The following is a 115,343-nucleotide window of genomic DNA, read 5'->3' as shown; positions in this document are numbered from 1 at the left end:
GCTGCGGTGCAGGCGATTGCGGTGAATTGCAAGATGGTGATGCCGCCGCTGCACCGGATTGAGCATGCGTTGCATGGGTGGGTTGCGTTCCTGATTCTGCCGATTTTCGCGATTGCGAATGCGGGGTTGCATATCGGCGAGGGTGCTGCTGCGGCGCTGATGGGCCCGGTTTCGCTGGGGGTGATGTTCGGGCTTGTGGTTGGGAAGCCTCTGGGCATTTTCGCGGCGGCGTGGCTTGCGGTGAAGTTGAACATCGCGGCGCTACCGACTGGGGTGACCTGGCGGCATGTGCTGGGGGTTGGGTGTCTTGGCGGGATCGGGTTCACGATGGCGTTGTTCATCGGGACGCTGGGGTTTGCGGAGGCGGCGCAGCTTGAGGCGGCCAAGATGGGGATTCTGTGCGGGTCGGTGATTTCGGCGCTGGTTGGTACGGGCATTCTGCTGACATGCAAGAAGGCCGTGGCGGTAGAGTCGGTCTCGACCGAGGACAACGATGAACTGATCGGCATCAAAGATGCTGCGTGAAGGGGTGAGGGCTGAGTTGGTGTTTCGGGCGTGAAAACTCGAATCGCCAGCGAGGCTTTTGCGATCAGTCGGTGCGTGCGACTTCGACAGTGCCTCCGGCGACGTCCTTGATGGCGTAGCCTCGCTGGAGGAGATCGTTGCGGATTGCGTCGGCGCGGGCGAAGTCGCGGGCTTTTTTGGCGGCTGCGCGATCGTGGATGAGGGCTACGACGGTGTCGTCGGGGGCTGCGCCGGGCATGAAGACGATGTTGCCGGCGGATTGGCGCTCGAGTCGCGGGCGATCGAGAACTGCGAGAACTGCATCAAAGGTGTCCATGAGTTCGGCGTCGGCCTGGCTTGGGGCAGCGGTTGCGCTGACCCATTGGTTGATGGCGGCGATTGCTTCGGGGGTGTTGAGATCGCTGTCGAGCGCGGCGGTGAAGGCTTGGCGGGCGTGGTCGCGTGCGGCGGCGTTTGCGGGGGAGTCGGCAGTGGTGGTGCGGGCCTGATCGCGGAAACGGCGCCAGCGCTCGACGATGCGGTCGGCGTCGCGGAGGCCTTGCATAGAGAAGTTTGCGTTGGTGCGGTAGTGGGTTTTGATGAGTTCGAGGCGGAGGGCTGCGGGTTCGATGCCCTGGGCGAAGAGGTCGCGTGCGGTGAAGAAGTTGCCCTTGCTTTTGGACATCTTTTCGCCTTCGACGAGGAGGAATCGTGGGTGGAACCAGAATCGGCTGAAGCGATGGCCTCCGATGATGGCGCATGACTGTGCGCGTTCGCACTCGTGGTGTGGGAAGATGTTGTCTTCGCCGCCGGAGTGGAGATCGATTTCGATGGTGCCTGCGGGTGCGGCGAGGGCGTGATCGAGGCCTCCGGGGATGAGGCGTGCGAGGGACATGACGGAGCATTCGATGTGCCAACCGGGGTAGCCTTGGCCCCATGGGCTTGGCCACTTCATGACGTGTGTTGGGTCTTCTTTCCAGAGGAGGAAGTCTGCGGGGTGTTTTTTGTCGGCCTGATTTGATTCGAGGACACGGCCTCCGGCGCCGCCTCGGAGGTTGTCGAGGGTGTTGCCGCTGAGTTGGCCGTAGGAGGGGAAGGACTGGACATCGAAGTAGACTGCGTGTGAGCCGGGGGAGCCGGTGATGTATGCGTGATTGCGTTCGATGAGTGTGGAGATGAAAGCGATCATGCCGTGGATGTTGTCGGTGGCGCGTGGCATGAGTGATGGGTCGCGTTGGGCTTCGATTGCGACTTTGAGGCCGAGGCGCGAAGCGTCTTCGATGAAGCGTTCGGTGAAGAAGCGTGCGATTGCGTATGGATCGGCGGGGTCGATGTTGGTGCCTTGAGGGAGTTTGCCGGACTTTTTGGCTTCGATGATGCGTTGGCCGGCGATTGCCATTTTGTCCTGGCCCTGGCCATCGGCGGCCTGGTCGTCGGTCATGTGTCCGACGTCGGTGATGTTCATGACGTGAAGGACATTGCGTGGGCCGTGGTGGAGCGATGCGTCGGGGTTGGTGAGTGTGCAGAGGGGGTTTTGGATCCAGCGCCTGAGGAGATCGGCGGCGAGGAAGGAGCGGAAGTTGCCGATGTGTCCATCGTCGTAGACGGTGAGGCCACAGGTGTAGAAGGTGACGTGCGCGGGGTCTGCGGGGGTGAATGGTTCGATGGTGCGTGTGAGGGTGTTGTAGAGTCGGAGGGGCATGGTGTGGGATGGTATTCGCGGGGGTTGTCGGTTGCCGCGCGAGAGGGGGTTGTCGCGTACGATGAGGGCTTGATGCCGTGGACGTTGTGGCGATACATACTTCGGGAGTTGTGGCGGCTGGTGCTGCTGAGCACTGCGGTGCTGGTGACTGTGATTGCGTTTGCTGCGACGGTGAAGCCTCTGGCGGATGGGAAGTTGACGCCGATGGAGGCGTTGCACTTCATGGCGCTTGCGATACCTCCGATGCTTGCGTTTGCGTTGCCGTTTGCGGCGGGTTTTGCGACGACGCTGGGGTATCACAGGCTGACGCAGGACAATGAGTTCATTGCGGCGCGATCGGCGGGTGTGAGCCATCGGTCGTTTGTGATGCCTGCGGTGATGACGGGGTTGGTGCTGGCGGTTGGGCTGATGTTGCTCAATGAGCAGGTGATACCGAGATTTTTGCGTTCGATGGAGGGGATGATTCGGCGGAATCTGATTCAGGTGATGGTGCGGACGATCGAGCGGGGCGAGGCGGCGGAGTTTGCGGATTTGCAGATTCATGCGGAGCGGATCAAGCGGATTGAGCCTGAGGCGGGGACTGGGGTGCTGGATCAGTACCTGATGATGGGCGTGACGGCGGTGGGGTTTGACAAGGCGGGGATTGTGGAGACGGATCTTTCGGCGCGGCAGGCGCATTTGTGGCTGGTACCGGCGTCGGTGGCGGGGATTGATGACACGGATGAGGCGGTGGCGCTGGTTCGATTTGAGGATTGGTGGATCAAGGATCGTGGGGGGCTGTATCGGCAGGAGACGTTTACGCTTGCGCCGGTGCGGATTCCGAATCCGTTTGAGGATGATCCGAAGTTTTTGACGTTTGGGGAGTTGAGGTCGCTGAGTCGAGTGCCGGAGGGGATGAACTGGATTGAGTCGCAACGGCTGGAGGTTGCGAGGCGGATCGCGGCGCGCGAGGCGCTGGCAATGGTGCTCGAGTCGTTGCGGAATCAGGGCGAGGCGCGGTTTGATGACGATCAGGGGCGGAGCATTGTGGTGCATGCTCCGGGGCTGATTGGGGGTGGGTGGAAGTTGATGCCGAGCGAGCGGACAGGGCGGATTGAGGTGGAGGTGTATCACCCGGGACCTGGGGGCGAGAGGCGAGGGGGTGGGGTGGATCGACTCAGCGTGCTGGCGGGGGAGTTGATGACGGAGAGCCCGGAGTCGGACCCGACGAGGCCTGTGGATTCGACGGCGCTTCGGTTTACGTTGAGACTTGAGGGCGTGGTGTTGCGTTCGGCGGCGGGGCTGGACCTTGCGGATGATGAAGGGGAGACGGAGCGTGTTGAGCGGGTGTTTCGGGGTTTGAATTCGCCGCGTGACACGTTGGCGCGATTGAGGCCGATGCGTGCGCGGGAGGTGATTGCGGAGGCGCGGACTGCGGAGGCGCGGTTTGGATCGGGAGTCGAAGCGATTGCACGCGCGGCGGATCGGCTTGATGAGCAGATCGTGAAGTTGCGGCGCGAGATCAGGAGCAAGCAGCATGAGCGGATGGCGATGGCGGCGTCGTGTTTTGTGATGGTGCTGACGGGGGCGATGACGGCGCTGCGGCTTCGGGAGACGCTGCCTCTGGTGGTGTATCTGTGGAGTTTCTTTCCGGCGCTGGTGACGGTGATTCTGATCAATACTGGGCAGCAGGTGACGCACCGGATGGGTGTGATCGGGCTGCCGGTGATGTGGGCGGGGGTTGCGGGGCTGTGCGTGTATACGTTTGTGGCGTATCGGCGTGTGTGCCGACATTAGCAGCGCAGCAATGAACGATCTGACACGTCCCAACTGGTCTGTGAAATACGCGACGCCTGCTGCTGCGGTGTGGTTTGTGATTGCGTTGACTGTGGCAAGACTGGTGTTTCTGGTTTTCTTCAGTTCGTACACGCTGGCGGAAGATGAAGCGCATTACTGGGAGTGGGCGAAGCAGCCGGCGTGGTCGTACTACTCGAAGGGTCCTGGTGTTGCGTGGGTGATTGCGGCTTCGACAGCGGTGTTTGGGGATGTGGAGTGGGCGGTGCGGCTACCGGCGGTGTTGGCGGGGGCGATAGGGAGTCTTGCGGCGGCGTGGTGTGCGGGGCTGGTGTTTGCGGATCGTCGGGCGGTGTTTTTTGGAGCGGTGTTGTTTGCGTGTGTGCCGCCGTTTCAGTTGACATCGTTGTTGATGACGATTGATGGGCCGTATATCGCGTGCTGGATGGTTGCGTGTGGGTGTGCGCTTAAGGCGCGTGCGACGGGGCGTGGTCGGTGGATGGTGTGCCTTGGGCTTGCGCTGGCGGTGGGGTTTTTGTTCAAGTACACGATTGTGCTGCTGGCGATCGGGCTGGTGCCTGGGTTAATGATGGGGCGTTCGGGGAAGAGGATCGGGGTTGGGGCGTGGATTGGTTTTGTGGGTGCGTTTTTGCTTGGGTTGGTGCCGGTGACGATCTGGAATTTGCAGCATGAATGGGTGACGGTGCGGCACCTGCTGGGGCACCTTGGCGTTGCGGGGGGCGATATGCCCGCGACGCAAGGGGTTGAGGGTTGGCGGTATTCGCCGTTGTGGACGCTGGAGTATCTGGCGATGCTGCTGCTGATTGGGCCTGTGGGGGTGATGGGGACGATCGGGTTTGTGCGGTTCTGGAAGGAGTCGGAGGCGGTGAGGCTGATGGCGCAAGCTTCGGCGCCGGTGTTGGGTTTTTATCTGCTGGTGACGTTGCTGGCGGAGGCTGAGGGGAATTGGGCGCTGGGCGGGTTTGCGGGTTTTGTGGTGGTGGCGAGCGGGATGGTACCGATTGCGCTGGACAAGAGGCTGCGGCTGGTCCGGACGGTGTGGCGTCTGGCGTTGATTGCGTTGGTGGTGTCGCTGGTGGGGTTCATGAATCTGTCGTTGCTGGCGCGGCATCCGCGGTTTGGAGAAATGGTGCCGGTGTATCGCGTGAGCGGGATGCGTGAACATGCTGCGGCGGTGGAGAGGGAGTTGCGGAGGCTGGAGGCGGAGACTGGCCTGGAGGGGTTTGTGATCTGTAGTCATTACGGGCGTGCGAGCCAGTTGGCGTTTTATTTGTCGGAGGAGCGGAAGGCTGAGGGGGCGAATGTGTTTGCGTCGTCGTCGATGTTTGCGTCGGGGCGCAAGTCGCAGCATGATTTGTGGCGAGATCGCGATTTGCGGAATGATGCGGTGCTTGAGAGGTTGCGTGGGAGGCCTGCGGTTTTGATTGGATCGGAGGCGTTGTACTGGCGTCAGGGCTTTGAGCGTGTGGAGGAGTTGGGATATCTTGCGGGTGAGCCGAAGAATCGGAGGCTGGCGTTTGTGGGGTATGGGTATAGGGGTCTGGCGGATTTGTCGGGCAGGAAGTGAGCGAGGTTGAATGAGTTACCGATCACCGATCGAGCGACGGATGGCGCGGCGTGCGATGCTGAAGCGTGCGGGTGTGCTGTTGTTGATTGGGGTGGTTCTGTTGTGGCTGGATGGGGTGTTGCATGCCCTGCTTGCGGTGGGGCCTGAACACAAGGCGAGGCTGGAAGGGAAGGATTGGTATCAGATGTTTCGTGCTGCGGGGTACTTGCCGACGTGGTTGTTGATCGGCGGGACGATTGTGCTGTGGGAGTGGCGCAAGCGTGGGCGTGCGCCTTTGGGTGCTGGGGTGCTGATTGGTGCGGTGGTTTCGGGGTTGATCGCTGAGGGGCTGAAGGTGGTGTTCGGTCGGCACAGGCCTGATGCGGATGGTGCGATGGATTGGAACCCTTTTCTGGGGGCGATCTGGAATCCGCAGGAGTTTGGGAGCAATCTTGGGCTGCCGAGCAGTCATGTTGCGGTGGCGTTCGGTGCGGCGCTGGTGATCTGGCGTTTGCTGCCTGGGGCGGGGGGGCTTGCGTTGCTGGCGGCGTGCGGGTGTGCGGTGACGCGGCTGCTTGCGGGTGCGCATTCGGCGAGCGATGTGTATGTTGGTGTGCTGGTAGCGTGGGGTGTGAGTGTGGTGGTGTGCCGAACGGGACTGAGGCGGGAGATGGTTGGCAGAAGAGTGCGGCGTTTGGGGTGAATGTGCAGAATGCAAGAAGGTTCTTTCGGCGAGTCGCACATCCGTGTACAATCGGCCCTGCTATGACACGAACTCCTGGCGGCGTGAGCGTGGATGCGTCGGTTGAAGCCAAGCCTCGGCGCAGGGCGGGGACGATCGTTCGGACGTTTGAGGACGCGGAACGGTTTTTGAACAGCCGCGTGAACTTTGAGCGGACGAAGCCGACGCGGAGTGATCCGGACGGATTCAAGCTTGATCGGATGCGTGCGCTGCTATCGGCGCTTGATGAGCCACAGACGGGGTTTCCGTCGGTGCATATCGCGGGGAGCAAAGGCAAGGGCAGCACGTGCGAGATGCTGACGTCGGCGCTGTCGGAGTGCGGGTATGCGGTGGGGTTGTTTACGAGCCCGCATCTGGTGAGTGTGCGTGAGCGGATTCGGATCGGTCGTGAGCAGATTTCGGAGCATGATTTTGTACAGATGGCAGAGCGGTGTCGTCGCGCGGCGGAGCAACTTGATGGCGACATGGGAGAGGCGACGTACTTCGAGATTGTGACGGCGATGGCGTTTTTGTACTTTGCGCATCTTGCGGTTGATCTTGCGGTGGTGGAGGTGGGACTTGGCGGGCGGCTGGATTGCACAAATGTGATTTTGCCGATTGCGTGCGGATTGACAGCGATTCAGCTGGAGCACACGGCGATTCTTGGTTCGACGCTTGAGGAGATTGCGGGGGAAAAGGCGGGGATCATCAAGCCGAGCGTGCCGGTGGTGACGGTGCCACAGGAGGAATCGGTGGTGCGGGTGTTTCAGGAGGCGTCAGGGCGGATGGATGCGCCGTTGTTTGTGCTTGGGGAGAGCCTGGATTACTCGTGCCGCATTGAGGCCGACGCGAATCTTGGGCGGCATGCGCGGATCTGTGTGACGACGGATCGTGTGCAGTACGAGCACATTGCGGTGCCTTTGCGGGGGGAACATCAGGCGGCGAATTGCGGGCTGGTGCTGGGCTTGCTGGACCAGTTGGCGGGTCGTGGGTTTGTGGTGCCTGAGAAGGAAGTTGCGTTGGGGCTTGCCAAGACGGAGGTTGCGGGGCGGATGGAGCTTGCGTGGTCGGACCCGCGGATTCTGCTGGATGTTGCGCACACGCCGGACAGCTTGAGGTGTCTTGTGCATTCGGTTGGGTCGCACCTTCGATTCGATTCTCTTGTGACGATCTTCGGGTGCTGTGCTGACAAGGCGGTTGGGGAGATGCTTGCGGAGATTGGTCGCGGAGCGGACAAGATGATCTTTACGCAGGCGTCGGACACGCCTCGAGCGATGGATCCGGAGAAGTTGCGGCAGAAGTTCAGCGATATCAAGGGGACGATGAGCCAGATTGCGCCTGATCTGAAGAGCGCGATCAATATGGCATCGCGTGCGGTGGGGCGCGATGATCTGATTCTGATTACGGGTTCGTGCTATCTGGTGGGCGAGGCGAAGCGGTTGCTTTTGGAAGCGGCGACGCGCAAGGCTGCGGAGAGCGCGACGAGAGGCTGAGGCGGGCGTGGTCTGAGTTGAAGATTCGATTGCGGCCCGGCTTTTTATGGCTGGGGGTTTTGAGCAAGATTGATGCGGTCGAGAGCGCGGAGGATTTCGCGGGCGGTGCGTTCGAGCGTTTGTTCGATGGCGCGAACGCGGTCGGGCTCGTTGCGGAGGCGTGCGGAGGCGAGTTCTTCGAGTTGGCGGCAGAAGAGTGCGATGCTTGTGCGTTGATCGAGGAGCAGGGTCTGGGTGTGTGGCGGGCCGAGGGCGATCTGAGCGAGCGTGGATTGGATGAGGGGCGTGTCGGGCAGGAGTTGAGGTAGATCGAGCAGGCGAGCGACGAGGTGGGCGGTTGAGGTGAAGGGGGCGTCGGGGGGGGCATTGCTGTTGGCAGGATTGCTGATTGCGGCGTTGGCGAGATCGCGGGCGGCGCGTTCGAGCGATTCGACGAGCGCTTGCCATGCGTGATCGGAGATTTGCCATGCGGCCCAGGGCGCGAGGAGAGATGGGTCGGCAGCGATGACACGGATGGCAGCGTCGAGCGTGGCAACGGTGGAATCGAGGCGCTGGAGGTGTTGTGTGCGTGGGGAGAGATGCGCAGCGGCGGAGGGATCGAGAAGGGTTTCGAGCAGTTCGTTGCGCGCCAGATCGATGCGTGCGATGAGCAGCGGAGGTTGATCGGGCAGGACGCGATGCCAGGTTTCGCGCTGGTCGAGTGTGCCATCGGCAGCGTGGCGGAGTTGTTGTTCGGCGGGTGAGGGGGCGGCGAGGCGAGCGGCGTGGGCGATGGTGAGGAGTGCGTTGCGGGCGTCGTCGCGTGCGGGGCCGGGTTTTGCCATGTCGCGCCCGAGTGTGATGAGTCGGGGCGCAAGGCGCGAGTAGGTGTTGGCGAGTCGAGGGCGAGAGGCGGGGGAGGTTTGGGCGGAGATGGCGGAGGCGAGTGCGTCGAGACTTTCGAGGAACTGGCGGTTTTCGCGGTGGGCGCGCAGGGCGCTGAGGAGCGCGGGTTCGCCGAGGGGGTCTGGGCGGTCGAGGAGCTCGATGAGCGCGCTGAGGAGGCGGGTTTGTGATGCGGCGAGATCGTCGGCGGCCGAGCGCCATGCGACGCGAAGGGGGGTTGGGAGTTGAGGTTCACGCGAGAGGATGGAATCGTCGGCGTGTGCAGCGAGGACTGTGGCTGCGGCGGCGAAGACACGTCGGCTGCGGAGGCGGTCGTTTGCGGCCTCGACGATGATGGTGTTGATGCGATCGGTGGCGATTTTTTTGGCTGGGCCGGCTTTGATGGAGCCGAAGGCTCGGAGCGTGGTGGCGACGCGGGCGAGGTGTTCGAGATCGTGCAGGCCTCGGTCGGCGTCGGCGGGGTCGAGGCAGCGTGCGATGGCGGAGTGGAGTTGGGTTCGAAGGACATCGCGTGCGTCGGGGGTGAGCCATGATGGCGCGTTGAGTACGGCACAGGCTGGGGCGAGGAGGGCGTAGGTTCGTTCGGCGCTGGGCGCGTGCGAAGGAAACTGACGTGCGCGGTCGAGCGCGGAGAGCAGGGGGTCGATTGCTGCACGATCGGCTGGTGAGAGGATGGGGAGTTGTGGTGGCGGCGTTGAAGGAATGTGCCAGGCGGGGCCGGGGGGGTTGGTGATGTTGGTGAGTGGAGCCAGAGCGTCGCGCAGGGCGCGGTCGAGTTGTTCGTCGGTGCGCGGGATGGCTTGGGCGAGGGCGTTGAGATCGGCAGCGAGCATGCGCAGGGCGGGGTCGGTGAGGATTGGCGCATCGGCGGTGAAGGCGGAGTCGAGTTGGGGAATGGCGTGGAGGAGGGTTCGGGCGGTGATGCAGCGGACGCTGCCGAGGTCGCCCAGCGCTTCGCCGCTGGTGAGCATGGCGGCTGCGACGCGGCGGATTGCGGCGGCGGCGAGCAGGCCCGGGGTTGGATCGTCGAGGGCCTGGATGGAAGTTGCCTGGGAGTTGAGGAAAGCAGCGAGTTCGTTGGTTGCGGTGAGGGTGTCGGCGGTGGGTGCGGAGCGATCGAAGGAGAGGAGTTGAGCGCAGGCTGGCGCAGCGAGCGACAGGGCGAGGGCGGCGAGGGAGAATCTAGCGAGCCATCGAGAGCGCACGGGAGTAGACCTCTTGGAGTTGTTGGACCATTCGCTGGGCACTGAACGATTCGAGACATTCAGCCTGGCCGGTTGCAGCGAGGCGGGCGCGAAGTTCGGGGTTGTCTGCAAGCATGATGACGGCGTTGCGCAGGGCGTCGAGATCGGCGTGAGGGATGAGGCGGCCTGTGATCATGTCGCGGCAGACTTCGCCGGTGCCATCGACGTCGTAGGCGACGGGGCATGTGCCTGCGATGAGGGCTTGTGGGACGGTGCGTGGGAGGCCTTCGCGTGAGGATGGGTGGCAGAGGATGTCCATGGCCCGCATGAGGCCTGGGATTTCGGAGGCGGGAACGAGGCCGGTGGTGATGAGGCTTGAGTCGATGGCGAGATCGCGTGCGCGGGCGAGCAGGCGGTCTTTCCACCATCCATCGCCGACCCAGAGCAGTCGCCAGTGCGGGCGTTCGCGGAGGAGTGGGGCGAGGGCGGTGAGGATGTCGTCGTGTCCTTTGTGTTCGGCGAGTCGTGCGACGGTGCCGATGACGAAGTGGTGTGGCGCGAGGCCGAGGTGTTGGCGTATCGCGTCGCGGGTCTGGTCGGAGGTGGGGTTGAGGTATGGCTCGAGTTCGATCCCGCTTCGAATGGTGGTGTATTGATCGGGCGAGCCGATGCGGCGTGCGAGGAACTGTGAAGTCATGGCGTCGGCAACGGAGACGATGAGGTGGCAGCGTTGTGCGGCGGCGCGTTCGGCGATGGTGTAGAGGTGGTTGAGGGTGCGGGTTTTGAGGCGGCGCAGCGGGGGGCCTTCGATGGGCATGAAGGGCGGGCCGTGGATGGTGTGGACGATGCCGATAGGTGCTCGGCCCGTGCGCACTGGCTTGCGGAGGCATTGATGTGCGGCGAAGCGGCCGAGGATTCCGGCTTTGGATGAATGGGTGTGGACGATATCGGGCTCGATGAGTTCGATGAGGTTGCGAAGTTGGTGGAGGCCTCGGCGGTCGCGCAAGGGGTGAACTTCGCGGACGAGATCGGGAATTTCGTGTGTGGTGATCGGTTGGGCGGCGTGTTTGTTGAAGGCGTGGACGCGATCGAGCATGGAGCCTTCGGGGCCATAGATCGGGCCGAAGGCGAGGTGGACATTGTGGCCGAGGCGAGACTGACCTTCGCAGGAGAGGATGGTGTTCTCCTGACTTCCGCCGAGGATGAGGCGTGTGGAGATGTGGAGGATGCGAAGGGGCATGTGTGTCTAAGGGTAACGAATCCACTCGAGGCGGAGGCCTTGTGGGGGGAGTGTGGGGCCTGCCTGGCGGCGATCACGGGAGGCGATGATGGTGGGGATGGCGTCGGCGGGGATGCGGCTGCGACCGACTTCCATGAGTGTGCCTGCGATGATGCGGACCATGTTGTAGAGGAAACCGGAGCCGCTGACTCGGAGGATGATGCGATTGGGGGCGGGAGTTTCGATGGTGCAGGAGTGGATGGAGCGGATGGTGGTTTTTCGGCCGTGGCTGATCTGTGCGAATGCGGCGAAGTCGTGCTGGCCGATGAAATCGCGTGCGGCTTGGAGCATGAGTGCGGGGTCGAGGTCGTACCAGGTGTGGAAGAGGTAGCGACGATCCCAGAGCGGGCGGTCGTGGCCGGCGAGGAAGGTGTAGGTGTACTCCTTGGCGATGGCGTCGGCGATGGGGTCGAAGGTATCGGGGACGATTGCGGCGTCGCGGATGAGGACATCGCGTGGGAGCGAGCCATTGAGGGCGCGGACGAGGGTCTGGCAGGTTCGATCAATTGGCCAGCCGACGCCGCGGGCGGGATCGGGGTTTGAGGTGAAGGCGGCGACTTGGCCGAGTGCGTGAACGCCTGAATCGGTGCGGCTTGCGCCGGTGAGGATGATGCGTTCGCGGCAGACGGTCTGAACGGCGTGTTCGACGATGCCTTGGACGGTGCGGAGGGCGACGCGACCTTCGGGAGTTGGGGTGAGGTGATCGAGATCGGCGGGCGGTGAGTCGTGGTGATCGGGATGATCTTCGGCCCGGGGGTATTGCTTCTGCCAGCCGTGGAAGTCGGTGCCGTCGTAGGCGATGGTGAGTTTGTAGCGGGGCACGGTGGACGATAGCGGCGGGATCAGGTGGTGGGTGGCGTGTCGTCGCGGCGGAAGTTGGGGATGACGGTGTGGGTGGTGTTGTCTGGGCCGTGGTTTGACTTGAAGCGGCGATGTTCTTCGTCAGCCCATTGATCGCCGACGCGCCACCAGACAATGGTGAGGATGGCGCCGAGCACCGAAAGGACGATGGCCAGAACGATCCAAGGGACCATGAACGAGGATAGGCGGTTCGGCGTCGTGCGATGCGTGAGTTATGGTTCTTGCGAGTTTTCGGGCAGGGCGTAGAAGCCCTGGCCGGTGTAGACGAGTCGGCCATCGGCGGCGAGGGCTTTCCAGACGTGAGTTGGGAAGTCGTTGGGCGGGAGGATGGCGTCGATGTCGGAACTTTTGCCGCTGGAGGTTGGGCGGTTGCCGATGCGGGATTCGTCGGAGAGTCGGCTGAGTTTGAGTCGTTTGCGGAATGCGCGCATGGCGGCTGATTTGTCGGCGTCGGTGACGTCGGCGGGGGTGGCGGGGGCTTGTGTGGCGGGGGAAGGGTTTTCGAGGTGCGTGACGAGTGCGTCGAGCGCGTCGAGATTGCGGTCGCGACATGCGGCCTTGACGGCGGCTTGATCGACAGGCAAGCGTTCGAGCAGGCGTGCAGCGAGCGCCCATTGCTCGACGAACTGGATCGGGTTTTTGCGGTCGCGAATCTCGGTGACGAGGGATCGCAGTTTCTGAATGACGTTCATGGGTCAATCGTATGAGAGTGACGCATGAGGAAGTTGAGGTGGAGTTACTTTCCGGCGGGTTTTGCAGCAGCTCCGGCGGGTGTTGCGGCGGGGCTGATTGCTGCGGCGAGATCTTTGCCGATGAGGCTTTGGCCTGCGCCGGCGCGTGGGTCGACGGCCATGGAGGTTGAACCGGCCGATGCGTTGTTGGCCTTTGCGTCGTACTTGGGGTTGAGTTTGGGGTTGTATGCGATTTGCTTTTGCTGGACCTGGGCGGCCTGCATGAGAGCCGGCTTGGAGGTGGCACCGGCGTTCTGGGCCATGTTGGCGTAGGGGATCGGAACTGGCGCGGGGGCGCCCATGGGGGCCAAGACGGGGGATTGAACGGATCCCATCTGAGGCTTGAGTATGGAGGGGATGGCCATGGAATGCTCCTTTCGGGTGAATCGGAATGTTGATCGGCGAAACCGGACGTTTGTTCGCGATCAGATTACTGCCAGTTTGGAAGCGATAGAGGCTTGCGGTTGTCACGGTTGGAGAACGATCAACAACCAGATTCTTGATCGGCTACGATGGAGCCGAAATCGGAGGTTTGTTGTCATGGCTTGGACGACGAAGAATTCTGCTGACGAACGGGTGGAGCGCCGGGAACAGCCGTACCTGACTGAGGCGATGAGGAAGGAACTGGTGTCGAGCTACCTTCCCCGATTCGAGACGAAGAAGGGGGCGTTGCTTCCTGCGTTGCACATGATTCAGCATGAGTATGGGTGGATTCCTCAGCAAGCGATGCTAGAGATAGCGGAATGCCTAGGGCTTCCGCCTGCGGATGTTTTTGATACGGCTTCGTTTTATGAAGAGTACTGGCTGAAGCCCAAGGGTAAACACCTTGTGTCGGTTTGTCGGTCGATTGCGTGTGAGTTTTGCGGGCAGCGGGAGGTTTCGGAGGCGTTCAAGGCGAAATTGGGGATTGATATCGGGGAGACGACGGAGGATGGGCGGTACACGTTGATTGAGCTTGAGTGTCTTGGGAGTTGCGGGACTGCTCCTGCGGCGTTGATTGATGAGCATCTGCATGAGGACTTGACGCCTGAGAAGGTTTCGAGGCTGATTGATCGGGTGAATGATGAGGATCAGGGGCGGTAGGGTTTGGGGGTGGTGTGTTGTGTCGGAGTTGGGGTGGAAGTGGGTTGACCCTTGGCGGGGCGGAACTATGATGTTGGCCGCGCTCGATGGGAGTGCTGTGGCGGGAGTCGGTAAGGGGCTTGATTGCCGCTGTAGCTCAGTGGTAGAGCGCACCCTTGGTAAGGGTGAGGTCGCGGGTTCAAATCCCGCCAGCGGCTTTGGGAGTGGCGCCTATTCTTTAGGGGCTGCGATCGGGGCGGCTGTTGGGAATGTGGTTTGGCTGTCGGTCGCGTTCGATGATTGAATCGGGCGGAGGCGGGGGTCGAAACCGGTTGGTTTGACGGGAAAGATTGGTTCTCGGGAAGTGGGTCGACGTCGGCCTCTTCGAGCATGGGTCACGTCCGGCCCCTGCAGAAGTTCCTGAGATGGTGTACTGGACGGCAACCAGAGGGCGTCCGAGCGATCGGGCACACTGAACACGGGTTCAAGCGAGGATTTCCGCGATGGCGAAAGGAACGTTCGAACGCAACAAGCCGCACGTGAATGTCGGCACGATCGGTCACATTGACCATGGCAAGAGCACGCTGACGGCCGCTCTTTCGGCCCGTTCTGCGGTTCGTTTCGGCGGCGAGGTGAAGAGCTACGCCGAAATCACGAAGGGCGGTACGGTTCGTGACGCGAACAAGACGGTGACGATTGCGTCGTCGCACACGGAGTACCAGACGGCGAATCGGCACTATGCGCACGTGGACTGTCCGGGCCACGCCGACTTTGTGAAGAACATGATTACGGGTGCTGCGCAGATGGACGGGGCGATTCTGGTGGTGTCGGCTGCCGACGGCCCGATGCCTCAGACTCGTGAGCACGTGCTGCTTGCTCGCCAGGTGGGTGTGCCGCACATCGTGGTGTTCCTGAACAAGGTTGACCTTGTGGACGACCCGGAACTGCTGGAGCTTGTGGAGATGGAAGTCCGCGAGCTGCTGAGCAAGTACAACTTCCCGGGCGACGACACGCCGGTGATTCGTGGGCAGGCGCATGCTGCGATCGGGAATCCGCGTGATGATGCGGTGTGCAAGCCGATCGACGATCTGTTTGACGCGCTGGACTCGTTCATTCCGGAGCCGACGCGTGAGATTGACAAGCCGTTCCTGATCTCGGTCGAAGACGTGTTTTCGATCAAGGGTCGTGGTACGGTTGCGACGGGTCGTATCGAGCGTGGCGTGGTGAAGGTTGGCGATGCGGCGGAAATCGTCGGATTGTCGAAGGCAAACCTTGCGACGACGGTGACTGGTGTTGAAATGTTCAACAAGACGCTGGACCAGGGTCAGGCGGGCGACAATGTGGGCGTGCTGCTGCGTGGTATTGAAAAGAACCAGATTGAGCGCGGGCAGGTGATCTGCAAGCCGAACTCGATCAAGCCGCACACGAAGTTCAAGGGCCAGGTGTACATCCTGACGAAGGAGGAGGGTGGCCGCCACACTCCGTTCTTCTCGGGGTATCGCCCGCAGTTCTACTTCCGTACGACGGACGTGACTGGTGCGGTGAAGTTGCTTGGTGGTGCGGAAATGTGCATGCCTGGCGACAATGTGGAAATGGAAATTGACCTGATCGACAAGCCGGTGGCGATGGAGCCGGGGCTTCGGTTCGCGGTGCGTGAGGGCGGTCGCACGATCGGCTCGGGCACGGTGACTGAGATCATTGAGTAGTTGAAGACTGATCCATTCCGGTCGTGAAAGCGGCCGGCATGGTTTTTTCGGGCGTCGATACGCTCGTGTGGGACTTTTTTCGACCGGAGTTCTCGGATGGCCAAGAAGAAGGGTGCCGCTCGCGAGTATGTCTGGCTTCAGTGCACCGAGACCGGTGACCTCAACTATCGTACTTCTGTGAATGTCAAGGGCGGCATTCCGGAGGAGTTGAAGGCTGGCATGAACAAGTACTGCCCGAGGCTCAGGAAGCACACGCTGCACAAGATCAAGCGCAAGTGAGCGCGCGAGCCGCACTCCCGAGGCGTCTTGCGGGGGTTCGGTTCGTTTCTGCCCGCTACGCCAGTAGCTCAATTGGCAGAGCAGCGGATTCCAAATCCGCAGGTTGGGGGTTCGAGTCCCTCCTGGCGTGTTCCCGCCGTTGCGTCTTGCAATAGTGCGGATTGTTCGACACGAAACCGGACGGCGAAACCGGCCCGCGGCGTTGCGGAAGGATTGGCATGGCATTCGGGATCTACAAGCAGGGTCAAGGGTACTGGGTACGGACGATGTCGGCGGTGTTCGTCGGCGTTCTGTTCTTTGTGGCTGCGGGGTGGGGCTGGGACCAGGCGCAGGAGATCAGGCTGCCTGCCAAGGCCCATCGTGCCTCGATCACGGTGTTGCGTGGGGCGCCGACGCCTGAGATGATTCTGGTGCTTGAGCGAGCATCGGACGATGGCACAGACGAGCGGATCGGGTCTGCGGTGGTCGGGATGTATACCGCTGCGACGGAACGAACCGGGACGCTGGAGGTACGCAATCTGTCGCTCAAGTCGAGCGATATTTCGGCTGGTTCGGTTCGGGCGGTGCGTTCGGAGGGCGATGAGTTTGCGGCGTCGGTGAGCGGGGTGCAGGCGGTGCCTCTGATACCGGAGTTGTACCTGCAGGCTTCGGTTGCGGGTGTGATCATTCTGTTGGGCACTGGGGTTGTGTTCTGGTTTACGGGTTCGAATCGCAAGACGGTGGAGTTTCTGATTGCGACAGACGGGGAGATGAAGAAAGTCAACTGGTCGACGAAGAAGGAAGTGATCGGCTCGACGCAGGTCGTGATCGTTGCAGCATTCCTGATCGCCACCATTCTGTTCGGGATCGATGTCGTGTTTTCGTACTTCTTCAAGTTGGTCGGCGTACTGGAATCCTGAGATTCCTGCGGGGACTGGGCACATGGCAGAACGCAAGAACGAGAATCAGAAGGATGCAATGGCGCTCGACGGACGCCCTGACGAGCGGACGGGGTTGATCGATGAGCAGGAGCCGATGTGCCGGGAGGGCATGAACTGGTTCGTACTGCGTGTTGCGTCGAACAAGGAGAGTTCGGTGCGCGACACGCTGCTGCGCAAGGTGCAGATCGAGTCGATGGAGCACCTGGTGGGGCGGATTCTGGTGCCGACGGAGAAGACGAAGACGATCAAGGGCGGGAAGCAGCGCATTACGGAGACGAAGCTGTATCCGGGATATGTGTTTGTGGAGATGAGGCTCGAAGATGACGGGCGCATTCCGCAGGACGTGTTCTTCCTGATCAAGGAAACGACGGGTGTTGGCGATTTCGTGGGCACAGCCGGGCGTCCGACGCCGATGAAGGAACACGAGATCGAGAAGATGCTGCTTGATTCGCGCAAGCCCGAAGACGAGCCGATGATCAAGCTGGTTTTCGAGAAGGGCGAGCACGTGGTGATTCGCGAGGGGCCTTTCGAGAGTTATGAGGGCACGGTGGACGAGCTGGTTCCCGAGAAGGGGCTGGTCCGCGTGCTGGTGACGATATTTGGTCGCCAGGCACCGATCGAACTCGAAGAGTGGCAGATCGCCAAGGCGGATCAAGCCTGAGGCCAATTGGGCTGCGCCTTGTTAGGCTGAGCCTCGGAACATAGACTCGACACAGGCTCACACGAGCCGTCACCTGCGGTGGACTGTGATGCGTTTGCACCGGTCGCAGTTGTGCTGGCGAGGTGTCAATTGGGCATATCCTCTCTAAAGTCGCGTTGCGGCCTGTGATGGGAGGTGTTTGAGTTATGTCCAAGGATGGCACTGCGTGGACGGATGCTGGGGCTGTGCGTACGAAGCGGAAACGCCGCAAGGTTGTGCTGCTGATTTTGGGGTCGTTTGTGCTGCTGGTCGGCGGACTGGTGGTGTTTGCACCCGCGATCGCGTCGGTCTTCGCGGGTTCGATTGTGGCGTCGAAGGGATCGGAAGCGATTTCGGGATCGATCGATGTGCGTTCGGTGTCGTTGTCGTGGTTTGGGCCTCAGCGTGTGCACGGGCTGCGTGTGCTTGATGGGTCTGGGACGCGAATCGCGGATGTGGATGTCTCGGCCGATGTGGGGCTGATGGCACTCGCGTTTGGCGGGCGTGACCTGGGCACAATCGGGGTGAAGGGTCATGCGATGGTTCGGCGCGATGCAGCGGGGCGGATCAATCTGCTCGATGCCCTGATTGCGCCGTCGGCTGAGATCAAACCAGAGGCGCGACCCGGTGGCGGCGGCGGGGCGGGCACGCCGAAGCAGGCGAGTGTGCCGGCGAAACTGCGTGCGAAATTGAATTTGGATGCGTTGAACGTGACGTACGCGGATCCGGCGATCGAGGCTGCGGGCCTGCGGTATGTGACTTTGTCGCCGATCAAGGGCTCGGGTGCGTTTGCGCCGGGTTCTCCGATCACGCTGAAGTTGGAAAGTTCGCTCGGGAGTGAGGACCGCACTGGGCGAACGGCGGGAGCCGGTGCGATCGGGATGAATGTGTCGATCGCTGATCTGGTCGGCGCTGATGGCGTGGTGGACGATCGCAAGGCGGTGCTTGATGCAACGGTGACGCTCACACGGCTGGATGCGGCGTTGGCCGATGTGCTGCTGGATGTGCCGATGGACTTGTCGCGGGCGTTTGGTTCGCCTGTGTCGGGGACGATTGCGGCAAAGGGGAAGTTTGATGCGCTGGCGATTGATGTCGATGTGAGCGCGCAGCATGTGAAGGTGGCTGGGGCGGTTGATGTGCGAAGTGATGCGATATCGAGTCGCAAGGGGATTCGCGCGAGCCTGTCGAAGGAAGCGCTAGAGGCGATTGATCGGGCGTGGCTGACGGAGGTGACGGCGGGGTCGCTCGATGTGCAGGCGATGCCTGGCGTGACGATCGAGGTATCGGAGTTTGTGTATCCGCTTGCGCCAGCGTCGCTGGGTTTTGCGGGAGTCAGGGCTCAGGTGGACGTGACGCCGATGGAGGCGGTGGTGCGGTTTGGGGAGGATGAGGCTTCGGTGCGGCGTGTGTCGACGAGTGCGCTACTGCTGAAACTGGAATCGGCAACGCTGGCTGAGAGTGCGCGGGCGACGGGAAGCGTGGGCTTCGAAGTGAATGGGCGTGCGGGCGGGCAGCTGAATCTGGATCTGTTGGCGAATGGGCTGGTGGATGACCGTGGGATTCTGCGCGAGGATGGCTTGCAGGGTGTGACGGGGTCGATGGCGGTGACTGGCGTGGATACGGCGGTGCTCCAGCCGTTTGTGGCTGCGAGTGGTGTGAATCTGCAACAGGAGGTTGGCCCCACGCTGACGGTGCGTGGCGATGTCGGGCGGGTGATGGAGGGAGTGTCACGTTTTGCAGGACTCGTTGAATCGACCAACGTGAACGGCGAGATTCACTTGCTTCTGGAAGGTTCGACGCTGCGTTCGGATGACCCGGCGGGTGAGTTGCGCATCGGGACGCTTGGTCCTTTGCTGACGAGGCTGTTTGAGGCTTCGGGCGTGGTGGTGGAACAGGGCGGGAGCGTCGAGGCTCATTTGCAGCATCTACTGGTGAATGTTGAATCGATGTTGGCTGGCGCGACGGTGGGTCCGACCGATGTTGAAGTGCGTGCTGAGGTCATGCTTGGGCCGACATCGGGAACGATGCTTGTTGATGGGCGGCGTGTTTCGTACGCGATCAACCAGGTCGGCGCGCTCATGGAGTTTGCGGGGCCTGCGCGGGCGGCGCGGATCCGCAGTGTGGCATCGGGGAAGTTCGACGGTCAACCGGCGGGTCAGGCTGCGGCGGAGTTTCGCATTGACGGGGTGGTTGGGAATGAGGGTGGATGGAGTTTTGGTTTCCCGTCGGCGGTTGTGGGGCGCGCCGAGTTGGTGGGGGTTTCGACAGCGATTGCGGAGCCATTCCTGAGGGCTTCGGGTGTGGATGCTGGCGCGCTGGTTGGGCCGACGGTGGATCTGGAGTTGGAAGCGGCCTCGCTGGGCGGCGGGACGACGCAGATCAAGTTAGGGTTGACGTCGGAGCGTTTGCTTGCGGACGGGGCGTTTTTGCTGCGGGAAGAGGCGGTATCGCTGGATCCGGCAGGGTTCACGCTGTCGCATGCGGGGCTTGGTGAGCTTCTGGGTTCGATGGTGGATCTTGGTGAGCAGGCGTCGATTCGGCGTGAGGGCGGTTCGCTCGAGTTTTCGCTGAGTCGATTTGTGCTGCCACTGGATAGAGCAACACGGCAGCCTCTGATCGAGAGACTGGATCTGGCGTCGCGTGTGGCGGTGCGGACGGTGTTTGTGGATCTTCCGGGCGTTGAGCAGCGCATGGCACCGGAGTTGAGGCAGATTGTGCTCAACACGCGCGTGCGGCCTGGGGAAGTGTTCAAGACCGACATCACAGCAGTGCTGTACAACGAGCGGCAGCAGATTCGCGGAGCGGGCGAGATCGAGGTGCCGGGGCTGATGGCGGCGCTGGGCGGCGGCGAGTGGGCGGTGCCGGCGTTGTCGCCGCGAGGGAAGGTTTCGTTTGCGGAGATTCCGGCGTCGTTGCTTGCGCAGTTGATTCGGCTCGGCAACATCGAGGGCATTGATGCCAATGCGCTGGCTGCGGATATCGCAGGCGCGAACTTTTCGGTGAATGCGACGGTTGAATCAAGCGCGGTGACGGTTGCGGCGGTGAGTGCCAAGGGCGAGCGGCTGGACCTGAATGCCAAGGCGACGATGAGTGATAAGCCCATCGAAGCGGAGTTCGGGGCGGAAGTGCGACTCTCGCGGCCAAGTATGGAGCAGGTCATGCGCGCGTTTCTGCCTGAGATGGCGGATACGGTGCGTGTTTCGGGGGCTACTGCGCTGCGGGCGCAGGGAACGCTGAAGAACGGCCGCGAGGTTGATCTGACGGCGTCAACTTCGGCATTGACGCTCGAAGGGCTCGATGCGTCGGCGTTGCGTGTGACGACGAATGCGAAGACGAGGCTTGTGCTGCGCGAGGCTGACGATACGACTTCGGCGATGCCGATCACGGTCAATGCACAATCGACGATCGAGAACGCGGAGCGAGCCAGGATCGGCGAGATTCGAGCGGATGTGGCGACAACGATCGGGGCCGAGGTTGCGGGGCCGGTGCGCGGAAATGTGGTGGCGACGGGGCTTCGGACAGCGTGGGCGGATCGGTTGCTTGGTTCGGATGATTTGTATCAGGGATTGCTTGGCGACACAGTGGGGGTGAATGCGGAAGCATCGGTCGATGCTGCGACCGAGTCGACGAAAGTGGTGGCGACATTTACGGCTCCGGCGCTGCGCGAGATGTCGGCGGTTCATGCGACGATGCGTTCGGGCGCGATTGTGCTCGATAGGCCTGTGACGGCGAAGTGGCGTGGAGATGAGCGGTGGATCTCGCGGCGTTTTGCGCAATCGATGGGCGACAAGGCACCGAGTGTGACGGGGGGCGTTGAGCTGGATCTGGATGTAAGGCAGTTGTCGCTGCCTTCGAGCGAGCGGGCGGTGGAGGGAATCGGGTTTGCGGTCGATATGGTTGCGCGTGTGCCACAGTTTGACGTGGTGCTTCCGGGCGGACAGAAGCGGGCATTCCGGCGCTTGCTGGTGACGGCCAAGTCGGATCGGCCGGGCACGATGGTCGATGCGGAAGTTTCGGCCGACGTGCAACTGGATGCGGCGAATGCGGCGCGTGCGGTCGATCTGAAGGCGCAGGTGATGAGCCTTGCGCAAGGCGGGGTGCTGACGCCGGACAAGGCGTACTTGAATGCAAATGGATCAATACGGCACATTCCAACCTCACTGGTTGATGCTCTTTCGGGGATGAACGGGTGGCTGACGGAGATGCTCGGGAACGAGATTCAGGGCGAGCTAGCGGTGGTGCGAGCGCCGCTTGAGGGCGGCACAATTTCGCTCGAGGCTCGGACGCCTACCGCGAGCACCAAGATCACCGGGTCGTTCAGGGATGACCGGGCTGATGGAGTCCTGGAGAACGGGTTCCTTGTGATCGATAGTGGGAGTTACATGCAGTTGTCGGAGATTCGGCAGGCGTTTTCGAAGCGCGTGTTTGGGGTGGTGCCGATTTTTGCGGGGGTGGAGAAGAGGGACGGGGCGCAGGCTCCGTCGCGGATCGATATTTCTTCGGCGAGGATTCCGATGAGCGGGGCGATCGAGGATATGGCCTTTGTGCTCAAGGCATCGCCGGGGTCATTGCGGTACACACTTGGCGGCCCGATCGAGGGAGCGTTGAAGTTGACTGGTCAGCGGGCGCTTGGGGAGATCGGGGGGGATATCAGTCCGTTTGATGTTTCGATGGCCAAGGGGGTGGTGAATTATGACAATCTGGCGGTGCCGCTGGGCGAGTTCACGTTTACGAGTCGTGGCGATATTGATGTGGTCAAGCAGCGCAAGAACTTGCTGGTGATGATGCCGGCGGGGGCGTTTGCGGTGGAAGCGTTTGGGATCACCGGGTTGGCCCGGGAGTTCATCAATGGGAATGTGATGGTGCCGATGACGAATGCGGGGGCTTTGGATGCGTCGCGGTGGACGCCGGACTTTTCGAAGGCGACCGGGGATCTGTTCAAGCCTGAGCGGCTGCTGGATGATGCTGTGAAGCGTGGGATCCAGGATCTGCTTCGGGGGAACCGTGGTGGCGGGAGTGGTGGTGGGGGCGGCTGATCGCACTGGGATCAGGCGGTGAGGGAAGTGCGTGCCTGGTTATCAGGAAGCGATGTCAAGAGAGGAAGCGATGTCATCGTGTGGGATGTGGTGTGGTGTGGAATGTGTGGGACAAAAAGGAGAACCCCTCGATTTTTGAGGTCGAGGGGTTCAAGCGTCGGCGATGACCTACTTTCCCGCTGAACAGTATCATCGGCGGCTCAGGCTTAACTGCTGTGTTCGGAATGGGAACAGGTGTTTCTCCGAGCCTATGGTCACCGACAATCGCCGGTGTCGCGGGTGAGCGACAGCGGCGTGATGTGCCGGAATGAACGAGTGGGAGCGTTGGCTTTTGTTGGGCCGGTGCTCATTGTTTGTATCTCTAGACGTGTGCTGCGACGTCTGGTAGGAGTGATCAGACCTTCGACCGTTAGTACCGCTCCGCTGAAGGCCTCTCAGCCCTTGCACGTGCGGCCTATCAACCCGGTGGTCTACCGGGGGTCTTTCGTCAAAAGACAACCAGACCTCATCTCAAGGGGGGCTTCCCGCTTAGATGCTTTCAGCGGTTATCCCTGCCCAACGTAGCTACCCTGCGATGCACCGAGCGGCGCAACAGGATCACCAGGGGTTGGTCCAACCCAGTCCTCTCGTACTAGGGTTGACTCCTTTCAAGTCTGGCGCGCCCACAACAGATAGGGACCGACCTGGCTCACGCCGGTCTGAACCCAGCTCGCGTACCGCTTTAATAGGCGAACAGCCTAACCCTTGGGACCGCCTTCAGCCCCAGGATGCGATGAGCCGACATCGAGGTGCCAAACCGCTCCGCCGCTATGGACGCTCGGGAGCGATAAGCCTGTTATCCCCGGGGTACCTTTTATCCGTTGAGCTACGCCCCTTCCACACGGGAGCGCAGGATCACTAAGGCCTACTTTCGTAACTGCTCGTCCCGTCGGACTCGCAGTAAAGCCGGCTTATGCCTTTACACTCTACAACGCGGTTTCCATCCGCGCTGAGCCGACCTTTGCACTCCTCCGTTACTCTTTCGGAGGAGACCGCCCCAGTCAAACTACCCAGCACCCACTGTCCCCTGCCCGGTTTCACGGGAATCAAGGTTAGGCCACAAACTCACGAAGGGTGGTATTTCACCTGTGGCTCCACGAAGGCCTAAACCTCCGCTTCAAAGCCTCCCACCTATGCTACGCATCATGTGCTCGTGACCAATAGAAGCCTGCAGTAAAGGTCCACGGGGTCTTTCCGTCTTGCTGCGGGTAGGCGGCATCTTCACCGCCACTACTATTTCACCGAGTCGGTCGTGGAGACAGTGCTCCGGTGATTACGCTATTCATGCGCGTCGGAACTTACCCGACAAGGAACTTCGCTACCTTAGGACCGTCATAGTTACGGCCGCCATTGACCGGTGCTTGGGTTCCGAGCTTCGCCGAAGCTGACCCGGTTCCGTGACATTCCGGCATTGGGCAAGCGTCACACTGTATACATCCTCTTCCGAGTTAGCACAGTGCTGTGTTTTTGATAAACAGTTCCCAGAGCCTTTTCTCTGCGCCCCAAAGGGCCCCCTTCTTGCGAACGTACGGGGTGATTTTGCCTAGTTCCTTCACGACCGTTCTCTCGAGCGCCTGAGGCTATTCGCCTCGTCCACCTGTGTCAGTTTTGGTACGGGACCCACTTTGCCCACACGACTTTTCTGGGAACTCCCGCCATCAGCATCGGCCTAGACCTCGCAACTTGTTGCTTTCGCTGACTTAAAGAATCCGCATCGTGCTTTGATCACCATGGGTGTGCAGGAATATTAACCTGCTGGCCATCGACTACGCCTTTCGGCCTCGCCTTAGGACCCGACTAACCCTGGGCGGATTTACCTTCCCCAGGAAACCTTGGACTTACGGCGACAGGGATTCTCACCCTGTTTATCGTTACTCAAGCCCGCATATTCACTTCCACGCGCTCCAACTGCCCTTACGGACAATCTTCACCGCCCGTGGAACGCTCGCCTACCACGCTTTCGCGTCCGCAGCTTCGGTTCTTGGCTTATTCCCGATCATTATCGGCGCCAGACTCCTCGACCAGTGAGCTATTACGCACTCTTTAAATGATGGCTGCTTCTAAGCCAACATCCTGGTTGTCATGGCAATCTGACTTCCTTTCGAACTGAGCCAAGATTGGGGACCTTAGCTGGCGGTCTGGATTATTCTCCTTTTGACTACGGATATTATCACTCGCAGTCTATCTCCCAGGACTCGGCCATCGGTATTCGGAGTTTGGTTGGACGGGGTACCCGGGTAGGGCCCACCATCCATCCAGTCGCTCTACCCCCGACGGTTGCACCCTGAGGCTAACCCTAAAGTTATTTCGGCGAGAACAAGCTATCTCCCAGTTTGATTAGACTTTAACTCCTCCCCACAGCTCATCTCATGTCTTTTCAACGACAACGAGTTCATGCCTCCAGAGGGTTTTACCCCTCCTTCACACTGGCCATGGGTAGATCACATAGGTTTCGTGTCTAGTCCCTGCGACTGAACGCCCTGTTCAGACTCGCTTTCGCTCCGCCTCCGGCCCGGTAGGCCTTAGGCTCGCCACAGAGACTAACTCGCGGGCTCATTATGCAAAAAGCACGCCGTCACCCCGAAGGGCTCCGACCGCTTGTAAGCACACGGTTTCAGGTACTCTTTCACCCCGCTCATGGCGGTGCTTTTCAACTTTCAATCACTTTACTGTTTCGCTATCGGTCGTCAAGTAGTACTTAGCCTTGGAGGGTGGACCCCCCATCTTCAACCCGGGTTCCACGAGCCCGAGCCTACTCTAGGGCTGTGTCGAATCACATGATTACAGGGCTTTCACCTTCTTCGGCCGCGCATTCCAACGCGCTCGTCATGCTATCGACTATCCGCTTTCGCTCGCCGCTACTCACGGAGTCGCTGTTGCTTTCCTTTCCTCCGGGTACTGAGATGTTTCAGTTCCCCGGGTTCGCTTCGCGCACCTATGCATTCAGTGCGTGATACCTCTTGCGAGGTGGGTTTCCCCATTCGGACATTCCAGGATCACAGTTCGCTTCCAACTCCCCTGGACTTTTCGCAGGTTGCCACGTCCTTCATCGCCTCTTGACGCCAAGTCATCCACCGTGTGCCCTTACTGGCCTGATCACACCTACCGGAAGTCGCAACACGACTGCCGACGATATGTACCAGCCAACTGCGACTTTGCTGTCGCAATCGGGTCCGGAGCAGGCACGCTCCGAACGCTCGCCGCACGCATCTCGAGATACTCAATCAATCGTCCCCTCCAATAGTGAGAAGGAAGGGGACGCCACTCGTTCATATCCAGTTGTCAAAGAGCGTTGGGCGTTGCTCAGGATCACCCTGAACGTGCCCGATTTGCCTTTCGAAGCGGCGTGTTTTCAAGCCGATTCGAGAGGCGGGGGGATACTATCCGCCAACTCGCCCACGTCAAGCCTCAGGCCTCCGAAATCGGGATCTGAGGCTTTCTTTTTGCGATGTGCACGAATCATTACGGGTTGACCCCAGGTACGGCGATGGCTGACGGGAGGATCTTGCGTCCAAAACGATCGCGGGGCGGTATCGTCGCGCTTAGAGCTGCGGTTACGAGGAAGGTGAATGGCGGGCTCGACTTGCGGGTTATTCGTCAGCGGCGGAGGGGGAGCCGAGGATGTATGAGGCCCGAACCAAGCCATAGGAAGGCCCTGAGCGGTCCAGATCGGGGCGGCGGCGTTCGATCAATCCGCCTTCGCTCTGGAAGTAGGCGTAAAAGATTGGGCGTGCCTGCTCGATGCCCCCGGTGCCTGTTCCCTGGAGGGTAATAGGGAGTTTGACAACTTCGAGGAGCATGGAGTCGATGGAGATGGTGATGCGTTGGGGGGCCTCGGTGACGCCATCGGGGAGGGCTTCGGAGACGTCAATGGGGTTTCCGGTTGCGGGGGTCTGAGTTTGAGTTGGTACGCGATCGTCCGGGACGGATTGTCGTCCGGGAATGCGGTCGCTGGGGATGCGGTCGCCAGGGATGAAGATGTCTGATGGTTCCTGCCAGTCGCGGCCCGGGTTGAGTCCGGGGGTGCCGGTCTGGCGTGTGCCGGTGTTGGGGTTGAGGCCTAAGAGGGTGTAGGCGTCCTGTCTGGTGACTTTCTGAGTGTCGAAGAGGTAGAGGCCTGTGGGGACGCGAACATCGGTCATGACGGTATCGCCTGGCCTGAGAGTCATGGTTCCGCGGCGGTAGTGGCCGTAGTACATGTGGTAGACCTCGGCGGAGACGTTTGCGTCGCCGCTGCCGATTGCGGCACCGATGCCCTGCTGGCGTGCCATGGCCTCGTCGGCGGCGGCCATGAAGACGTAGGTCTGTTCACCGACGAGGATTGGCTCGGACCAGTTGGACCATGAGCCGAGGGCGTATGGCTGGCGTGCGAGATTCATGTTGTCGCCGGCAGCGGCGTCGAGCGAGGTTTCCTTGCCATAGATTGGGTTGTTGAGTTTGACGCGCAGTCGATAGCGATAGACCCCTCCCGGTTCAACGTTGAGATCGTGAATCCAGACTTTGAAGGATTCGGCGTTGAGCAGGTCGAGGCGAGATGCGAAATCCTGAGTCGGATCGGGTTGTGTTGGCTGATTGTCAGCGGTGGTGACCGGGAAGCCCATCTTCGCAAGTTCGCTTTCGACATCATTGAGTTGGCTTTGAGCGTTTTCGATGCGGCGGGTGAGGTTTGCAACGCGGCGCTGTTCGGCCTGCTGATCGCGTTCGGGGCTGGTGCGTTGTGAGGGCTCGCGTCCGGTGGAGGGGGATCTTCCGCCGGGGGAGACGAATGGCGCGGTGGAGCGATCGGGGGTGGTGGAGCGTGGCTGCTGCTGGCGATTGGGGTCGAGTTCGCCTTCGAGGCGGCGAATGTCGGCGAGGAGTTGCCGCCGCTTGAAGCGCAAGCGATCGACGCCGGTCATGTTCATGAGTTGCGAATCGCGTGGAATGGCGCGGCTGGGCTCGGCCCACTCGGGCCCGGCGATCTGCGGGACGAATGGAGGCTGAACAATTTCGCGCACGAGCGATGTGGCTTGAGAGACCATTTCGCGCAGTTGAATGGGGGAAGGTTCGGCGGTGAGATTCATGCGTTGAAGCAGGTCGATGGAGCCGGGGAAACGATCGACGATCTTGGCGGGGCTCCATGCACCGTCGGGGAGTTGTTGCTGGCGTTCGGCGACGATGTCGAGGACTGCGACGCCGCTGCGCCACCATGTTGCGGGAATCGGGCGGTGTGTTCCATCGCCGGTGCGGAGGAGGTCGGCGAGTTTGGCGCCTTCGAGCGAGGCCTCGACGGTGACGCCGACGATATCGTAGGGTTGCAGGGCCGGGAGGTAAGCGGCGTATTCGGGTGCTTCGTCGATAATGTACGGGTCTGCGGTGACCCATGTGCTGTAGCCGAGGAGTTGCTGTGGGACTGGCGCTGGCATGGGCATGATTGGCCCGGAGATGAGTTGTGCGGTCTCGGTTTCGCCACCGATGGTTACGCCGACACCGAGTGGGATGGGGAGTGATCTCGGGAGGGTTGAGCCGTTGGCGAGGGCTTGCTGATATTCGCGGACGAGATCGGGGGTATTGAGATCAGGGAGTGCGGGGTTTTCATTCCTGACAGCGGCGCGGAGGGTGTTGACTTCGCGATCGAGTTCTGCGAAGACCTTGTCGGGGCTGACTTTTCGTCCGCCACCGATGTCGACGTGATTGGGTTCGAGGACGAACTGTGCGGAGACGACGCCCAGGAGGACGGCGACCATGACGCCGAGGACGATCTTCTCGACATGCTGTTCGATTGTGCTGATTCCCTTGAGTTTCATCGTCGGATCCCCTGGGTCAATGGGCGTTGGTGCGGTGTAATCAGTCAGTGATGCCGAATGCGGTACGGACGGCGTCGGGCATGAAGTTTCGTGTCCAGTCGCGGAGCCAGACGGTTTCGACTTCGATGGTGGCGCGCACGACATGCTCGTCGCCATAGAAGAATCCGTCGCGCAGGTCGTTGTACACGTCGATGCGTTCGATATCCAGATCGGTGACGGTCATGAGATTTGTGGTCTTGATTGCATTGAGGAATACGGGAAGGCGTTCGCTCGAAGCAATGACGACGATGCGAGCGTGGCGGATATCGAAGACGCTGGAACCTGAGCGGCCGGTGAGGGTGACGCGTGGGGCGGTGAGTTCGCCTCCTGCGGCGGGTTGCGAGCCGCGCATGTCGCCGAAACCTCCCATCATGTCCATGCCGGCATCGGCGCCCATGTCGCCGAGGGATTGGGCCCTGGGCATGTTGAAGGCGTCGATGGAGATCGACTCGACGCGTTTGACAACAGAGAGGCGGACTGGGGTTGCGTCGCCGGTCTGGTCGCGGTTGGCGCGAGCGACGGCTCGAAGGAGGTCCGAGACGATCCAGTAATCCCACTGCCAGATGTAGGCTTCTTCGACGGTGGGGCGTTCGGGGATTGCGGCAAGGAATGGCGAGGTGGGGCGTGCGTCGGATGATCCGGGGCGCTGGCCGGGGGCTTGACCGAGTTGTTGAGGGGCAAAGAGGCTGGCTGACGAGCCATAGAAGGAGAACTGCTCGGCGTGTCTGCGATACTCGCTGAGGCGTCGATCGACAAGTTGCTTGCTGAGTGTGTCGCGTGCTTCAGGAGTGACTCGTCCGCCGGGGGCGCGGTTTTGAATGGCGTCGAGTTCGCGGGTTTCATAGTCGGCGACGGCGCGTGCGACAGACTGGCGTGAGGGTGGCATGCCGGCGCCGAAGCGTTCGAAGAGTGTGTCGTAGGCCGATCGGCCGCTGGCACCGCGACCCTGTCCGGTGATGGCTCGTGCGAGGTCGACCGCTGCGCGGCGGCCGACGGTGCGGTCATCGGATCGACGCGGGGGTGGGAAGGTGTCGATGAGGGGACCGTGCTCGGCGCGATTGAGTGTGAGTGTGGCGGCGGCGACGCGCTCGGCCTGAGCAAGGCGTGCCTCGCGCTGTTCGGCGTACCAGGTGGTGACGAAGTCGTTGGGCGGGCGAGACTCGCTCAGAGCGGCATCGGACTCGCTGGCGCTGATGCGAGGGAGTTTGTAATCGACTTTGGCTGCGCGGTTGATGCGGGACTTTTCATCATTGAAGGCTTTGGTCTGGCGTTCGCGCAGATCCTTGTTGAGTTTGCCACTGATGATGAAGGCTGTGGGCAGCATCGCGAGCATGAGCACGCTGAGTGCAACAATCAGAATGCGGGCCTTGATCCATGCGAGAACGTTTTTCATGATTGACCTCCGCCGGGCATCGGGTCGAGCACCGCGTAGAAGACGAGTGTGAACTGGCTGGTGTATCTGGGAATTTCATTGGGTTGCGGAGCGATGGGGGCGACGCGCTCGAGGTCGATGTCCGTCCTCTGGCCTGGGTCTGGGTTGCCGCGGTCGTCGATCATGAACTGATCGGGCGCATTGACCGGCCTGCGAGCGTCGGGGATCATTTCGGTCGGGATGCCCTGACTGCCGGGGAACGGTGAACGCGGTCCTGGCTGGAACCCGGTCTGAGGGGCGGTTGTGATGCGATCAAACCGGCCTGGTTCTTCGACGGCGACGATGGTGTATGGCACGCCATTGCGGGTCTTGTTTGCGGCGAGCCATTGCTCGATGACTTCGATTTCGAAGTCCTGTGGAGCCGGGTGTGTGGTGTTCAAGACAACCTGAACACGTACGCGGCGAAGTGATTTGACCTCGTCGGGTTCGTCGGATTGGGCGGTCTGGCTTGGAGCTGCGGAGCGGCCGGGAATGGCTTGCGGCATGATGCTCCATTCGTCGCCTCCCATGTAGTCCATGCCCGGTTCGTTCCATCCGCCGCCCATGTCGGAAGAGCCGGCTGCGCCTTCTGGGGCGCGGTAATCGGTGGTGATGCGATCGAGGTGGAAGAGAAGTTGACCTGCGGGGAGTTCGGCGCGGGCGGCTTCGTGTGCGCGAGCGATGATCTGACCGACATCGGAGACGATGTGGCCGTAGACCTCGCTGGCATCGAAAAGCCCGATCATCTGCTCAGCAGCGGCTGCCTCTCCTTCGGAGGTTAGAACTCCGGCGTTCATAGCGCGGCTTTTTGCTCCATCGGCTTCGCGAATCGCGGCATCGAACTGGGTTGGGGTTCCTGCGGCGGTGATGGCGTTGTTGTCCATGACGGGACGGATGAACATCGCGGCGCTTGCAGCGGCGGCGACGGCTGCGGCCGCGCCGAACCATGCGACCTTGCGCTTCCACATGGCGTTGCGGATCATCTTGACGGGCATGAGGTTGGCTTCGAGGGTGGCGATTCCGAGTCCTTGAAGCGCCAGGCCATAGGCGGTTGCGAGGTTGAGTGAAGCGGTCTGGAACTCACCGGCGCGTGGGCCATCGACATTGATGCGTTTGAACTGTTCGAGGCGGTAGACATCGATCTGGAGTTGCTGCTTGAGGAACTTGCGCAGTCCTGGGAGGCGGAAGGTGGCGCCGATGCCGATGAGTCGCTTGAGATCGGCCTGAGGATGAAGGGACTGGTAGTAGCCGATGGATCGCTGGACTTCCTGCACGAGGTCGGTAAAGACGGGGCGCATGGCCTGGAAGACGTGGCGTGCGTGCTTGGTCTGCTCGGCGTCGCGTTTGAGTTTTTCGGCTTTGGAATAGGGGAGTTTGAACTGCTCGACGAGGGCTTCGGTGAACTGATGCCCGCCGATGGGGAAGGTGCGGACCCAGACGCGGCCTGAGTGGGCAATGACGAGGTCGGTGGCTTGGGTTCCGATGTCGAGGAGGATGGTGCCGACGGTGTTCTCGGTGAACTCGAGGTCGTAGGCGAACGAGTTGTACGCGGCGATGGGGCTGAGTGTGGCGACATCTGGGGTGATGCCGACGTCGGCCAGGAGATTGAGGCGTTCCATCATGCGTTGGCGTGTGATGGCGAAGATGCCGACTTCGACTTCGGGCGAGTCGGGGCTGACGAATGTCTGGTAGTCCCACTCGACATCGGCAAGGGGGAACGGGATCTGCTGAACGGCTTCGAACTTGACAATGTCAGGAACTTTCTTGGCTTCGACTGGAGGGAGTTTGGCAAAGCGTGCGAAACTCTGATGCCCGGGGAGCGAGACGGCGATGCGCGAGTTGGAGAGATCGTGGCGGCTGACGAGCGTTCCGACGGCGACGCGCAGGGCGTCGTCGAGGTCGAGTTCGGGCGTGGTGAGAACTTTGGCGTGGTCGTAGGAAAGGAAGTCGAGAACCTTGATCGAGTCGCCGTCAGCCTGCAACTTGATGGCGCGGATGCCGCCTGATCCGACCTCGATGCCCCAACTGGTGTTTGACGTTGCCATGTGAATCCTCGAATTGCTGTGTGCACCGAATCCCTGACCGTGCTGATGCAGGGGCGATCGTACCCGGGTTTCGGGCTTCTCGCACGCCTGGACCCTAAGAGGATACGAGAAGGTATCGGGTCAGTTCCGGGGGCGGATGCGCCTGTGACAGAGACGTGACATGCCGGTGATGGCCAAGCATCATGGACGTGCAACGCGATCGGCCAGCAGGGACCCGCCGACCAGGACGCCTGAGAACAGAGCCAGGACCCAGAGGAGATTGGCGGGTACTTTCAGCGCGATCCAGTGCGGCGGCAGGCTGTAGGCGCAGGCGTGGTACCCCAGGAGCATCAGACTGAAGCCTAATGCGAGGCGAGTGGGAACGGAGAGTCCCAAGATTGACGGTGCAGGCGCGTTCGAGGTTTCGTCGTCGGAGACCCCACGGGTTCGGCCACATCGCAAGAGGTACATGCCCAAGCCGATGATGAAGATTCCCAGTGCCGCACCGGCGATCTGCCAGAGGTCGAGCACGCGACTACTCCATTGTGAGGGCAGCGTGGCTGACCAGACTTGCGCCTTGCTGGTCCATGGCGGCGGCGTAGCTGAGAACTTCGATGGTTTGGGGCTCGATGATCTTTATGGCAGCGACGATGCAGCCTGTGGAGCACCAGCGGGTGGGGTTTTGCTGCCACGCCATTGAGGCTATGAGGTCGTCGGCCTTACCTTGTTTGATCAGTGAGAGCATTTCCTGATCGTGCTGGGCCACACGGTTGCGAAACTCGACGGGTTCACCCTCGTCACCGGCGAGCACCTGACGATCTCCAAACGCGGGCCCGACATGGCTGAGGTCGGCAGAGGCGACGATGAGGGTTTTGCCGGGAAGTGTGGCGAGAGCGTTCTTCATGGCGGCGATGAAGGGGTCGAGGGCGAGGCCCTGGCCGTCGTAAGAGTCACCATTGTTGACTGCGGGGTCGTGAATAAGGGCTCCGAAGACTGTGCAGAAGTTGCCCTGGTCGTCTTTGCCGAGGCAGTGCTGGATCCAGGGAATCTGGAGTTCGATGGAGTGCTCGCGTTCGTGGTCGAAGCGGTTTTCGAAGAGTTTTTCGGTGTCTGAAGGGCCGAGGGCGCTGCGGAGGGCGGCGATGAGTTGCTGATCGACTTCGCAGGTTCCGAGGGGACTTGCAAAGCCTTTGTCGCAGCCGCAGACGCCGGTGGACTGGCCGAAGTGGTTGGTGCCAAGGATGATGACGCGGTCGGGGCGGTCGGTGACGCGGAGGCGTCCCCAGACGGAGCCATAGTTGATCCACCCCCTGGGGTAGTCGATGTGGGGCGCGACGATGGCGCGGGGGAGGCGGTCGAGGCTGGGGTTTGGAGCTTTGGCGAGGGCCTGATCGATCCATTGGTCCATGGCTTCGCGGAGTTTGTCGGTCGAGGCGGCGATGCGGGCTTCTTCGGTGGAATCTTCTCCAAGTTCTTGTGCGGCAAGGGCTTCAGCGAACTGGGCCGAAGCGCCAGGCGGGAGGTGATCGACGCTGTCGAAGTCCTGTTTCATGCGAACGAGGAGGGCGTCGAAGGTTGGGCCGAAGAGGAGGCCTGCCCCGTCGAGTTGTGCGACGAGGTTGTGGAGGAACTCGTCGTTGAGGCCTCGTCCGACCTCGGTGATGATCTGGGCGGTGGTGCGTGTGCCGTCCATGAGGGGGAGGATGAATTGGGCGGCCGGGAGGGTGGCGATCATGCGATCGGAGATCTGCTGGGCGTCGGCGAGGCCGAGGAGGGGTTGAGTCTTGCCATCGGGGCCCTGGGCCTGGAGGGGAAAGCCTCGGACTTTGCGGAGGCGGGGCTTGTGGTGGTGCGGGAGGGCGGGGTCGAAGGCGACTTGCGGCGCCTGGTCATTCTGATCGGTCATGTGGGCGTTTCCTGGGATACGGTTGATGTGGTTGGAGTGTAGCGCGGCGTGGGCTGGAGGACGGTGGTTGCCTACACTTGTCGGCTGTGCCGGACGCGGGAGGCTTGCGGACGTGCGCATGGAATGGGTAGATCTCATCAATCGCCAGATGGAGCGGGTGCTATGTCTTTCTCAGCAGGTCAGACGATCAAGTGCACAGTCAAGTCCGAGCCGCGTGCCGAGGCGCCGCGCAAGACAATCGAAAGATTGATGCGGCGTGACCCGGATGTGGTGCGCGGGCTCAAGCGGGCGCAGGAACTGCGTCGCCGGCGGATGCACGCTTACATTCGTGGCGGGCGCATGTGGTATGACCGCGAGCATCCGGCCAGGATTGTGCGCGTCGAGACGGGCCGGTCGTGGACCATGCCGTACACACCGGATCTCGGCAAGGATCTGGCGTCGGTGTCGTCGTATCTTGCGATCGAAGCGGCCTGAGTGGTCGGTGTGAGTGGTCAGCGTGAAGGAGTCGGGGGGTTGCAGATGCCCGGCGCGTGCGCGATGATTCTTTCAAGACTTCTTTGCGTTGTGGTGCTGGCGCTGTGCGGCCTGGGTTGCGATCGCACGCCTGCGGCGGCTCAACCGGTCGAGCCGGTCGTGCAGGGCCAGACGCATGTGTATGTGGCGCGCGGCGTCATCACGGCGATGCCCTCGGCGGGCGACTTTCGTGCGGAACTGCGCATCTATCACGAGCACATCCCGACGTTTCGGGGCAAGGGCGGGCAGGTGCACGTCAACGCCGACGGCGTGCTGGGGATGAAGGCGATGGACATGCCGTTTCCGTCGCTGGGTGCTGGCGTGACGCTCGATGGGTTGGCGGTGGGCGACAAGGTGGAGTTCGAGTTGTCGGTGGCGTACGAGCCGCGGATTGAGTACTCGGTGACGAGGCTGAGCAAGCTGCCGCCCGAGACGGAGATCTCGTTCGAGAACAAGGCGCCTTAGAACAAGACACCCGAGAACACAACCCCGGACGCCGGGTATGAGCCGTAGGCGGGGTCTGGCCGACTGGCGGGGCGGCGTTCAGAGGTGGCCAGCGAGCACGCCCGAAGGGACATCCTGCGGAGCGGAGGGAGCATCCTGCGGAGTAAAAGGAGCATCCTCCAGAGCGGAGGGAGCGTCCTCCGGAGCGGAAGGAGCATCCTGCGGAGTAAAAGGAGCATCCTCCAGCCTGGAAGGAGTGTCCTCCAGAGCGGAGGGAGCATCCTGCGGACCGGAAGGAGCATCCTCCAGAGCATCGGGACGCCCCGAACAGACGGCAACTTACGCTGCGAACCCTGCTCCGCGTTCCGCAGGCCGGTTTTTACAGCGGACCTGAGGCTGCGCGAGGCCTTCACGAACCGACCCGAGACCGTACCCGTCTTGCCTGTCCTCAATCGCGACACTAAGCCGCGCTCGGCGGCATGGTGAGGGCATTGTTCGATGGCCGGGGTCGGTGTCGTTTCGCCCGCCTACTCCTGCTCTGCGATCGCGTCGATGATGGCGGCTGCGTCGAGGAAGTCGATCACGTCATCGTCGTTGACATCAACCGGATCGAGCAGCCAGAGTTCGAGATCGCCGGTGTCGTGCATCAGGTTGAAGTTCAGGTCCATGCCGGTCGGGATGATGAAGCCGTAGCCGCGCGATTTGGGCAGGCCGCAACACCAGTCGTCCTCCCCTTCGTCCCACGCGCCTTCCCACGCCCAGTCTTCGCGGTAGAACGTGCTGGGCGTGCCCGCGGCCAGGCCGCAGAGAATCCCCTCGGCGATGAACTGGTAGGCGTAGCCCTTTTGGAACGAAGCCGCATCGTTTGCAATATGAACTTCGCGGCCGCTGATTGAAATATCAAATCCGGATGTTACTTCCGTCCAGACCGAGCCGTAACACAGCGGCACCTCGCGATGATGTGTGAACCCGAGCGGCAGCGCCATGCCGGCGCGGAAAATGCGGACCGGCGTGGTCCCGCCGTTGCCATCGTCGAGCAGCGGACCGTAGTGGTGAATCGTCACGCTCGTCGGCACGGCCGACGAAACGACCGAGTCGTGCTCGGGCGAACTTTCCTTTTCATGGAACTGATACGGCACCAGCCCGATCGCCCCGCCGCCGAGCTCGCTGCTCAGGATGTGGTAGTAGGGAGCCTTGTAGGGCTGGGACTCGCCGGGGCCGAGAACAATGACGGGCGTGCTTGGGCCAAATGAAACTTCGCCGCTCCACAAGTTTGGAGTAGATGTCGCCGCGCCGTTGATAACGATCTGCCCGACAAGACCGCTCTCATCGCGCACGATTATATCACCGGAGAACTCTTCACCAACAATAAGGGGGCGGATGAACCTGTTCTCAACCTCAACGGTTCCTGCAAGATCACGTACAATATCAATCGGACAATCGAGATTTCCTACGATGGCACTTCCGCTCGAAGTAATATCTCTTCCAACCATCACGGAGGTGTCCTCAATTGTGCCGGAGACCTCGATAAATCCGGCAACGTCGCTCGCTATTTCAAATGTGCATGCGAGATCCCCTTCGACGCGAACCCCTGCTTCAGTAGGGATCTCTGGGAGCAACAGTTGGGAGACAGGCAAGAGGTCTCCATTGATCTCGATCACTGCATCGAACGAGGTAATAACAGCGACATCCGCGCTGACGTTCACTGAGTCGATGAAAAAACCAGGATCGCCGACGCCAAGGCCCTGTACCGCTAGCATTTTGCCTGCACGAACAATGCCTCCGAATTCTCCCGCGATATCTACACGACGCAATGTACCACCAATCAGGATTTTGGCGTACATGTTTTGGCATTCGATAGTCCCTATATTAATATCAGGCCAAGGATTGGCCGCATCATCTCCAATGAGGGCATGATGGGTCTCCGAACCGATATCGCCCGCAACCACAATATGATGCAATGTTTGCCATGGTGTCGTACGAATAGCGCCCGTGATATTTCCTCCAACCTCCAAACTGCCAAGAGAGGTGCCTTGTTGAAACTGATAAATATCGAAATAAAGTTCTTCCAAATTTCCGCCAATATAGCCGAAATCCATACCATGACACTGAATGTATCCGACATTGCCGTGGGTGTAAAGCTCAGTTATAAATATTGGACAGGTGAGAAAGCCGCTACAGGAAAAGAGTCTCAAGCTTCCAAGATGGTGCAAATTATCCAGATCTCCCTGCGGCCCCAGAACAGAAAGATTGATACTCAAACTTTGTGAACCTCCGCCCTGTCGTTCTAGGGCAAACGTCAAGTTGCTGATTGAAGGCCGATTCCCGGATGATGTTTTGTTGACAATGATTTCAACATCAGCAGATGCGGCGCTGTGAACAACCTCAACATGAAGATCCCATGTATCAGTCAGTCCTGTGACCGGAGTGCAAGTCACCGTCAACTGGTCTGCATCGCTCATGACATCAAACGGGCAGGATTGTCCGTAACAAATCTGATGAAGAAAAAGTGAGGCAGCAACAACAAAGCATAGGAACTTGTACATTCAATTGCTCCAAGGAACGAAGATCAATGTTCTGCGGCGAACTACTCGCCCGGTACCTGATTGCCTTACCTCCGCCTTGCCTGGGCGACTACTGCTCCGACGACAAGGAGAGCCACAAATGCAGGAGGAGACGGCACGATCGATCCCAGCCTGAGTCCGGAACGTGAACTGATAGGCAGCTCGGATGCAGTCCGATCTATTTCATCGAAACTCACCAACCCCCCCCAATCGGACCCGTTGGTCAGTCGCACACCGCTTGATGACGCGAGAGTTTCCAGATGCTCACTTCGCCCCCCTGACCCATCAAGCAGCCCCCACGGGCTTGTCGTGTGCGGATATGAACCGACGTCATAGAAGTTCCATGTACCGGCGTTGGTTTCTCCTGTTCCCGGAGGCCCGGAAATCGGAGCCTCATCACTCGATGTCGGATAGCGCCAGTACCCACCTTCGCCGTCGTTCTTGTTCGGATCCCAGTGCATGGCCTTGATCCACTCGTCGAGATTCGGGATCCAGAACTTCGCGTCTGCATGGCGTACAGGCTGATCGGTGTAATTGCCGTTGTCGTCGCGGCCGAAGGTGCTCGTGTCGTAGGCACCATTCTCGAACGCCCACTGTTCCATCACTTTGCCATTGTGCAGCCAGTTGCAGAAGCGGGCTGCAAAACGCCAGCCCATGTTGGCCGCGAAGTTTTCGCTGCCGGAAATCGCGCGGTATCGGCCGAGGCTGTTGTCGTACACGATCCAGTCGCTCGTGAACTGCCCGGCGTTGGTAGGTCCGTCGTAATACGGCCGATAGGCGTTGACGAACTCGAGCCACTGCCCGACGGTGATCTCGGTGCGCGACATGCGGTACTTATAATTGACCGTGCCGACGGTGAAGCCTTCGTGGGCATAAGGCGGATAGAACCGTCGGCCCTCGTCGAAGTTCACATGCCGATTGCCCGGGTCGCCGATGATGGCGAAGTCGATCCCGTAATCCGGCGTCGGGCCCGCTGCTGCGGGTGAGGCCGACAGCGCGAGCACACCGATAGCTGCGACCGATGCCTTGACCGCGCCAGCCACCGCAACCGCGACTCGCCCGAAAAAACCTCTGTTTCGCTCAACAAACCTAAACCGCATATCCACCTCCCGAATGCCGAACGAGCCACTTGTCACGGTGAAGGTACCTCACGATGGAAGTCTGTCAAGCGGATTTCTGGAATATCCATTGGCGAGCGGTGACACGCCAAAAAAACATGCGCGCCATCGCTGCCACCAGCCTGGCACGTTGACATGCATGGATCGGTGGTACACCCCGACAAAGCCTCGGCGGGATCGCTGCGGGTCAGAACCTTGGGTTGGTCGCGATGGAAAGGGGTTGGGCCTACACTGGCGTTTCCCCTTGCTTCGAGATGAGACGCCCATGGATGAGTTTCCATCGCGGGAGATTGTTCCGATTCTGGATTTCGGGTCGCAGACGGCCCAGTTGATCGCGCGGCGGGTGCGCGAGGCGGGCGCGTTCAGCGTGCTGGTGCGGCCGTCGATTTCGGCGGCGGAACTGGCGGCGATGAACCCGCGCGGGATCATTCTGTCGGGCGGGCCTGCGAGTGTGCTCGATGCGGGTTCGCCGACGATGGACCCGGAGATTCTGAAGTTGGGCGTGCCGATCTTCGGGATCTGCTACGGCATGCAGCTGGTGTGCCGGGTGCTGGGGGCCGAGATCGAGAAGGCCCGGTCGCGCGAGTTCGGGCGTGCGAACCTGAACATCGCGGAGCGCTCGGGGTTGCTGGCGGCGATTCCTGAGCGGACAGCGGTGTGGATGTCGCACGGCGATCAGGTGCGGAATCTGGATTCACAGCGCTTCAGGACGATCGCGAGCACCGCGACGTGCCAGCACGCAGCGGTGGTGTATGAGCATGAGGGGCTGCGGTTTTACGGGGTGCAGTTTCACCCGGAAGTGACCCACACGCCGCACGGGATCGAGATTCTGCAGAATTTTCTGTATGAAGTGTGCAAGTGCGAAGGCTCGTGGCGCATGGCCGATTTTGCGAACACAGCGATCAAGCGGGCGCGCGAGCGTGTGGGGCAGAGCCGCGTGATCTGCGGGCTCTCGGGCGGGGTAGATTCATCGGTGGCGGCGGTGCTGCTGCACAAGGCGATCGGCGATCAACTGACGTGCGTGTTTGTGGACAACGGGCTGCTGCGCAAGAGCGAGCGGCACCTGGTCGAGACGACGTTTCGCGATCACTTCTCGGTTGATCTGCGCGTGGTGGATGCCGAGAAAGAGTTTCTGGGCGATCTTGCAGGCGTGACCGACCCGCAGGAAAAGCGGCGGCGGATCGGGCATCGGTTCATCGATGTGTTCAAGACGGCGGCTGCGGATATTCGCGATGCCAAGTTCCTGGCGCAGGGGACGCTGTATCCGGATGTGATCGAGAGCGGGCACGGGCACGCGGGGCACAGCGCGAACATCAAGTTGCATCACAATGTGGGCGGGCTGCCCGAGGATCTTGGGTTCGAGTTGATCGAGCCGCTGCGGGAGTTGTTCAAGGACGAGGTGCGCAAGCTCGGCGAGGTGCTGGGCCTGCCCGATCAGATCATCTGGCGGCATCCGTTCCCGGGGCCGGGGCTTGCGGTGCGCATCGTGGGCGATGTGACGCGCGAGAAACTGGATGTGCTGCGCGAGTGCGATGAAATATTGCTCGAAGAGATCGTGGCGAATCAGTTGTATCGGCGGACGAGCCAGGTGTTCGCGGTGCTGCTGCCGATTTCGAGCGTGGGGGTGATGGGCGACGGGCGGACGTATGAGAAGGTCGTCGCGATTCGTGCGGTCGAGACGCAGGACTTCATGACGGCGGATTGGGCGAGGTTGCCCTATGACGTGCTGGCGACGATCTCGAACCGGATTATCAACGAGGTGCACGGGGTAAACCGCGTGGTGTATGACATTTCGTCGAAGCCGCCGGCGACGATCGAGTGGGAGTGAGCGACTTTGCGGCTTGTGCGGGTGCTGCGGCTTGATGCCCGAATCGAGGGTGTCGGCTGCACGATGCGACCGTGGCATGGGGGACGCGCGGGCGCTGGAGGAATCGCCGCCCGTTCGGGTCGATAGCCTCGATAGGAGGCTACCGCGCGCGTGCAGTCGATCGGGATGACAAGCATGATGGATCTGTTCCTGCAGGGACGAATCGCTGCATCGGACCGGGCGATGAAGCAGGCGATCGAGCGGCTTTCGACGGGCAAGCGCATCAATCGCGCGTCTGATGATCCGGCGGGAATGATCGTTGCGACGAACTTCAAGACCGAAATCAAGGAGATCGAGAAAAGCATCGAAGCGGCAGAACGGCATAACCACTATCTCGCAGCCAAGGAAGGATCATTGAGCGTCATCGCCGACATGATGATCGAGTTGCAGGGGATTACGGTGCAGGCGTCCAATCGTGGGGCGCTGGGGCAGGGAGAGCTCGAGGCGCTCCAGCAGCAGGCGAACGGAATACTCGATGGGATCGACTTCATCGCGGCGACGGCGCGTTTCAACGGCGAACTGCTGCTCGAGCGGTTGAACGCGAAGGACCTGGGGCTTCGCAGGCTGGTGGCCAGTGACGATGACGACGAAGGAGAGTCGCATCCGCGCTGGTTCATGGATCTTCAATGGGGTGATCTTGAGGCGATTCAGAAAGCAGTGGACAGTGCGAGCAGCGGCGTGAACCTCACGCGAGCCGGGATCGGAGCCATGATCCAGCGGAACGAAAGCAATATTCGACTGAGCATGAATCAGTTGGAATCGCTGTCAAGCGAGGTCAGCCGCATCGAGGATGCGGATTACGCTGAAGAAATCTCGAAACTTGTGCGTGCGCAGGTATTGCGGGAAGTGGGGATGCGTTCGCTGATGATTCATCGCGAGTCGGCCGGGCGAGCGCTGGGGCTGATCGGCGCATAAAAAAAGGGCGATGGAGGTTGTCCATCGCCCAGCGGCAAGTCTGATGTGCTTGATGATTACTTGTTCTTGGTCGCCCAGGCGATGAGGCGGTCGGCCACTTCGGGGCGGCTGAACTCCATCGGCGGGCGCTCGCCGGCGGCGAGCATGTCGCGGACTTTGGTGCCCGAGAGGAAGACCTGATCGCCTTCGATCTTGGGGAAGGTCTTGCCCGAGACCATGCCTTGTGCCTTGCGGCTGTAGGCGGCGTGCTCGTACTTGAGCGGCTCGATCTTGAGGTTGTTCTTGTCGAGGTTATCAAAGATCGTCTGGGCGTCGTAGGTGCCGTAGTAGTTGCCCACGCCGGCGTGGTCGCGGCCGACGATGAAGTGCGTGCAGCCGTAGTTCTTGCGGACCAGGGCGTGGAGGATTGCTTCACGCGGCCCGGCGTAGCGCATGGCAGCGGGCATGACGGTCAGGAGCGTGCGCTCGGGGACGAAGTAGTTCTCGATGAGAACTTTGTAGCAGTCCATGCGGACGTCGGCGGGGATGTCGCCGGGCTTGGTCTCGCCGACGAGCGGGTGGATGAGCAGGCCGTCGCAGATTTCCTGGGTGCACTTGCAGAGGTATTCGTGTGCGCGGTGGATGGGGTTGCGCGTCTGGAACGCGCCGACGGTCTTCCAGCCGCGGCGAGCGAACTCGGCGCGAGTCTGGGCCGGGGTGAGGCGGTAGTCGAGGAAGGCTTCGGGCCCGTCGGGATCGACGCAGACGGTGATGACTTCGATGGGTCCGGCGAGGCAGGTGTCGCCTTCTTTCTTGACGGCTTCGGCACCGGGGTGCTGGCCGTCATCGTCGCCGGGCTTGCTGAAGAAGATGGTTGCTTCTTTGGCGCGATCGTGGGCGTAGGTCTCGGAGATGGTCATGACAGCCTGAAGGACGCCATTGGGGGAGTAGAGAGCGACGCGCTCGCCAACCTTGGGGGCGTCGGCAGCGTTGACCGCGAGGGTGATGGGGATCGGCCAGATGTCGCCCGAGGCGAGCTTCATGGATGAGACGACCGAGTCGAAGTCGGCCTTGCCCATGAATCCGGTCAGCGGGCTGAAAGCACCGATGCCGATCATCTCGACGTCGCAGGATTGCTTGGCGGAGAGGTTGATGCGCTTGAGGCCGGCGGCTTCGGCGGTGAGGGCCTTGGCGCGGTCGGCGCTGGCGACTTGATTGACGAGTTTGCCGCCATGCGGCTCGATCAGCCCGGACATAGTCGATCTCCCTTGCAAAGACTGGTGAACATCAGCGGCCGACGCACGGCGACGGATCACGCGCTTCTGTTTCGGTTTTTGGACAGCCGGGGTCTGCGGTGAGACCTCCTCGGGGCCAGAGGATAGGAGGGCAGCGGGCAGAGTTCAAAGGGGCGAGGTGAAGGGTGGTGTGCGTTGATGCCGCGGGCCTGGCGGTGGCCTGGGCGGTTATTCCGCCAGTTCGTTGGGCAGTTTGCCCATCGTGGTGTACCTTCACGTTGACGAGTGGCTCGTTCGGCATTCGGGAGGTGGCTATGCGATTTGGGTTTGAGCGAAACAGAGGCTTCTTCGGGCGCGTCGCGGTTGCGGTGGCTGGCGCGATCACAGCATCGGTCGCGGTTATCGGTGTGCTCGCGCTGTCGGCCTCACCCGCAGCAGCGGGCCCGACGCCGGATTACGGGATCGACTTCGCCATCATCGGCGACCCCGGCAATCGGCATGTGAACTTCGACGAGGGCCGACGGTTCTATCCGCCGTACGCGCACGAAGGCTTTACCGTCGGCACGGTCAATTATAAGTACCGCATGTCGCGCACCGAGATCACCGTCGGGCAGTGGCTCGAGTTCGTCAACGCCTATCGGCCTTACTACCAGGGCGTTGTCTTTGCCAGCGAGTTTACGAGCGACTGGATCGTCTATGACAACAGCCTCGGTCGCTATCGCGCGATCGCCGGTAGCGAGAACTTCGCGGCCAACATGGGCTGGCGCTATGCGGCCCGCTTCTGCAACTGGCTGCACAACGGCAAGGTCGGCGAGCAGTGGGCCTTCGAGGGCGGCGTGTATGACGCGAGCACCTTCGGCCAGGATGCCAACGGCAACTACACCGACGATCGCACGCGCAGCGCCGATGCCAAGTTCTGGATCCCGAATCTCGACGAGTGGACCAAGGCCATGCACTGGGATCCGGATAAGAACGATGGCGAAGGTGGGTACTGGCGCTATCCGACCTCAAGCGACACGCGGCCGGTGGCGGGGCCGCCAGGGGAGGGGGATACCAATGCGGGCACAGGATTGACGTACAACGTTGGTGCGTATGGGCACATGAGCCCGTGGGGATTGCTCGACGGGTCAGGCGGCGTCAGTGAAATGCTCCAAAATGGCGGGCAGAACTGGCTGTATTCCCGAGGTTCGTCATGGTCGCTTTCCGCATTTGCAGACGAGATTGATTCCGTCGGCACGCTATTCCCTCGTTCGTCGGGAAACGGGCTCCGACTCGCCATGGTGATCCCCGCGCCGGGAGGTGCTTTGCTGCTTGGAACATTGATGACGATAGTTGCGCGGCAGCGACGTCGTCAATTTGGCAATCGGTGACAAGGAGAACATCGAATGAAATTGGCCATCCTGCTGTCCCTGTCGGCTCTTCTGTTTCAAGTTGTGTCGATTGCCGCTGCACAATCCTGCCCGTTCACGATCGACAATGTGAATGCCGATTCGGTCACGTCTTCGTGTACGCATGTGTCGGGTGACACATGGGATCTCTACCTGGAGATCGAACACTCTACGGCCATGGCGGACGTGCGCATTGTGGTCAATGAGAACGAGAGCCCGATCCTGCGCAATCTGGTGGTCAAGATCAACCGAGATAATAATTTGATTCGCCAGATCAATCTAAGTATTGTCGGTTCGATTTCAGACCAATATGCGCTGGCAGGCCTTGTTTCTGTCACTCTCGACGAGGACAATGAAGGGTATCTGGTGCTGGAGGAACTCTTTGTCGGGGGGCTGGTGGCACCGATCGCGCGCATGACTCTGGCCGTGCCACCGCTCGCCGGTTCCTCCGGCGAGCGGTGCCGATGAGCCTTTTGCCATCGTGTTCGCCATTCATTTCCATCCTTTCAACCCGGTCCCATACTTCACCCTGTGGCGGGGTCGTACTCGATCAGCGGGTCGGGGCCTCTGTCGCCCGTATGTCGAGCCGACCATTGCGCGAGGGAAGAACTGGCCGTTGGCCAGCGATGGACGTGAGCGGCGATTGCGGTTCGCGTGAGCATGCCAGGAACATCGTCTGAGATGGCTGCGCAAACCATCCGCTTGCCGATCGCGGCGGTGGAAAGGCGAACCTATGCTGGCGGTGTACGACGGTGCGTGAGTCCTTCGCACCGCTCGCCGGAGGAACCGGCGAACGGTGGCACGGGCGCGAAACATCGGTGCCACTCCGCTGCGGCGTGAGGTCCGAGAACGGGGCGGCCTGGGGCGGTTCTGATGCCGGGCGGGCGGGCAAGTCGTGCGAGAGCGAGGGGTTGAGGCGCACTTGAGGCGTGCGGTGCTTGATCCCCTGCGGGGCGCGACTACAGTGCTCGTTCCACAAGCACGTTGATGAAGGGAAAGGCGAACATGAGTCAAGTCAAGGCGACGAATATTCACTGGCACGACGGCGATATCTCCCGCGAGGAGCGTTGGAAGGCACTCGGGTGCAAGGGCGCGACGATGTGGTTCACGGGGCTCAGCGCGTGCGGCAAGAGCACGATCGCGTGCGCTCTTGAGCAGGCACTGGTCAATGAAAAGGTGTCGTGTTACAGGCTCGATGGCGACAACATCCGCTTCGGGCTCAACAAGAACCTGGGGTTCAGCGCAGCCGACCGCGAGGAGAACATCCGTCGCATCGGCGAGGTGTCGAAGTTGTTTGCGGATGCGGGGATCGTGACGCTGTCGAGCTTCATCAGCCCGTACATCAAGGACCGCGACGCAGCCCGCAAGGCGCACGAGGACGCCGGGCTGGCGTTTATCGAGGTCTTTGTCGATACCCCGATCGAGGTGTGCGAGCAGCGCGACCCGAAGGGGCTGTACAAGAAGGCCCGGGCGGGCGAGATCAAGGGCTTCACGGGGATCGATGATCCATATGAGGCTCCGGTCAAGCCCGAGCTGGTGCTCAAGACGGCCGAGCACGATGTGGCGGCGTGCGTGAAGCAGTGCCTCAAGGCGCTGGCCGATCGCGGGCTGATTTCGATGGCGTGAATCGGTTTTTGAATGGTGAAACATGCACTCGGGCGGCCGGCAGCGGTCGCCCGTTTTTTATTGGCGTCGAGGGGCGTTGGTTCAGCCGGGGCCTTTGGGGGCTATTGTCAGGATGGATGAAGCATGGAGAATGTTGATGCCTGATTATGCGCGAATGATTGAAGCCAGTCGTGAAGCCGTGACGCTTGCGAGTGTGGTCTGCCGTCAGGTGCAGGCGTCGCTTGAGCAGGTGCGTGCGATCACGAAAGACGACAAGAGCCCGGTGACGGTTGCGGATTTTGCGAGCCAGGCGATCGTGGCGTATGTGCTGCGCGAGCGGCTTGGCGAGATTGTGCTGGTGGGCGAAGAGGCGAGCCAGTTTTTGCGTGAGGCGGATCATGCGGCGCACCTCGATGCGACGCTGACAGCGGTGCGCGAGGTGTGGACGGATGCGTCGGTGGATGATGTGCTGGCTGCGATTGATGTCGGGGCGGGGGACACTTCGCATCGGTCATTCTGGACGCTGGATCCGATTGACGGGACGAAGGGTTTTTTGCGCAATCAGCAGTATGCGATTGCGCTTGGGTACATCGAGAGCGGCGTGCCGACGATTGGGGTGATGGGGTGCCCGAATCTGCCGATGGATTTGTCTGAGCCGCTGGATGAAGCGGATGCGACGGGGTGTTTGTATTACGGGATTCGTGGCGAGGGGGTGTATGAGGCGCCGTGCGACGATGCGCTGGCCAAACCGATCCGCATTACGAGACTCGACCATGCGCGGGGCCAGCCGATTCTGGTGTGCGCGTCGGTGGAGAAGGCGCACACAAACGTTGACGACACGGACCGGATCTTGGCGCACATCGGCGAAGAGTCGGACATGGTGAGGCTTGACAGCCAGGCGAAGTACGCGGTGGTCGCGCGCGGGCAGGCGGACGCCTACATCCGCATGCCGACACGCAAGGGGTATGTCGAGCGGATCTGGGACCATGCAGCGGGCGCGATGATCGCGGCTGAGGCGGGTGCTGCGGTGACGGATATTGACGGGCGCGAGCTCGATTTTTCTCACGGGCGGGGGCTGGAGAAGAATCGGGGGATCGTGTGTGCGCCGCCTCGGGTGCATGGGCTGATCATCGGGGCGATTCGTGCCCTGGGGCTCGGCAGCGCGGAGTGATCGCTGAGGGCATGCTCACGGTTGGCGAGGTGCCTGCAAGACCAACGTGGCTTCGCCGGCGGAGATCAGGATCAGCCCGTCGAGGACTGTGATCGATTCGGGCGGGGCGTGGAGTCTGACTGGCTGGCTGCTGATAAGGTGCGCCGAATCGAGAGCCATGATGTAGAGCGGGAAGCTGCCGAAACCTTCGGGGTCTTCGACCGGAGAGGATTCCAGCAGGACGACATGGTCGGTCGCGGGGTCGGAGACGATCAGCGAGCCGACGGTTTCGAAGACGTCGATGCCTTGCAGAGTTCCGCTGGCGTCGTAGACGAGCATGCCTGAACCTGAGAGGAATGTGATCGTGTCGCCGAGGTCGTAGGCCTGAATGCCGATGCGATCGACGAGTCGGCCCCTGGTGTCGAGTTCGGGGCGCACGAGTCGGCCCGTGGCGATGCTGACCTGCCAGAGTGAGCGGTTCTGGTCGAGGACGTAAAGGCGATCGTCGAAGATCCATGCGTCGAGTGAAGCGGTGACGGGTTCTTCAGCGAGCATCCATCGGACATCGGTTTCTTCGAGGTCAACGCAGAGGACGCCACGGTCGAGGCCTGCGACGAGCAGGCGTTGAGGCGTGACGCGCATCCATCGGATGTTGCCGGGCGGATCGTTGAGTCGATTGACGACGTTTCCGGTGCGGGCATCGACGGAGATGATCGAGAGCGCCCACTGCTCGTTGGGTTGTGGAACCGAGCCTCCGACGACGAGCATTCCGGCGTTGATGGCGATGTCGTAGACGCGGCGGACATCGGTGCTGCCGCTCCAGAGTGGCTCGCCTGTAGTGCGATCGAGGGTGACGATGCGGCCGGAACGCTCGGCGATGGCCAGAACGTGATCGTCGCCGGCGATGAGGATCTGATCGCCAAAGACGCGGCCTTCGAGTGGGGTGATGAAGGCGCTGAACTCCATCGGTCTGCGGTCTGCGCGGCGCTCGCTGAGGTCGAAAGGTTTGTGTCGCCACTGGCTTTGGCCGGTGTTCAGGTTGAGGGCTTCGATGATGATGCCCTGCGGATCGAGCCAGGCGAGCGTGACGGTGGTGGGAGAGATTTCGAGCAGCAGGGGCTCGAGGGGGGCGGGGATGTTCCAGAGCGTGCGCAGTTCGGTACCGGTGGATTGAACAAGGCGGACGGTTTGCGAAGTCTGTGAGACGAGCACCGCCAGATTGGCTGGTGTGGGGCGGGCGGGCAGGAGCGTCGGCTGGAGCACGCGACCTTGTTCGAGCGTGGGCGTGGTGTCGGGCGCGATGCGTGAGCCGATCATCGGGCGGCGTTGTTCGCGTGATTCGCGATGCGTGAGCGAAGCCAGACGATCTGGAGATAGCGGGATGGTATCGAATGTCGGTGTTGCACTGGGGAACCAGAGGTCAAGTGAGTTGAGAGCGGTGCGTGCGTCTTCGAATCGGCCTTGTGTGTGAAGCAGGGTCATGCTTCGGCCGACGAGTTCGCGAGCGACAGATTCGTCGAGCGGGGCACCGAGTTGATGAATTGCGGCGGCAGCGCGCAGGCCTCGCTGAAGGAGCGAGAGTTGATTGACGCTTTGCGACTTTCGTGCGGCTTCGAGATAGAGAGAAGGGGCGAGAGTGGAGAAGGGGTATTGGCGGGCAAAGCGTTCGAGGAGAGAGTGATCGGGGTCGGGGCCTGCGAGTTCGAGTTGGGCGCGAGCTTCGCGTTCGAAGCCGGCATATGCAGCCCAGCCCCGGCGTGTGAGGAGTTCGCGCAGGCGCCGCGTGGCTTCGAGGTCGGCGCGGATGGTGAGCAGGCCTCCGAGCCAGAAGGAGGATGCGAGAGAAGGTTCGGCGAGAATCATCTGGAGCGATTCGACGGCTTGCGGAGCGCTGCCGCTGGCTTCGGCGATCCATGCGTCAACGAGCCGATGGGCGACCTGTTCGCGTGGGGTGTCGGCGAGGGTTTCGAGGCGGAGCGAGAGCGCGCGCAAGAGTTCGAGGTCATCGAGTCTGGCTTCGGCGGATGCGTCGGGTGCAGGCTGGCCTGCACGATCGAGCATGCCCAGGACGGCGGCGTAGAGCGCAGAGCGAACCTGTTCGTGTTCGAGGCGATTGCGATCAATCGCGGTGATGGCGCGATCGACCGCGGGAATGATGCGGCTTGAGCGCCCGGCACGAAATGCGAGTTCGGCAAGCGTTGCAGCAGCAGCGGGGCTGGATGGATCTGCGTCGATGCGATCCTGAAGCAGACGCGATGCGACGTCCCAGACCATGTAGCTGTGCACATTGGAGGCGTCGGTGGCGATGAGCTGGCCATTGAGGGCAAGCAGGTTGCCGGGCGCGTCGATGACTGTTTCCTGCTGCTGGCCGGTGTGCAGGTTGATGGTGGTGATGCGATCGGAGCGCGGAATGATGAGGGTCTGGCCTGCGACAACCGATCGCCCGACGATGCTGGGGTTGCCGAGTCCGGCGCTGAGTTGAACAGTGTTGCTCGGGAAGTCGGCAAGGCGTGTCCACGCGACTCGATTGTCAGACAGCGCGACAAGGTGTTCGGCGCTATGAAGGAGATAGACGGGATTTGAATAGAAGGCAGCCGATTGCGAACCAAGGATCGCGCCCGAGTCGGGGTCGATGGCAAGGATGAACTCGCGGTTTGGCGAAAGTGAAATGATGCGGTCGCGGTCGATGATCGGGCCCGAAGAGGACCACGCGGGGCGCACGTCGCTGTCGTAGAGGCGGAATGACGGTGAGCGCCTGACCCAGATGGTGTTGCCGGTTGCGGCTTCGACAGCTGCGATCAACCCGATCTCATCGGCCCGATAGATGACACCGCGATGTGCGGCAAGGCGCTCGGGAAAGCGCGAGCCTTGCTGGAACGGGAGTGCGCCGGCCGAGCCGAGCAGTCGGGTCCATTGCAGAGATCCATCGGCCAGATCGAGCCCGACGAGATAGAGGCTGATGATGCGTCGGTCGCGCGCGCTTTTGCGCACTGCCACGACGACAGTCTGTTCGACGATGATGGGTGCGCCGCGCACGCTGCCATCGATGAGTTGCGGATCGAGGGCAGCAGGATCGACAGCCCAGATGGGGCGTCCGGTGTGGCGGTCGAGGCAGTGAATACGGCTGTCGCCCTGACGGAAGCCATTGATTGCGATGCCGGTGACTGCGACGAGCCGATTGCCCGCGACGGAGACTTCGGTGGAGTCTTCGATGCGGCGAGACTGTCGGCGTCTGGGGTCGCGTTGCTGGAAGAGGCCATCGCCGGTGGGTTGGGTGCGTTCGACGCGCCAGATCTGGCGGAGGGTGAAGCGGTCCCAGGCGGTGATGAAATCGCCATCGCTTGAATAGATGATGTCGCTGGCCGCGGTTGGGAGGGTCCAGCCAAAGGGGCTCTGGGTGCTGACGAAGCGATCTCGGAATGCTTCGGGCATGTCTTCATCGACAGCAGCGATAGGAGGAGCGAGGGGGGCGCTCGAGAGCGGGCGCGGGACGACGCCGGTGAGGTCGGATTGTGGTCCGGGTCCGAATGGGCCGACGATTGGTATGCGCAGTGAGGCTGGCGGATTGATCGGATGTTGAGGGAGATCGAGTTCGAGCAGTTCGAGGAGGGCTCGCGCTCCGTCGTGCTGAAGATAGCGAGCAAGGACGGTCAGGACAGCAGCGAGGTCGCGCTTGCGCGAGTTGAAGTCGGGGTGGGTTGTGAGTTGGGTGAGAGTGCGGAGCGAAGATTCGAACTGGGCGCGTTCGAGTTGGAGTTGGGCCAGGCGCAAGCCGGCTTCGAAGCCCGAGGGCGTGAGGAAGCGTGAGTCGAAGGCAGCGGCGAGGCGACCGGCTTCGAGCAGGGCGCGGGCTTGTGGTTGTTCCGTCTGGCGATAGGAACCCAGGAGGGCAGGGTCGGCCATGAGTCGGTCGTGCACGACCTGGCGGACCGAGACAAAGAGATCCGGATCGGTGGTCGAGGCAAGCAGGCGGAAAGGTTGATGGTCGAGCAGGGTCTGGAGGGTTCGGAGGGCCTCGGCGCTGCTTCCTCGGGAGGTGAGTCCGGCAAGTCCGGCGAGGACGTCGCTGGCTTCGGCCGAGTCGTCAAGGAAGACGGGGTTCTCGGGCGACGAAACCTGAGCAGGAGCGGTCGAAGCCAGCAGTAAGAGTATTAAGAGGATGAAGAATAGATGTCGCACAGTGGTCGCTCAGGATCTTCACAATTCGAGTTTTCTTCGAGTTCTCGGTCGAGTCAGGGGTTCTGGTCATACAGCCGGACCCCCTGAACACTGTACGGGACAATACACACGGGTGTTTTCTCAAGTGGATCTTCGGCTATGCCGAACCAAGCAGATCATGATTCACTTGCGTGTTCCTGGGGTGTTTGCGAAGGCGTCTGGAGCGATCCTCGAACAAAGCCGCTCGAGGCGAGTGCAGTACATGCTCCTGACGGTGGTGCTGCTGAGTCTGGCAGATCTGTATCTGACGGTGATGTTCCTGCGTGAGGGGGGGTTTCCGGAGGCCAATCCGGTGGCGCGGGCGGTCATGGCTGCGAATTCGGTCGGATTGCTGGTGGCATGGAAACTGGCGACCGTGGCGGTGACGGTTTCCATCCTGTATGCGATTCGCAAGACCCGATCGGCCGAACTGGGGGCGATAGTGTGTTGCTGCGTGCTTGGATGGCTGACGTTTCAGTGGCTTGAATATGTGCAGGAAGAACCGATCGGCAACGGGTTGCTGGCTGAGTATGGGTATCTGGACCCGCACTGGGTGTCGCTGACTTCGGTCGAGTGATACACCCCGGGGTGGGCAAGCGGGTGCGGATCGGGTACGCTTGGGGGCGTGAGACACTCAGACTTTTTGAAACTGTGGATTGGCGTGGGGTTGGCGGTGGTGCTTTGCGGGTGCCGGGCCGGGCAGTCTCCTCGGTTTGAACTGGTGTCGGCGCGCACGATCGAGACGACCAATGAAGGCGTACTGGTCGAGCTTTCTGTATTGGGCGAGAACCCGACGGACCAGGTGGTGTTGCTGCGTGAGGCGCGGTACGCGGTGGAGGTTGAGGGGGCAGGTACGTTTCGCAGTGCGCGATCGCCTGAAGTGACGCTTCCGCGGTATGGACGCGTGACGATGACGCTGCCGGTTGCGCTCAAGGGGAGCGGGCTTGACGTGAGCGGGAAGCAGGTTTCACTGCGGGGGCAAGTTTTGTACCTTGAACCGGGGGCACTTGCAGAGGTGCTGTTTGACGCGAGGCTGAGGAGGCCGAGCGTTTCGGTGCAGGGAAGCGCCGTGGTTGATCGCTAAGCATCGATGGGGCGAAGGCGCGTGAAGCGGAGTTCGAGAGCCTTTCGCGCGCGCACAGGGCGATGGCCAAGGCGTCGGCGACGTCGGGAGGTTCGGGGAGCGTGGGGAGCGAAAAGACGTTCTGAACTGCACGTTGGACTTGCAATTTGGTTGCTCGTCCGGTGCCGGTGACGGCTTTTTTGATCTCTGCGGGCTTGAGTTCGAGAAGAGTCAAACTACGAGCGTGGATGGCAAGGAGGGCGACGCCTCGAGCGTGGGCCATAACGACGGCAGTGGCGGGGTGTTTGTAGTGGGCAAAGAGTCCTTCGACAGCGACGGCATGAGGCTGGAGACGGTCGAGGAGGGCGCCCAGGTCGCGGCTGAGTTCTTCGAGGCGGTGCGAGATGCTGGGCAGGGCAGAACCTGAGACAAGGCGAATGACTCCGGCTTCGACGAGAGTGGGGCGGCGTGAGTCGGCGTCGATGCAGGCGTAGCCGGTGATGCGGAGGCCTGGATCGATGCCGATGACGCGCATGGAATCGAGTGTATTCGCTCGCCCGGACCGAAGCCCGAGCGTACCATAATGTTTGGGCCGATCACTTTGGCGTCCCCCCACAAGTTTTGGCGAGACGACGAGGGATTCATGCCCAGACGCGACGACATCCACACGATCTTGATTATCGGTTCAGGCCCAATTGTGATCGGGCAGGGCTGCGAATTCGACTATTCGGGCGCGCAGGCGTGCAAGGCACTGCGAGACGAGGGGTATCGGGTTGTGCTGGTCAACTCGAATCCGGCGACGATCATGACGGACCCGGCGTTTTCGGATCGGACCTATGTCGAGCCGATCACACCCGAAGCTGTGGCCAAGATCCTGGAGAAAGAGCGCAGTTCGGGCACGCCGGTGGACGCGGTGCTGCCGACACTGGGCGGGCAGACGGCGCTGAACTGCGCGTGCGCTCTGTATGACCAGGGGATTCTGGAGCGTTTCGGCGTACACCTGATCGGCGCAAGCCGGGAGGTGATCCATCGGGCGGAGGATCGCAACGCGTTCAGCGAGGTATGTCGGGAGATAGGGCTGCGCACGCCGCAGTCGCAGACGGTGACAACGCTCGCCGAGGGTGAGGCCTTTCTGGAGGTGATCGGATTGCCTGCGATCATCCGTCCGGCGTTCACGCTCGGCGGGTGGGGCGGTGGCATCGCGTACAACACTGAAGAGTTTCAGGAACTGGTCACTCGAGGCCTGCGGGCAAGCATGATCGGGCAGGTGCAGATCGACCGCTCGCTGATCGGTTGGAAGGAGTACGAACTCGAAGTTGTCCGCGATCGCAACGACAATTGCGTGATCGTGTGCGGGATCGAGAACATTGACGCCATGGGCGTGCATACCGGCGATTCGATTACGGTGGCGCCGATTCTCACGCTCACGGACAAGGAATATCAGGCGCTGCGTGATGCGGCGATCAAGATCATGCGGGCGGTGGGCGTGGAGACCGGGGGGTCGAACGTGCAGTTCGCGGTGAACCCGAAGCCCGAAAGCGGACGCTTCGAGTTCGTGGTGGTGGAGATGAATCCGCGGGTGAGTCGATCCAGCGCACTGGCGAGCAAGGCGACGGGGTTCCCGATTGCGAAAATTGCAGCCAAACTGGCGATCGGGTACACGCTCGATGAGTTGCGCAACGACATCACGGGTTCGACGAGCGCGTGTTTTGAGCCGAGCATTGATTATGTCGTGACGAAGATGCCGCGATGGACGTTCGAGAAGTTCCCCGAGGCTGACGAGACGCTGACGACGCAGATGAAGAGCGTTGGTGAGGGGATGGCGATCGGGCGGACGTTCAAGGAAAGTCTGCAAAAGGTCATTCGTTCGATGGAGGTCAAGCGCTTCGGGCTTGGGCTTGATCGCAATGACAAGTGGCTGGCGGCCGTGCGTGCGGTGGAGCATGAGCAGCTGGTGCTCGATTCGGGGTCGTCGCGGGTGCCCAATGTGCACGAGGGAACGGGGCTTCGGACAGCCGACGGCGCGCCGATCGAGTGGCCGATCGACGTTGACAAGCTGACGCGCAAGTTGTCGGTCCCGAGCCAGGGGCGGTTGTATTACGTGCGCTACGCGCTGAAGATGGGTTGGCCGATCGAGCGGATCTGCGCGATGACGCACATCGATCCGTTCTTTGTCGATCAGATGGCGCAGTTGGTGGCGTTCGAGGATGAGTTATGCCGGTATCGCAAGCTTGAAGAGGTGCCCACTGAGACGCTGTTCGAGGCCAAGCGACTTGGGTATTCGGACGCGCAGCTTGCGAATCTGTATCTGGGTTCGATTTCCAGCCAGACGATTCTGAAAGTGCGACGGCACAGACAATCGCTGGGCATCGAATGCGTGTACAAGCTGGTGGATACGTGCGCTGCGGAGTTTGAAGCGGTTACGCCGTACTACTACTCGACGTATCAGCCGGGGTTTGATCGCATCGCGCCCGATGGAAGCATGACGCATGTCGCGGCCGAGTGCGAATTGCGAGATCGACTCGGCGTGAAAGATCGCGAGAAGGTCGTCATTCTTGGCGGGGGCCCCAATCGCATCGGGCAGGGCATCGAGTTTGATTACTGCTGCGTTCACGCGGCGTTTGCAGCCCGCGAACTTGGGTTTGAAAGCGTCATGATCAACTCGAACCCGGAGACGGTTTCGACGGATTATGACACGAGCGATCTGCTGTTCTTTGAGCCTCTGACGCTTGAGGATGTGCTCAACGTGGTGGAGAGGCTTGGTGGCGATGCGCAGGCCAGCGGATCGGTCAAGGGGCTGATTGTGCAGTTCGGAGGGCAGACGCCTTTGAATCTGGCGCATGGGCTTGCGTCGGCGGGGGTGCCGCTGCTTGGTACGCCGCTGGACTCGATTGATCGGGCTGAGGACCGCGATCGGTTTGATGCGATGCTTGATAGTTTGTCATTGCGCAAGCCGGCGAGCGGGATTGCGCGGTCGTTCGAGCAGTCGGTCGAGATCGCGGGGCGGATCGGGTATCCGGTGCTGGTGCGTCCTTCGTATGTGCTCGGCGGGCGCGGGATGGAAATCTGCCCGGACGAGAGAGCGTTGCGTCACTACATGGCAACGGCTGTGGATGTCTCGGGCCTCGACGATGCCCCGATCCTGATCGACAAGTTTCTTGACGGCGCGATCGAGGTTGATGTCGATGTGGTGGCGGACTTCGCGCCATGGAATGACAACGGGCGTGCGCTGGTCTGTGGCGTGATGGAACACATTGAACACGCGGGCGTGCACTCGGGCGATTCGACGTGCACGATCCCGCCGTATTCGCTGGGGCCGGGGCTGGTCAAGCAGATTCGCGAAACGGCGCGGCGACTTGCAGCCGAACTTGGCGTGTGCGGCTTGATGAACGTGCAACTCGCGGTCAAGGACGATGAGATCTACATCATCGAGGTCAACCCGCGCGCCAGCCGCACGGTGCCCTTCGTGGGCAAGGCCAAGGGCGTGTCGTGGGTGTCGATGGCTGCCAAGGCAATGCTCGGGCAATCGCTCGAAGCCCAGCAGGCCCGCGAGATTCCCGAGACCGGCGCGTACGCGGTCAAAGGCCCGGTGTTCCCGTTCCAGAAGTTCCCGGGCGTGGATTTCGTGCTGGGGCCCGAGATGCGTTCGACGGGCGAAGTGATGGGCATGGATGTGTCGCTGCCGATCGCGTATCTCAAAGCGTTGCTGGCGTCGGGGGTTTCGCTGCCGCGCGAGGGCGGGGTGTTTCTGTCGGTCAGGCGCGAGGACAAAAGTTCGATTGTCGACGTCGCGCGGTCGCTGCTGGCGATGGGCTTTACGGTTTTCACCACGCCGGGCACGGGCGATACGCTCGCGCGTCACGGGCTTCGGCCCACGATCCTCCAGAAAATCGGCGCGGGCGCGAGGCCAAACGTCATCGACATGATGCAGGACGGCCAGATCGCCCTCGTCATCAACACGCCCACACGCACCGGCTGGCAGACCGACGAAGGACGGATTCGTTCGACTGCGGTCAGGCTCGGGATTCCGATGCTCACCACAGCGACAGCGGCGCGGGCAGCGGTGCGCGCGATCGAGGCCTTGCGCGCAGGGTTCTGGGATGTCGCCGCGCTCCAGGACTACAACCAGATCGCCGAGCACGCGGTCGCGCACTGAACGCCTGCGAATCGGGTATGCTCTGAGTCCAGATTCGGAGACATGACCATGCCACGACCCGTGACACTCTTTACCGGCCAGTGGGCCGACCTGCCGCTTGAGAAGATGGCCGAGATGGCAGCCGAGATGGGCTACGACGGCCTCGAACTCGCCTGCTGGGGCGACCACTTCGAGGTTGACAAGGCCTTGTCGAGCGATGCGTATTGCAAGTCCCGCCACGATATTCTCGCGAAGCACGGGCTCCGGTGCTTTGCGATCTCAAACCATCTCGTCGGGCAGTGCGTCTGCGATCTGATCGACAGGCGGCACAAGCAGATCCTCCCCGAGCGGTTGTGGAAAGACGGCGACCCCGAGGACGTGCGCCAGCGCTGCGCACAGGAAATGATCGATACCGCCCGTGCTGCGGCGAGACTCGGGGTCGAGGTCGTCAACGGCTTCACGGGTTCGAGCGTGTGGCACATGCTGTACTTCTTCCCGCCGACGAGCCAGGCCGATGTGGATGCGGGCTTCAATGATTTCGCCGCTCGCTGGAACCCGATCCTCGATGGGTTTGATGCAGCAGGCGTGCGCTTCGCGCTCGAGGTGCACCCGAGCGAGATCGCGTACGACATCCACACGACCCGCCGCGCGCTCGATGCGATCGGGCACAGGCCGGCATTCGGTTTCAACTTCGACCCGAGCCATCTGATCTGGCAGGGCATGGACCCGGCTCGCTTCATCGCCGCCTTCCACGACCGCATCTATCACGTCCACATCAAGGACGGCGCCCGCACGCTCGATGGCGACTCTTCGATCCTCGCCAGCCACCTCTCGTTCGGCGATCATCGGCGCGGGTGGGACTTCCGCAGCCCCGGCCGCGGCGAGATCGACTTTGAATCCATCATCCGCGCCCTCAACCGCATCGGCTACACCGGCCCGCTCAGCGTCGAGTGGGAAGACTCGGGCATGGACCGCGTCCATGGCGGCACCGAGGCGGCCGCGTTCGTGCGCTCGATCGACTTCGAGCCGAGCAGGCGGGCCTTTGACTCGGCGTTCGAAGAGTAAGCCCGTCGCGGGCGACTTCACCTGCGCGATGCCCCCGACCCGCCCTCGGAGATGTCTCACGCGCGCTGCGGAAGGCCAGACCAGCAGCCCGCAAGCGAGCACCGCCGCGCCGGGAGCCGATCCCGCGCGGGCGGCAGCGCGTGCCGCTTCCTCGTGTGCCATTCCCGCTGATGCCGGTGCACTTCCGCGCACGTTGCGAGCGCTTCCCAATGATCGGGAAGCGCTGCGCCGGGGCAAAAATACGAACAGACACCGGCTTGTCGCGCAAATATGGCGCGTTTACGAACATCTGGCGTCAGACTTCGATCCCGCGCTGACTGAACCACTTTCGAGTCTCGACGAACACATACTGCCTGTGGTTGCGAGCAATCTGTGCGAGGCCCTCGATCGTGGTCGCCGAATCGAAGACCGGCAGCACATCACGGGATATGCGGTGCTCCACATCCTTCCAAACCACCTCGACATCGCTTCTGTTGCCCAGATCCCACCAGATATCTCGAGCGTGTTCCGGGTCAAGTCGCCCGATACGCAAGTCGAGGTCACAACGCGAAAACTGAGGGCGCTCAGTGCCCGCAGGTGCTGACAACCCGGGCAGCATCAGACGCACATTGATCGTAAACGAGATCGGATGCTCGCGAGACAGTCGCCATTGACTGCGCTGAAAGTTGGCGACCTGGGTGGACTGGCCCTTGGTGCGATAGAAGTTCTGCCCTGTCTTTCGAAAGCCGCGAGGCTTGAGCACAGCATGCGTCCGATGCAGCACTTCCTTGAAGCAACCATCCGGGTCCTCTGTGCCCGCTGGAACAGAAAAATCCGATGGGCCAAAGTTGAAAACTTCGCCCATGCGAATCTCGGAGCCCCTCGGCGTTCTGAAGATCAACTCGCCAGATTGAGGCGGATCTTCGTCGCGGTTGAAAGGCGACACATGGGGGTGTGGATCTTTCGACTTTGACACATGACCTCCTGATCAGCAAATCCTGCCGTGCCCCCGTTGCTCCTAACGATGCTCTCCGGCTCGCGTGCGTCTCGTTCGGTTCGTCCGCGTAAGAAGGGCAATACTGACCGCTACAGCGGCGATCATCTTAGGTTGAAACATGCGTGCTCATGTCACGCGGGGACGGGTTCATTTCAGCGCGTCGCAGTCCACTGCAATCAAATCGCACTCCGCGTGTTCTGTCGATGCCTCGCCATTCTTCGCCCCCCTCTCCCCGTCGCGCATATCGTGACCCGACACCGGAGGCTGCGTCATGGTCACATCATCTTCTCTCCCCACGTTCAAACCCCTCCGTTACGCCATGGTCGGCGGTGGGCGCGACGCCTTCATCGGCGCGGTCCATCGCATGGCCGCCGCGCTCGACGGCCAGGCTGTTCTCGTCGCGGGCGCTCTCTCCTCGACGCCCGACAAGTCCATCGCGTCGGGCCGCGATCTCGGCCTCGAGCGCGTCTACCCGACCTGGCAGGCCATGCTCGAAGCCGAACTGGCCCTGCCTCCCGACCAGCGCATCGACTTCGTCTCGATCGTCACGCCCAATCACGTGCATTTCCCGGTCGCGCGAGCGTTTGTCGAGGCCGGCATCCACGTCGTGCTCGATAAACCCATGGTGCTGTCGAGCGATGAAGCCGGGGCACTTGTCGCAGCGGTCGAAAAGTCCAACGTCGTTTTCGCCGTCACCTACAACTACTCCGGCTACCCGATGGTCAAGCAGGCAGCAAGCCTGGTGCGCTCGGGCGCGATCGGCGATGTACGCAAGGTCTTCGTCGAGTATCACCAGGGCTGGTTGTCTGCCAAACTCGAGGATTCCGGCCAGAAGCAGGCCGAGTGGCGCACCGACCCCGCGCGCTCCGGCATCGCGGGCTGCGTCGGCGACATCGGCACGCACGCCGAGAACCTCGCGCACACCATCACCGGCCTCGAGATCGAATCGCTCTGCGCCGATGTCTCGACCTTCGTCGAAGGCCGGGCACTCGACGATGACGCCGCGGTGCTCCTTCGCTTCAAGGGCGGCGCCAAAGGCACCCTCACCTGCTCGCAGGTCTGCTTCGGCGAAGAGAACAACCTGTCGATCCGCGTCTATGGCTCGCACGGCGCGATCGCGTGGCGGCAGGAAGAGCCAAACACATTGATCCTCACGCCCGTCGGCGGGCCAAAGCAGATCATCAGGCCGGGCGGGCCCGAAACCTCGGCTTCAGCACACGCGACGCGGTTGCCGCCCGGGCACCCCGAAGCCTTTATCGAAGCATTCGCGAATATCTATCGCGGTGCGATCGAGGCCATCCGCGCCCGGCGTGCCAGCCAGACCCCCACGGGCCTCGCGACCGAATTCCCGAGCGTCCACGATGGCGCCCGGGGCGTGCGGTTCATCGAGCGCGTGATCGAGAGCGGCCGGGCGGGAGGAGCGTGGGTGAAGTTCGACTGAGCACGCCGGGCCCATCACCCGACGCGCGGCAGAGGACGGCCTTGCGAGAGACCAGCACCCGAACTGATGGGCTTAGCCGATCCTCTCGACTGGGTAAAACTGGCGGCTCGTGCCGGGTTCGGGCCCACAATCACGCTCGATCGACCACGTTTGAGCGCCAAAACCCGTTTCTCTCCCGTTTTCGACTTGCAGAAACCGCCGCCGGAACCGATACTACGACCAGAGTCACACCGGATGAGGCCCAGCAGGGATCCAAACGCCCGGGGGTGTCGGATAGGTCGCTGGTCTGAGAGTCTGCCCGCATGGTGTGGGCACAGTCGCGTTGAGGGGAGTCCATGATGAATGTGTCTCGTGCGGGCATGCTTGCCCTGACGGTTGGTCTTGTCACACTGACAGCCTGCGAACGGCAACAGGTCGCCGAACGCGACGGGGGGCTGGTTCCAGCCATGCTTCGCCCGTTTCAGTCGGTCGAAGCGGTGCCGCCACCGACGCCTCTGGACGATCAGATCGCGGACCTGACGACAGCGTCGGTTGCGTTCGGGGTGGGTGAGGTATCGATCATCGACACGACGAAGTTCGTCCAGCAGATCGTCAAGTCTGGCGAAGGGCGTACGGGTCGGCGTGTCCGGGAGATGCTGCCGGAACATTCGCGGCATTCGATCGCGCTCAATGAAGCCCCCAACATGCTGCCGGTTGGCGAGGTGCATGGCGAGCGGCGCGCGGTGGTCGATCAGAACTGGCCCGGCATCAGCCAGACCGGGTGGGTGCCGCCAGACCCGAACCTCGCGGTGGGGCCGCACCACATCGTGACGACCGTGAATCAGGACATTGCGTTCTACTCGAAGACGGGGACGCTTCTGTTTCAGCAGCCCCTGAATGACACGGGGAATCCGGGGTTCTTTGAGCCGGTGGGCGCGGGTGGCTTTACGTTTGATCCGAAGGTATTTTTCGACCATTACGCACAGCGGTTCGTGGTGGTGGCGCCGGAGGTGTATGGCTCGACGCAGGCGTGGATCTCGATCGCGGTGTCAGACGACGACAACCCGCTGGGAACGTGGTACAAGTACCGGACCAATGCGGTGATTCAGGTCGGAGGCACGACGTACTGGTGGGACTATCCGGGGTTCGGATATGACGAAGATGGGTACTACGTCACGAGCAACCTGTTCGGGCTCAACCAGGGCGGTTGGGGCGGCGTGGGTTTCCGCGTGTTTGACAAGACGGCGATGCTTTCGGGTCAGCCTGTGGTGTTCAGCACGATGCGAGACGGAAACGCAGCGTCAGTGCAGGTAGCACATCACTTTGGAAGCAACGCGGCACCGTTCTTCATCTCGGGCAACAACAGTTCGAGTCTGCGGGTGCATGCGATCACCAATCCGCTCACGAACCCCCAACTGGTGTCAACGACGGTGACGGTGCCGTCGTATTCGGGGCCGGTGGATTCGCCAGCGGTCGGGGCCAGTGCCGTGCAAACGATCGACTCACGAATTTTCAATGCGCAGTGGCGCAATGGGAACTTGTACGCGACGCACAACATCGGCTCGGGCGGGAAGACTGTGGCGCGCTGGTATCACGTCAATACGAACAACTGGCCCACGAGCGGGAATGTGTCGTTGGTGCAGTCGGGCAATGTCAACGCCGGCGGGGATGTACACACGTTTTTCCCGGCGATTTTCTCGAACAACCTCAACGAGGTCGCCATGGTGATGGGCGCGAGCAGTTCGAGCACTCGCATTTCGGTGAATGTGACGGGGCGCAGGGCCAACGATCCGCTGGGCACGATGGGAGCGTTGACGCAACTGCACATTTCTTCGGTCAATACGGGTGGTCGCTGGGGCGACTACTACGACATCTGCACGGATCCGAACGATGATCGCACGTTCTGGGTCATCGGGCAGTACGGGGCTGCGGGCGGGTGGAACAACTGGATTGCAAGTTTCCGGGTTTCGGAAGTGGATGGGCCTTACACCGAGCCCGACGCGATCGACTTCATCCTCGGCGGTTCGGCAGCGGACGTCGATGTTCTTGCCAACGACGGGCATACCGACGGCGACACGATTCTGATCGATACGTTCGATGCGGTGTCCGCCCAGGGCGGGACAGTCGAGCGGCTTGTGGGCGTCGGACCGGGTGGTCGTGATGTGCTGCGGTATACCGCGCCGACTGGATACACCGGGCCGGATTCTTTTGAATACACCATCCGCGACTCGCAGAATCGCACAGCGGATGCGGTGGTGTCGGCTGCAGTGTTTGATCCGACTATCTTCCTGCCTGCGGTGCATCCGCTCAATCCACTTGCGGGGCTTGATGCCGGGTACTACGTGCTGAGCAATCCGAGCGTGCTTCCCAACTTTGATGCTCTGACTGCGTATGCGTCGGAAGTTGTGCCGAATATCAACTATGCATCGACGAATGGCAACTTCGCGGGCTCGGGGCGTGCGGACAATGTCGGCGCGTTGTATCGCGGGTTTGTTCAGGTTCCACAACTCGGGGTGTACACGTTCTACACAACTTCGGACGATGGATCGGCGCTGTATATCGACGGGGTGCAGGTCGTGGACAATGACGGGCTGCATGGGATGCAGGAGCGTTGGGGCACTGTGCCGCTTCAGCCGGGCCTGCACGAGATCCGTGTCGAGTTCTTTGAAGCCGGGGGCGGCGCGGGTCTGATCGTCGAGTACGGCGGGCCGGGCGTAACGCGGCAGGTGATTCCGGCCGGGGTGCTGCGGCGCGTCAATCCGTGCCCAATCGATCTGATGCCGCCGTTCGGCGTGCTCGACTTCTTCGATGTTCAGGTGTTCCTGGGCATGTTCTCGGCAGAGGACCCGCAGACGGACCTGAATGGCGATGGCGTGTTCGACTTCTTCGACATTCAGATTTATCTGGCGCTGGTCAGCCAGGGCTGCTGAAGTCTGTACGAGCGGAATGAGTTTTGCACACTGCCGGGCCTCGGGGCGCATGCCGCCCGGAGGCCCGGTTGCTTGAGGCTGATTCGGCAGCGTCCTGCGTCCTGCCGAGGCGTCGACTAGGATCCTTGCCCATGAAACTGCCCTCGAATCAGGTTGACCGTTGCCGTGCTGCTTTTGAGGGGCGCGAGGTTTGCGTGACGGGGGGGGCGGGGTTCATCGGGAGTCATCTGGTCGATGCGCTGGTGTCGGTCGGGGCGACGGTGAGCGTGATTGACGACTTGTCGAACTCGTCACTCGATGCGCTGGCAGAGTTGATCGAACTCGAACCGGACCGTGTGCGATTTGTGCATGGGTCGATTCTGGATGACAAGGCATTGGCCGACGCGTTGTCGCCCGGCGTGCATGCGGTGTTTCATCTGGCAGCGATCGGGTCGGTGCCCCGGTCGATCGAGCAGCCGGCGCGGACATGGGACGTGAACGCGACGGGGACGTTGCGCGTGCTTGAGCGCGCGCGGGCGTGCGGAGTGGGGCGTGTGGTGTTCTCGGCGTCGTCGTCGATTTATGGCGAGGGCGAGGGGCTGCCGAAGGTTGAGAGCATGCCTGCCGATCCGTCGTCACCGTATGGGGCGTCGAAAGCAGCGGCTGAGGCGCTGGTGGCGTCGTGGGCGCGCTCGTATGATCTTGAGACGGTGAACTTGCGGTACTTCAACGTGTTTGGGCCGAGGCAGTCGGCCGATAGTGCGTATGCGGGAGTTGTTGCGGCGTTTGCGCACGCGCTGCTGGCTGGCAATAAGCCACTGATCTATGGAGATGGCACCCAGACGCGCGATTTCACATATGTCTCGAACGCGGTGCTGGCGAATTTGCTCGCGGCCACGAGTTCGCGGAAGTTGAGAGGCGCGTCGATCAATATCGGGACAGGTCGGCGCGTGTCGGTTGCGGATCTGGCGAAGTTGATGGCGGCGGCGGCGGACGTGCCACACCTGACGCCGACGTTTGAGCCTGCGCGTCACGGGGATGTGTTGCATTCCCAGGCCGACATCACGAAGGCGCGCACATTGCTGGATTATTCGCCGGTCACGACCCTTGAACAGGGGATTGGCGAAACTCTGGATTGGTTCCGCGGCGCGTACTCGGGTATGGGGCGTGCGGATTGATGAGGATGCAGGTTTCATGAAAACTGCACTCGGCATGCTGCAGGTGGTTTGTATGATGACGCTTGGGACGAGGCGGGGGCGGAAGTCGCCGTATTGGGCGTGGCGGCGTGAGACGGCGTTCGGGCATGGGCCAGCGATTTCCAAGGGGCGAATGCTGAAGGTTCTGGGCGAGTACTGCCGATGGGTGGCCCACATGCGTCGATTCTGAGCGGCAACGAGGTAGACATGATGGCAAAGACAGATGGGTCATTTTTGAAGTCGTTTGTTCCCGGTTTGGTGATCGGGACGATCATCGGTGCCAGCGCGGCGGTGTTCCTGCCCGAGACGCTGAATCGTCCGAGTGTTGCGACGGGCCACGCGGGTCATACCTCTGGGATGACTCCTCGCAATTCGGATGCGTCGAACGGGCTTGGTCGGGAATGGGAAGAGCGGCCGGGCGAGATGATCGACGACCGGGGCAATGGCGACGGGGGCGACCCGGACTCACCCGGTGCGGCGGATGGCGATTCGGCGGGCTAACCTGTCGGAGCGATGGATCCGAATGCTGCTCAACGCTTGACACGTCAGGACGCGTTGGTCCTGTCCCTTCTTGGTGTGGAGTCGGTGCGTCGGGGTGTGTCCAGATCGAACGGCCTGCAGGTTACGAAGAATGTGGTTGCGGATTCTGAGGCGGGCGAGCGTGAACGCAGGCTTGCGTTGCTGCGCGAGCGGTACATTGCGGATGAGCCTCACCGGGATTTCGACACCGACCATCATTGCGTGGTGTTTGGCGAGGGGAATCCGTGTGCGCGGGTGATGTTTGTGGGTGAGGCACCGGGGGCTGAGGAGGACCGGCTTGGCAGGCCTTTTGTGGGGCCTGCGGGGCAGCTGCTCGACAAGATGATTGTGGCGATGGGGCTGGCGCGTGAAGAGGTGTACATTGCGAACGTGCTGAAGGTGCGGCCTCGCAACAACGCGACGCCGACGCCGGAGCAGGCGCTGCGGTCGGCGCCGTATTTGCACGAGCAGATCAGGATTGTTTCGCCCGAGGCCATTGTGACTCTGGGACTGCCGGCTACGCACCTTCTGCTGGGCGTGACGGATGCGATGCGTGACCTGCGTGGGCGGTGGTCCGAGTTTGTGCCGCGGCTTTGGGTGCTGGAGGATGCGGGCGCGTGCTCGGCGATTCCTGTGATGCCGACGTACCACCCGGCGTACTTGCTGCGTTCGCCGACGCCTGAGAATCGTGGGAAGGTGTGGTCGGACCTGAAGATGGTGATGGCGAGGCTTGGGCTTGTGCGCGAGGGGTGAGAATCGGGTGAATTGGAGTGGATCCGTGGAGCGAGTGGCGACGAACAGGATTCATCTGAGAGCCGCGGCATTTCTTGCCTGCGGATTGTGCTGCACAGTTTGACCCCACGAGGCCCGGTACTCGGCGACTATCGCTGGGTGCCGGGTTTTGCATCTGGAGTTGGGGGCTATTCGTCAGTGGGAGTTGGGCGTTCGCGGCGGGTGATGGTCAGGCCGACGATGAGGTTTTCGGCGCGGGCTTCGACGGCTTCGAATCCTGGGGGCATGCGCAGGACGGCGGCTTTGGAGTCGATGCCACGTTCGAGTTCTTCGAATCCGAGCGAGACGACGGCCACGGGGCGCAGGGCGGGATCGTTGTTGATGCGTTCGATGAGTGCGGCCGGTCCGCGCAGAGTGACATCGGCGATGAAGAGATCATCCTCTGCGATCATGACGTCGAAGCGCAGCATTTCGGCGGGGGCTGCCTGAACGTGGACGGGCACTGTGGGGAGGACGAGGGTGGTCAGACGTGAACGGAGGGTGAGTGTGACATCGACGGTGTTGCGGCCTCCGGTGCGAGACCAGAAATTGTTCATTGCCGGGCTGAGCGTGATACGCAAGTTTGGAAGGCGTGACTGAGTGCCGGCGGGGAGGCCCGAGACTTCGGCTTCGGTCAGGCGGACAGTGGCAAAGAGATCGTCGCGGTTGATTGCGGCGAGGGCGGCGGCGGGGACTTCGTATCGGATGAGTTCAGGCTCGGCGCGAGGTTCGCCTTCGACAGCTGCGCCTTCGATGGTGATGCGTACGGGGATGTCGATCGGGACGAGCTCGTCAACTTCGATGCGGACGAGGCGAGGCTCGACATCGAGCAGCGCAGCGCCGGCGGCCTGGAAGATGTCTGTGCGGCGCAGCGCTTCGCGCAGGTCGACGACCTGAACGCCTGAGCCAGCGGCGAACTCGGTGCCGGCGGCGAGCGCGATGGGGCTGCGGATGCGTCGGGAGATTTCGTCGATTCGGCGTGCCGAGCCGCTGAAGCGAAGTTCGACGCGGCCTGAGAAACGTTCGGCGGGATCCCATCGCACGACGCGACTTGCCGAACCGGCGTCGAGAGTGAGTTCGGCAGCTGCGACAGTGACGCGGAGCGTCTGTCCTTCGGCGAGGACCCATACGAGGAGTGTCACGATTGTGACGATGATTGCGGTTCGTGCCTGGGCGATCATGCTTCGGCCTCCTTACGGCGTGTAGAGCGTGCGACGCCGGCGGACGAGGCATCGTCGGCGTGCGTGTCGTCGGTGTGTTCGACGATCTGGGGCGTGCGGCCGAGGCGTGCGGTGAGATCGGCGGGCAGAGCGGCGGCGGCGATGGGTGGGGAGAGGGTGCCACGTTCGGCGATGCGAATCTGGCCGGATTCTTCGCTGACGATGACGACGATGGAGTCGGTTTCTTTGCTGACGCCGACGGCGGCGCGGTGTCGCGAACCGAGTTGAGGGTCGGGCATTTCGTTGGGTTCGGCGAGCGGGAGCTGGACGCCTGCGGCTGCGACGCGTCCGCCACGAATGACGACGGCCAGATCGTGGAGCGCTGAGCCTGGGAAGAAGATGGTGCGGAGGAGGCGATCAGAGAGTTCGGCGTCGAGCGGGGTACCGCCTTCGGTCAAGCCGCGCAGTCCCACATGTCGTTCGATGACGATGATGGCACCGAATCGGGCTTTGGCGAGGTATTCGCAGGCCGAGGCGACGGATTCGACGACGTGAGATTTCTGATTGCGTGCGGTGCGGAAGAGTGGAGCTTCGCCGAGGCGCATGAGACCTCGGCGAAGTTCGGGTTGGAAGATGACGATGAGCGCGATGGCGGCGAATGCGATGGCGCGGTCGTAGAGGTATGTGAGGCGTGAGAAAGTGTCGCCACCTCCGCCGAGGATGCGGGTGACGAGAGTCCCGATGAGCAGGACCATGAACATGCCCTTGAGGGCTCCGACGGCGCGGGTTCCGCGGAGGAAGCGGACGATGGCGTAGACGACGAGCCAAATGACGATGAGTTCGGCGAGCACCTCCCAGATGGGGTAACTCTCGAGGCGGTCGAGCAGGTCTGTGAGACGGGTGAGCACGCTGAGGGGTCCTTGGGGCCTACAGAGCGGAAGATCGAGGCGCACCGACGCCGAGGCGTCGGACATTCGCGCACAAGAGTCTATCGGCCGGTTTAGCGCCGGCTCGCCACCGGATGCGGGGGACTACGCTGGGGTGTGGAGCGTGATGCGGCGATAGTGCGTGCGGTCGAGGTGTGGTTCGGGGCCAATGGCCGTGTGCTGCCTTGGCGTGAGGAATCGAGCGCTGGGGTGCGTGATGCGTATCGGTCGCTGGTGAGCGAGTTCATGCTTCAGCAGACGCAGGTGTCGCGGGTGTTGGAGCATTTTGAGCCGTTTCTGGAGCGGTTTCCGACGGTCGAGGCGTTGGCGCGGGCTCGGGAGGATGACGTGCGTGCGGTGTGGTCGGGGCTGGGGTATTACTCGCGTGCGCGTAGGCTGCACGAGGCGGCGAAAGAGATCGTGGCTCGGTTCGGCGGGGTTGTGCCGCGGGAGGCGGTGGTTCTGCGCACGTTGCCTGGGGTTGGGCGGTACACGGCGGGGGCGGTGGCTTCGATTGTCTTTGGCGGGCGCGAGGCGATTGTGGATGGGAATGTGTCGCGTGTGCTGCAGCGAGTCGATGGCGTTGCGCGCGAGGGCAAGGAGGATTGGGCGCGGGCGGGCGAGCTGGTGGCGGTGGCGCGGAAGCCGGGCGTGTTCAATGAGGGGCTGATGGAACTGGGGGCGACGGTGTGTGTGCCGCGTGGGCCGAGGTGCGGTGAGTGTCCGCTGCGCGAGTTGTGTGTGTCGCGGGCGCAGGGGACGACGAGTCAGATTCCCATAGCGCGGGTGAGGGCGGAAAGGAGGCCGCTATATTGGGCGGCTGTGGTGGGGGTTGATGGGCGCGGGCGGGTGATGCTTGAACAGAGGCCTGCGAAGGGATTGTTTGCGTCGATGTGGCAGGTGCCGACGGTGGAGCGCGAGGATCGGATGCCCAGGGCGGCCGAGGTGCGGGGGCTGGTGCCGTGTCGAGCGATTGAGGCGGCGGGGCGTGTGAGCCATCAGACGACACACCGGGCGATCGAGGTGCGTGTGTATCGAGCGGTGGGGCTGCGGGCGACGGAGGGGCGCAGGTGGGTGGCGGCATCTGAGAGGGCGGAGTTGGCGATGGGGAATGTGCAGAGCCGTATCGTGTTGATAGGCATGGGGCGTGCGGGCGCGGTACAGTGCTGAGGCATGCTTGTGGCGGTGGTCATTCCGGTGTACAACGAGCGGGAGTTCCTGCCGAGGCTTATCGAGCGGCTCGACCGGACGCAAAGGCCGATGCTGCCTGATGGCATGCTGGCGACGCGGCATGTGATTCTGGTTGATGATGGTTCGACGGATGGGACGGAGACGGTGATTGCCGAACTGGGCATGCGCGAGGACATCACGAGTCTTTCGAGCCGGGAGAACCGGGGGAAGGGTTCGGCGTTGCGGCGTGGGTTCAAGGCGGCGCTGGAGATGGGCGCGGATGTGGTGCTGGTGCAGGATGCGGATCTGGAATATGACCCGGCCGATCATCAGGCGGTGCTGAGTCCAATTTTCGATGGGCGTGCGGATGCGGTGATCGGGACGCGGTTTCTGGGGCAGACGCATCGGGTGCTGTATTTCTGGCACTCGGTTGCCAATCGGGTGATCACGCTGGCGAGCAACATGCTCAGCAATCTGAACCTTTCGGATATCGAGTGCGGGACGAAAGTGTTTCGGCGCGCGGTGCTTGAGCGGCTGGAGTTGCAGGAGGATCGCTTCGGGATTGAGCCTGAGATGGTCGCGAGGCTGGCGCGAATGCGGCTGCCGGTTGGGACGGGTGCGGCAGGTGAGGGGCGCGGGGCGACGGCTGCGATCAGGTTGTATGAAGTGCCGGTGAGTTATGCTGGGCGGACGTATGCGGAAGGAAAGAAGATCGGGTGGCGTGACGGCGTGCGGGCGTTGTGGTGCATTGCGCGGTACAACTTGTTCGGGTGAGCGGGGGCGTGGCGTGGGGCGGGGCGATATGCTGCGCTCATGCACCCGAAGCTTGATTCTCTCGACCGCTCTATCAGCGCGAAGATGCACCATCTTGGGCATCCGCTGCATCGGTACACGCTGGCGTTGTTTTTTATCTGGCTTGGTCTGCTGAAGCAGTTTGGGTATTCAACGGGTTCGTCGCTGCTGGCGCACACGGTGTACTTCGGGTCGCCGGAGGTGATGGTTCCGATTCTGGGGTGGTGGGAGGTTGCGATCGGGCTGACGCTGGTGTGGGAACGGACAGTGCGTGTTTCGATTCTGCTGCTGGCGATTCGGTTGCCTGGGACGTTGCTGGCGTTGGTGCTCAAGAGCGATGTGTGCTTTGAGCGTGTGCCGCTGGTCCCGACGCCGGAGGGGCAGTATCTGATTAAGGATCTGATGCTGTTCGGGGCGGTGATGGTGATCGGCGGGACGGTCAGGCATGAACGCGGCGGGCGGGGCTAGAGCAACGGGGAAAGCAGCTGAGCAGCATTCTCGACGAGGCGCACGCCTGTGTGTCGACGGGACCAGATGGCAGCATCGATGGAATCGGCATCGGCGATGTACTCGAGTTGGAGATCGCGGATGCGCTCGGTGACGGCGTCGTCGTAGATAAACATGCTGGTCTCGAAGTTGACCGAGAAACTTCGGCGGTCCATGTTGGCCGAACCAAGCAGGGCTACGGATCGATCGACCGTGACGGTCTTGGCGTGCAGGAGACCGCTGCGAAAGAGCAGGACTTCGATACCTTCCTGGAGCAGATCGTCGAAGTAGGCTCGGCTGGCGTATCGGACCAGTTTTGAATCGACTTTGGCGGGGAGCACGATGCGGACATTCACGCCACAGCGTGCGGCGGTGATGAGAGCGTTCATCATGATGTCGCCGGGGACGAAGTACGGCGTGGTGATGATGATTTCCTTGCGTGCGCCGTAGAGCATTGCGAGGATCATGTCCTGCGTTGCCCGTGGCCACTGTCCGGGGCCTGAGGAGATAACAGAAAGTGGAGATCCTTTGCCTTCAATTTCCTTCCAGTCAATAGGTTCATCGCGTGGCAGTTCGAGTCGGCCCGTTTCGACGTACCAGTCGTGGAGGATGGTGAGATCGAGCATGCGAGCGGCCGGTCCTTCGACGCGGGCCATGATGTCGATCCATTCACCGACTTTGGCGTTTTGCTTGAAAAATGCGGGGTCGGCGAGGTTGAGGCTGCCGCAGTAGGCCACTCGGCCGTCAATGGCGACGATCTTGCGGTGATTGCGCAGGTCGATGCGTTCGAGGATCGATCGCAACCTTCCGACGGGCAGTGCGGCGGCGACTTCGACTCCGGCGTTGCGGAGGGTCTGCGCGTGCGGGCTGTTTAGAAATGGACGACTGCCAACAGCGTCGAGCAGGACGATGCACGTCACGCCGCGCGAGCGAGCGCGGATGAGAGCCTCGATGATGTGGTCGGCTTTGCCGCCGGGGCACCAGATGTAGAAAAGCAGGTGGCAGGTGTGTGTGGCATTGTCGATATCGCGGACCATAGCGTCGAAGGTTGCGTGGGCTTTAGAGAAGAGCGTGATGCGGTTGCCTTGGAGAGTCGGAATGCCCAAGCCGCGGGTGGCGTAGGCGTTGAGGGTTCGATCGACATCGAGTTCGTGGGACCAGAGTTCGGTCTCATGGGGGAGAAGATCCTTTACTTGCGTGTCGAATTGCTGGCCGGCGATGATGGTGCGGCGAACGCGCGATCGCGCGAGCCAGAGTTCGCCGATGAGGAGATAAAGCCCGGCGCCGATGAACGGAAAGATGGCGACCAGCGTAAGCCATGCGAGGGAGGTGCCGATATCTCGTCGCGAGAGAATGATCCGGGTTCCGAGGCCTAGGACGATGCTCCAGTGCAGGATGACGGGTAGTGCTGCGAAGATGAATTTCAACCAATCCATGCACTCTCCTGGTCAGGTGTTCGCATCGTGCATGCCACAGGATACGATTCAAGGACGCCGCGGGCTGCGCCGTGCAGTCGCGATACATGGTAATTCACACTTGATGACTTCAGATCCCCAGCAATCGGCGGTGGCGAGGCTTCGGCGATCGGTTCGGGCGGTTCGCTCGGGTCTGAGGCGGTATCCGTCGGTTCTGGTGTCATCGTTTCTTGAGGGCTCGCGGGGCGAACATGCAGCGGGTGATCTGGATCTGCTGGCGATGCGCTCGCACGCGCTCGGGCTTGCGTGGCTCGGGCACGCGGGGGTTGCGGCGCATCTTGAGGGGCTGACGCTGGCGGTCGATCCGGTGCTGAGTCGGCGGATCGGGATGAAGATCGGGTCGCGCATTGTGGGCCCGGCGCGGTTGCAGCCTGCGCCAGCGGACGCAGCATCGCTGCGAGGGCTTGATCTGGTGCTGCTGACACATGCGCATTTTGATCATCTCGACAAGCCGACGCTGATGCAGATTGCGTGTTCGACGACGCTGGTGATTGTGCCGCCGGGGTGCGAAGGGCTGGTGCCGCCGGGGTTTGCTCGCGTGGTGACGCTGGCACCGGGGCGGTCGTTTCGTGTGCAGGATGCGACGATCACGGCGGTCGAGCCGCGGCACTGGGGCGCGCGCACGGTGCTGGACCGTCGGCGCGGCGTGAGCAGTTACTTGATTGAATCGGGCGATCTTCGGCTGCTGTTTGCGGGCGATACAGCAGCGACGGATATCTTCGAGACGCTTGGTGCGGTCGATGTGGCGGCGTTCGGCATCGGGGCGTATGAGCCTTGGAATCACATGCACGCGACGCCTGAGGAAGTGTGGGATATGGCGATGGGCATGGGGGCCAGGCGGTTGCTGCCGATTCATCACTCGACGTTTGAGTTGTCGGATGAGCCGGCGTCGGAGCCGATGGAGAGGTTGCTCAAGCGCGCATCGCGAGATCGAGTGCTGGACGTTGCAGCGGGGGACGTAGTGGGTGTCTTGAGCGAACTCGAAAGCGGGTGATCGGAATCGAACCGACGACATTCAGCTTGGGAACGCCCCAGGCTTCAACCTCGAAACGCGTAATCGACGATATGGACGCTACTTGCGGATTGCAAGTGATGCGGGCTTTGCGTCTGCTAAGGCCAATTTGCGGGCGAAGCGCGGTGTGGGCGCGGTCTGCACCGCGCAAGAACACCGCGCGGTCAGAGGTTCGAGTCTTCCTTATCTAGTTCTTTGTCTCGTTGAGCGAGCCGCCATGAATCAAAGGAGAATGGTTCAATCCGTAGCTTCTGACGGTGCTTTCCATTGGTGAAAAACTTGCGGCGCTGAGCATTGATCGATACACGAGCTCTGGCCTTTTTCTCGGAGAGAGACGGAATGTCTCTCCTGAGGAGGCTGGCGGCTTGGCACACTGAGTGCCAGTGTGTGGTGACTCCTTCATCACCCAGCAATATCTGAAACTGCTTCAACTCTTGGGCGACCCATCTGCACACAGCCGCTCGGACTTGGCATCGCCGAGCCTCGCGTATGCGCCATTTTTCTGCACTGAATCCGCGGCCTGTGGTGATTCGCGACGAGCGTTTGAATCGGAAATCCACTTTCGGTTGCTCTTCAGGGGGAAGTGTTTCGGCGGGCAAGGTCTCACTTATTTCGATCAAGAGGAGAGTCGGATCCCAGCCATCGGGCATCCTTTCTCCGTCGCACAACCAGTACCCATCGACATCTGGCTCATACTCGACAATACCCAGACTGCAATCTGAGTGATCGAGCATCAACGAACGAGACGCTGCCACACCTGCCTCAAACAACGCCCAGCAGGCTGAATCTTCGGGCATGTTGAAGGTGAAATTAAACTCTGTCCCGCCCCATCGCCGGCATGGCCGTTGTCGCTCATTGCGATCAATCATGTCTTGGAACGTCTGGCACGTCAGGTGTGTGACTACAGACCCAGGCAGCAAATCTCGCGTGTAGAGTTCACGAATCGTTGCAAACAGATACTCACCGCGGTCAGACTGTGCTGCTGATCGGGCAGAAGAAAGAAGTGCATTCTGCGGTTCGATACTCGATGCGGCTTTGTCGCAGATCGCGGCTTCATTTTCGAATTGCGTGATGGCGGATCGGAGATAGTGGACGTTATCAGGTGAGTTGGATTTCGAGGCTGTGAGGTTCATATGTGTATTATAAAGGCTGCATAAGATGCAGTGTTTGCAAATGCGCGAAAAATGCTGAGAATTTGCTGGTTAAAGTTGGTTTTTCTGCCTGAGAGTAACAATCGCTTGAATGAGAGGGGAGAGGCCTGCGTGTCGGCAGATTGTGGTGGGCTGCTGCCTGAGGTTGACCGATGTCACGTCCGTCCGGATTCAGATGCTCATGGCTGAAACATCCTTGCAGCAACGGTTCTGAATGAGTCAAGCGGCGATGGCAGGCTTCGCGTGAATCTGGATGCCGCGAAGTCCTGAGACCCACGATGAATAGGCCATCACATCTGATTCGGATCTATCATCGCCGCGAAGACGCAAAGGGAACGAGGCATCGCCGACGCTCATCTGTCCAGCAGCCCGCACTCTGCGATCTCGCTGCGATTGGCCTCACCGCCACTGGCATGGGCCGATCTGCTCCAAACACATCCAAAATCGAAGCTGCAGACAAGAGCACCCATTGCCCGCAAACCTGTTAACCCAGACCCAGAGAGCGCGAGGGTCTCGCCCGCGCAGGCCCGCCGAGCCGGGGGGTGCGGGGGCCAGGCGATCGGAACCGTGCTTCAACCAGAGACGGGCTTCACCATCACAGACGGTTGTCGCGGGCGAGCCGCCAGTAGTAGCGCCCTGCGGCGGTCAATCGACACGCCTTTGACTGCATCGCGGCGTCGTACATGTGGTCCACACCGACGGGGACGACCAGATGGACCCGGTTGAGGGCCTGCAGCTTGCAGAACATTTTGTGCTTCTCGTCATCCTTCTTCTCGCAAGTCGCCTCGCACTCAGGGCAGAGCGGCAGATCCTCGGCGGGTACGGGAAACAGCGCGGGCAACTCTCTGAGAATCGCCGTATCGATCGGCGGCTTGCACCGGCGCAGCGGCAAGAGTTTTGCGACGTGCGATTTGAACAGCGGACGCTGATCCCACGCACCGAGCGCCGTTTCGACAAAGTTGTAGATGTTCGGGGCGGTGACTTCACCCAACAGGTCCATCGCGCCACCCGACAGCGCATCGACCACGAGGGACGTGAACAGACCGTTTCCCGCCGACTCGACCGAAACCTGATCGCTGCGGCTCGCGGTCAGGATCGAGACTCCCTCGCGGAGCAGCGCCTTGGCGTTGTCGATTGCGGGGACGCTCCCAAGGCTCCCGCTGAAGCAGCAATCGAGGAAGATGACGACTTCACCGGCTTTCGAGTCATTCGCGAGCTTGAGGACGTCGCTCATTGCTACGCCCTCGTCATACTGCTTGTTGTCCTGCGTGACCAAATAGCCGTCGAGGTTGTTGTACGTTCCATGCCCCGAGAAGTGCAGCATCGCAACATCCGGTGATCCCTGAAACAACTCATCGATCGCCTGTTTGAGTGTTGATCTCGTGACAGCGTCTCCCTTACCGCTGTTCGGGGCTACCAACAGGCGGCATTCGAAGTTCGGGGAACCATCATCGTGTTTGCGCAGCACATTGGCCATCGACTCGGCGTCGGCTACGCACCCCTTGAGCGCGCCGACCGAGTACAAATCGATGCCCACGCACAACGCACGTCGCATGGCGGATTACCTCGCCCCGCCTATGAGGGCTTTGAGGTTGTCCCATGTCCAGTTGTACACCTTGTCGCCGGGCTGCGCCGTGGTCGGCTTGGTGCAGTTCTTGTTCGAGTAGGCCGCAAGCAGGAAGTAGGGTTTGCCTTTCTCGCGTGCGATACTCAACTCGGCCGCGACGCCGTTGGCGAGATGCGTGTACTGGCCACACAAGACGATCACGACATCGATGTAGTCCATGCGGCGACGGACCTTCTCCTTCCAGTCGCCGGTGAGATGGTCTTTGACGGAACCATCCGTGAAGTCAAACGGCGTGTCCGGATGCTTGGCTTGCCCGGCGAGCATGAGTTTCGCCCCCTCATCGTGGTCGTAGTCGAAGCTGATGAACGCGCGTTTCTTGGCCATGCGAGCCTCCGAAGTCTGTGGGGCGATTCTATCGCTGGTCGCGTGCAAATTGGCGGATGGCGGTGATCACCGAATCACGCCGCCACCGGACAATCGGGCAGCCGGAGTCAAGCACGACCTTGGGCACACGCTCTGCACCATTAGGCATGACGTCCAAGATCGGGATGCTTCGGATGCGAGACCACTTGATCTCCCATGCCATCCAGCGTCGATGGGCGATCTCCATGCCGACGATCACGACCATGATGTCGGCAGCGCCGAGGCGCTTGCGGAGCCGCTTCTCGAAGTTCTTGCCCTCACACATCGGGGCTTCATCCGACACACTGAAGTTCTTCCAGTCGAAGCGAGGCTCGTCGTCGAACCAGTCAACCAGGGTGTGGCAGTTGGCGTTGAACTCCCAACAGTGAGAGACGAACACGCAATAGGTGCAAAACGTGGGCATGGACCCTCGACAAAATCGAGACGTGAGCCCAATTGGGCGCTGGGCGGACAGAACTCGCACTACTATACATGCGGAGAACGTGTTTTCACGGAGTGTCCCAATGGCCAAGAAGAAGGTGTACATCGCGTTCGACTACGACGACCTCGGAGTCAAGCAGAACCTGGTCGCCGAGTCACGGCGCCCCGACTGCCCCTGGGAGTTCATCGATAACTCCATCAGCCGAGCTGTTCCGGAGCGTTGGGTGCTGGAGGCTGAGCGACTGATCAGGGAATCGGACTTCGTGATCGTACTGTGTGGTGAACAAACGCATCAGGCGACCGGGGTTGCGACGGAGGTACAAGCGGCACAGAGGCTCGGGCGGCGGTACTTCCTTCTCTCGGGCACTCGGATCGGAACGCCAACTCGCCCGAAGCACTCCCGTGCGGATGACAAGATCTGGACCTATCGCTGGCCCTCGGTGCAGACGCTGCTCGCAGGGGGCACCCCGCCAGCGGATGCCGCTGTTCAATGACGGAGCATCCCAACCTCGGAATGTTCTCCGTTTCGGGAGGGTCCCGATCCCTGTTCACCCCTGATCGGCACCTCGCGTCAAATCGGCGGAGGCGCTAACCGAGTGTCGGAGAGAGTTCGAGAGGTTCAACCGAGAGGGCGACGCGAACCCCCGGGGTTCTCGTCACAGCCCGATCAGGCCGAGCTTCTGACCGGCTCGCGAAAGTGGGCCGGTTTTGCTTTACGGCCCGGCCGGTTTCCAGCGTCGGGGCTGGGTGGCGGAAACGACGGAGATTCCGGGGTCAAACGCGGGATGGCGTTGGCGGCCGCGCTCTCGGCTTGCGTCTCCGAGAGGAACCCTCTTCGAAACGCTGGGCAAGGCCGAAAAGGCCTTGGTGGGGTCTGGAGGGCCCTCTCGGCTGGTCGGGGCGGGTTGACGGCCTGTACCTGGAGGCGGAGCGTTCTTCGCGGGTCGAATCCGCCTCCTCGAACCACACCGTGTTGGCGTCGCGATCACGCATGATGATGCTGTCAATATACGAACTTCCACCAACCCCGTCAAGGCCCGCGTTGTGATGGATGAACACTTCCTTCGGATGTTCGTCGTCTGATCGGAAGGTCGCAACGATCCGCCAGTGTTCGTCATAACAGAACCAGAACCACGGGTCATCGGCATCGACCACGCCGTCGGGCAGATCGTTGGTGCCGTCGTCGGTGAGGTCGGTGTGCTGGCCGATGCGGAAGTTCAGGCCGTTGTAGCGGTACTCGGCCACGAGCACCGCCGGACTGCTGCCGCGCTCGACGACCTTGCGCAGCCGGCCGAAGGGGTCGTAGACATATTCATAGTGCTGGCCGTCGTCGGTCATGTTGCCGACGGGGAAAAGCGGAAGGGCTGGGCCCGGCAAGATCGAACTCCACAAGAACACCTTGCTTCGCGAGGGGGAAAGACGGCATGGATCAGTGAAGAAAATCAACCACTGGGGCTTGACAACGGCCTGCTCACAGATGCCACCCCACCACTTCATATCAATGTTACCACTCCTCTGACGCAGAATCATTGCCTCTACTATCCGTCACATCATCCCGGGTCAACATACCACATTCTGGACATTGATTCAACTTGTTCGAAGCAGTTCGCAAGTTGTAGCCACAATGCAAACACCGTGACTGACGACGGCGCAGCCATTGCCTGCCGAACATGCACAATACAGGCGGACCGCAACACAATGCCACATAGGAAAGTCCGTTGCAAATTACCCCAGTCCAGATGATGCGCGTAGGAATGACAGCAAATTGTTCCCCCACGCGGATCTTCTGGCCGTCAATCAACTGTAACTCCCCTTGATGTGCGAACCCAACCCAGGTGCATGACAGTGATACAAAAGGGAAGCCAAATCCGTCTTCTCGCCAATAGAGCGGCCCTCGATCGTCTGAAAATAGTGATGACTGTAGGTTGCGATGACGAACCCACCTAGGCAGTTCCCGAGCGTCGGCTGGAGTCGCATGCGTAGGTGAGCGCATATAGCTAAGTGCGACAATTAAAAAGTGATCTCCCGGAGAAGCCCAATGGACATGGCTCGCCCAACTGTTGACGTGGACCTGATGCCGACCCAGGCTACGATCTTCCTGCCACGGCCACTCCGTCAGCGGCAAGAGAAATTGCTGAGATCGTGATACCGCTGGAGGCTCAGTAGAACGCAGAATGGAAGCAAGTAGGCTGGCTCCAATCGCAAGTAGGTTGGCGAGGACGATGATTGCCAGAAGACTTCGCGCTCTTAGGATCACTAGGCCTCCGTTACGCCATAAGTTCTTAATGAATTGGTACAATTCGACTGACAACTTATACAGGAGGATAAGGATTGGCCTGTCGCATCATCATGCGTGATGATAACTTTTAAGGGTCATGACCCACTTTTAATACCCCCCTCCGCATCCTTCGGTTGAACTTGGCTACGACAGAGGTCGCACCTGTCGCACCAGTGTTCACGGGCCCTTCTGACACCCCAAATATAGCCATCCTTGAGGCGAACGCAGTTTTGCGACTGGTCCTCGGAGCCGCAGCGTGCGACGCTGCAGTCAATGTTCTCCATGCAGGTCTCATGCGAGGTGTAGGCATCGCACTCTGAACAAGAGCGACCACAAGCGGCATCCCGCCACGGGAGATGACCTGGACCAAGAATGTTACCCGGCGGATTGTGAGAGCAGTCTATGTCGCCTATGTGAATGTCTTCATGAGACTCTATGCACGATTCAAACTGCTGTTGAAAACAGCCACCTTGATCCAAAGGCTCTTCGAGGCGCCCAAGGTTCTCTCTGCATAGGCATCTCAAACTGTGGGGCCCGTAGCACATGGTGACACCGCCACTTATTGGGCGGCTGTCACACATCACTGTGCACAACACATCGCAATGGGTAGTTGGCGAACTGGACTGCACACCCGTTCCGCCCGTGCACTCGGCTGTCTGGGGCCAAGCGCTGCCGAGCGAGAGTGGAGCACCGGACCCCCGGTGGAAGCGCCCCTGATGCCCGTACCCCAGCGGGTCGCGCCGGTTCCACGAGCCGATGTCGCTTAACAACACCCGATTCCTGACATCCCACTTCACCCCGCTGCCTTCGAGTTCAGCCAGGTTCTCATACCCCGCATACCCCTTACGGCTTTGAATCGCTGGCGACGACAGCACGCCCCGGCCGAGGTATTGGTAGCTGCCCGCGATGCTAGCCGCGGCGTACACGTCGTCGTAGTCGATCGTGCCGTCCATTGTAACATCCTTGCGGACATCATAACTTCCGGTCATCGCCGCCACGTCGCTCGCGTCGAAGTCGCCGTTGGAATCAATATCACCCGCAGGCAGACAGAACGGCGTGCCATACGGCTCATACCGGACCTGCTCGATCTGGCTCCCCGCGTGCGAGATGAGGGCGACGATGTCGCTGCGCCAGTTGTGGAGGTAGTAGACGCGCTCGTCGAGCGTGCCGTTGGCGGTCGTGTCGCGGTCGCGGAGCATCACCGCATCAATATAACTGCCCGACCCGGTCGAAGCAAGGCCCGCGTTGTGAAACACAAACTGCTCCGTTGGGTCGCTGTTCGCATCTTCGTACCGCGCGACGATCCGCCAGCGGGCGTCGTAGGCGAAGTGACTCACCACATCGTCGCCGTCCACGACGGTGTCGAGGTTGGTGTCGAAGTGGGCGGTGATGCGTTGATTCAGGCCGTTGTAGCGGTATTCGGCCACGAGGTCATCGCTCTGATCGAGCACCATCCGCAGCCTGCCGAAGGGGTCGTAGACATACTTGTAGTGCTGGCCGTCGTTTGTTAGGTTACCGACGGGGTCGTGGGCGAGGTCGATCTTGCTCTTGCCCGCGATGTCGCGCTGGAGCCAGGCGTTGGCCAGCGTGAAGGTGTTGCTCGCGTCGATCTCGTCAGGTTCGGAGTAGTCGCTGTCGCCGTCGAGGTCGAGGCGGTGCCCGTTCCAGGTGCCGGTCACGCCCAGGTCCCACTGCTCGATCCAGTTCGGCGTCGTGATGCTGCCCGACGCCACCACGCCACGCTGGGCGTCCGTGAGGCGGCTCAATGCTCACGACTGTCACGCTTTGGGTTGCCATCGCGAAGTGCAAGTTTGCGACCGGAAGCTCCGACACAAAACAAATATATCTTACCGACGAATATCTGAACAAGACCCAAGACTAGTAGAACGTCCCAAATCATAACACTCTCGCAACGAATAAGACATGAAAAGAATGGCACCATCCTGCGAACCAATAATCCTGCATAACATCGTTTTGGTGAGAAATGCTATCGCTCCCGGTGGCGATGGCGGCCAATGCTGAGTGCATCAGATATCACTTCTATCGTAAACGATAACCCGATAAGAAAAACAATCACTGCAGCAATCTGATGCAGATAATGCATAGTCACCTCACGACCTAATTTGATGACAAATCCTCAATTTTCATGCAATGGGCCCAGCGGACGGGGGGCAAACACATGTGTGACAAATGTTCCGCCGAATGCATGCTGATCATCCTCCTCATCAAGATAAAACATTGCGACAGCGACACCGGGGATCCCCCGGCGAATGAGATCCACAATGCTCCTCCATCCACTAAGTTTTGAGCAAATTCCGAGAACGGTGAGAATGATGGAGTTGGCTGACGGACTAAAAAGAGGGCCATTGGGACTGCATTTGGCTCGACAGTAGTTGAGGGCTTCCAATAGGGATGCAACGGCAGAGCAGCAGACCGGAACTGCCGCTGGGCATGCTGCGAGATTGCCCGACACACAACTGGCGACCAGCAACATGCAGGCCGTCAGCTCGGCCGATGCCGCAATGACGAGGCCAGTGCATGCCAGCCTCTGCCAAACTGTTCCACACTTCTGGCCGTCCGAATCGACGTGAACAATCGGCATCAACATTACATATTCATACAGATTCATCCCATCGACATACCCCAGCGGATCCCTTCGATTCCAACTTCCGATCTCCGACAGCAGGACTCTGTTCCTCACATCCCACTTCACCCCGCTGGCTTCGAGTTCTGCCAGGCTTTCGTAGCCTGCGTAGCCCTTGCGGCTGGCGATGTGTTCAAGGCTCAGCACGCCGCGGCCGGTCTCGTGATTGAGGACCTTGTTGCCGGCAATATATGTAATATCAGAGAGGTTCACCGAGCCGTTCATGTCCAGGTCGGCGCGGACATCGTACGCCGAGCCGGAGTACCATGCTGTCGCCTGATCGATATCATCCTGTGTCACCTTGCCATCAGCATCAATATCACCCGCCGGGATGCCGAACGGCGTGCCATACGGCTCATACCGCACCTGCTCGATCTGGCTGCCCGCGTGCGAAATCAGGGCGACGATATCGCTGCGCCAGTTGTGGAGGTAGTAGACGCGCTCGTCGAGCGTGCCGTTGGCCGTCGTGTCGCGGTCGCGGAGCATCACCGCATCAATATAACTGCCCGAGCCGGTCGAAGCAAGGCCCGCGTTGTGAAACACAAACTGCTCCGTTGGGTCGCTGTTCGTGTCTTCGTAGCGCGCGACGATCCGCCAGCGGGAGTCGTAGGCGAAATGGCTCACCACGTCGGCACCGGTGACACCATCCACGCCATTCGTATCGAAGTGGGCGGTGATCCGCTGGTTGAGGCCGTTGTAGCGGTACTCAGCCACGAGGTCATCGCTCTGATCGAGCACCATCCGCAGCCTGCCGAAGGGGTCGTAGACATACTTGTAGTGCTGGCCGTCGTTTGTTAGGTTACCGACGGGGTCGTGGGCGAGGTCGATCTTGCTCTTGCCCGCGATGTCGCGCTCGAGCCAGGCGTTGGCCAGCGTGAAGGTGTTGCTCGCGTCGATCTCGTCAGGTTCGGAGTAGTCGCTGTCGCCGTCGAGGTCGAGGCGGTGCCCGTTCCAGGTGCCGGTCACGCCCAGGTCCCACTGCTCGATCCAGTTCGGCGTCGTGATGCTGCCCGACGCCACCACGCCGCGCTGGGCGTCAACCAACCGAGAGAGGTCGTCCATCTGGTAGGCGTGGCCCATCGTCGGATGGACGTGGTCCTGCACCGAGGTAATGTTGCTGCGCTCGTCGTAGGTGATGGCGAAATCGACCAGGTCGATGTCGGTGGTGCGATCGGCTGTCCAGACATCGCGCGTGACGCGGCCGAAGCGGTCGAGCCGGTCGTAGGCGCTGCTCGCGGCGAGCGTCTTGTAATACTCGGGCTGGAGCAGTTCGGTCCGCACGACGCGGTTCAGGCCGAGGTATTCATATTCGGCGACGTAGGTGGCGCCGACCTTGACGCGCGTGACGCGGCCGAGCTTGCTGTCGCCGCCGAGGCCGAAGGCATTGCTCAGGCATTCGTACAGCACGACCGTCGAATCGGGCAGGGTCATCGAGAGGAGATTGACGGCCCGCCGCCCGCCGGACTGGGCGAGCTTGGTGTAGGTATAGGACACGGTGTACTGCGTCCCGCCGCTGGCGACGGCGCTGTCGTGATCCTGGGTGATTGACCCGACCATGCCCCAATCATCGTAGTCATACAGAACTTCATCGAGGACACTCCCCGATCCTGGGGAGGCGTCGTTGTACTGCGTGACTTTTTCCACAAGGCCGCGGGGGAGGTAGGTGGTGCTGATGCGGAGCACGATCTCGTCGAAATCGTCCGCGACATCGGTGGCGCGCCGGTGCGTCTCGCGACCCGCGGTGTCGTAGTCGGTTTCGATGACGTTGCCGGCCTGGTCGCGTGTGCGGATCGGCTGGCCCTGCGCGTTGTACGAATACGTCACCACGTCGTCATCGTCGGTGTCGATGTCGGTCGCGTCTTCGGCCTCGTTGGTCGAATCGGGGTAGATGACGGCGCGGAGCAGGCCGTTGTGGCTGAGGCGTGACTCGTGCGGGTCGGTGCCCTTGCGCACGCCGTAGATGTAGCGGGTGACCTGGTCGTCGCCGATGTCGTTGTCACCGTCGCCGTTGAGATCGACCCAGATGGTGGATTGCAGGCCGTTCTGGTAGGTGTAGCGGGTGTAGAGGTCGTGGTCGCGCACAGGGCTTGTGGTCGAGCCGCCGGTGTAGTTGGCGATGGATGCGATGGTGCGGCCGGCGTCGTCGTAGAGCGTGCGCGTGACGATGCCCGCGGGGTCGATGGATTCGAACTGGAGGCCGTTGTCGGCGTAGACGACCTTGGTGACGATGCGCGAAGCGTCGGAGTAGGCGGGTTCGGAGAGTGCGTCGCGGTCAAAGTCGTTGCCGCCGTTGTCGCCGTAGTGGGCGGTGGTGACGAGGCGGTCGCGGTCGTCGTACCAGTAGGCGGTGATGGAGGCGCGGCCTTCGAGACTGGCCGCTTCGACCTCGAGCGCCTCGGCGGTGGTGTTGAGCGAGCCGGTGGTCTCGCCCGAGCCGTAGTCGTCGTGCAGACGGCTGACAGCGACGCTCATGAGCACGAGATCGGATATGTCGCTTGCGTACGCGGTCTGCGACTGCTCGACCACGATGTCGCCGGTGATGGTGAGGGCGTCGGCGTAGGACGAATCGTTGACGGCGGCGAGGACGAACGAGTGCGTCGCGCGGCCGATGCGGTCGTAGGCGGTCTTGGTCAGCTGGTGGCCCTGATGCTTGGCGGTGCGGCCCTCGGCGTCGTACCAGGTGTCGGCATCGAGCGTGTCGGCGCTGTCGCCGGTGTACTCGCCCGACTGCGTGATCTTGTGCTGGCGGCTGCGCCAGGTGCGGCCGAGCTCGTCGTGGAAGGTCTCGGACAGGGCCGTGCGGCTGGTCGTGTGCGAGGTCGGATCCGTCGCAGCCGAGAGGCCCGAGGAAGAGGTGTAGAGACCGACGGCGAGCGTGCGGCCGAGGTTGTCGAGCTTGACGACCGAGTGCGGAGCCTGTGGGTTGACGGTGAGGATGCGGCGATGGCGCGCGTCGTAGGCGTACGTGGTTTCACGCTTGTCGGTGCCCGAATCCTGGACGAAGGCTGTGGTTTTGGTGACGAGGCTGTTGCCGCCCGCGGCACCCGCGTCGTAGATGGTCTCGGAGGTCATGACCATGTCCGAGTCGCCCTCGGTCTCAAACTCGACCGCGAAAGGCACCCCCGGGTGGTCATGGTCGTTGGTGCCGATGAAGGAGGCGCTCGGGCGTCCGATGGCGTCGTAAGTGGTGTGGGAAATAGTGCCGGTCGGGTCCTTGACCGCGACGCGACGGCCCATGGTGTCGTAGAGGTAGAACGTGGAGTCGTAGGCGGGCGGCGTCGAGAGATCGTGGTAGGTGTGCGACTCGAGCAGCGTGCCGCCGGTCTCGTTGTAGAGGTTGGTCGAGACGGCGAAGAGCGTGCCGACCAAGACGGCGTCGAAGGGCTCATCTTCCTCATCGTCGATCCATGTGTCCGGTGCGCCGGTCGTCGAGCCGCCGGAGAAGACGATCGAGCCCGAGAACTCGGTCTGGCCGGCGTGGTTGGTGACGGTATAGGAGACGGGGCCGTGGTAGGTATCAGGCGAGCCGGCGACCTTCTTGGGGATGCCCAGCCGGACGATGCGGCGGTCGGCCAGCACGGTGACGAAGGTCTCGGAGGTGTGGCCGTCGGGGCCGGTCGATGAGCCGCCGGGCGTATCGCTGCCGGCGTAGGACGTGACGCGGTGGAACTCGTCGTCGCTGCCGTCACTGTCAAAGCCGGAAGGTATGGTCATGCCGCTAAAGAGTGGCTTTCCGGTATCGGCATCCTGCACCTGCGTTGCCAGACGACCATCGACGTACTTCCAGTAGTTGATCTTCCCGGACGCGGTTTTCTGCCAGACGCGCCGGCCGGCTTCATCACGAAACTCACTGACCACGTTGCTCGAGTTCGACCCGTTGTTGCCGGTGCTGACCGGAGGCATGGTGGTGGTCAGAGTCTCGGGCATCAGTGCGGCATCGCCCGAGTGGAATGTGTATTCCATCAGCGTGCGCGAAGCGGTCGTGGTGGTGGCGTCATTCCAGGCCTTGGCCGTGGTCACATTCGAGTCGGCGTAGGTCCAGTTCCAGCGGACCATCGGCCGCAGAATGTCGTAATCCCCCACACTCAGAACGGGCGGGCCATAGTCGATCGAGGAGTGCGTGTACATGTACCCCTGCGAAGACACGAGGGAGGTCGTGCCCGACGTGCCGATCTTCCAGCCGGTCTGCCGGACAAGGCCCGTCAGGTTGCCCGACGTCTCGCGCCCGAACACTCGGATCAAGCCGGCCGATGTGCTCCATGTGAATGTGTTCGTCGAATAGGTATAGCCCGTGCTCGAAGCTGGAGGACGGATCTCGATGACCCGGCCCGCGGCGTCACGCTCGACACCGGTCACCCAGAAGTTGCTCGCGGTGCCCGGATCCGCATCACTGATGACCCGTGCAATCACTTGGCCGAGTTCGTCGGTGTAGACAATCTCATACGAACCGTCGGGGCGTGCCACGGTCGTGCGGTGTTTCCAGCCCGAGGTATAGCCGGTGCTGGCCGACCAGCCGCCGTTGGTCGAGTACGCAATGGCATGGATGCCGTTGGCGGGACCTGAGCAGCCGCATTCGCCGTTCTGCCATGTCGAGGTCACCCGGCGGCCGGTGTCGTAGTTGTATGAATGAGAGACGTGCTTGGTAAACGTTAAATCGTCTGGGGCTGCGAGGTACTCGCCGGTAAACGGATCGGTCTGAATGATCTCGAGTGTGCGGACCCCCTCGGCGTCAACGATGTACTTGAGGGCATCATCAACAGCCGATTCGGTGTTAAGCCAGTAGCGATAGTGCTTCGTGACCACGATGTCCGGGCCGCTCAGGGGCGTCGTGATCGTGACTTCCTGCAGGCTCCCGGGGTTGCCATGGACGAGTTCCTCGACCGGATCGCCCTCTTCGTAGTAGTTGTAGTCGACGCGGGCAACGGTAGTTGGATCTAGCCAATTACTGCCCGACTTGACGGCTGCGGTCACGCTTTCGAGCCTGTCAACGAAGTCGTATTCATAGTGGTATCGCCTTCCACTTGCGTCATAGGCGTAGACCATTCGACCTTCGGCGTCGTAGCCGTTCGTGATCGCCGTCGAAGCCGTCGTGGCGTCGCCCACATAGGCCTTGTTGCCTGCCGGATCTTCGATGAACCACAGCTGGCCTTCGGCGTTGCCAGCATCGCCGTCAAAGCCGAAGAACACCGCCTTGGTCCCGCGGGCGTCACGCAGGATGTACAGGTCCGGCTCACTTGTTCCGTCGGCGACATGCTCGACGGCACCCGCCACTCCGTTCACGCCTCGAAAAACGTCCGACGAGTCAAACCGACTGTACTCGACATAGCTGCTGCCGAAGACGATGTACACCATATCGTCCGGCTCAGGATCATTCGGGTCCCCGACGAAGACCAGTTCCGGCTGGCTGATCTGGAACCAGTTCCTGCCCTGATAGCCTTCTACGTCCGCGCCCTGCATCTGGTTGAGCGTGATCCCGACGGTCCACGTTACTCCATGGCTCGGCAAGGCGATGTGCGTGTCGTACAGGAAGACTTCACCTGTCGCGGCTTCAACGCCTGCAACCTGCGTTGACATCGTGCCCGGATCCGAGGGGTTGGCGGCCAGCATCAGGCCAAACGGCACCGGTCGCCTCTGCGTTCCATCAATGTTGACAGCCCTCTGGAGAGCGGTCGGCTGGAAGCCCTGCACCGCAGTGGGGCCTGCGAGATACGCCGTCAGGCTGTCGTCGTGAATGTGGAGGATGTCCTCGGCAAGCGAAGTCGGAACAGCGATGGCAATACAGGACGCGGAGAGCACTCGAAGAATCATGGACATCATGGACCTCCAGCCATTCGGCTTGCCCATCCTGACGATTCGAGTGCCCCGACGCAAGCATATGAATGATGAATCATGGTTCATACATTGGACAAGCAGTCTTCGATCTGGTCTACTTCGTTCAATGAACCCATCTGGAGGCCGCCACCATGGCACCATTGATTCGATCGGCTCTGTCCAAGCCCGGCAACATTCTCTCATTGACTATCGGCTCGCTGACGCTGTCGCTGCTGGTCATCCTTTCGGCACTGGCGATTCCGCGAGGGATGGCCTCGTCCGAGCCTTCGACATCAGACCTGGGCGTGCTGCTCCATCGCCTGGGACTGGAACCTGAAAACTTGGCAGCTGCCGGTGTGCAGCCAAATCAGGTCGCCACCCTGATGCAGGAGGCCGGTGAAGCGCTGGCAGAAGTGCATGATGAACTGCTGCTCGCCCAGGTGGAGTTCGCAGCCGCTCGCAGGCAGATCGCGGCGCTCGAGCGTGCGCTGCGGTCAGGGACCGCGCCCGAAGGAGCGGCCAGCGCGCTGTCACAGGCCCGGACATCGGCAGCAGCCCTCGAATCCCAGATCGCCGCCGCGCATGCCGGGATTTTCTCCGCGGCAACGTCGCATCTTTCGTCGCCGGTCGTCAACAGCATCCAGCGGATTACGTCTGCTCGCCGCTGGGGCCTGCCAGTTCAGTACTCGGCCGCAGAACGATCGGAATCGGCATGGGTAGCACTCCGCGATGCGTTGTCGCAGGTCCGTGCCTGCGCTCAGCGTGAGTTGGAACCGGATTCAGCGTGCACGAACCTGATTGCTTCGGAAAACAGCCGCACCGAGGTCGCGCAGGCTGCGGCGTTTCTCAATGCCCACCTCGATGGAGTGAAGGCTGCATTCCATACCGCGCTCGCTCCGTAATGCGGCTGGCACGCCCGCGGCCCGATCAACGGCGCCTCCCGTACCGTGGAGCAACGAAACAGGCCTTATCATGAACTCCATCGTGCTCGACCACATCGCACTCGCGGCTCACGAACTTTGGGTGTTACGCATGCGCTCAGGCGGCTGGAGATTTGGTGATCACTACGACGCAGCTGCACGCACCCATGATGCAATTCAATCGTTCCTGACGCTCGGTGAACGGGATCAGCGGCACGCACGCCAATCTGTCGAGGCCAGCGGAGCGGTTGCCATCCTTGAGCAGTGTCTGGATTATCCCAGAGGTCCGCACGCAGCGACCGTGTGGCTCGATCTGGTCGAAGGCCAGCGAGTGCGGCTGATCAATGCCGATCTGGTTGAAGGTTGCCGCATCGAGAAGCACGATCTCGGCATGATCGAATCGATCATCACCGATTCTGCTGGGCAACGCACGCTGGTACGCGTCCGGTGGCCCAGTGGTGATCTCACAGAGCACGCACCGGGAGACAACGATCTGGCTCTGGAGGAATCACAATACTGAACCCTGAGCATGCACAAGCGTGTGTCGAACCGGGACAGTGACCCGAACCGATGAATCATCGATTTCGCAGCGCACTTCCACACTCACGCAGTCTGGGTGTTCCACAACAGAGACCAGAGGACTCAGCCGGTACACACTGATCTGACTTCGGCGCACGGAGAGAACCAGATGGCAGTTGCGCATGGCAGCGAGATGATGGCTGATGGAAGACTGGCTCAGGGCAAGAGTATCCGAAAGACTCTTGACATTACAGGGCTCGAGGGCGAGGACTCGAAGAATTTCGATCTTGGACTCACATCCGACGCACATGTGCAGCTTGGCAATGGATCTATACTGGATTGCACGAAGCTGCATTGGATCTTCAACCGGTTGCATGATCTTCGGTTATACCCGTGATTGGAGGAAAGATGCAAGTATTATTCCTTTCCCACCCAGTAATTCGTCGCCTTGGCCACCACATATGGGGATGTATGGCCAGTTGGCCTAAGAAAGATGCTGTATGAGCACGGTCAGCCATTCTCCTCGGCATCGCATCCGATCATGGCTCAGGTGGAGCTTGGTCTGCCTGTTGGCGACGGGCCCTGCTTTTGCCCAGCCTACTCAGACTCTTCCTGCCGGTCAGGTGGATGTTGCTCGGCTGGTGGATCTTGCGGGTGCTCGGGCGGGGGTGAATATTGAGTATGATGCGTCGGTGGTGCGTGGGTCGGCGACGTTACGTTTTGAAACTGGGGTTGACGATCGCGAACTCTGGGCGCTGATGAATCGCGTTCTTACATCGCGGGGTTTGACCACGGTGCGTCTGACGGGTGAGAGGACGTACAGCGTGGTGCGGCTTGCGGATGCGGCGGGCTTTGCGCCGCTTGAGACTTTTGATGATGTGCGTGCAGCGATGGCGTCGGCCCATGCTGCGGCCGCGTTTTTGCCTGTGGGCGAGGGGCTTGCAGGGGGCCGCGACGCGAACGATGACCACGCAAGGGAACGGAACGCGAAGGAAAACGAAGGAGCTGGAGTTCTGCTCGATGGGCAGCCAGATGTTCCTGCGGGTGCTCAGACTTCCCCGCGCTCGGCGTTCAGCCCCGAGCCGGGGTTTCGCTCGATCGGGTTCGGGCTGCGGCATCGTCCGGCGCGCGAGGTTGTTGAGACATTGACTCGTCTGAGTTCCAAGCCCGGCGGCAGCGTGCAGGCGGTGGGCGAGAGCATGGTGGTGGTGAGCGATCTCTCGTCGCGGCTGGTGCAGATGTTAGAAATTGCGGCGAGGGCGGATGTTCCGTTTGCGTCGGCGCGGGTCGAGGAAGTGGCGCTCTCCAACCTCTCGGGCGTGCAGATGGCGGCGATTGTAATGCAGGTGGCGGCCAAGCGGGAACTTGCAACCGGCCAGAAGATGAAAGGCGAGGTGGTGGCGGCGGCCGATCCTCGTTCGGTGCTGCTGATCGCGACCGAAGACGATCTTAATTCTCTTCGCTTGCTCGTGACCGATCTTGATTCTCGTGAGCGGCTCGATACGGTGGGTTATACACCTTTGCATTTCGCGCCGCGTGATATTGCATCGCTGATCGAGCAGACGGTACGTCAGCCGACGGATGACCGCTGGCGGATGGTGATCAATGAGATCACAGGCAGCCTGGTTATAACAACCACACCGGCATCGCACGAACAGATCGCGGCGTTGATCGAGCGGCTGGACTCGGCACCGTCAGCCGCCCGTCGCCCGGTGCGGACGTTTGTCATCCGCAACCGTTCGGTGCTGGAGATGCGTTCGATTCTGGAGCACTTGCTGACCAGTGGCATCCTGGAAGCGGCGGCGGCCGAATCAGAACGAAGCTCAAGCGGCGTGCGTGAAGCGTCGATGCGCGATGACGGCGTGACGCTCGCGCCTCCGCCGATGGGCGGCGAGGCAGGCGTCTCGCCGACACGAGCAGCGTCAGGTTCGAGTGGGCGAACAATGCAGCAAGGTGCGGGCAGCGCGGTGATGTTGTCGGCCGACGAACATACCAACACCCTCATCGCAGCCGGTGAGCCGCGATTGCTCGCTCAGATCGAGATGTTGCTGCGCACCTTAGATGTCCGCCAGTCGCAGGTGATGCTCGATGTGCTGCTGGTGACATTGACCGAAAGTCAGTCGCGCGATCTTGGCGTGGAACTCGAGCAACTGGCGATGTCAGGCCAGACGAGCATCCGGCTGTCGTCGCTGTTTGGCCTGGGCACACGCACGAACGGTCAACTCGACGGCCCGGTGTCCGCCACGGGCTTGACGGGAGTGGTTCTGAATCCGGGCGATTTCTCGATTGTGCTGCGCGCGATCGAGAGCATCTCGGACGGGCGTTCGGTGAGTATGCCGACGCTGCTGGTGGGCAACAACCAGGTGGCGCGGCTCGATTCGGTGGTGCAACAGCCGTTTGCGAGCGTCAATGCGTCGAACACGGTCTCGACGACGTCGTTTGGCGGCACGCAGGACGCGGGCACGACGGTGACGATTGTGCCGCAGATCGCCGAGGGCGATCATCTGCTGCTCGAGTACTCGGTGTCGCTCAGCGCCTTTCTTGGTCCGGCGTCTTCGCCGACGCTGCCTCCGGCGCGACAGCAGAACCGGGTGAGCAGCGTGGCGACGATCCCCGATGGATACACCGTGGTGGTGGGCGGGATCGAGATCGAAGATGAGTCGCAGAGCGTGACGCAGGTGCCGCTGCTGGGCCGGATCCCGGTCGTGGGCGAGGCCTTCAAGAGCAGGAGCCGTGCGAGCAGCCGATCGAAGTTTTATGTGTTCATCCGCGCGAGCGTGATGCGTGAACACGATCTTGAGAGTCTGCGGCATCTGTCGGATCGGCGGGCCGACGAACTCGACCTCCAGACGGGCTGGCCGGTGGTTGAGCCCAGGGTGATCCGGTGAGCGTGGCAGCGACCAGCGACGCGCCGGCTTCGGCGGGTGGTGGTGGACCCGGCAGCGATGCCTTGTCGGCGCGGCCAAGCGATGAGTTTCTTCGCTTGATCGATCACGAGTTTGCACGCCGGCACCTGGTGCTCAGTGCGGGCAGGGCGGACGATGTCGAACTTTTGCTCTTCGCCGGCAGTACGCGACAGGCCGTGCTGCACAATGTCGGCGTCAGACTCGGATGCAAGGTCTGCACGCGCGAGTGCGGCGTCGAGGATCTCGCCATTGCGATTGACCGCGCGTACGCCTCGGAGCGCGATGAAGAACAGGCTGCCGAACGGGCGATTATCCTCGAGGCCAGCGACGATGTGACAAGCGATCTTGATGCCGCCGTGCGTGAGGCCGAGCGCGATCTCCTGAGCACGCACGGCAAGGCTCCAGCGGTGAGGCTGGTCGATCTGGTGCTGTTTGAAGCGCTGGTGCGGGGCGCGAGCGATGTGCATCTGCAGCCGCTGCGTGAACGCACCTTGGTGCGCTACCGGCTCAATGGTTCATTGCACACGATGCGTGAGCTTCCATCATCCGTCGCGGCCAGCGTGGTCAGCCGGATCAAGGTGATGGCGGGCCTTGATGTGGCCGAGCGCCGGGCGCCGCAGGATGGACGCGCGTCGGTCTCGATCGGTCGCGCGGGCGGGCGGCACGCTGCGGCCACGGGTCGGCAGGCGGACCTGCGCATCAGCACCTTGCCGAGCGTGTATGGCGAGCGTGTGGTGCTGCGTCTGCTTGATCCGGCGCGCTCGCCGCATTTGTCGAGTTTTACTGCGCTGGGCATGCCCGATGCGCTTGAGCGTGCGTATCTGGCGCAGATCGCGCGCACCAGCGGCATCGTGCTCTCGACGGGCCCGACGGGCAGCGGCAAGACCACGACGCTCTATGCGAGTCTGGCGTGGATCAGCGCGACCAACGCCGGCGGCTCGCTGCGCGGCTGCGAACTCAACATGGTCACGGTCGAAGACCCTGTCGAATACGACCTGTCGGGTGCCGGGCTTGCGATCAGCCAGACGCAGGTCGATCCGAAGAAGAATGTTACGTTTGCCACAGGTCTGCGTCACATTCTCCGGCAGGATCCCGATGTCATCATGGTCGGCGAGATTCGCGACGAAGAGACAGCCAGGATTGCGGTGCAGGCGAGTCTGACCGGGCATCTGGTGCTCTCGACCCTGCATACCAGTGATTCGGCCAGCGCGATCGCGCGATTGCTCGATCTCGGCGTCGAGCCGTTTCTGGTCTCGTCGTCGCTCAGTGCGGTGCTGGCCCAGCGTCTGGTGCGCACGGTGCACGGCGCGTGTGGCGGCCGCGGCTGCGAAGCCTGTCTGTCAACAGGCTTTGAGGGCAGAACCGGATTATTTGAACTGCTGGTGCTCGATGCGTCCCTGCGTTCGATGATCAGCGAGCGTGCCCCGGCCAATGAGATCCTGGCGCTGGCCCGCTCGCGCGGCATGCGCACGCTGCACGAGCACGGCCTGTCGCTGGTCTCTGCGGGCCTCACCACTGCCGCCGAACTCTCGCGTGTCATTGACGCTGGCGAGGAGCTTGCGACATGAGCCGGCACGAGATCGCGCCTGGGTGGAAGAGACATGTCGCGGTGTGCGGCGTTGTGCTCGTGGCGGTGTCGATCTGGTCGCTGTGGCCACTTGCAGCCGTCGAGTTTGAGATGCTCGCGCAGCAGGCGACCGAGCCGCCCGCCGCCGCAGCGCGCGAAGCACTCGATCAGGCGGCCTTTGCCGCGCCGATCTGGTATGTCGCTCCGCCGCCGGTCGCGGTAGCCGCGCCCAAGCCGCCGCCTCCACCCCCGCCACTCAAACTGCAACTGATCGCCATCATCTACGAAGGCGGCTCGCCGCGCGCGGTGCTCTATGACCCTGACCGCGATGCGATGATTTCGGTGGGCGTGGGGCAGGAGGTGGCGCGAGGCCGCGTCATCGAGTCGATCGATCCGTCCACGGTGGTCGTGCGCGACGCTGAGCGCACGGTGGCCTTGTCACTGCTCGGAGGCGGGTCATGAGCAGCGAGCGAGATGTGGTGTGGCCCACGGACCGCTGCTACTGGTCCGTCATCGAGTGGCCGGTGCGGTGCAAGGACGGCTCTGCGCCCGCCGGAGTGCTTCACGAGGCCGCAGCCGATATCCCGTGCGATGCCGACACGCTGCATGCGGTGGCGGCGTGCGACGGGCGCGGCCAGACCATTGTGTGCGCGGCTCCGACGTCAGATATCGGGCACGTCTGGTCGGACCCATCCACTCGAAACGTCATCTCGCTGCATCCTGCAGCGCTGCCCGACTGGCTTAACAGCGACCTCGATCCATCGCGTCTGAACTTCCTCGTCGGTCGGTATGCACCGCGCAGCCTCACGCGCCGGCGCACCGTCGGGCACGCTGTGTACGCCGCAGCGCTGCTTGTGTGCGCTGCAATGACGGCACTCGGGCTCGAGCGGCGTGCGCAGGCGCATCACGTCAGCGCCAACCGTGGCCAGGCTGCCATCGAGCAGATGCTCGCGCATGCCAATGTCGATGCGAAGGCGCTTGAGCGTGAACTCGTTCAGCGTCAGGATCGCAAGCAACTGGCCTCGGCTCTTGCCCTGCCAGCCGATGCTACGACGACGCTGGCGCTGGTGCTCTCAGCCTGGCCCGATGCGACCGATGCCTTTGTCGAATCGATCAATGTCGCCGAGGCCGACATCCAGATCGCGGTCTCGACCTCGGTCGATCCGGCGACTCTGCTCGAATCGATCTCAGCCCCCGCAGGCTGGCGTCTTGAAGAGCCGCGCCTGAGCAGCGCCCGCGGCCTGTCTCGCATCGCTCTGCGCTTGCGGCCCGACGACACCCGCTCTCGCCGCGCGGAGGCTCGCCCATGACCCGCCGCATTGTCCTGATCTGGACCGTGTCGATCATGGCATCGGCCGCCATGGTGCTCAGCGCCATGCCGCGCTGGCGAAGCGCACACGAGCAGGCAAGCGCGACAAGCGAGCGCATGCAGGACATTGCCAGACATGTCGAAGCGCTGCACGCACTGCCCGAGGCTGATGCGCAGGCACCGATATCCGATCGCCTTCTGGCCAATCGCATCGCCTCGGTCGTTGCTCGGGCAGGTCTGGCCAGCGGCACCATCATCAGCGTATCGCCGGAATCAGAACGAGTGCTCAAGACAGTCGGCACGACCCAGGCTCTCCAACGCCGTGCCACGTTGACGCTCCAGGCACCGTCTCTGCGAGATCTCGGGCGCTTTCTCAGTCTGTGGCGCGATGAGGAGCCGCGATGGGTCATCACCGCGATCGATTTGAAGCCGCAGCGATCCGACGCGGCTCGAGGCGGCGATCTGCCGGTGCTGGCAGTGCTCACCATGACCGTGCACGACGCGCGTGAAAGCGAGATCAAGCGATGATCCACAACGTGATGTTCTGGTGTGTCTTGATCACGTTGCTGTGCGGCGGCTGCTCGACCCAGCCTCGCCCTGCTCACAGCCCCTATGCAACACCGACTGAAGCGGCCCGCAACACTGTGCTCGCGCAGAAACTCACAGCACAGGCCATCGAACAGATGGAGAAAAACCAGCAGCGGGCCGAGCAACTTCTGCGCGAGGCACTCACTGCCGATCTGTACTTTGGCCCCGCCCACAACAACCTCGGCATCGTGTACCTCTCGCGCGGCATGCTCTATGAGGCCGCCTCGGAGTTTGAATGGGCACGCAAGTTGATGCCCGGCCATCCCGACCCGCGCATGAACCTCGCTCTCGTCCTCGAGCGCGCCGGTCGCACCGACGAAGCCCTCGCCGCCTACGACGCCGCACTGGCCGTCTACCTGGGCCACCTCGAAACCACCCAGGCATTGGCTCGCCTCCAACTCCGCACAGGTCGCACCGACGACCGCACCCCAGGCTTCCTCGACGATATCGCCCTCCGCAGCCAAAGCGAGCAATGGCGAACCTGGGCACTCACGCAAAGGCTCAAGATGAGGCCGAACTGACCGGCCGCAGCTTGTCTGAGCTGTGTGATCCCGCAGTCGGCCATCGCATCGCGGCGCAGCGATCACGCATCATCCCACGCTGCTTGGTCCGCGATCTCGGCCCCTTGTTCGGACACCACTCGCCTGAGTTGCCCACATGCATCGCGAGTTGTGCACAATCTCGAAAACATCTGGAATTCATGCCAGAATCGCCTTGCACTCTGGCCGATTCCATGGCTTCATGTGCATGACGCGGGGCGAATGAACGACCCCGCCATAGACACGAAAGGGACCGGCCATGACGACCAAGACGAACGACAAGACGAACACCCAGACCACCATGCACCAGACCGCCAGCCAGGCCTACGCCAAGCGCAGCAGCGACATCGCGCGCCTGATCGACGTGCTGCAGATGGAGCTTGAAGCCCACGCCAAGCGGGCTGCGCTTGCTGAGAAGCACTGGGGCTATGCGGGCGATCTTGGCCGCATTCGCGAGGGGCTCATCGAGCTGGTCTCGGCCTTGAGCGGCATGGACCACGACGCGATCAACGAGTTTCTCGACGACGCCAACGCGTGCGACGAGCAGCGCTAACCACCAACCACGCACGGAGAAGCGACCATGAACGAGATCACCGCCAGCGCAATCCGCATCGCAGAGACTCTTGCACACGCTGGATTCACCATCCCGGCGATCGAGGTCCGCACGCCCGATGGACGGTCCTGGAACATTGCGATGGTCCACGCGGGGCGCGGCCGGCGCGATGACGGATCGTGGGGGACGAAGTCCGGCGCGCCATACGGCTTCCGGCTCTTCGAGATCGATCATGAAACCGGATGCAGCGATGAACACGACGCGATCGACAGCGACACCTGGCCGATCGACGACCTGCTCGACTACCTGCGGGCGGTTGGTCAGCCGAAAGACACGACGAGTGGGGCCAGCCCCAGCAACAAGACGACGACCTGAAGCCCGCGTGTTGCGGGCTTCGCTGTTTTTGGAACCAGAAAGGACACGACCATGACGAACGCAACGACCGAGACTGCAGCGACGACCAGGACCATCAGCTCCGCCGAACTCTTCAACCTGATCAGCAAGGACGAGCGGAATGCGTTGCGCACTTCCGACGGGGCTGAGGACAAGTTGAAGACCCATGTGGTCTACAGCGCCTGGGAAGACCTCAAGGCCTTCGAGCATGCCAACCGCGAGATCGAGCGCTGCCGCGAGCGCATCGCGCGCGAATGCGCGACGCTCAATCCGCGGCGCGACAGCGATTGCGTGAGCATGGACTGGATCGCGAGCGCCACGCACGACCTGGCCAAGGCGGTTGAGCAGCGCAACGCTGCCCACCGACGCGCCACGAGCTTGCTCGAACTGATGCATCGCGTCGGACTTCTGGCCGATGCGATGGTGCCCGATTTCAACGCGTGAGCGCCCCGCGGCGTCGCGGGGAACCGCGCCAGCTGCGATTGCCCGCTGCGGTGTGCAGCGGGATTGCGAATCCCACAGAAGGAGTTGATCATGCCGACCATCAAGAAGGCCACGACGAAGGCCAAGACGAAGACCATGACGAAGACTACAGCAAAGCCAACCACCAAGACCACCAAGAAGGCTGCTGCGAAGGCTGGCGACCGCGCGCACGCGCGCACGGCTGCGGGTGAGCGCACCCGCAAGGAGGCGATCGCGATCGCGGAGGCCAACATCGCCCGCATCGAGGCGGAAGAGGCTGGCGTTGCTCCGCCCGCCAACAACGCGGAACATGCGGCCCGTGTGGCCAACGGCGAGGTCCGATTGGGCAAGGACGCGACGAAGGCCAGGAACGCGACACGGGCCAACGACGGGGCCAAGGATGCGAAGAAAACCTCCGACCACACTGCCCGGCCCAACTCGAAGGCGTCCGCCGAACCGAGCGTGAAGCGGATGAGTCTTCTCGACGCCGCAGCCGAGGTCCTGGCCGACGCCAGCACGCCCATGCAGGCCAAGGCGATCGTCGACGCTGCCATCGAGAAGAAGCTCTGGACACCGGGCGCGGGCAAGACGCCGCACGCTTCGCTCTACGCCGCGATCATCCGCGAGATCGCGAGCAAAGGCGCTGCATCGCGCTTCACGAAGACGGATCGCGGGCTGTTTGTTGCACGCACCTGAAGCAGCCCTGACCACGCCGCCCCCAGCACACCCCGGCACCGCGCCGTGGTGTGCTGCTCAACGCTTTTCACTTCACTTTATCTCACTTCACTTTCTTTCACGTCACGTCACGTCACTTTGCATCGGTCTCGCCTGCCTGATCCTCCAGCCTTCTCTTCGTCTCAATCCAGTCGTTCGAGCCGTTGAAGAACGCATCCATCGCCGCGTCGATCGGCAGCGGTCTGATCGGCACGTTGATGCGCGTGCGGGCACTGGGCGTCAAGCCAAACTCCGCTTCGAGCCTTGACAGCGCCAGCGACAGCTTGTTGACGATGGCCACCTCCGGAAACTGCGCAAAGCACTTGATGTTGCCGTTGCCATCTTTGAGCGGGTACGTCGTGCCATGTCGATTCACAAACATCGCAGCACGCACCCACTGCACCCACAGCGTGCAGTAGCGCGCCAGCGCCATGCCATCGATCGCGGTGAGCACGCCCATCTCGTCGAGCTGCGGCACGAGCTGGTGCCACACGTCGAGCGCTTCATCCTCGAGCCAGGCCGGCGCATCGGGGAGGCCCTCTCTGGGCTGCGGCTCGTTGCGGTTGAGATCGGCGAGCCTGCTGCCGCGCAGCTTGAGAATCGGCGTCGGTGTGGGCCGCGGCCCGCGTGCTCCCATCGCTCACTCCTCCATCACGCGTCGCCGCCGACCGGCACGCGCTCGGCCTTGCGTCCGGTGAACTGCTCCCAGCGCTGCACGATGACATCGCAGTACTGCGTGTCGAGCTCCATCAGGAAGGCGCGTCGATCCTGCTGCTCGCAGGCCATCAGCGTCGAGCCCGAGCCGCCGAAGAGATCGAGTACGTGTTCGCCCGGCTGCGATGAATACTGGATCGCGCGGGCCGCGAGCTCGACCGGCTTCTCGGTCAGGTGCACCATGCTCTGCGGGTTGACCTTCTTGACGTGCCAGAGATCGACAGCGTTGTTGGGGCCGTAGAAGTGGTGGCCCGCGCCTTGCTTCCAGCCATAGAAGCAGATCTCGAACGCGCCCATGAAGTCCTTGCGCGTCAGCACCGGGTGCAGCTTGTCCCAGACGATGGCCTGGCTGAAGTAGAGCCCGCAGGCTTCAAGCGGGCCGGGATAGTTGCCGAGATTGGCATAGCCGCCCCAGACGTAGAACGACCCGCCGGGCTTGAGCACCCGCGCCGCGTTGGCAAACCACGCCAGCAGCAGCGCGTCGAAGGCGTCGTCGGTGACGAAGTCGTTGGCCAGAGGCCGGTCCTTGGCGCGCATCTTCGTCGTCGTCGGCTGGGCCTTCTCGGGATGACGCGCCAGATCCATGCTCTGGTGATGCGTCTGCTGCTTGCTGAACGAGCTGTTGCCCGCGGCGATCGCGTTGTTTGAGCGCGGCTCGACCTTGACGTTGTACGGCGGATCCATGTGGACCAGATCGATCACCGCGCCGTCGAGCAGGCGATCGAGAGGTGCAACATCGCCGCTGTCGCCGCAGAGCAGCCTGTGTCTGCCGAGCAGCCACAGGTCGCCGGGCCGCGTGATCGGATCATCGGGCGGCAGCGGGATCGGCGGCTCGATCACGTCGCCGCCGAGCATCAGTCCATGCTGACGAGCAAGATCGCCCACCATCGTGCTGACGTCGTCGGAGTCGAACCTGAGCTCTGCAAGAATCTCGCCGAGACGCATCGCGTCAGCCGAAGCCATCGCTGCCAGCGGATCAAGCGTCACGAGCAGCTTCTCCGCCTCGATCGCGTCGACATCAAGCACAAGCACCGGCACCACATCTTCCGGCGTCGTCTCGGCACGCAGATGTCCGTCGACGATCTCGAGCGTCCCGTCTTCACACTCGCGGCACAGCAGCGCGTCAGCGTAGCCGATCTCGGCCAGCACACCGCGCAGCACGTCCTGCTGCGCCTTGGGGTGCGTGCGCCAGTTGCGCGGGCTAGGCCGCAGATCGCCAGCCCGCACCCGCCGCAACTCCCGAACCCGATCACGAATCGTCGTCATTGAACGTCTCCTTGTGCGAATCCATCCACACGAACCAGCCCCCCCCGGGGGGCGTATACAAAACCCTGAACGAAAAATGCGTGGCACCACGCGTTGGTATCCGCGCGAGCCGAAATGTTTCTGACCCCCCCTCCCCCTCGGCTGCCCCTCGGCTTGAGGTGATATGGAGGGCCGCAGCTGTCGCGTACTGTCGCGCACTGTCACGACAGTTGCAATTGTTACCTATACACGCACGCGCGCGGGCGCGCGCACGCACGCGGAACGAGGTTGTGTGCAATTGGGACTGTCGCGACAGTCTGCGACAGTGCGCAGCAGTAGCATGGTTCATGGCGCACCTCCCGCCAGGCCGATTCCCTCGTAGAAGGACACCATGCCCGTGCCGCGCCGGCGGGCCACGCCGGGGGCTGAGGCCAAGAGATCGCGACCGAAGGCCTGCTTGGTGCTGACGGCCGTGCGCCCGTCCTGTTCGCACCAGGTCTTCCATGCGCTGTAAAGGTCATCCACCCATGCCCGATGACCGGCGCCGACAACACAGCGGTCGCGGATGAAGGCCCCGACGGGCGAGGCCAGATCCTCGATATCGCGCATTGCATCCTCGCTGCTGGCGGGCTGGATGAACCGACCGCGTGCATGGAGCCGCTTCCACCCATCAATCGCCCAGTGCAGGATGCCGGGCAGTTCAGCAAGCAGTTGGTCGGTGAGCGTCACGTCTTCGTGGCCGTAGAAGCTGTGTGTGAGCCGCAGGACGAGGAAGCGGCCAGCGAGTGCCGTGCTGGCGTCGTTGAGCCGGGGCAGTTCGTTGGTCAAAAACATAAACCTTGTGGGCAGCTTCATGCTGACGGAGCCGAGAAACTTGCGGTCGATGGTGAGTGTGTCTTCGCCGGAGATGCACAGCAGGCGTTCGACGACCGTGCCGACGTTCTCGCCGCCGAAGCGGGCATCGCTGACAATGGCGAGCGACTTCTCGATGAGAGGCTGCAGACCAAAATTGCCAGCGAGACTGCTGGTGGTGGGCCCGACGACGTTGCCAGCGCCGACGAGGCGGGTGATGATGCGTCCGATCGTGCCCTTGCCCGACCTTCTCGGCCCCACGAGGAGCAGCATCTTCTGTTGGCTGGTGTCGCCCGTGAGGCAGTAGCCCATCCACTCTTGAAGCAGTTGCACAGATTCGAGATCATCGCCGAACAACTGCTCGAGAAACTTGATCCACCGATCGGGCGGCTCAGGGTCGGGCTCGTAATCGAAGTCGAGCGCGTTGATGGTGAACAGCGCGGGAGTGGGCGCGAGGATGCGCCCCGTCGGGATGTGCAGGTTCATCGACTTGCACGGCAGCAGTTCCAGCGCGGGCGGTCGGTTGGTCCCGCCGCCAAGCCACGATGGAGAGACCGTCGAGGCCGGGAGATGGACGAACGAACGGATCGTGTCGAGGGCCTGCTTGACGGTCGTCGGGTTGGACTCGAAGTCCACGAGCTCCATCTCGCCCGTCTGCTTGTTGAGCACGTACCGCAGCGCCTTGTGCAGCCAGGGCTGGAGCCGCTGCTTGAGCCACTCCTCCTCGACTTGGCAGTAGCGATTCCCCCGCCACTCCATCAGAAGCCCCCCATACCCATGCAGGGTGCGGCCATCGGCGTGCTGGTTGAACTCGCGGGCATAGGCCTCGGCGGTCGGAAGCGTGCGCCGGGGTGAAAGCACGAGGCGGCCGGTCGCGGGGTCCGGCTGGCCGAGGGGCACGAGCAGGTCGCCGCCTTCGTCGGGCTCTGATTGAGCGGGGTCGCCAGGGGCGGACGCCGACGGCGCAGCGCGGCGGCGCGGCGAGTACGTCTCGCGGCAATCCGCGATGGCCCTCTCGATGGTCATCTGCCCGTAGGTCCGCGCACCGCGCCGCTCGTCCCATTTTTCACGGAACAGGCCCGAGCGTCGAAACAGCCGATCAATGCGGGCGGCGTCCTTGCCGGTCCAGAAGGCGAGCAGGTTGCACAGCGCCTGGTCCGCGCCGCTGGCATCATCAGCATGCAGCGACGTGTCGCCCGCCCACAAAGTATTGAAGCGGTCACCGTTCTTCGCCTCGCTGGCCCGCTTGATCAGCGCCTCGTCATCGCCCCCGAATCCGGCCGCAACGAGGGTCCCATTCACGCTCGGCTTCTGCTTCTTGGGCCACAGCCGCATGCAAAGCGCGTCGAGTGCAGCCTGCCGCTCCTCGACCTCGGTGGGAGTGTCAAGCACCCGCTGCCCGGTGACGGTGAAGAACCGATCCCGGTCGTAGACCTCGGTTTCCTTGAACCCGGCGATCGCCTTCGACTTGCAGCCGACCCCGTCGGGCTTGCGCCCGGCGAGAAACACCTTCACGCCACGCCCGCTGGGGGAGACCTCGGTGTATGAGTTCAGTGAATCGATGATCTCGCGCGCGGCCGACACGATGGTCCCGGTCTCGTCGATGCAGTCGTCGAGATCGATGCCGCAGAAGGGGTCGTCTCCTGCAAAGACGTACCCGATCCCCGCGTACCCGCCCGTCTTCCATGCCGCGACTGCCTCATCGAACGACGCCCAGGTCGCGGGATCAGTCGAATCCGCGCGCCCGCCACCCCGCGCACTGAAGGGGCACTTGGTCTGCTTGCCGCCCCGGTTGATGTACTTCCAGCACACCCACTGCGCACGCTCGCTTAGGGCTGCGGGAATGGCGGCAAGGGCAACGGCAGGCCGATCGCTCACACTCGCCTCCAGTCATATGCAGCGTATCTGCGGCAACAAGTTACTTGATACAAAGATTTTCGCCTCAAATTCCCGCCGCTTTCAGCTCGGCCTCGGCATGCTCGTGCGCAATGCTCAGCCGATTCAAGTGCCCTTTGCTTCTTGGTGATGAACGAGGAGGTGCAACATCGTGTGTTTCATGCTCGCGCAAGTGAGCTAGATCGCGTGGCAACACGCGCTCATCATCAAGCGAGAAATACTCAGCATCTCGCTCTGCCAAGGCTTCGGCGAAAGAATGAAGCCACACGCGGGTGGTGAAAATCTTGCCGCCGAAGCGAGCATGCTTCAGCCTCACCCGTTCGCCGCCTCGCGTCTGCACACCCTTTCGGCACCAGCGCCAGACACAATTCGGGGTAGGTCTGCCCGGCGCGAATTTCGCTGCTTCGGCGAGCGAGAGATACTTGGTCTCGCCAGCCGCGTCCGCTGGCATGTCGTTGTTTGTGGTTCTGCTGGGCTCATCAAACATAACGGTCATCCTCCGTAGATTGCGATTTTTCGAATCGGAGTGCATTGTCTCTCAGGAATTTGACATGTAACTAAAAAATGCTCGCGAGTACTACCTCACAAGGCATTTCCGCACTCAAGGTGGCGTTTTCGTGCATATATCACAGCATTTGAACAGTCATGCAGTTAAAGTTTTTTTCGCGGCAATAGAATGTGTAACTGCGCACATGCGGCCGCTTGCGAAGTACGCGCCAGACCGGAAAGGCGCTGCAACAAGTGTTACGTCAGCACTTCTGAGCCTTGAGCGTGCGGAGATTTCTTAAGATCAGAGCAGATACTCAGAGTTTTGAGCATTCGCAATGGAGTGGCCGCACCCGCGTCCCCGACGCCGCCTTCACGCCTTCGCGGCACCAGCACCACACGCAGTTCGAAGAGGGCCGCCCGGGAGCCAGCTTCGCGGCCTGCGCGAGCGTGATGTGCTCCTCCGCGGCCGGGGCTCTGGGGTTGACCCCGTTTGCCATTTCTGCTGAATCTTGCTGCTTCACGTCGGACTCCTCGCTCGCCAAAGCCCGGCCCTCACTGGGCTCCGGCTGCTTGCGACGGGGGAAGAATCCACGCTGTTTTGGGGCGGTAACTCGGTAACTCGAGTTACCGCTCAGCCCACCAACGACAACGGCCCTCCCGTGCTAGGAGGGCCGTAGAAAGGGAGAATATTTTCTTGGTCGACGTTAAGGTGGTAACTCGACCAGTTCCGTAGAGAGACGGACCTACGCGTCTAGGCATCGACCTCGATCGTCACCGGCGTAGCGAGCTGGTTGACGATTGGACTGTAGAGGTCGCAATCCTCCGCTTCCGTCTCGATGGTCACCACCAGTGCATACCGCGCAATGCTGTCCACCTTGCCCAAGTGAGGCCGTTCACGCCACCAGCCGGTCACCGGGTACACGGCTATCTGGCCACAAGCTGCAAGGTCTGCGCCCGTCGCGTCCCACCAGTCAGAATGGACGGATCCCCTCGTCTGCAGGTTGGACCCAAGAGCCCATGGAATAGGATCCGCAGTCGAAGGCCGACCACCATCCTCATCCCATTCCTCTTGGCTGATGCGCTGCCGAAACATCTCCTCCGTCTCCGTCGGACCACGGAGCTTGAAGCGGAGTCCATGTGACTGATAGCGAAATCTTTGCTTCCAACCCCGCCTTCCGGGGCTTGGCTCGATGAAATATGACAGCGTTATGCGCAGGCGAGCACCTATCTCATGGAGGCCAGCTAGCGCGTCAGCCGGCCAAGGTAGAGCGTGCAATCGAAAGTCTTTGGTCCGGATCTTCAACTCGCGGTTCTCGCGGACACGTTCAAACGGCTGCAACTGGCCCTGATGGACCAGGGCGACGCGATTCCGAAGTGTGAACCGAGCGCGATCGAGGTCCGGCCGGCCGTACCCAAAGCAGCGGAGCCGGCGGTGCTTGTCGGATTGGAGATCCCCTGGGACCTGAGCGACCATTGCTGGTGTCCACGCCGCAGAATGTACGAGCATTGCGCGGAGAGTTTCCGGCCAAAGGTGCGGGTACTCTGATTGCAGGATCGCGGCCATCCGAGCTGCCTGTGCCGCAGCAGCGCTGGTGTCAGATGTCCATGCGAGGAGATTTCCCACGGTAGAACCTGAAGCGGTAAGAAGACACAGATCTTCCGTCGCATGCACACTGCCAGAGGGCGAACGGGTGTAGTTTCCACCTTCCATGACAATGTCAGGCTTGATTGGCCATTCCTGGTCTGGCCAAGACACGGACGTGCGCGATGTGGGGCACAACTCGCCTTGCTTTGCCAGGGGTGTGTGCCCAGCCAAACCTTCATCGCGGATCTGGATCATTTCCGTACATGCCCCGACCGACAACGCATTCCACGCCTGAGCAGGATCCTCAATCCGATGTTCTTCAAGATTCGCCGTCGGGTAGCGATCTGCAGCCTCGTCCTGAATTGTGCGGATATTGCCTGCTGATACGACAAAGAGACGCCGTGAATCATCGAGTTCGCCGGCCGCGCTCTGATCGATCGCCGCTGACCAGGACGTCGGATAGCCGAAGTCGCGCCCTCGGTCATTGGCAGTCACTGCCAGCAGTACAACTCGGGGGCGCTCTGGAGCAGCCTGCTCAGCTCGCGCAACCCCTTCTTGGGTCACCCAGCCCCATGTGTCCTCTGGATTGGGGCTGGAGTCGTTGAGGATCCTCACGGACTCGACACGATGCGGCGTCAACGGCAGGTCGTTGCTTCCAAGCAAACGCGGAAGCTCGTCGCCATACACGCCAAGCCCTGCCATTTCGGAACCATGACCATTGCGATGGTCTACTTTGGTCCAAGCCGGGTCCAAGGCGTGCTGATCTTCGGGCGACAAGAAAGGGGAAAGCAGCGGGTGCTCCTTCGACACCCCGTAGTCGAGCACGCAGATGGCCGGGGCCGTTGTCGGCGGGACTGTTAGTCTCTGAACAAGATCTTCGATGAGTTGTCGCTGGTCGCGGGGTTGTATCCGAAGAAACTCGCTCGCGACTTCCTTGGCCTTCCGCAGTTCTGCCAGCCTATCCAGCAAAGGCACGAAGACCGTGGTCCATTGACGAACTGTTCCATGAACATGAAATACGAGCCGCTCCTTAAAGTGAAGAACATTCGTCCCAACTCGAAGGCCGCTGTTGCTTGCGATGGATGCGAACTCGACAAACGCGGTGTCTTCCTCATCATCAACGCGTCGTTGAAGCCATACCTCCCACCAAATCGGCGTCTGCGCATCCGTTGGAAATAGATCACTGTCATCTGTCCAGAACGACTTCAGGACCGGTATGCGGACCTCGTCAATGCCCGCCACCAGCGGTTCGTTGAGCGGACGCCCCTTTCTCGTCCTCTCCTCACCCATGTACGCTTCAATCTTCTTAATGAATTCGCCCAGACGACGCTCCGGGACATAGACCGTTGCGTAGGTACGCCCTTCCCGGGACGTGGCCGAACGGAGCTCGATTCCCTTGTAAAGTGATTCCAAGCTAGCCAGCTGAAGGTCTTTAGTCGGGCCGACGACATCTAGCAGCACGTTGTGGATCGTGTGACCTGATACGTCAGCTTGACGACCTAGATCCTCCCGGACAGATGTGATCTGATTTATCAGTCGCTGGCCATGCCCAACTCGATCATCACGGGGCGGAACGCGGTACTCGCCGCCTCCGCCTCCGCGAGGTCGCGTGTAGTCGCGCCGATCGCCGGGGTCGTTGATGTCAATGTGCTTAAAACGATCCATCAACCTCAGACCCCCGATCAACCGCGATGGTGTCGCCGTGCAATCGCTTGCTGTAACGCCGCTGCAGTGGTCTTATCGCGACCGTCCAAAACTGCGTCCTTGGCTGCGTCATCACATGCCTGAACAATTTCAGCGTGGGATAGACCCGCGGCCAAATCTGCAATCCTCTTCCAGTTCGGTCGGTCGGGGACAAAAGACCCAAGCCGTCGCTCGATGAGCTCTCTCGCCATCCCCGCCGCAGGCATCTCGTAAGTGAGCACATCGTCAAATCGCCGAAACACCGCAGCGTCAATGGTTGGCGCTAGATTGCTGGCCGCTACCAAGAGACTGTCCGACCGGTCGCTCTCAATGAACACGAGAAAGGCATTGAGAACGCGGCGAATTTCCCCGACATCCTGGCCACCGTACCGCTGCGATGCGATGGCGTCGAACTCGTCAAACAGGTAGACGCCACGGCGATCTCGCATCATGTCAAACACGAGCCGCAATTTGGCCGCCGTTTCCCCCAGGTACTTCGTGATCATCGTGTGAAACTGAACGGTCAGAAGAGGCAACTGGAGTTCCCCGGCCAGGCACGCTGCGGTCATCGTCTTGCCGCAGCCCGGCGGGCCAAGAAGGAGAAGTTTCCTTCGCGGCGAGAGACCGTGATCGGCTAGCTGGTCGGCTTGGCGGTACTCACGCAGCACGCGCGTCAGGCGGTCCCGCAGATCCGCCGGCAAAATCATGTCACGAAGCGTCGTCTTAGGAAACGAGGCCGCGATCAGACCGCTCAGCTCACCGGTCGGCTGTGCAATCGGTACGGTCCGCCGGTCGGGCTCAGCATCGGTGGCGCGCCGCACGGAATCTACGAGGTGCCTGAGCTCATCAGCGAGCTTGCGGTTTCCCGACTTTGCCGCGTGCGCAGAGATCTGAGAGGCGACGGAAAGGAAGCGCGCACGGTCACCCTCGGCGTAGCTCGAGATGAGAGCCTTGAGTTGTTGTGCGGTTGCCATGGCTCGTGCTCCTCGTCATCAGGCTACATCGTACGCTGTGTCGGGCCCTTCCGGGCTCGTGGGGCTTCCCTTGACGGATCGGCGCGAACCCCCTCCAGACTGGAAGTTCGTGTGGTTTGGCCGCTTTCCAACGCTCACCCCACCTGCCGCATGATCTCTGCCACCTTGCCGTGGTCCCGCTCGGCGTAGACCGCGTCGGTGACCTGGGCCGAGGAGTGGCCGAGCGCCAACTGGGCGGCCTCGAGGCCGAAGGCCCGGCGGATCTCGGTTGCGGCGGTGTGCCGGAGTTGGTGCGGGTGCCAGCGGTGGGCTTTCTGCCACGCCGCCTGGTCGGCCTTCTGCTTCGGGGTCAGCCGGGCCCGCCAGTCGGCCACCGTCTCGACCTCTCGCCGCCCGAGCGGGGGCGGTGGGGGAAAGGCTCGGTCGCACGCCCGGCGGATCGCGACGTAGTAGCTCGCGGTTGTGTATCGGTCGCCAACCGCCCGCTCCGGATCCAGCGATCGATTCGTCCCAATCCGGTTGCCGCACGAGAGCGGTGTCTTGCGGGCCGCGTTGGCCGCCGCCCGGCGCTCCGCTTCGGCTTCCGCCGGGCTGAACACGAATGACTCTTGATCGCGGCCCTCAAGGAATGGCTGGAGTACGGCCTGGGCCCGTGGCCCGAGCACGATCGTCCGTTCCATCGAGCGGAACTGATTCTTGTGTTCTCTCGGGCGGAACAGCCAAACCGCAAGCTCGTCGCCAACGCACATTCGCTGCTCGATGTCAGATGGACGCATCCCGAGCAGCTCGCCCGGCCGAGCGCCGGTGAGCAATTGGAGATCAATCACGGCGGCGACCTGCCTGCTCACGAATGGCCGGACGGCGTCCACGCGCTCCTGCGGGACCGGGGCAACCTTCTTGCCCTCTCGCGCCGAGGTGCGCCCACGCTTGAGCGCCTCCACCGTATCGAGCGCCTGGTAGACGGACGCCGGGATCATCTCCTGTGATGCGGCCCAGCGGAACATCCGGCGCAGCCGCTGCACCTGCTGGTTGATGTACCCGCGCGACCACGCCGGGCGTGGCGGGTCGCAGGTGTCGTCGCTGGCGATCATTGCCTCGCGGAGCGCCCGGAGCTTCTTGGGCCCGAAGTTCTCGGCCGCCTCGCTGCCGTGGTACTGCCGGAGCATCCGCAGCACCACCCGCAGCGTGCCCGACTCGTTCGGCTGGTAGTACCGCTGCGCCCAGCGCCAGTAGGCGGCGATCACCATCGCTACGGTCGGGCGTCCGTCGACTGCTTCGGCCTGCGCGGAAGCGCCGCGCTCGATTCCGGCGTCGGCGGGGTCGGGGTGGCGTCGGCTACTCGCTTCCCACGCGGCGATGAGGCGGTGGTAGCGCTCTCGGCTGGCGGGCGAGCCATACTCACCAAGCCAGTAGTCGCGGCGGCGCTTCGTGACAGCGTCGGTGAGTGTGACGATGGCTTGGTCGTAGCCAGAACGCTTCCGATACGAGGGTGGCCGGTTTGCATTTTGAGACATGACGGTCGCTCCCGAACGCTGGAGCGCGGTGTAGCACCGCGCTGATTTTGGCGTTTCGGGCTGCGCCGCCGGTTGGCGGGTTTCCGCAAGTCGCGGACTCAGCCAGAATTGTGAACAAAGCGGGTGATCGGAATCGAACCGACGACATTCAGCTTGGGAAGCTGACGTTCTACCGCTGAACTACACCCGCAGCGGGGGCTTGGCCCGGGTCAATACTATCGCGGCTTGGGGGTGTTCGCAAGGCGGCGGTGGGGCTTTCGGCGGAGTTCACCTGGTCATTGGGCCGGTGGGGATACATGTGTTGTGGGGTGCGTGTTGAGGGTGCGTGTGAGGGGTGCGTGTTGGAGCGGTGAGTGATGAGTGGGTGAGCCTGTGCGGATGGGTTCAGCCCCACATCAAGACTGCCACGATCAATCCGATTCCGCCTCGCGCCACCCACACGAGCACTGCGACAATCGCAGCGTCGCGGATGTCGATCTCGAGGAACTTGATCAGCAACCCGATGAGGATCACGACCGAGGCGAACCATGGCAGGAATGGAAATGGGATCTGGCCGAGGAGGGCTCCTGCTCCGAAACTCAGGCCATAGGCGGCACAGACCTGGAGCATTGTGGTGCCGACGTTCTGAGACCAGCCGATCCACATGGCTGCACACAAAAAGTACACGACGCAGGCCACGACGAGTGACACGGCAAGAAAGATGCCCATGAACACCATCATCTCAAGGGGCGAGTCCCCGGTGATGGCAGCACTGACGCCCTGCGTCATGAGAGCTACTCCCGTACCAATCGTGACACAGAGAGCAGCGACGATGGCGGGGCTGTCGCGCCATGTCTGCTTTCTTTTGGCTTCGGCGTGGCGCAGCGCGGAGAGGGTGATGACTTTGCCACATTCCGGACAACGTCCGAACGCATTGCCGCGCAAGTCGTAGCCGCAGCTGGGGCATGGGATGGGATTGCCGGCCTGCGGTGGCGTTCGCGGGCGGGGTTTGGGGGACTCGGCAGGCGCGAGTTCGTAGATGCCTTCGTCGGGGGTTGAATTCATCAAGACAGCATACAAACTCTTCTGATTCTTGTACCCCAGCCCTGCTCGCAAGGGTTGTGGTGCTGTGGTCCGTAAATGTTGAAGGAGAAGAAAAACTTGGTGCGGGGCGTGCACGAAGGCGGAATCGCAATATCCTATTTACAAGTCCGTTATCTTGTCGGACGAGAAAGATGGAGGCTGCGGAGTGGCTCAACAGATTGTCGAAAGCGCTTCGACCGGCGGTCGAGTTGTTCGAGGCGGGGCTGTTTGGTTGACGTTGCTGGCTTTGGGCGCGGCTGGTGGGTACGGGCTTGCGTTGGCCGATGGTTTCACGGGGCGTGGCACCGAGGAGCACCTGCCGCCGATTCCGTTTCCTGCTGAAAACACACTGACCGAAGAGAAGCGTGTGCTGGGCAAAATCCTGTTCTGGGATGAGCAGCTCTCGACCGACAACACCATGGCGTGCGGGACATGCCACATCCCGAGTTTCAATGGCATGGACCCGCGTCGCGGGCGCAACCCCGGGCCGGACGGGATTCTCAACACGCCCGACGACAAGCTCGGTTCGCCGGGCGTGATTTCAGCCGATGCGAACGATGAGTATGCACCGCTTGCGCCGTTTGGGCTTCGGCGTCAGATTACGCCACGCACCGCGCCGACGAACTTCATGTCGATGTATGCGCCCGAGTTGTTCTGGGATGGCCGTGCGGGTGGCGAGTTCCGCGACCCGTTGACGGGTGAAGTGCTTATTGCCAGCGGGGGCGCGCTCGAGAATCAGGCGATCGGCCCGGTGCTCAGTGACGTGGAAATGGCGCACGCCGATCGCGACTGGGTCGCGGTGTCAAGCAAGCTCTCGGCAGTTCGTCCGCTTGCGCTGGCGACGGCGCTTCCACCCGACATGGCGGAGGCCATCGAATCGCATCCGACGTATCCGCAGTTGTTCGAAGCGGCATTCGGGACCGGGGCGGTGACGCCGGCGCGCATTGCGTTTGCGATCGCGACGTATCAGCGGACGCTGTTTCCGGATCAGACGCCCTGGGATGGCTGGATGCGAGGTGATTTCTTCGCGCTCACGCCTGCGCAGCGAGCGGGCATGGAGGTTCTTGAGGCGTCGTTCTGTGCGCCGTGTCATATGCCTCCGATGTGGACGGATCAGACGTTTCGCAATATCGGCCTGCGGCCGGTGGCTGAGGATCGCGGGCGACAGGACGTGACGGGGCTGGCATCGGATCGCGGCAAGTTCAAGGTGCCGACGCTGCGCAATGTCGGGCTCAATGACCGCTTCATGCACAACGGGCAGTTCGAGACGATCAACGATGTGTTCGACTTTTACGCGCGGCGCAACGGGCATGTGTCGTTCGCGGACAACCGCGACTCGCTGGTGGGGGGGCCTATTGCTTTCAACGCGCAGGATCAGGCACGCATCATTGATTTCATCGTCAATGGCCTGACGGACCCGCGCGTCGCGGCCGAGGCGTTTCCGTTCGATCGTCCGACATTGCACAGTGAACGTGCGCCCAATCCGGCGCTGCTTGGTGGCGGGACGCCTGGGACAAGCGGGTTCGTGCCACGCATGATCGCGAATCGGCCTCCGGTGCTGGGCGATGCGGGCTTTCGAGTAGGGCTTGATGAAGGGCTGTCGGGGGCAATGGCGGTGCTGCATGTGTCGCGCACTCCGCCGCAGGGCGGCACGCTGATTCCTGATGAAGTGCTGGGACCTGTGGTGCTCGGTGGGAATCAGCCGGGGCAGGGGTTTGCGACGCTTGCCTGGCCGATTGATGGCGACGGCTCGCTCGACGGGGACATCGTGTTCATGCAGTGGGTGGTGACCGACCCTGCGGCAGCCGGCGGGCAGGCGCGGTCGCGCATCGCTCAACTGACGTTGTTCTGCGGCACGGGGCGTTGCGAGAGCGTGATGTGCCTGGGTGATTTTAATGGCGACGGGGAGGTCGATTTCTTCGACGTGCAGGCGTTCTTGACCGCTTTTTCGGCACTGGACCCCAAGGCTGACCTTGTACCCGATGGCGAGTTCAACTTCTTTGACGTGCAGATTTTCCTCTCGGCGTTCTCAGCCGGTTGTCCGTGAGGCTCGGCGGTTTGTTCCCTTTGGACCTGGTCGCCCGCCTCAGGCTGTGTTGAGAGTGCGGAATTGGCGAAATGAGCAATTTCTTTGCGAGGAATTGCCTCGATTTCGGTCGGGCGAGTCTGTACAGTGGTTGAGCCTCGAAGGGTGGCGCGGCCGCGCGGCCTCGCAGAGTGCTGCACGAGGAAACGGGGAGGAATGTCGGGCGTTGCTTTCGTCCGACCGATTGCACGGGAGTGAGCATGAACAGAGGGAATGGGTGTTTGGCCTTCACGGCCGGGGTGATGCTGTCGGCGATGATGGCTCAGGCAAGTGTTGACGGTCTTCGCGTTGTGACCTGGAATATCTCGAACTATGCAGGTGGGCGTCAGGTTGATCTGACGACATCGATCTATGGTGTGTTTGAAGGCCGATCGATGGACCCCGACGTGCTCGTAGTGCAGGAGTTCATCTCGCAGTCGGCTGTTGACACGATGCTCGGCATCTTGAACAACGCACAGGCAAGCCCGGGCGACTGGGCTGCGGCTCCATTTGTCAACGGCCCGGACACCGATGGCGCGATGTTTTATCGCACGAGCAAGGTCGAGTTTCTGGGGCTGACGATCCTTCCGGCCGATCCCGGCACGACCGGCGCTCCGCGCGATGTGCAGCGCTATGACATTGGTCTGGTTGGATACGCCGCACCTGCGAGCCAGATTGCGATCTACAACTCGCACATGAAGGCGGGCTCATCGTCGAGCGATCAGGCGCGGCGATTGATCGAGGCACAGAAGATCCGCACGAACGCCGAGACGCTTGATCTCGATGTCAACATCATGCTGGTTGGGGACTTCAATATCCAGTCATCGAATCAGGCTGCCTACCAGCATCTGATTGCAACCATCGCAAACTATGGCAAGCAGTTTGCCGATCCGATCGGCACGCCCGGAAGCTGGAACAACAACTTTGCGTTCAGGTTCGTGCACACGCAGGACCCGATCGGGGCTGGCGGCATGGACGATCGGCACGATCAGATTCTGGTTGATCCATCGTTTGGTGATGGGGTGGGGCTTGAATATCGCGGCGCTTTTGGTGTGCCGTACTCGACCACAACGTGGGATGATCCGAATCACTCGTATCGCTCGTGGGGCAATGATGGCACGAGTTTCGATCTGGCTCTGCGCACCGTCGGCAACACGATGGTTGGCGAGGCCATCGCGATCGCACTTCGCAATGTCGCGACCAGTGGCGGGCACCTTCCCGTGTTTGCCGACTTTATCGTGCCAGGAAAGATCTTTGCCGATACCGTGATTGATCTGGGTTCGATCCCGGTCGGTTCGGTTGTGCAGGGGACGTTGAACGTCGGGAACGGTGGGAATGTCGCGCTGTGGGGCCCGACGGGTGTGGGATCCATCAATTATGTGTTCGATGCCGACCCGGGTATCGTGCTTGCGGCGGGTCCGTTTGCTGACGAGGCCGGGGGCACGCTGAACGAGCATGAGTTTGCGTTTGAGTTGGCGGTCGACCACCCGGGTGGGCCGGTGTCGGCCGAGGTGAGAGTGATCTCGGATGATGTCGATCAGCCGGTTGTCACGATTGTCATTCAGGCCAATGTGCTCGCGGGATGTTCGCCTGCGGATCTGGCTTTGCCATTCGGCGTGATCGACTTCTTCGACGCGATGGTGTTTCTGCAGGCGTTTTCGAGCAATGACCCGCTGGCCGACCTCAATGACGACGGCGAGTTCAATTTCTTTGATGCCCAGTTGTTCCTTCAGGCATTTGCTGAAGGATGTCCGTAATGGATGAGGCCGCGCCCGGTTTGCTTCGGGCGCACGGTGAAGGAGAGTTGAGATGAAGCAGTTCGTAAGTGCAGCCTTGTGTGTCATGGCGTCGAGTGTGAGTCTTGTCGGCGCACAGTGGACATCGGACCCGGCGGTCAATACGCCTGTTGTGGCGGCTTCGTTCAATCAGGATGTGTTTAAACTCGGAGTCGCGCCCGATGGTTCGAGCTGGGTCGGTTGGTACGACTTTCAGCCAGGCGGCGTGCAGGTGCGTGTGCAGAGGCTTGACGCCGACGGCAATCAGACGTTCGACCCGGCGGGGCTCGTCGTCTCGGCCAATCCGCAGAATACGTCTGTGACCGACTGGGATCTTCGTGCTGACGCGAGTGGCAACTGCATGCTCGCGTTCAACGACATCCGCGCGGGAGGCGATCTGGACATCTATGCCTATCTGATCAGTCCGACAGGCACGATGCTGTGGGGCGCGAATGGCGTGACGATTTCCGACAACACCGACTTTGAAGCCGATCCGCGCATTATCCAGAATGGTGCGGGCGAGTATGTGGTGATCTGGTCGCGCTCGGGCACCGGGCGAGGGCTCTACATGCAGCGACTGGCAGCCGATGGCACGCCTCAGTTGGCGGCTGGAGGGCTCAAGATCGCTGGTGTGAGCACTGAGTCGCCGGCGTTTCATGAAGTTGTGGCGGTCGGCTCGTCAGACGTTGTGGTCTCGTGGGTCCGCGACACCACGTCCTTTGCCAGTCCGCGGCATGTCTTTGCGCAACGTTTCAATGAGAGCGGGCAGCCACAGTGGGGGAGCGACCCTGTCATCGTCATGAATGCGACCGTGGTTCCGATCGCTCATCGCCCGCGATTGATTGCCGATGCAAACAATCAGACGGTCATCGCCTGGCACGACACTCGCACCGGCAGTTTCCGTGCCTATGTGCAGAGGCTTGATATTTCGGGCAACTCGCTCTTTCCGTCCAATGGCCGTTCTGTTTCGAATGAGGCCAACCGACTTCAACTCGATCCGGCGATTGCGCTTGCTCCGAGTGGTGATGTCATGATCTTCTATCGGAATCTCGATTCGGCACAAAGTCAGCAGAGCATCAATGTTCAGCGGCTGGATAGTGTGGGCGATCGCCTTCTGGGCGAATCGGGCATCGAGCTGCTGCCATTCAACAACCAGTTCAAATCACCCCCACGCGCAGCCCGTATCAATGGTGGTGTTGCGGCCATTCTCGATCGTCAGCCCGACTTTGGCAACCCCAATGGTGTGCTCGAACTCCTGCGTGTCGCGCCGAACGGGTCGTTCATTGACGCGGGGCCGATCAGTGTGTCCACAGCCACGAGTCAGAAGGGTCGTCTTAATCTCGCTGAGGCCGGCGGTGGAGCGCTCATCGCCGCTTGGAGTGACACACGCAATGGCGACATCGACGGCTATGCACAGCGCATCAATGCGGATGGTTCGCTTGGCAGTGGGGGCACGCCATGCATCGTGGATCTCAACGGCGATGGCGAGGTCAACTTCTTCGATGTGCAGATCTTTCTGGCAGCCTTCTCGGCCCAGCAGCCGCCCGCGGACTTCAACGGTGATGGCGAGTACAACTTCTTTGACGTGCAGATCTTCCTTCAGGCATTTTCAAACGGGTGTCCATGAACCGATGGCGTATTGAGCACAGGTTTGCCGCGTAGACATAGTGAAGGGAGATTCCCATGGATCGTGTGACCCATTCACTTTGTCGCGTGCTTCGCAGTCTGACGTTGGGTGCCTTGTTGCTTGGTTCTGGCGCGGCGGATGCCGGTCCGGTGCCTATTCCCGTCATCAATCCCTCGTTCGAAGCAAATCCGGTTTCCCCCGGGTGCTTTGCCGTGTTTGGGCCTCAGGGTTGGGAGGCATTCGATCCGGGCGGCATCTTGGATAGTTCTCTGGATGTGCTTGGCGGGTTGCATCCGCAAGGCGGGCCGTATTACGTTGCCCCGCCGCCCGATGGGCAGCATGTCGCCATTGTCTTTCTTTCGGGTGACACCGGGACCACACCTGCTGGCTTGCGACAGTTTCTGGGGGCAACACTTGAGCCGAATCTACGCTACACACTGAGTGTTGGAGTGGGCAACATTGCCTCTGGCACAGGCCCACCGCCTTGCGATGTTTTCGGGTTTTTCAATCTTGATGGCTTTCCCGGGTATCAGGTCCAGCTGCTCGCGGGTGGTGTCGTTATCGCGCAGGACGACAACACGCTCGATGGCCAGCTCGGCGAGGGCGAGTTTGGAACGAGCATCGTCGAACTCGACGTTGACGCCGACCACCCGCAGATCGGGCAGACGCTCGAGATTCGACTCATCAATCTCAATCTGCCGGGTACGGTCGCCGAGCCTGGAATTGAAGTGAACTTCGACGACGTGCAACTGACCGCAACGCCGCTCGGCACCAAGTGTCCGGCGGATCTGACGGGCGATGGTGTGCTCGACTTCTTCGATGTACAGTTGTTTCTCGCGGCCTTCGCAGCCTCGAACGAAGCAGCCGACTTCAACGGCGACGGCCTGTTCGACTTCTTCGATGTGCAGCTCTACCTGCAGGCTTTTGCCGCCGGTTGTCCATGAGAACTCGGTCGAGGGAAGCCCGAGCCCGAACCAGTTGTGGCCTATTCCTCGTTGAATCCGCGCGCGACGAGTTCGGACAGGGCCTGCACGCATTGAGCGGCATCCTGGCCTTCAGCGACGATTTCGAGTTGTGTCCCTTGCGTGGCAGCAAGCATCATCATTTCCATGATGGACTTGCCACTGACGCTTTCGCCGCCCTTAACGACAGCGACCTCGCACTTGAACTTCAAAGCGGTCTGCACGAACTCGGTCGCTGGGCGCGCGTGAAGTCCGAGCGAATTGACAATCGTCACCTTGGCAGCGGCGCGCTGGGCCATGTCGAGTTCCGTACGATGCTGCACGTTCGATCCGCGTGCCGACGTCAGCCCGCGAGCAACTGATCGTCCGCTTCCTGCATGAGCGTCATGACGTCATCGGGCGTCGTTGCCTGTCGCAGGAAGCGTCTGAAGGTGTCCTTGCGCAGGTTCTTGAAGATGGTTTCCATGGCCTGGAGATGTTCTTCCGGGCGATTGAGCGG

89 protein-coding genes, 3 tRNA genes and 2 rRNA genes (2 of these 94 only partly in view) are annotated in these 115,343 nt (G+C 61.8%); 51 read left to right on the top strand and 43 right to left on the bottom strand.

Features of this window, described 5'->3' with window-relative positions; translation table 11 throughout:
• On the top strand, window positions 1-525 hold the 3' portion of the coding sequence (nhaA, locus tag KF757_04905) for a Na+/H+ antiporter NhaA (GenBank protein ID MBX3322308.1). Its footprint begins 891 nt before the window's first position; the window shows 525 of its 1,416 coding nt (coding positions 892-1,416); the start codon falls outside the window, past its left edge; its stop codon occupies window positions 523-525.
• A gap of 64 nt (window positions 526-589) precedes the next feature.
• On the opposite strand, the gene KF757_04900 is transcribed toward nhaA, so the two are convergent.
• Window positions 590-2,206, bottom strand: a complete 1,617-nt coding sequence (locus tag KF757_04900) for a cysteine--tRNA ligase (GenBank protein ID MBX3322307.1) — start codon at window positions 2,204-2,206, stop codon at window positions 590-592.
• Between the two features lie 72 nt (window positions 2,207-2,278).
• Here KF757_04900 and KF757_04895 point away from each other — a divergent pair, with 72 nt between their 5' ends.
• From KF757_04895 to KF757_04880, 4 genes are all read left to right on the top strand, one after another.
• A complete protein-coding gene (locus tag KF757_04895; protein MBX3322306.1) occupies window positions 2,279-3,982 on the top strand; it encodes an LptF/LptG family permease in 1,704 nt (567 codons plus the stop codon).
• 10 nt (window positions 3,983-3,992) lie between these two features.
• Window positions 3,993-5,567, top strand: a complete 1,575-nt coding sequence (locus tag KF757_04890; GenBank protein ID MBX3322305.1) for a glycosyltransferase family 39 protein — start codon at window positions 3,993-3,995, stop codon at window positions 5,565-5,567.
• A 10-nt stretch (window positions 5,568-5,577) separates the two neighbouring features.
• Complete coding sequence (locus tag KF757_04885) at window positions 5,578-6,249, top strand: phosphatase PAP2 family protein (GenBank protein MBX3322304.1); 672 nt, start codon at window positions 5,578-5,580, stop codon at window positions 6,247-6,249.
• 62 nt (window positions 6,250-6,311) lie between these two features.
• Complete coding sequence (locus tag KF757_04880; protein MBX3322303.1) at window positions 6,312-7,760, top strand: bifunctional folylpolyglutamate synthase/dihydrofolate synthase; 1,449 nt, start codon at window positions 6,312-6,314, stop codon at window positions 7,758-7,760.
• A 44-nt stretch (window positions 7,761-7,804) separates the two neighbouring features.
• Here the strand turns inward: KF757_04880 and KF757_04875 are convergent, their stop codons facing one another.
• From KF757_04875 to KF757_04850, 6 genes are read right to left on the bottom strand one after another with little or no spacing between them, the layout of a single operon-like run.
• Window positions 7,805-9,850 carry a hypothetical protein gene (locus tag KF757_04875; protein ID MBX3322302.1) on the bottom strand — a complete coding sequence of 682 codons (2,046 nt, stop codon included), beginning with the start codon at window positions 9,848-9,850 and terminating at the stop codon, window positions 7,805-7,807.
• Window positions 9,828-11,069 (bottom strand): glycosyltransferase, encoded by a 1,242-nt coding sequence (locus KF757_04870; GenBank protein ID MBX3322301.1) that lies wholly within the window; start codon window positions 11,067-11,069, stop codon window positions 9,828-9,830. The genes KF757_04875 and KF757_04870 overlap by 23 nt, the downstream gene beginning before the upstream one ends.
• A 6-nt stretch (window positions 11,070-11,075) precedes the next feature.
• Window positions 11,076-11,930 carry a tRNA pseudouridine synthase A gene (locus KF757_04865; GenBank protein ID MBX3322300.1) on the bottom strand — a complete coding sequence of 285 codons (855 nt, stop codon included), beginning with the start codon at window positions 11,928-11,930 and terminating at the stop codon, window positions 11,076-11,078.
• A 20-nt stretch (window positions 11,931-11,950) separates the two neighbouring features.
• On the bottom strand, window positions 11,951-12,142 hold the full coding sequence (locus KF757_04860; GenBank protein ID MBX3322299.1) for a hypothetical protein: 192 nt from the start codon (window positions 12,140-12,142) through the stop codon (window positions 11,951-11,953).
• Window positions 12,143-12,181: 39 nt separating this feature from the next.
• Window positions 12,182-12,661: a hypothetical protein gene (locus KF757_04855; GenBank protein ID MBX3322298.1), complete on the bottom strand. Its 480-nt coding sequence runs from the start codon at window positions 12,659-12,661 to the stop codon at window positions 12,182-12,184.
• Window positions 12,662-12,705: 44 nt separating this feature from the next.
• Complete coding sequence (locus KF757_04850; GenBank protein ID MBX3322297.1) at window positions 12,706-13,065, bottom strand: hypothetical protein; 360 nt, start codon at window positions 13,063-13,065, stop codon at window positions 12,706-12,708.
• Between the two features lie 175 nt (window positions 13,066-13,240).
• Here KF757_04850 and nuoE point away from each other — a divergent pair, with 175 nt between their 5' ends.
• The 8 genes from nuoE to KF757_04810 all read left to right on the top strand — a co-directional run bounded on the left by nuoE (window position 13,241) and on the right by KF757_04810 (window position 22,382).
• Window positions 13,241-13,783: an NADH-quinone oxidoreductase subunit NuoE gene (nuoE, locus tag KF757_04845; protein MBX3322296.1), complete on the top strand. Its 543-nt coding sequence runs from the start codon at window positions 13,241-13,243 to the stop codon at window positions 13,781-13,783.
• A gap of 125 nt (window positions 13,784-13,908) precedes the next feature.
• Window positions 13,909-13,980: transfer RNA gene (locus KF757_04840), tRNA-Thr, on the top strand.
• Between the two features lie 285 nt (window positions 13,981-14,265).
• Complete coding sequence (gene tuf / locus KF757_04835) at window positions 14,266-15,468, top strand: elongation factor Tu (GenBank protein MBX3322295.1); 1,203 nt, start codon at window positions 14,266-14,268, stop codon at window positions 15,466-15,468.
• Between the two features lie 96 nt (window positions 15,469-15,564).
• Window positions 15,565-15,747 (top strand): 50S ribosomal protein L33, encoded by a 183-nt coding sequence (gene rpmG, locus KF757_04830; GenBank protein MBX3322294.1) that lies wholly within the window; start codon window positions 15,565-15,567, stop codon window positions 15,745-15,747.
• Between the two features lie 57 nt (window positions 15,748-15,804).
• Window positions 15,805-15,877, top strand: a tRNA-Trp gene (locus KF757_04825).
• Between the two features lie 88 nt (window positions 15,878-15,965).
• A complete protein-coding gene (gene secE / locus KF757_04820; GenBank protein MBX3322293.1) occupies window positions 15,966-16,646 on the top strand; it encodes a preprotein translocase subunit SecE in 681 nt (226 codons plus the stop codon).
• Between the two features lie 22 nt (window positions 16,647-16,668).
• Window positions 16,669-17,328, top strand: a complete 660-nt coding sequence (nusG, locus tag KF757_04815; GenBank protein MBX3322292.1) for a transcription termination/antitermination factor NusG — start codon at window positions 16,669-16,671, stop codon at window positions 17,326-17,328.
• A gap of 185 nt (window positions 17,329-17,513) precedes the next feature.
• On the top strand, window positions 17,514-22,382 hold the full coding sequence (locus tag KF757_04810; GenBank protein ID MBX3322291.1) for a hypothetical protein: 4,869 nt from the start codon (window positions 17,514-17,516) through the stop codon (window positions 22,380-22,382).
• A 155-nt stretch (window positions 22,383-22,537) separates the two neighbouring features.
• On the opposite strand, the gene rrf is transcribed toward KF757_04810, so the two are convergent.
• The 7 genes from rrf to amrB form a co-directional block, all read right to left on the bottom strand.
• Window positions 22,538-22,644, bottom strand: a 5S ribosomal RNA gene (rrf, locus tag KF757_04805).
• Window positions 22,645-22,772: 128 nt separating this feature from the next.
• Window positions 22,773-25,519 (bottom strand): 23S ribosomal RNA (locus tag KF757_04800).
• A gap of 492 nt (window positions 25,520-26,011) precedes the next feature.
• On the bottom strand, window positions 26,012-28,207 hold the full coding sequence (locus KF757_04795) for a hypothetical protein (protein MBX3322290.1): 2,196 nt from the start codon (window positions 28,205-28,207) through the stop codon (window positions 26,012-26,014).
• 40 nt (window positions 28,208-28,247) lie between these two features.
• A complete protein-coding gene (locus tag KF757_04790; GenBank protein MBX3322289.1) occupies window positions 28,248-29,639 on the bottom strand; it encodes a hypothetical protein in 1,392 nt (463 codons plus the stop codon).
• Entirely contained in the window at window positions 29,636-31,702 is a 2,067-nt protein-coding gene (pilM, locus tag KF757_04785) for a type IV pilus assembly protein PilM (GenBank protein ID MBX3322288.1), read from the bottom strand. Before pilM ends, KF757_04790 begins: the two co-directional genes overlap by 4 nt.
• 180 nt (window positions 31,703-31,882) lie before the next feature.
• Entirely contained in the window at window positions 31,883-32,212 is a 330-nt protein-coding gene (locus tag KF757_04780; GenBank protein MBX3322287.1) for a hypothetical protein, read from the bottom strand.
• A 4-nt stretch (window positions 32,213-32,216) separates the two neighbouring features.
• A complete protein-coding gene (gene amrB / locus KF757_04775) occupies window positions 32,217-33,587 on the bottom strand; it encodes an AmmeMemoRadiSam system protein B (GenBank protein MBX3322286.1) in 1,371 nt (456 codons plus the stop codon).
• 162 nt (window positions 33,588-33,749) lie between these two features.
• Here amrB and KF757_04770 point away from each other — a divergent pair, with 162 nt between their 5' ends.
• The gene (locus KF757_04770; GenBank protein ID MBX3322285.1) at window positions 33,750-34,061 is read left to right on the top strand and encodes a hypothetical protein; all 312 of its coding nucleotides are present in this window, start codon (window positions 33,750-33,752) and stop codon (window positions 34,059-34,061) included.
• A 9-nt stretch (window positions 34,062-34,070) separates the two neighbouring features.
• A complete protein-coding gene (locus tag KF757_04765) occupies window positions 34,071-34,565 on the top strand; it encodes a copper-binding protein (protein ID MBX3322284.1) in 495 nt (164 codons plus the stop codon).
• 506 nt (window positions 34,566-35,071) lie between these two features.
• Here KF757_04765 and KF757_04760 read toward each other — a convergent pair.
• A complete protein-coding gene (locus KF757_04760; GenBank protein ID MBX3322283.1) occupies window positions 35,072-37,090 on the bottom strand; it encodes a hypothetical protein in 2,019 nt (672 codons plus the stop codon).
• Between the two features lie 65 nt (window positions 37,091-37,155).
• Window positions 37,156-38,208: an SUMF1/EgtB/PvdO family nonheme iron enzyme gene (locus KF757_04755; protein MBX3322282.1), complete on the bottom strand. Its 1,053-nt coding sequence runs from the start codon at window positions 38,206-38,208 to the stop codon at window positions 37,156-37,158.
• Window positions 38,209-38,491: 283 nt separating this feature from the next.
• Here KF757_04755 and guaA point away from each other — a divergent pair, with 283 nt between their 5' ends.
• Both guaA and KF757_04745 read left to right on the top strand, forming a co-directional pair.
• Window positions 38,492-40,054: a glutamine-hydrolyzing GMP synthase gene (gene guaA, locus KF757_04750; protein MBX3322281.1), complete on the top strand. Its 1,563-nt coding sequence runs from the start codon at window positions 38,492-38,494 to the stop codon at window positions 40,052-40,054.
• 174 nt (window positions 40,055-40,228) lie between these two features.
• Window positions 40,229-41,008, top strand: a complete 780-nt coding sequence (locus KF757_04745) for a hypothetical protein (protein ID MBX3322280.1) — start codon at window positions 40,229-40,231, stop codon at window positions 41,006-41,008.
• A 56-nt stretch (window positions 41,009-41,064) separates the two neighbouring features.
• Here KF757_04745 and sat read toward each other — a convergent pair whose 3' ends face one another.
• Window positions 41,065-42,243 carry a sulfate adenylyltransferase gene (gene sat / locus KF757_04740; GenBank protein ID MBX3322279.1) on the bottom strand — a complete coding sequence of 393 codons (1,179 nt, stop codon included), beginning with the start codon at window positions 42,241-42,243 and terminating at the stop codon, window positions 41,065-41,067.
• A 293-nt stretch (window positions 42,244-42,536) separates the two neighbouring features.
• Here sat and KF757_04735 point away from each other — a divergent pair, with 293 nt between their 5' ends.
• Together KF757_04735 and KF757_04730 are read left to right on the top strand one after the other, a co-directional pair.
• Window positions 42,537-43,592, top strand: a complete 1,056-nt coding sequence (locus tag KF757_04735) for an SUMF1/EgtB/PvdO family nonheme iron enzyme (GenBank protein MBX3322278.1) — start codon at window positions 42,537-42,539, stop codon at window positions 43,590-43,592.
• A 15-nt stretch (window positions 43,593-43,607) separates the two neighbouring features.
• A complete protein-coding gene (locus tag KF757_04730) occupies window positions 43,608-44,078 on the top strand; it encodes a hypothetical protein (GenBank protein ID MBX3322277.1) in 471 nt (156 codons plus the stop codon).
• 56 nt (window positions 44,079-44,134) lie between these two features.
• Here the strand turns inward: KF757_04730 and KF757_04725 are convergent, their stop codons facing one another.
• Complete coding sequence (locus KF757_04725; protein ID MBX3322276.1) at window positions 44,135-44,272, bottom strand: hypothetical protein; 138 nt, start codon at window positions 44,270-44,272, stop codon at window positions 44,135-44,137.
• A 343-nt stretch (window positions 44,273-44,615) separates the two neighbouring features.
• Between KF757_04725 and cysC the strand changes: the two genes are divergently transcribed.
• Window positions 44,616-45,236, top strand: coding sequence for an adenylyl-sulfate kinase (gene cysC / locus KF757_04720; GenBank protein MBX3322275.1), 621 nt, complete (start codon window positions 44,616-44,618; stop codon window positions 45,234-45,236).
• 136 nt (window positions 45,237-45,372) lie between these two features.
• Entirely contained in the window at window positions 45,373-46,386 is a 1,014-nt protein-coding gene (locus tag KF757_04715; protein ID MBX3322274.1) for a 3'(2'),5'-bisphosphate nucleotidase, read from the top strand.
• Between the two features lie 15 nt (window positions 46,387-46,401).
• On the opposite strand, the gene KF757_04710 is transcribed toward KF757_04715, so the two are convergent.
• Window positions 46,402-50,544 carry a PQQ-binding-like beta-propeller repeat protein gene (locus KF757_04710; GenBank protein MBX3322273.1) on the bottom strand — a complete coding sequence of 1,381 codons (4,143 nt, stop codon included), beginning with the start codon at window positions 50,542-50,544 and terminating at the stop codon, window positions 46,402-46,404.
• Between the two features lie 157 nt (window positions 50,545-50,701).
• Here KF757_04710 and KF757_04705 point away from each other — a divergent pair, with 157 nt between their 5' ends.
• Window positions 50,702-51,139 (top strand): hypothetical protein, encoded by a 438-nt coding sequence (locus tag KF757_04705; GenBank protein MBX3322272.1) that lies wholly within the window; start codon window positions 50,702-50,704, stop codon window positions 51,137-51,139.
• A 352-nt stretch (window positions 51,140-51,491) separates the two neighbouring features.
• On the opposite strand, the gene ruvC is transcribed toward KF757_04705, so the two are convergent.
• Complete coding sequence (gene ruvC, locus KF757_04700; GenBank protein MBX3322271.1) at window positions 51,492-52,160, bottom strand: crossover junction endodeoxyribonuclease RuvC; 669 nt, start codon at window positions 52,158-52,160, stop codon at window positions 51,492-51,494.
• A gap of 108 nt (window positions 52,161-52,268) precedes the next feature.
• Between ruvC and carB the strand changes: the two genes are divergently transcribed.
• Together carB and KF757_04690 are read left to right on the top strand one after the other, a co-directional pair.
• Window positions 52,269-55,781, top strand: coding sequence for a carbamoyl-phosphate synthase large subunit (gene carB / locus KF757_04695; protein MBX3322270.1), 3,513 nt, complete (start codon window positions 52,269-52,271; stop codon window positions 55,779-55,781).
• Window positions 55,782-55,829: 48 nt separating this feature from the next.
• Entirely contained in the window at window positions 55,830-56,825 is a 996-nt protein-coding gene (locus tag KF757_04690) for a sugar phosphate isomerase/epimerase (GenBank protein MBX3322269.1), read from the top strand.
• 295 nt (window positions 56,826-57,120) lie between these two features.
• On the opposite strand, the gene KF757_04685 is transcribed toward KF757_04690, so the two are convergent.
• Entirely contained in the window at window positions 57,121-57,669 is a 549-nt protein-coding gene (locus KF757_04685; protein ID MBX3322268.1) for a DUF4304 domain-containing protein, read from the bottom strand.
• A gap of 403 nt (window positions 57,670-58,072) precedes the next feature.
• Here KF757_04685 and KF757_04680 point away from each other — a divergent pair, with 403 nt between their 5' ends.
• The 6 genes from KF757_04680 to KF757_04655 all read left to right on the top strand — a co-directional run bounded on the left by KF757_04680 (window position 58,073) and on the right by KF757_04655 (window position 64,598).
• Entirely contained in the window at window positions 58,073-59,242 is a 1,170-nt protein-coding gene (locus KF757_04680; GenBank protein MBX3322267.1) for a Gfo/Idh/MocA family oxidoreductase, read from the top strand.
• Window positions 59,243-59,577: 335 nt separating this feature from the next.
• Window positions 59,578-62,151 carry a hypothetical protein gene (locus tag KF757_04675; protein MBX3322266.1) on the top strand — a complete coding sequence of 858 codons (2,574 nt, stop codon included), beginning with the start codon at window positions 59,578-59,580 and terminating at the stop codon, window positions 62,149-62,151.
• Between the two features lie 131 nt (window positions 62,152-62,282).
• A complete protein-coding gene (locus KF757_04670; protein MBX3322265.1) occupies window positions 62,283-63,308 on the top strand; it encodes an SDR family NAD(P)-dependent oxidoreductase in 1,026 nt (341 codons plus the stop codon).
• Window positions 63,309-63,324: 16 nt separating this feature from the next.
• Window positions 63,325-63,516, top strand: coding sequence for a hypothetical protein (locus KF757_04665; protein MBX3322264.1), 192 nt, complete (start codon window positions 63,325-63,327; stop codon window positions 63,514-63,516).
• 17 nt (window positions 63,517-63,533) lie between these two features.
• Entirely contained in the window at window positions 63,534-63,827 is a 294-nt protein-coding gene (locus tag KF757_04660; protein MBX3322263.1) for a hypothetical protein, read from the top strand.
• Window positions 63,828-63,923: 96 nt separating this feature from the next.
• Window positions 63,924-64,598, top strand: coding sequence for a uracil-DNA glycosylase (locus KF757_04655; GenBank protein MBX3322262.1), 675 nt, complete (start codon window positions 63,924-63,926; stop codon window positions 64,596-64,598).
• Window positions 64,599-64,765: 167 nt separating this feature from the next.
• Here KF757_04655 and KF757_04650 read toward each other — a convergent pair whose 3' ends face one another.
• Both KF757_04650 and cdaA read right to left on the bottom strand, forming a co-directional pair.
• Entirely contained in the window at window positions 64,766-65,797 is a 1,032-nt protein-coding gene (locus KF757_04650; protein MBX3322261.1) for a hypothetical protein, read from the bottom strand.
• Window positions 65,794-66,684: a diadenylate cyclase CdaA gene (cdaA, locus tag KF757_04645; GenBank protein ID MBX3322260.1), complete on the bottom strand. Its 891-nt coding sequence runs from the start codon at window positions 66,682-66,684 to the stop codon at window positions 65,794-65,796. Before cdaA ends, KF757_04650 begins: the two co-directional genes overlap by 4 nt.
• A 135-nt stretch (window positions 66,685-66,819) precedes the next feature.
• Here cdaA and KF757_04640 point away from each other — a divergent pair, with 135 nt between their 5' ends.
• Genes KF757_04640 through KF757_04630 form a run of 3 tightly spaced genes read left to right on the top strand, consistent with a single transcriptional unit; the run spans window position 66,820 to window position 69,132 of the window.
• Window positions 66,820-67,872, top strand: coding sequence for an A/G-specific adenine glycosylase (locus KF757_04640; protein MBX3322259.1), 1,053 nt, complete (start codon window positions 66,820-66,822; stop codon window positions 67,870-67,872).
• 3 nt (window positions 67,873-67,875) lie between these two features.
• Window positions 67,876-68,646, top strand: a complete 771-nt coding sequence (locus KF757_04635; GenBank protein ID MBX3322258.1) for a glycosyltransferase family 2 protein — start codon at window positions 67,876-67,878, stop codon at window positions 68,644-68,646.
• A gap of 39 nt (window positions 68,647-68,685) precedes the next feature.
• Window positions 68,686-69,132, top strand: coding sequence for a hypothetical protein (locus tag KF757_04630; protein MBX3322257.1), 447 nt, complete (start codon window positions 68,686-68,688; stop codon window positions 69,130-69,132).
• On the opposite strand, the gene cls is transcribed toward KF757_04630, so the two are convergent.
• The gene (cls, locus tag KF757_04625) at window positions 69,129-70,586 is read right to left on the bottom strand and encodes a cardiolipin synthase (GenBank protein MBX3322256.1); all 1,458 of its coding nucleotides are present in this window, start codon (window positions 70,584-70,586) and stop codon (window positions 69,129-69,131) included. The genes KF757_04630 and cls overlap by 4 nt on opposite strands.
• 103 nt (window positions 70,587-70,689) lie before the next feature.
• Between cls and KF757_04620 the strand changes: the two genes are divergently transcribed.
• Window positions 70,690-71,619, top strand: coding sequence for an MBL fold metallo-hydrolase (locus KF757_04620; protein ID MBX3322255.1), 930 nt, complete (start codon window positions 70,690-70,692; stop codon window positions 71,617-71,619).
• Between the two features lie 182 nt (window positions 71,620-71,801).
• Here the strand turns inward: KF757_04620 and KF757_04615 are convergent, their stop codons facing one another.
• The 4 genes from KF757_04615 to KF757_04600 form a co-directional block, all read right to left on the bottom strand.
• Window positions 71,802-72,770: a hypothetical protein gene (locus tag KF757_04615; protein MBX3322254.1), complete on the bottom strand. Its 969-nt coding sequence runs from the start codon at window positions 72,768-72,770 to the stop codon at window positions 71,802-71,804.
• 613 nt (window positions 72,771-73,383) lie between these two features.
• Window positions 73,384-74,343 carry a caspase family protein gene (locus KF757_04610; protein MBX3322253.1) on the bottom strand — a complete coding sequence of 320 codons (960 nt, stop codon included), beginning with the start codon at window positions 74,341-74,343 and terminating at the stop codon, window positions 73,384-73,386.
• 6 nt (window positions 74,344-74,349) lie between these two features.
• Window positions 74,350-74,739 (bottom strand): TIR domain-containing protein, encoded by a 390-nt coding sequence (locus KF757_04605; GenBank protein ID MBX3322252.1) that lies wholly within the window; start codon window positions 74,737-74,739, stop codon window positions 74,350-74,352.
• A 28-nt stretch (window positions 74,740-74,767) separates the two neighbouring features.
• Window positions 74,768-75,181: a TIR domain-containing protein gene (locus tag KF757_04600; protein MBX3322251.1), complete on the bottom strand. Its 414-nt coding sequence runs from the start codon at window positions 75,179-75,181 to the stop codon at window positions 74,768-74,770.
• A gap of 100 nt (window positions 75,182-75,281) precedes the next feature.
• Between KF757_04600 and KF757_04595 the strand changes: the two genes are divergently transcribed.
• A complete protein-coding gene (locus tag KF757_04595; protein ID MBX3322250.1) occupies window positions 75,282-75,692 on the top strand; it encodes a hypothetical protein in 411 nt (136 codons plus the stop codon).
• A gap of 280 nt (window positions 75,693-75,972) precedes the next feature.
• Here KF757_04595 and KF757_04590 read toward each other — a convergent pair whose 3' ends face one another.
• The 3 genes from KF757_04590 to KF757_04580 all read right to left on the bottom strand — a co-directional run bounded on the left by KF757_04590 (window position 75,973) and on the right by KF757_04580 (window position 85,937).
• Window positions 75,973-76,575 (bottom strand): hypothetical protein, encoded by a 603-nt coding sequence (locus KF757_04590; GenBank protein ID MBX3322249.1) that lies wholly within the window; start codon window positions 76,573-76,575, stop codon window positions 75,973-75,975.
• A 996-nt stretch (window positions 76,576-77,571) separates the two neighbouring features.
• Window positions 77,572-79,242, bottom strand: coding sequence for a hypothetical protein (locus KF757_04585; GenBank protein ID MBX3322248.1), 1,671 nt, complete (start codon window positions 79,240-79,242; stop codon window positions 77,572-77,574).
• Between the two features lie 371 nt (window positions 79,243-79,613).
• Complete coding sequence (locus KF757_04580; protein ID MBX3322247.1) at window positions 79,614-85,937, bottom strand: hypothetical protein; 6,324 nt, start codon at window positions 85,935-85,937, stop codon at window positions 79,614-79,616.
• Window positions 85,938-86,083: 146 nt separating this feature from the next.
• Here KF757_04580 and KF757_04575 point away from each other — a divergent pair, with 146 nt between their 5' ends.
• Entirely contained in the window at window positions 86,084-86,833 is a 750-nt protein-coding gene (locus tag KF757_04575; protein ID MBX3322246.1) for a hypothetical protein, read from the top strand.
• A gap of 70 nt (window positions 86,834-86,903) precedes the next feature.
• A complete protein-coding gene (locus KF757_04570) occupies window positions 86,904-87,371 on the top strand; it encodes a hypothetical protein (protein ID MBX3322245.1) in 468 nt (155 codons plus the stop codon).
• Here KF757_04570 and KF757_04565 read toward each other — a convergent pair.
• Window positions 87,360-87,725: a winged helix-turn-helix transcriptional regulator gene (locus KF757_04565; GenBank protein MBX3322244.1), complete on the bottom strand. Its 366-nt coding sequence runs from the start codon at window positions 87,723-87,725 to the stop codon at window positions 87,360-87,362. The two genes, KF757_04570 and KF757_04565, sit on opposite strands and share 12 nt — an antisense overlap.
• A gap of 202 nt (window positions 87,726-87,927) precedes the next feature.
• Between KF757_04565 and KF757_04560 the strand changes: the two genes are divergently transcribed.
• The 10 genes from KF757_04560 to KF757_04515 all read left to right on the top strand — a co-directional run bounded on the left by KF757_04560 (window position 87,928) and on the right by KF757_04515 (window position 96,383).
• Window positions 87,928-90,258 carry a hypothetical protein gene (locus KF757_04560; protein MBX3322243.1) on the top strand — a complete coding sequence of 777 codons (2,331 nt, stop codon included), beginning with the start codon at window positions 87,928-87,930 and terminating at the stop codon, window positions 90,256-90,258.
• Complete coding sequence (locus KF757_04555; GenBank protein MBX3322242.1) at window positions 90,255-91,844, top strand: type II/IV secretion system protein; 1,590 nt, start codon at window positions 90,255-90,257, stop codon at window positions 91,842-91,844. Before KF757_04560 ends, KF757_04555 begins: the two co-directional genes overlap by 4 nt.
• Window positions 91,841-92,305 carry a hypothetical protein gene (locus tag KF757_04550; protein MBX3322241.1) on the top strand — a complete coding sequence of 155 codons (465 nt, stop codon included), beginning with the start codon at window positions 91,841-91,843 and terminating at the stop codon, window positions 92,303-92,305. The genes KF757_04555 and KF757_04550 overlap by 4 nt, the downstream gene beginning before the upstream one ends.
• A complete protein-coding gene (locus tag KF757_04545; GenBank protein ID MBX3322240.1) occupies window positions 92,302-93,153 on the top strand; it encodes a hypothetical protein in 852 nt (283 codons plus the stop codon). The genes KF757_04550 and KF757_04545 overlap by 4 nt, the downstream gene beginning before the upstream one ends.
• On the top strand, window positions 93,150-93,680 hold the full coding sequence (locus KF757_04540; protein ID MBX3322239.1) for a hypothetical protein: 531 nt from the start codon (window positions 93,150-93,152) through the stop codon (window positions 93,678-93,680). Before KF757_04545 ends, KF757_04540 begins: the two co-directional genes overlap by 4 nt.
• Entirely contained in the window at window positions 93,677-94,261 is a 585-nt protein-coding gene (locus tag KF757_04535; protein ID MBX3322238.1) for a hypothetical protein, read from the top strand. Before KF757_04540 ends, KF757_04535 begins: the two co-directional genes overlap by 4 nt.
• Window positions 94,262-94,538: 277 nt before the next feature.
• On the top strand, window positions 94,539-94,832 hold the full coding sequence (locus tag KF757_04530; protein MBX3322237.1) for a hypothetical protein: 294 nt from the start codon (window positions 94,539-94,541) through the stop codon (window positions 94,830-94,832).
• A gap of 27 nt (window positions 94,833-94,859) precedes the next feature.
• A complete protein-coding gene (locus KF757_04525) occupies window positions 94,860-95,207 on the top strand; it encodes a hypothetical protein (protein MBX3322236.1) in 348 nt (115 codons plus the stop codon).
• 51 nt (window positions 95,208-95,258) lie between these two features.
• A complete protein-coding gene (locus tag KF757_04520; protein ID MBX3322235.1) occupies window positions 95,259-95,669 on the top strand; it encodes a hypothetical protein in 411 nt (136 codons plus the stop codon).
• Window positions 95,670-95,759: 90 nt separating this feature from the next.
• Window positions 95,760-96,383 carry a winged helix-turn-helix domain-containing protein gene (locus KF757_04515; protein ID MBX3322234.1) on the top strand — a complete coding sequence of 208 codons (624 nt, stop codon included), beginning with the start codon at window positions 95,760-95,762 and terminating at the stop codon, window positions 96,381-96,383.
• Between the two features lie 112 nt (window positions 96,384-96,495).
• Here the strand turns inward: KF757_04515 and KF757_04510 are convergent, their stop codons facing one another.
• The 9 genes from KF757_04510 to KF757_04470 all read right to left on the bottom strand — a co-directional run bounded on the left by KF757_04510 (window position 96,496) and on the right by KF757_04470 (window position 108,397).
• On the bottom strand, window positions 96,496-97,038 hold the full coding sequence (locus KF757_04510; GenBank protein MBX3322233.1) for a phage terminase small subunit P27 family: 543 nt from the start codon (window positions 97,036-97,038) through the stop codon (window positions 96,496-96,498).
• A gap of 14 nt (window positions 97,039-97,052) precedes the next feature.
• Window positions 97,053-98,381 (bottom strand): DNA modification methylase, encoded by a 1,329-nt coding sequence (locus KF757_04505; GenBank protein MBX3322232.1) that lies wholly within the window; start codon window positions 98,379-98,381, stop codon window positions 97,053-97,055.
• Window positions 98,382-98,705: 324 nt separating this feature from the next.
• Window positions 98,706-101,090, bottom strand: a complete 2,385-nt coding sequence (locus KF757_04500) for a hypothetical protein (GenBank protein MBX3322231.1) — start codon at window positions 101,088-101,090, stop codon at window positions 98,706-98,708.
• 64 nt (window positions 101,091-101,154) lie between these two features.
• The gene (locus KF757_04495; protein MBX3322230.1) at window positions 101,155-101,595 is read right to left on the bottom strand and encodes a DUF1580 domain-containing protein; all 441 of its coding nucleotides are present in this window, start codon (window positions 101,593-101,595) and stop codon (window positions 101,155-101,157) included.
• 753 nt (window positions 101,596-102,348) lie between these two features.
• Window positions 102,349-104,472, bottom strand: a complete 2,124-nt coding sequence (locus tag KF757_04490) for a S8 family peptidase (protein MBX3322229.1) — start codon at window positions 104,470-104,472, stop codon at window positions 102,349-102,351.
• 392 nt (window positions 104,473-104,864) lie between these two features.
• On the bottom strand, window positions 104,865-105,839 hold the full coding sequence (locus tag KF757_04485; protein MBX3322228.1) for an ATP-binding protein: 975 nt from the start codon (window positions 105,837-105,839) through the stop codon (window positions 104,865-104,867).
• Window positions 105,840-105,973: 134 nt separating this feature from the next.
• On the bottom strand, window positions 105,974-107,353 hold the full coding sequence (locus KF757_04480) for a site-specific integrase (GenBank protein ID MBX3322227.1): 1,380 nt from the start codon (window positions 107,351-107,353) through the stop codon (window positions 105,974-105,976).
• 118 nt (window positions 107,354-107,471) lie between these two features.
• Window positions 107,472-107,543, bottom strand: a tRNA-Gly gene (locus tag KF757_04475).
• Between the two features lie 194 nt (window positions 107,544-107,737).
• Entirely contained in the window at window positions 107,738-108,397 is a 660-nt protein-coding gene (locus KF757_04470; GenBank protein ID MBX3322226.1) for a hypothetical protein, read from the bottom strand.
• Between the two features lie 184 nt (window positions 108,398-108,581).
• Here KF757_04470 and KF757_04465 point away from each other — a divergent pair, with 184 nt between their 5' ends.
• The 4 genes from KF757_04465 (at window position 108,582) to KF757_04450 (ending at window position 114,826) form a co-directional block, all read left to right on the top strand.
• On the top strand, window positions 108,582-110,462 hold the full coding sequence (locus tag KF757_04465; protein ID MBX3322225.1) for a hypothetical protein: 1,881 nt from the start codon (window positions 108,582-108,584) through the stop codon (window positions 110,460-110,462).
• Between the two features lie 239 nt (window positions 110,463-110,701).
• Complete coding sequence (locus KF757_04460; GenBank protein ID MBX3322224.1) at window positions 110,702-112,237, top strand: hypothetical protein; 1,536 nt, start codon at window positions 110,702-110,704, stop codon at window positions 112,235-112,237.
• A gap of 52 nt (window positions 112,238-112,289) precedes the next feature.
• Window positions 112,290-113,882, top strand: coding sequence for a hypothetical protein (locus KF757_04455; protein MBX3322223.1), 1,593 nt, complete (start codon window positions 112,290-112,292; stop codon window positions 113,880-113,882).
• 56 nt (window positions 113,883-113,938) lie between these two features.
• Entirely contained in the window at window positions 113,939-114,826 is an 888-nt protein-coding gene (locus KF757_04450; GenBank protein MBX3322222.1) for a hypothetical protein, read from the top strand.
• Window positions 114,827-114,867: 41 nt separating this feature from the next.
• On the opposite strand, the gene KF757_04445 is transcribed toward KF757_04450, so the two are convergent.
• Together KF757_04445 and KF757_04440 are read right to left on the bottom strand one after the other, a co-directional pair.
• Window positions 114,868-115,167, bottom strand: a complete 300-nt coding sequence (locus KF757_04445) for an HPr family phosphocarrier protein (protein MBX3322221.1) — start codon at window positions 115,165-115,167, stop codon at window positions 114,868-114,870.
• Window positions 115,168-115,187: 20 nt separating this feature from the next.
• A protein-coding gene (locus KF757_04440; protein MBX3322220.1) for a PTS sugar transporter subunit IIA crosses the window boundary here: on the bottom strand, window positions 115,188-115,343 show its end. Its footprint extends 321 nt past the window's final position; the window shows 156 of its 477 coding nt (coding positions 322-477); its start codon lies off the right edge, out of view; its stop codon occupies window positions 115,188-115,190.

This window comes from Phycisphaeraceae bacterium, from assembly GCA_019636795.1.
In the GTDB taxonomy this organism is placed as follows: domain Bacteria; phylum Planctomycetota; class Phycisphaerae; order Phycisphaerales; family UBA1924; genus JAHBWW01.
This window is presented reverse-complemented; position numbering and strand designations above follow the sequence as displayed.

Bases quoted from the DNA above. Each gene is read 5' to 3' on its own strand.
- KF757_04900 (MBX3322307.1), bottom strand. From the start codon at position 2,206: ATGCCCCTCCGACTCTACAACACCCTCACACGCACCATCGAACCATTC.
- KF757_04895 (MBX3322306.1), top strand. From the start codon at position 2,279: ATGCCGTGGACGTTGTGGCGATACATACTTCGGGAGTTGTGGCGGCTG.
- KF757_04890 (MBX3322305.1), top strand. From the start codon at position 3,993: ATGAACGATCTGACACGTCCCAACTGGTCTGTGAAATACGCGACGCCT.
- KF757_04885 (MBX3322304.1), top strand. From the start codon at position 5,578: ATGAGTTACCGATCACCGATCGAGCGACGGATGGCGCGGCGTGCGATG.
- KF757_04880 (MBX3322303.1), top strand. From the start codon at position 6,312: ATGACACGAACTCCTGGCGGCGTGAGCGTGGATGCGTCGGTTGAAGCC.
- KF757_04870 (MBX3322301.1), bottom strand. From the start codon at position 11,069: ATGCCCCTTCGCATCCTCCACATCTCCACACGCCTCATCCTCGGCGGA.
- KF757_04860 (MBX3322299.1), bottom strand. From the start codon at position 12,142: ATGGTCCCTTGGATCGTTCTGGCCATCGTCCTTTCGGTGCTCGGCGCC.
- KF757_04855 (MBX3322298.1), bottom strand. From the start codon at position 12,661: ATGAACGTCATTCAGAAACTGCGATCCCTCGTCACCGAGATTCGCGAC.
- KF757_04850 (MBX3322297.1), bottom strand. From the start codon at position 13,065: ATGGCCATCCCCTCCATACTCAAGCCTCAGATGGGATCCGTTCAATCC.
- nuoE (MBX3322296.1), top strand. From the start codon at position 13,241: ATGGCTTGGACGACGAAGAATTCTGCTGACGAACGGGTGGAGCGCCGG.
- tuf (MBX3322295.1), top strand. From the start codon at position 14,266: ATGGCGAAAGGAACGTTCGAACGCAACAAGCCGCACGTGAATGTCGGC.
- rpmG (MBX3322294.1), top strand. From the start codon at position 15,565: ATGGCCAAGAAGAAGGGTGCCGCTCGCGAGTATGTCTGGCTTCAGTGC.
- secE (MBX3322293.1), top strand. From the start codon at position 15,966: ATGGCATTCGGGATCTACAAGCAGGGTCAAGGGTACTGGGTACGGACG.
- nusG (MBX3322292.1), top strand. From the start codon at position 16,669: ATGGCAGAACGCAAGAACGAGAATCAGAAGGATGCAATGGCGCTCGAC.
- KF757_04810 (MBX3322291.1), top strand. From the start codon at position 17,514: ATGTCCAAGGATGGCACTGCGTGGACGGATGCTGGGGCTGTGCGTACG.
- KF757_04795 (MBX3322290.1), bottom strand. From the start codon at position 28,207: ATGAAACTCAAGGGAATCAGCACAATCGAACAGCATGTCGAGAAGATC.
- KF757_04790 (MBX3322289.1), bottom strand. From the start codon at position 29,639: ATGAAAAACGTTCTCGCATGGATCAAGGCCCGCATTCTGATTGTTGCA.
- pilM (MBX3322288.1), bottom strand. From the start codon at position 31,702: ATGGCAACGTCAAACACCAGTTGGGGCATCGAGGTCGGATCAGGCGGC.
- amrB (MBX3322286.1), bottom strand. From the start codon at position 33,587: ATGACCGATCAGAATGACCAGGCGCCGCAAGTCGCCTTCGACCCCGCC.
- KF757_04770 (MBX3322285.1), top strand. From the start codon at position 33,750: ATGTCTTTCTCAGCAGGTCAGACGATCAAGTGCACAGTCAAGTCCGAG.
- KF757_04760 (MBX3322283.1), bottom strand. From the start codon at position 37,090: ATGTACAAGTTCCTATGCTTTGTTGTTGCTGCCTCACTTTTTCTTCAT.
- KF757_04755 (MBX3322282.1), bottom strand. From the start codon at position 38,208: ATGCGGTTTAGGTTTGTTGAGCGAAACAGAGGTTTTTTCGGGCGAGTC.
- guaA (MBX3322281.1), top strand. From the start codon at position 38,492: ATGGATGAGTTTCCATCGCGGGAGATTGTTCCGATTCTGGATTTCGGG.
- KF757_04745 (MBX3322280.1), top strand. From the start codon at position 40,229: ATGATGGATCTGTTCCTGCAGGGACGAATCGCTGCATCGGACCGGGCG.
- sat (MBX3322279.1), bottom strand. From the start codon at position 42,243: ATGTCCGGGCTGATCGAGCCGCATGGCGGCAAACTCGTCAATCAAGTC.
- KF757_04735 (MBX3322278.1), top strand. From the start codon at position 42,537: ATGCGATTTGGGTTTGAGCGAAACAGAGGCTTCTTCGGGCGCGTCGCG.
- KF757_04730 (MBX3322277.1), top strand. From the start codon at position 43,608: ATGAAATTGGCCATCCTGCTGTCCCTGTCGGCTCTTCTGTTTCAAGTT.
- KF757_04725 (MBX3322276.1), bottom strand. From the start codon at position 44,272: ATGCTCACGCGAACCGCAATCGCCGCTCACGTCCATCGCTGGCCAACG.
- cysC (MBX3322275.1), top strand. From the start codon at position 44,616: ATGAGTCAAGTCAAGGCGACGAATATTCACTGGCACGACGGCGATATC.
- KF757_04715 (MBX3322274.1), top strand. From the start codon at position 45,373: ATGCCTGATTATGCGCGAATGATTGAAGCCAGTCGTGAAGCCGTGACG.
- KF757_04705 (MBX3322272.1), top strand. From the start codon at position 50,702: ATGATTCACTTGCGTGTTCCTGGGGTGTTTGCGAAGGCGTCTGGAGCG.
- ruvC (MBX3322271.1), bottom strand. From the start codon at position 52,160: ATGCGCGTCATCGGCATCGATCCAGGCCTCCGCATCACCGGCTACGCC.
- carB (MBX3322270.1), top strand. From the start codon at position 52,269: ATGCCCAGACGCGACGACATCCACACGATCTTGATTATCGGTTCAGGC.
- KF757_04690 (MBX3322269.1), top strand. From the start codon at position 55,830: ATGCCACGACCCGTGACACTCTTTACCGGCCAGTGGGCCGACCTGCCG.
- KF757_04685 (MBX3322268.1), bottom strand. From the start codon at position 57,669: ATGGGCGAAGTTTTCAACTTTGGCCCATCGGATTTTTCTGTTCCAGCG.
- KF757_04680 (MBX3322267.1), top strand. From the start codon at position 58,073: ATGGTCACATCATCTTCTCTCCCCACGTTCAAACCCCTCCGTTACGCC.
- KF757_04675 (MBX3322266.1), top strand. From the start codon at position 59,578: ATGATGAATGTGTCTCGTGCGGGCATGCTTGCCCTGACGGTTGGTCTT.
- KF757_04670 (MBX3322265.1), top strand. From the start codon at position 62,283: ATGAAACTGCCCTCGAATCAGGTTGACCGTTGCCGTGCTGCTTTTGAG.
- KF757_04665 (MBX3322264.1), top strand. From the start codon at position 63,325: ATGAAAACTGCACTCGGCATGCTGCAGGTGGTTTGTATGATGACGCTT.
- KF757_04660 (MBX3322263.1), top strand. From the start codon at position 63,534: ATGATGGCAAAGACAGATGGGTCATTTTTGAAGTCGTTTGTTCCCGGT.
- KF757_04650 (MBX3322261.1), bottom strand. From the start codon at position 65,797: ATGATCGCCCAGGCACGAACCGCAATCATCGTCACAATCGTGACACTC.
- KF757_04635 (MBX3322258.1), top strand. From the start codon at position 67,876: ATGCTTGTGGCGGTGGTCATTCCGGTGTACAACGAGCGGGAGTTCCTG.
- KF757_04630 (MBX3322257.1), top strand. From the start codon at position 68,686: ATGCACCCGAAGCTTGATTCTCTCGACCGCTCTATCAGCGCGAAGATG.
- cls (MBX3322256.1), bottom strand. From the start codon at position 70,586: ATGGATTGGTTGAAATTCATCTTCGCAGCACTACCCGTCATCCTGCAC.
- KF757_04620 (MBX3322255.1), top strand. From the start codon at position 70,690: ATGACTTCAGATCCCCAGCAATCGGCGGTGGCGAGGCTTCGGCGATCG.
- KF757_04615 (MBX3322254.1), bottom strand. From the start codon at position 72,770: ATGAACCTCACAGCCTCGAAATCCAACTCACCTGATAACGTCCACTAT.
- KF757_04610 (MBX3322253.1), bottom strand. From the start codon at position 74,343: ATGCGACGTGCGTTGTGCGTGGGCATCGATTTGTACTCGGTCGGCGCG.
- KF757_04605 (MBX3322252.1), bottom strand. From the start codon at position 74,739: ATGGCCAAGAAACGCGCGTTCATCAGCTTCGACTACGACCACGATGAG.
- KF757_04600 (MBX3322251.1), bottom strand. From the start codon at position 75,181: ATGCCCACGTTTTGCACCTATTGCGTGTTCGTCTCTCACTGTTGGGAG.
- KF757_04595 (MBX3322250.1), top strand. From the start codon at position 75,282: ATGGCCAAGAAGAAGGTGTACATCGCGTTCGACTACGACGACCTCGGA.
- KF757_04580 (MBX3322247.1), bottom strand. From the start codon at position 85,937: ATGATGTCCATGATTCTTCGAGTGCTCTCCGCGTCCTGTATTGCCATC.
- KF757_04575 (MBX3322246.1), top strand. From the start codon at position 86,084: ATGGCACCATTGATTCGATCGGCTCTGTCCAAGCCCGGCAACATTCTC.
- KF757_04570 (MBX3322245.1), top strand. From the start codon at position 86,904: ATGAACTCCATCGTGCTCGACCACATCGCACTCGCGGCTCACGAACTT.
- KF757_04565 (MBX3322244.1), bottom strand. From the start codon at position 87,725: ATGCAGCTTCGTGCAATCCAGTATAGATCCATTGCCAAGCTGCACATG.
- KF757_04550 (MBX3322241.1), top strand. From the start codon at position 91,841: ATGAGCCGGCACGAGATCGCGCCTGGGTGGAAGAGACATGTCGCGGTG.
- KF757_04545 (MBX3322240.1), top strand. From the start codon at position 92,302: ATGAGCAGCGAGCGAGATGTGGTGTGGCCCACGGACCGCTGCTACTGG.
- KF757_04540 (MBX3322239.1), top strand. From the start codon at position 93,150: ATGACCCGCCGCATTGTCCTGATCTGGACCGTGTCGATCATGGCATCG.
- KF757_04535 (MBX3322238.1), top strand. From the start codon at position 93,677: ATGATCCACAACGTGATGTTCTGGTGTGTCTTGATCACGTTGCTGTGC.
- KF757_04530 (MBX3322237.1), top strand. From the start codon at position 94,539: ATGACGACCAAGACGAACGACAAGACGAACACCCAGACCACCATGCAC.
- KF757_04525 (MBX3322236.1), top strand. From the start codon at position 94,860: ATGAACGAGATCACCGCCAGCGCAATCCGCATCGCAGAGACTCTTGCA.
- KF757_04520 (MBX3322235.1), top strand. From the start codon at position 95,259: ATGACGAACGCAACGACCGAGACTGCAGCGACGACCAGGACCATCAGC.
- KF757_04515 (MBX3322234.1), top strand. From the start codon at position 95,760: ATGCCGACCATCAAGAAGGCCACGACGAAGGCCAAGACGAAGACCATG.
- KF757_04510 (MBX3322233.1), bottom strand. From the start codon at position 97,038: ATGGGAGCACGCGGGCCGCGGCCCACACCGACGCCGATTCTCAAGCTG.
- KF757_04505 (MBX3322232.1), bottom strand. From the start codon at position 98,381: ATGACGACGATTCGTGATCGGGTTCGGGAGTTGCGGCGGGTGCGGGCT.
- KF757_04495 (MBX3322230.1), bottom strand. From the start codon at position 101,595: ATGTTTGATGAGCCCAGCAGAACCACAAACAACGACATGCCAGCGGAC.
- KF757_04490 (MBX3322229.1), bottom strand. From the start codon at position 104,472: ATGGGTGAGGAGAGGACGAGAAAGGGGCGTCCGCTCAACGAACCGCTG.
- KF757_04485 (MBX3322228.1), bottom strand. From the start codon at position 105,839: ATGGCAACCGCACAACAACTCAAGGCTCTCATCTCGAGCTACGCCGAG.
- KF757_04480 (MBX3322227.1), bottom strand. From the start codon at position 107,353: ATGTCTCAAAATGCAAACCGGCCACCCTCGTATCGGAAGCGTTCTGGC.
- KF757_04470 (MBX3322226.1), bottom strand. From the start codon at position 108,397: ATGAATTCAACCCCCGACGAAGGCATCTACGAACTCGCGCCTGCCGAG.
- KF757_04460 (MBX3322224.1), top strand. From the start codon at position 110,702: ATGAACAGAGGGAATGGGTGTTTGGCCTTCACGGCCGGGGTGATGCTG.
- KF757_04455 (MBX3322223.1), top strand. From the start codon at position 112,290: ATGAAGCAGTTCGTAAGTGCAGCCTTGTGTGTCATGGCGTCGAGTGTG.
- KF757_04450 (MBX3322222.1), top strand. From the start codon at position 113,939: ATGGATCGTGTGACCCATTCACTTTGTCGCGTGCTTCGCAGTCTGACG.